The 114,084-nt window shown below is 62.2% G+C and carries 96 protein-coding genes and 1 tRNA gene (2 of these 97 running past the window's edge); 47 read left to right on the top strand and 50 right to left on the bottom strand.

All coding sequences use genetic code 11. The annotated features are described in order from the left end of the window. On the top strand, positions 1-1,633 hold the final stretch of the coding sequence (gene porU2, locus I2I01_RS03705; RefSeq protein ID WP_196285064.1) for a putative type IX secretion system sortase PorU2. 3,575 nt of this gene lie to the left of the window's left edge; the window shows 1,633 of its 5,208 coding nt (coding positions 3,576-5,208); its start codon lies beyond the left edge, outside the window; the stop codon is at positions 1,631-1,633. Between the two features lie 169 nt (positions 1,634-1,802). On the opposite strand, the gene I2I01_RS03700 is transcribed toward porU2, so the two are convergent. The 3 genes from I2I01_RS03700 to I2I01_RS03690 all read right to left on the bottom strand — a co-directional run bounded on the left by I2I01_RS03700 (position 1,803) and on the right by I2I01_RS03690 (position 4,659). Next, on the bottom strand, positions 1,803-2,291 hold the full coding sequence (locus I2I01_RS03700) for a dihydrofolate reductase (protein WP_196285063.1): 489 nt from the start codon (positions 2,289-2,291) through the stop codon (positions 1,803-1,805). A gap of 47 nt (positions 2,292-2,338) precedes the next feature. Further along, on the bottom strand, positions 2,339-3,274 hold the full coding sequence (fmt, locus tag I2I01_RS03695; protein WP_196285062.1) for a methionyl-tRNA formyltransferase: 936 nt from the start codon (positions 3,272-3,274) through the stop codon (positions 2,339-2,341). A 158-nt stretch (positions 3,275-3,432) separates the two neighbouring features. After that, positions 3,433-4,659 carry an exo-beta-N-acetylmuramidase NamZ family protein gene (locus tag I2I01_RS03690; RefSeq protein ID WP_196285061.1) on the bottom strand — a complete coding sequence of 409 codons (1,227 nt, stop codon included), beginning with the start codon at positions 4,657-4,659 and terminating at the stop codon, positions 3,433-3,435. Between the two features lie 108 nt (positions 4,660-4,767). Between I2I01_RS03690 and I2I01_RS03685 the strand changes: the two genes are divergently transcribed. Next, positions 4,768-5,991, top strand: a complete 1,224-nt coding sequence (locus I2I01_RS03685) for an ABC transporter permease (protein ID WP_196285060.1) — start codon at positions 4,768-4,770, stop codon at positions 5,989-5,991. Positions 5,992-6,172: 181 nt separating this feature from the next. On the opposite strand, the gene I2I01_RS03680 is transcribed toward I2I01_RS03685, so the two are convergent. After that, positions 6,173-6,859 carry a peptidoglycan DD-metalloendopeptidase family protein gene (locus I2I01_RS03680; RefSeq protein WP_196285059.1) on the bottom strand — a complete coding sequence of 229 codons (687 nt, stop codon included), beginning with the start codon at positions 6,857-6,859 and terminating at the stop codon, positions 6,173-6,175. A gap of 175 nt (positions 6,860-7,034) precedes the next feature. Here I2I01_RS03680 and I2I01_RS03675 point away from each other — a divergent pair, with 175 nt between their 5' ends. Together I2I01_RS03675 and I2I01_RS03670 are read left to right on the top strand one after the other, a co-directional pair. Next, the gene (locus tag I2I01_RS03675; protein WP_211537797.1) at positions 7,035-8,135 is read left to right on the top strand and encodes a ferredoxin--NADP reductase; all 1,101 of its coding nucleotides are present in this window, start codon (positions 7,035-7,037) and stop codon (positions 8,133-8,135) included. Between the two features lie 164 nt (positions 8,136-8,299). Continuing rightward, complete coding sequence (locus I2I01_RS03670; RefSeq protein ID WP_196285057.1) at positions 8,300-10,039, top strand: M3 family oligoendopeptidase; 1,740 nt, start codon at positions 8,300-8,302, stop codon at positions 10,037-10,039. Positions 10,040-10,142: 103 nt separating this feature from the next. Here the strand turns inward: I2I01_RS03670 and I2I01_RS03665 are convergent, their stop codons facing one another. From I2I01_RS03665 to I2I01_RS03655, 3 genes are all read right to left on the bottom strand, one after another. Then, the gene (locus I2I01_RS03665) at positions 10,143-10,322 is read right to left on the bottom strand and encodes a hypothetical protein (protein ID WP_196285056.1); all 180 of its coding nucleotides are present in this window, start codon (positions 10,320-10,322) and stop codon (positions 10,143-10,145) included. Between the two features lie 86 nt (positions 10,323-10,408). After that, complete coding sequence (locus tag I2I01_RS03660; RefSeq protein WP_196285055.1) at positions 10,409-11,029, bottom strand: hypothetical protein; 621 nt, start codon at positions 11,027-11,029, stop codon at positions 10,409-10,411. Between the two features lie 142 nt (positions 11,030-11,171). After that, on the bottom strand, positions 11,172-11,780 hold the full coding sequence (locus I2I01_RS03655; protein ID WP_196285054.1) for a TetR/AcrR family transcriptional regulator: 609 nt from the start codon (positions 11,778-11,780) through the stop codon (positions 11,172-11,174). Positions 11,781-11,962: 182 nt separating this feature from the next. Between I2I01_RS03655 and I2I01_RS03650 the strand changes: the two genes are divergently transcribed. From I2I01_RS03650 to I2I01_RS03635, 4 genes are all read left to right on the top strand, one after another. Further along, on the top strand, positions 11,963-13,069 hold the full coding sequence (locus I2I01_RS03650) for a T9SS type A sorting domain-containing protein (protein ID WP_196285053.1): 1,107 nt from the start codon (positions 11,963-11,965) through the stop codon (positions 13,067-13,069). 190 nt (positions 13,070-13,259) lie between these two features. Next, positions 13,260-14,291, top strand: coding sequence for a thiamine-phosphate kinase (gene thiL, locus I2I01_RS03645; RefSeq protein WP_196285052.1), 1,032 nt, complete (start codon positions 13,260-13,262; stop codon positions 14,289-14,291). Between the two features lie 152 nt (positions 14,292-14,443). After that, complete coding sequence (locus I2I01_RS03640; RefSeq protein WP_196285051.1) at positions 14,444-14,959, top strand: hypothetical protein; 516 nt, start codon at positions 14,444-14,446, stop codon at positions 14,957-14,959. A gap of 111 nt (positions 14,960-15,070) precedes the next feature. Continuing rightward, positions 15,071-15,526: a YybH family protein gene (locus I2I01_RS03635; protein WP_196285050.1), complete on the top strand. Its 456-nt coding sequence runs from the start codon at positions 15,071-15,073 to the stop codon at positions 15,524-15,526. Between the two features lie 159 nt (positions 15,527-15,685). Here the strand turns inward: I2I01_RS03635 and I2I01_RS03630 are convergent, their stop codons facing one another. The 4 genes from I2I01_RS03630 to I2I01_RS03615 form a co-directional block, all read right to left on the bottom strand. Beyond that, on the bottom strand, positions 15,686-16,060 hold the full coding sequence (locus I2I01_RS03630; protein WP_196285049.1) for a hypothetical protein: 375 nt from the start codon (positions 16,058-16,060) through the stop codon (positions 15,686-15,688). A 205-nt stretch (positions 16,061-16,265) separates the two neighbouring features. Next, complete coding sequence (rlmD, locus tag I2I01_RS03625; protein WP_211537796.1) at positions 16,266-17,669, bottom strand: 23S rRNA (uracil(1939)-C(5))-methyltransferase RlmD; 1,404 nt, start codon at positions 17,667-17,669, stop codon at positions 16,266-16,268. 235 nt (positions 17,670-17,904) lie between these two features. Further along, the gene (locus tag I2I01_RS03620; protein ID WP_196285047.1) at positions 17,905-23,427 is read right to left on the bottom strand and encodes a gliding motility-associated C-terminal domain-containing protein; all 5,523 of its coding nucleotides are present in this window, start codon (positions 23,425-23,427) and stop codon (positions 17,905-17,907) included. A 101-nt stretch (positions 23,428-23,528) separates the two neighbouring features. Continuing rightward, positions 23,529-25,787 carry a GEVED domain-containing protein gene (locus I2I01_RS03615; RefSeq protein ID WP_196285046.1) on the bottom strand — a complete coding sequence of 753 codons (2,259 nt, stop codon included), beginning with the start codon at positions 25,785-25,787 and terminating at the stop codon, positions 23,529-23,531. Between the two features lie 285 nt (positions 25,788-26,072). Here I2I01_RS03615 and I2I01_RS03610 point away from each other — a divergent pair, with 285 nt between their 5' ends. Continuing rightward, positions 26,073-26,882 carry an SDR family oxidoreductase gene (locus tag I2I01_RS03610; RefSeq protein ID WP_196285045.1) on the top strand — a complete coding sequence of 270 codons (810 nt, stop codon included), beginning with the start codon at positions 26,073-26,075 and terminating at the stop codon, positions 26,880-26,882. 200 nt (positions 26,883-27,082) lie between these two features. Here the strand turns inward: I2I01_RS03610 and I2I01_RS03605 are convergent, their stop codons facing one another. Continuing rightward, positions 27,083-28,816, bottom strand: coding sequence for a S8 family peptidase (locus I2I01_RS03605; protein ID WP_196285044.1), 1,734 nt, complete (start codon positions 28,814-28,816; stop codon positions 27,083-27,085). 172 nt (positions 28,817-28,988) lie between these two features. Between I2I01_RS03605 and I2I01_RS03600 the strand changes: the two genes are divergently transcribed. The 6 genes from I2I01_RS03600 (at position 28,989) to I2I01_RS03575 (ending at position 37,877) form a co-directional block, all read left to right on the top strand. Then, complete coding sequence (locus I2I01_RS03600) at positions 28,989-29,783, top strand: DUF3667 domain-containing protein (RefSeq protein ID WP_196285043.1); 795 nt, start codon at positions 28,989-28,991, stop codon at positions 29,781-29,783. 57 nt (positions 29,784-29,840) lie between these two features. After that, the gene (locus I2I01_RS03595) at positions 29,841-32,495 is read left to right on the top strand and encodes a PIG-L family deacetylase (RefSeq protein ID WP_196285042.1); all 2,655 of its coding nucleotides are present in this window, start codon (positions 29,841-29,843) and stop codon (positions 32,493-32,495) included. A 229-nt stretch (positions 32,496-32,724) separates the two neighbouring features. Next, entirely contained in the window at positions 32,725-34,101 is a 1,377-nt protein-coding gene (locus I2I01_RS03590) for an aspartate kinase (protein ID WP_196285041.1), read from the top strand. Positions 34,102-34,207: 106 nt separating this feature from the next. Further along, positions 34,208-34,849 (top strand): phosphatase PAP2 family protein, encoded by a 642-nt coding sequence (locus I2I01_RS03585; protein WP_196285040.1) that lies wholly within the window; start codon positions 34,208-34,210, stop codon positions 34,847-34,849. 88 nt (positions 34,850-34,937) lie between these two features. After that, positions 34,938-35,831: a glycerophosphodiester phosphodiesterase gene (locus tag I2I01_RS03580; protein WP_196285039.1), complete on the top strand. Its 894-nt coding sequence runs from the start codon at positions 34,938-34,940 to the stop codon at positions 35,829-35,831. Positions 35,832-35,906: 75 nt separating this feature from the next. After that, complete coding sequence (locus I2I01_RS03575) at positions 35,907-37,877, top strand: CocE/NonD family hydrolase (RefSeq protein ID WP_196285038.1); 1,971 nt, start codon at positions 35,907-35,909, stop codon at positions 37,875-37,877. 193 nt (positions 37,878-38,070) lie between these two features. Here the strand turns inward: I2I01_RS03575 and I2I01_RS03570 are convergent, their stop codons facing one another. The 8 genes from I2I01_RS03570 to I2I01_RS03535 all read right to left on the bottom strand — a co-directional run bounded on the left by I2I01_RS03570 (position 38,071) and on the right by I2I01_RS03535 (position 47,779). Next, the gene (locus I2I01_RS03570) at positions 38,071-38,964 is read right to left on the bottom strand and encodes a DUF2911 domain-containing protein (protein WP_196285037.1); all 894 of its coding nucleotides are present in this window, start codon (positions 38,962-38,964) and stop codon (positions 38,071-38,073) included. 103 nt (positions 38,965-39,067) lie between these two features. Continuing rightward, entirely contained in the window at positions 39,068-39,634 is a 567-nt protein-coding gene (locus tag I2I01_RS03565; protein WP_196285036.1) for a biopolymer transporter ExbD, read from the bottom strand. A 125-nt stretch (positions 39,635-39,759) separates the two neighbouring features. Then, a complete protein-coding gene (locus I2I01_RS03560; RefSeq protein ID WP_196285035.1) occupies positions 39,760-41,610 on the bottom strand; it encodes an ABC transporter ATP-binding protein in 1,851 nt (616 codons plus the stop codon). A gap of 200 nt (positions 41,611-41,810) precedes the next feature. Next, a complete protein-coding gene (locus I2I01_RS03555) occupies positions 41,811-42,320 on the bottom strand; it encodes an energy transducer TonB (protein WP_196285034.1) in 510 nt (169 codons plus the stop codon). A gap of 6 nt (positions 42,321-42,326) precedes the next feature. Further along, entirely contained in the window at positions 42,327-43,829 is a 1,503-nt protein-coding gene (locus I2I01_RS03550; RefSeq protein WP_196285033.1) for a sodium:solute symporter, read from the bottom strand. Positions 43,830-43,947: 118 nt separating this feature from the next. Further along, a complete protein-coding gene (locus I2I01_RS03545) occupies positions 43,948-44,967 on the bottom strand; it encodes an MBL fold metallo-hydrolase (protein WP_196285032.1) in 1,020 nt (339 codons plus the stop codon). An 82-nt stretch (positions 44,968-45,049) separates the two neighbouring features. Next, a complete protein-coding gene (locus tag I2I01_RS03540) occupies positions 45,050-46,915 on the bottom strand; it encodes a M61 family metallopeptidase (protein ID WP_196285031.1) in 1,866 nt (621 codons plus the stop codon). Between the two features lie 174 nt (positions 46,916-47,089). After that, positions 47,090-47,779, bottom strand: coding sequence for a class I SAM-dependent methyltransferase (locus I2I01_RS03535; protein WP_196285030.1), 690 nt, complete (start codon positions 47,777-47,779; stop codon positions 47,090-47,092). 190 nt (positions 47,780-47,969) lie between these two features. On the opposite strand from I2I01_RS03535, the gene I2I01_RS03530 reads away from it, so the two are divergent. Beyond that, positions 47,970-48,051: transfer RNA gene (locus I2I01_RS03530), tRNA-Leu, on the top strand. A gap of 86 nt (positions 48,052-48,137) precedes the next feature. Continuing rightward, the gene (locus I2I01_RS03525) at positions 48,138-48,818 is read left to right on the top strand and encodes a phosphatase PAP2 family protein (protein ID WP_196285029.1); all 681 of its coding nucleotides are present in this window, start codon (positions 48,138-48,140) and stop codon (positions 48,816-48,818) included. 115 nt (positions 48,819-48,933) lie between these two features. On the opposite strand, the gene I2I01_RS03520 is transcribed toward I2I01_RS03525, so the two are convergent. From I2I01_RS03520 to I2I01_RS03505, 4 genes are all read right to left on the bottom strand, one after another. Then, positions 48,934-51,297, bottom strand: a complete 2,364-nt coding sequence (locus I2I01_RS03520; RefSeq protein ID WP_196285028.1) for a GAF domain-containing protein — start codon at positions 51,295-51,297, stop codon at positions 48,934-48,936. 78 nt (positions 51,298-51,375) lie between these two features. Beyond that, entirely contained in the window at positions 51,376-51,906 is a 531-nt protein-coding gene (locus tag I2I01_RS03515) for a hypothetical protein (protein ID WP_196285027.1), read from the bottom strand. A gap of 100 nt (positions 51,907-52,006) precedes the next feature. Then, the gene (locus I2I01_RS03510) at positions 52,007-52,666 is read right to left on the bottom strand and encodes a hypothetical protein (protein ID WP_196285026.1); all 660 of its coding nucleotides are present in this window, start codon (positions 52,664-52,666) and stop codon (positions 52,007-52,009) included. A gap of 194 nt (positions 52,667-52,860) precedes the next feature. After that, positions 52,861-54,201, bottom strand: coding sequence for a dicarboxylate/amino acid:cation symporter (locus I2I01_RS03505; protein WP_317196866.1), 1,341 nt, complete (start codon positions 54,199-54,201; stop codon positions 52,861-52,863). 365 nt (positions 54,202-54,566) lie between these two features. On the opposite strand from I2I01_RS03505, the gene I2I01_RS03500 reads away from it, so the two are divergent. Continuing rightward, complete coding sequence (locus I2I01_RS03500) at positions 54,567-55,574, top strand: enolase C-terminal domain-like protein (protein ID WP_196285024.1); 1,008 nt, start codon at positions 54,567-54,569, stop codon at positions 55,572-55,574. 158 nt (positions 55,575-55,732) lie between these two features. On the opposite strand, the gene I2I01_RS03495 is transcribed toward I2I01_RS03500, so the two are convergent. After that, the gene (locus I2I01_RS03495; protein WP_196285023.1) at positions 55,733-56,311 is read right to left on the bottom strand and encodes a DUF6799 domain-containing protein; all 579 of its coding nucleotides are present in this window, start codon (positions 56,309-56,311) and stop codon (positions 55,733-55,735) included. Positions 56,312-56,468: 157 nt separating this feature from the next. Here I2I01_RS03495 and I2I01_RS03490 point away from each other — a divergent pair, with 157 nt between their 5' ends. Together I2I01_RS03490 and I2I01_RS03485 are read left to right on the top strand one after the other, a co-directional pair. Beyond that, entirely contained in the window at positions 56,469-56,963 is a 495-nt protein-coding gene (locus tag I2I01_RS03490; protein WP_196285022.1) for a MarR family winged helix-turn-helix transcriptional regulator, read from the top strand. 74 nt (positions 56,964-57,037) lie between these two features. Further along, positions 57,038-57,682 (top strand): YceI family protein, encoded by a 645-nt coding sequence (locus I2I01_RS03485; protein WP_196285021.1) that lies wholly within the window; start codon positions 57,038-57,040, stop codon positions 57,680-57,682. A 52-nt stretch (positions 57,683-57,734) separates the two neighbouring features. Here the strand turns inward: I2I01_RS03485 and I2I01_RS03480 are convergent, their stop codons facing one another. Beyond that, the gene (locus tag I2I01_RS03480) at positions 57,735-58,292 is read right to left on the bottom strand and encodes a hypothetical protein (RefSeq protein WP_196285020.1); all 558 of its coding nucleotides are present in this window, start codon (positions 58,290-58,292) and stop codon (positions 57,735-57,737) included. Positions 58,293-58,425: 133 nt separating this feature from the next. Here I2I01_RS03480 and I2I01_RS03475 point away from each other — a divergent pair, with 133 nt between their 5' ends. The 7 genes from I2I01_RS03475 to I2I01_RS03445 all read left to right on the top strand — a co-directional run bounded on the left by I2I01_RS03475 (position 58,426) and on the right by I2I01_RS03445 (position 66,207). Beyond that, positions 58,426-58,707 (top strand): ATP-dependent Clp protease adaptor ClpS, encoded by a 282-nt coding sequence (locus I2I01_RS03475; protein ID WP_196285019.1) that lies wholly within the window; start codon positions 58,426-58,428, stop codon positions 58,705-58,707. A gap of 157 nt (positions 58,708-58,864) precedes the next feature. Then, complete coding sequence (gene recR, locus I2I01_RS03470; protein ID WP_196285018.1) at positions 58,865-59,479, top strand: recombination mediator RecR; 615 nt, start codon at positions 58,865-58,867, stop codon at positions 59,477-59,479. Positions 59,480-59,705: 226 nt separating this feature from the next. Next, positions 59,706-60,650, top strand: coding sequence for a helix-turn-helix domain-containing protein (locus tag I2I01_RS03465; protein ID WP_196285017.1), 945 nt, complete (start codon positions 59,706-59,708; stop codon positions 60,648-60,650). Between the two features lie 93 nt (positions 60,651-60,743). Next, positions 60,744-61,496, top strand: a complete 753-nt coding sequence (locus I2I01_RS03460; RefSeq protein WP_196285016.1) for an SDR family NAD(P)-dependent oxidoreductase — start codon at positions 60,744-60,746, stop codon at positions 61,494-61,496. Positions 61,497-61,698: 202 nt separating this feature from the next. Beyond that, the gene (locus I2I01_RS03455; RefSeq protein ID WP_196285015.1) at positions 61,699-63,714 is read left to right on the top strand and encodes a glycosyltransferase family 2 protein; all 2,016 of its coding nucleotides are present in this window, start codon (positions 61,699-61,701) and stop codon (positions 63,712-63,714) included. Between the two features lie 129 nt (positions 63,715-63,843). After that, complete coding sequence (locus tag I2I01_RS03450; RefSeq protein ID WP_196285014.1) at positions 63,844-65,067, top strand: pyridoxal phosphate-dependent aminotransferase; 1,224 nt, start codon at positions 63,844-63,846, stop codon at positions 65,065-65,067. 144 nt (positions 65,068-65,211) lie between these two features. Continuing rightward, positions 65,212-66,207: a bifunctional heptose 7-phosphate kinase/heptose 1-phosphate adenyltransferase gene (locus I2I01_RS03445; protein ID WP_211537794.1), complete on the top strand. Its 996-nt coding sequence runs from the start codon at positions 65,212-65,214 to the stop codon at positions 66,205-66,207. A gap of 105 nt (positions 66,208-66,312) precedes the next feature. Here the strand turns inward: I2I01_RS03445 and I2I01_RS03440 are convergent, their stop codons facing one another. From I2I01_RS03440 to I2I01_RS03395, 10 genes are all read right to left on the bottom strand, one after another. Further along, a complete protein-coding gene (locus tag I2I01_RS03440) occupies positions 66,313-66,897 on the bottom strand; it encodes a sugar O-acetyltransferase (RefSeq protein ID WP_230678862.1) in 585 nt (194 codons plus the stop codon). A 50-nt stretch (positions 66,898-66,947) separates the two neighbouring features. After that, positions 66,948-68,201, bottom strand: coding sequence for a M1 family aminopeptidase (locus I2I01_RS03435; protein WP_196285012.1), 1,254 nt, complete (start codon positions 68,199-68,201; stop codon positions 66,948-66,950). After that, complete coding sequence (locus tag I2I01_RS03430) at positions 68,201-68,410, bottom strand: zinc ribbon domain-containing protein YjdM (RefSeq protein ID WP_196285011.1); 210 nt, start codon at positions 68,408-68,410, stop codon at positions 68,201-68,203. The genes I2I01_RS03435 and I2I01_RS03430 overlap by 1 nt, the downstream gene beginning before the upstream one ends. A 112-nt stretch (positions 68,411-68,522) precedes the next feature. Further along, positions 68,523-68,714: a hypothetical protein gene (locus I2I01_RS03425; protein WP_196285010.1), complete on the bottom strand. Its 192-nt coding sequence runs from the start codon at positions 68,712-68,714 to the stop codon at positions 68,523-68,525. A 40-nt stretch (positions 68,715-68,754) separates the two neighbouring features. Next, positions 68,755-69,096, bottom strand: a complete 342-nt coding sequence (locus I2I01_RS03420) for an SMI1/KNR4 family protein (RefSeq protein WP_196285009.1) — start codon at positions 69,094-69,096, stop codon at positions 68,755-68,757. A 64-nt stretch (positions 69,097-69,160) separates the two neighbouring features. After that, positions 69,161-70,186, bottom strand: coding sequence for a uroporphyrinogen decarboxylase (gene hemE, locus I2I01_RS03415; protein ID WP_196285008.1), 1,026 nt, complete (start codon positions 70,184-70,186; stop codon positions 69,161-69,163). A 246-nt stretch (positions 70,187-70,432) separates the two neighbouring features. Next, positions 70,433-72,868, bottom strand: a complete 2,436-nt coding sequence (locus I2I01_RS03410; RefSeq protein WP_196285007.1) for a TonB-dependent receptor domain-containing protein — start codon at positions 72,866-72,868, stop codon at positions 70,433-70,435. Positions 72,869-73,014: 146 nt separating this feature from the next. Further along, on the bottom strand, positions 73,015-73,449 hold the full coding sequence (locus I2I01_RS03405) for a MarR family winged helix-turn-helix transcriptional regulator (protein ID WP_196285006.1): 435 nt from the start codon (positions 73,447-73,449) through the stop codon (positions 73,015-73,017). Between the two features lie 242 nt (positions 73,450-73,691). Next, positions 73,692-76,499: an outer membrane beta-barrel family protein gene (locus tag I2I01_RS03400; protein ID WP_196285005.1), complete on the bottom strand. Its 2,808-nt coding sequence runs from the start codon at positions 76,497-76,499 to the stop codon at positions 73,692-73,694. Positions 76,500-76,506: 7 nt separating this feature from the next. Next, the gene (locus tag I2I01_RS03395) at positions 76,507-77,319 is read right to left on the bottom strand and encodes a GLPGLI family protein (RefSeq protein ID WP_196285004.1); all 813 of its coding nucleotides are present in this window, start codon (positions 77,317-77,319) and stop codon (positions 76,507-76,509) included. Positions 77,320-77,470: 151 nt separating this feature from the next. Between I2I01_RS03395 and I2I01_RS03390 the strand changes: the two genes are divergently transcribed. After that, the gene (locus tag I2I01_RS03390; protein WP_196285003.1) at positions 77,471-78,997 is read left to right on the top strand and encodes a sensor histidine kinase; all 1,527 of its coding nucleotides are present in this window, start codon (positions 77,471-77,473) and stop codon (positions 78,995-78,997) included. A 152-nt stretch (positions 78,998-79,149) separates the two neighbouring features. Beyond that, on the top strand, positions 79,150-79,827 hold the full coding sequence (locus I2I01_RS03385) for a response regulator transcription factor (protein WP_196285002.1): 678 nt from the start codon (positions 79,150-79,152) through the stop codon (positions 79,825-79,827). A gap of 122 nt (positions 79,828-79,949) precedes the next feature. On the opposite strand, the gene I2I01_RS03380 is transcribed toward I2I01_RS03385, so the two are convergent. Beyond that, entirely contained in the window at positions 79,950-80,570 is a 621-nt protein-coding gene (locus tag I2I01_RS03380) for a MarC family protein (RefSeq protein WP_196285001.1), read from the bottom strand. A 197-nt stretch (positions 80,571-80,767) separates the two neighbouring features. Between I2I01_RS03380 and purE the strand changes: the two genes are divergently transcribed. Both purE and I2I01_RS03370 read left to right on the top strand, forming a co-directional pair. Continuing rightward, positions 80,768-81,253, top strand: coding sequence for a 5-(carboxyamino)imidazole ribonucleotide mutase (gene purE, locus I2I01_RS03375; RefSeq protein ID WP_230678907.1), 486 nt, complete (start codon positions 80,768-80,770; stop codon positions 81,251-81,253). Positions 81,254-81,398: 145 nt separating this feature from the next. Then, positions 81,399-82,517, top strand: a complete 1,119-nt coding sequence (locus I2I01_RS03370) for an endonuclease/exonuclease/phosphatase family protein (protein ID WP_196284999.1) — start codon at positions 81,399-81,401, stop codon at positions 82,515-82,517. A 150-nt stretch (positions 82,518-82,667) separates the two neighbouring features. On the opposite strand, the gene I2I01_RS03365 is transcribed toward I2I01_RS03370, so the two are convergent. Next, entirely contained in the window at positions 82,668-82,949 is a 282-nt protein-coding gene (locus I2I01_RS03365) for a DUF427 domain-containing protein (protein ID WP_196284998.1), read from the bottom strand. Positions 82,950-83,101: 152 nt separating this feature from the next. Here I2I01_RS03365 and I2I01_RS03360 point away from each other — a divergent pair, with 152 nt between their 5' ends. Next, positions 83,102-84,208: a vWA domain-containing protein gene (locus tag I2I01_RS03360; protein WP_196284997.1), complete on the top strand. Its 1,107-nt coding sequence runs from the start codon at positions 83,102-83,104 to the stop codon at positions 84,206-84,208. Between the two features lie 83 nt (positions 84,209-84,291). Here the strand turns inward: I2I01_RS03360 and I2I01_RS03355 are convergent, their stop codons facing one another. Then, a complete protein-coding gene (locus tag I2I01_RS03355; protein ID WP_196284996.1) occupies positions 84,292-85,935 on the bottom strand; it encodes a S8 family serine peptidase in 1,644 nt (547 codons plus the stop codon). A gap of 577 nt (positions 85,936-86,512) precedes the next feature. On the opposite strand from I2I01_RS03355, the gene I2I01_RS03350 reads away from it, so the two are divergent. Then, positions 86,513-88,072 carry a hypothetical protein gene (locus I2I01_RS03350; protein WP_196284995.1) on the top strand — a complete coding sequence of 520 codons (1,560 nt, stop codon included), beginning with the start codon at positions 86,513-86,515 and terminating at the stop codon, positions 88,070-88,072. A gap of 101 nt (positions 88,073-88,173) precedes the next feature. Continuing rightward, on the top strand, positions 88,174-89,697 hold the full coding sequence (locus I2I01_RS03345; protein WP_196284994.1) for a sigma 54-interacting transcriptional regulator: 1,524 nt from the start codon (positions 88,174-88,176) through the stop codon (positions 89,695-89,697). Between the two features lie 122 nt (positions 89,698-89,819). On the opposite strand, the gene I2I01_RS03340 is transcribed toward I2I01_RS03345, so the two are convergent. The 3 genes from I2I01_RS03340 to I2I01_RS03330 all read right to left on the bottom strand — a co-directional run bounded on the left by I2I01_RS03340 (position 89,820) and on the right by I2I01_RS03330 (position 94,635). Further along, positions 89,820-92,078, bottom strand: coding sequence for a DNA methyltransferase (locus I2I01_RS03340; RefSeq protein ID WP_196284993.1), 2,259 nt, complete (start codon positions 92,076-92,078; stop codon positions 89,820-89,822). A gap of 114 nt (positions 92,079-92,192) precedes the next feature. After that, positions 92,193-93,752, bottom strand: coding sequence for an FAD-dependent monooxygenase (locus tag I2I01_RS03335; RefSeq protein WP_196284992.1), 1,560 nt, complete (start codon positions 93,750-93,752; stop codon positions 92,193-92,195). A gap of 61 nt (positions 93,753-93,813) precedes the next feature. After that, positions 93,814-94,635, bottom strand: coding sequence for a helix-turn-helix domain-containing protein (locus tag I2I01_RS03330; RefSeq protein ID WP_196284991.1), 822 nt, complete (start codon positions 94,633-94,635; stop codon positions 93,814-93,816). A gap of 108 nt (positions 94,636-94,743) precedes the next feature. Between I2I01_RS03330 and I2I01_RS03325 the strand changes: the two genes are divergently transcribed. After that, positions 94,744-95,238, top strand: a complete 495-nt coding sequence (locus I2I01_RS03325; RefSeq protein ID WP_196284990.1) for a DUF4112 domain-containing protein — start codon at positions 94,744-94,746, stop codon at positions 95,236-95,238. A gap of 73 nt (positions 95,239-95,311) precedes the next feature. Here the strand turns inward: I2I01_RS03325 and I2I01_RS03320 are convergent, their stop codons facing one another. Next, positions 95,312-97,042, bottom strand: coding sequence for a M14 family metallopeptidase (locus tag I2I01_RS03320; protein ID WP_211537793.1), 1,731 nt, complete (start codon positions 97,040-97,042; stop codon positions 95,312-95,314). A 67-nt stretch (positions 97,043-97,109) separates the two neighbouring features. Continuing rightward, on the bottom strand, positions 97,110-97,535 hold the full coding sequence (locus tag I2I01_RS03315; RefSeq protein WP_196284988.1) for a DoxX family protein: 426 nt from the start codon (positions 97,533-97,535) through the stop codon (positions 97,110-97,112). A 118-nt stretch (positions 97,536-97,653) separates the two neighbouring features. Here I2I01_RS03315 and surE point away from each other — a divergent pair, with 118 nt between their 5' ends. After that, the gene (gene surE / locus I2I01_RS03310; RefSeq protein WP_196284987.1) at positions 97,654-98,514 is read left to right on the top strand and encodes a 5'/3'-nucleotidase SurE; all 861 of its coding nucleotides are present in this window, start codon (positions 97,654-97,656) and stop codon (positions 98,512-98,514) included. 69 nt (positions 98,515-98,583) lie between these two features. On the opposite strand, the gene I2I01_RS03305 is transcribed toward surE, so the two are convergent. The 3 genes from I2I01_RS03305 to I2I01_RS03295 all read right to left on the bottom strand — a co-directional run bounded on the left by I2I01_RS03305 (position 98,584) and on the right by I2I01_RS03295 (position 101,070). Beyond that, entirely contained in the window at positions 98,584-98,793 is a 210-nt protein-coding gene (locus I2I01_RS03305) for a hypothetical protein (protein ID WP_196284986.1), read from the bottom strand. Between the two features lie 48 nt (positions 98,794-98,841). Next, complete coding sequence (locus tag I2I01_RS03300) at positions 98,842-100,221, bottom strand: sensor histidine kinase (protein WP_196284985.1); 1,380 nt, start codon at positions 100,219-100,221, stop codon at positions 98,842-98,844. Between the two features lie 168 nt (positions 100,222-100,389). Then, on the bottom strand, positions 100,390-101,070 hold the full coding sequence (locus I2I01_RS03295) for a response regulator transcription factor (protein ID WP_196284984.1): 681 nt from the start codon (positions 101,068-101,070) through the stop codon (positions 100,390-100,392). 140 nt (positions 101,071-101,210) lie between these two features. Between I2I01_RS03295 and I2I01_RS03290 the strand changes: the two genes are divergently transcribed. From I2I01_RS03290 to ligA, 10 genes are all read left to right on the top strand, one after another. Then, a complete protein-coding gene (locus I2I01_RS03290; RefSeq protein WP_196284983.1) occupies positions 101,211-101,885 on the top strand; it encodes a phosphoglycerate mutase family protein in 675 nt (224 codons plus the stop codon). 5 nt (positions 101,886-101,890) lie between these two features. Continuing rightward, positions 101,891-102,508, top strand: coding sequence for a hypothetical protein (locus I2I01_RS03285; RefSeq protein ID WP_196284982.1), 618 nt, complete (start codon positions 101,891-101,893; stop codon positions 102,506-102,508). Between the two features lie 84 nt (positions 102,509-102,592). Beyond that, positions 102,593-102,736: a hypothetical protein gene (locus I2I01_RS03280; RefSeq protein WP_196284981.1), complete on the top strand. Its 144-nt coding sequence runs from the start codon at positions 102,593-102,595 to the stop codon at positions 102,734-102,736. A gap of 39 nt (positions 102,737-102,775) precedes the next feature. Beyond that, entirely contained in the window at positions 102,776-103,135 is a 360-nt protein-coding gene (locus I2I01_RS03275; RefSeq protein ID WP_196284980.1) for an RsiV family protein, read from the top strand. A gap of 45 nt (positions 103,136-103,180) precedes the next feature. Continuing rightward, positions 103,181-104,623 (top strand): M28 family peptidase, encoded by a 1,443-nt coding sequence (locus I2I01_RS03270; RefSeq protein WP_196284979.1) that lies wholly within the window; start codon positions 103,181-103,183, stop codon positions 104,621-104,623. A gap of 6 nt (positions 104,624-104,629) precedes the next feature. Then, on the top strand, positions 104,630-106,456 hold the full coding sequence (locus tag I2I01_RS03265) for a S8 family serine peptidase (RefSeq protein ID WP_196284978.1): 1,827 nt from the start codon (positions 104,630-104,632) through the stop codon (positions 106,454-106,456). Further along, entirely contained in the window at positions 106,453-107,223 is a 771-nt protein-coding gene (locus I2I01_RS03260; RefSeq protein WP_196284977.1) for a hypothetical protein, read from the top strand. Before I2I01_RS03265 ends, I2I01_RS03260 begins: the two co-directional genes overlap by 4 nt. Before the next feature lie 151 nt (positions 107,224-107,374). Continuing rightward, a complete protein-coding gene (locus tag I2I01_RS03255; RefSeq protein ID WP_196284976.1) occupies positions 107,375-107,995 on the top strand; it encodes a hypothetical protein in 621 nt (206 codons plus the stop codon). A gap of 57 nt (positions 107,996-108,052) precedes the next feature. Continuing rightward, positions 108,053-108,661, top strand: a complete 609-nt coding sequence (locus I2I01_RS03250; protein WP_196284975.1) for a DUF4920 domain-containing protein — start codon at positions 108,053-108,055, stop codon at positions 108,659-108,661. 135 nt (positions 108,662-108,796) lie between these two features. Further along, the gene (ligA, locus tag I2I01_RS03245) at positions 108,797-110,899 is read left to right on the top strand and encodes an NAD-dependent DNA ligase LigA (RefSeq protein ID WP_196284974.1); all 2,103 of its coding nucleotides are present in this window, start codon (positions 108,797-108,799) and stop codon (positions 110,897-110,899) included. A 137-nt stretch (positions 110,900-111,036) separates the two neighbouring features. On the opposite strand, the gene I2I01_RS03240 is transcribed toward ligA, so the two are convergent. Both I2I01_RS03240 and I2I01_RS03235 read right to left on the bottom strand, forming a co-directional pair. Continuing rightward, the gene (locus tag I2I01_RS03240; protein WP_196284973.1) at positions 111,037-111,789 is read right to left on the bottom strand and encodes a porin family protein; all 753 of its coding nucleotides are present in this window, start codon (positions 111,787-111,789) and stop codon (positions 111,037-111,039) included. A gap of 208 nt (positions 111,790-111,997) precedes the next feature. Further along, positions 111,998-112,930: a polysaccharide deacetylase family protein gene (locus I2I01_RS03235; protein ID WP_196284972.1), complete on the bottom strand. Its 933-nt coding sequence runs from the start codon at positions 112,928-112,930 to the stop codon at positions 111,998-112,000. Positions 112,931-113,107: 177 nt separating this feature from the next. Between I2I01_RS03235 and dapA the strand changes: the two genes are divergently transcribed. Beyond that, positions 113,108-113,992 (top strand): 4-hydroxy-tetrahydrodipicolinate synthase, encoded by an 885-nt coding sequence (gene dapA, locus I2I01_RS03230; protein ID WP_196284971.1) that lies wholly within the window; start codon positions 113,108-113,110, stop codon positions 113,990-113,992. Between the two features lie 15 nt (positions 113,993-114,007). On the opposite strand, the gene I2I01_RS23500 is transcribed toward dapA, so the two are convergent. Then, positions 114,008-114,084 carry the final stretch of an O-antigen ligase family protein gene (locus I2I01_RS23500; protein WP_196284970.1) on the bottom strand. Its footprint extends 1,219 nt past the window's final position, so 77 of the gene's 1,296 nt are visible here — the last part of the coding sequence; its start codon lies beyond the right edge, outside the window; its stop codon occupies positions 114,008-114,010.

Below are 114,084 nucleotides of genomic sequence, written 5' to 3'. Positions count from 1 at the left end.
GTCCGGCTTGACCGTCCTACGCACGGCGTTCAGCACCCTGCTGGGCTCCCAGTTGGTGAACCAGTTGCAGAACGGCGACCCCTTTGCGCTGCTGGCGCAGAAGCGCACCAGCGGCGGCCGCCTCATCCGCGAAACGGGGCCGAGCACGGCCACCGGCGCGGGGCCCCGCTACAGCCAGTCCATCAGCCTCACCGATACGCTGCGCACGCCTACGTCGCGGGGCACCATCACGTCGGTGCGCATCGGCCCGGCCCAAAGCTGGCAGAACCTGTACCACTGGATTCAGCGCGAACCCAATGCCACCAGCAGCTACACGCTCAAGGTTATTGGCATCGACACCCTGAACAACAGCACCGTGCTGGAAAGCAACGTGCCGGCCGGCTCGCCCAGCCGCGGCGGCTACTCGCTAAGCCGGTTCTCGGCAGCCCAGTATCCCTACATGCAATTGGAGCTGACCATGCAGGACACCGTGAACCGCAGCGCGCCGCAACTCAAGGAGTGGTTTATTACCTACCAGGGCGTGCCCGAAGGCGTGGTGCGCCGCGATTTGGTCACGCCCAGCACGGCCTACGACCCCGCTACGCTCACTGCGCAGGCCGTCGGCACTGGCGCGCTGACTTTCCCAGTAGTGTTTGAGAACGTGAGCCCCTTCGATTTTGGCACGCCCCTGCGCGCGAAAGTGGAGGTGAACGACGGCACCCGCACGCTGCCGCCCGTGTACGTGACGGCCCCGCGCCAGCTCAAGGGCGACTCGACCATTCGCATTCCCGTGACTTTCCCCATGATTGGACGGTTTGGCACCTTCACCGCCAAGGTGACGGTGAACCCCACGCCGCGCCCGCTGCCCGAGCTAAACCTGTTCAACAACGAGTTGAACCTGGCGGCCTTCACGGTGATTGACAACAACGTGCCGCCCACCCTGGATGTGGCCATCGACGGCCGCCACATCCTCAACGGCGAGCTGGTGTCGTCGCGCCCCGTTATTCAGATTCAGCTGAATGACGAGGACAAGCTGCGCCACATCACCGACCGCTCCGCTTTCACCGTGTCATTGCTGCGCCCCGGGCAGGTGGGCACGCCCATGCCGATTGACCTGAATGCCAGCAATGTTAATTTCTCGGTGGACGCGACTAGCGGTAGCGTGGCCAAGCTCACTTTCGAGCCCGGCAAGGCCGCCCCGCTGACGGATGGCATGTACACGCTTCGGGTGCAGGGCCGCGACCCCAGCAACTCCGCCGCTGGTTCGCAGGATTTCCAGGTGAAATTTGAAGTGGTGAGCACCTCGCAGATTTCCAATGTGTACCCGTATCCGAACCCTGTGGTGGGCAAAACCCGCTTCGTGTTCACACTCACTGGCGACCAGCTGCCCAACAACATGAAAATTCAGATTTTGAGCCTCACCGGACGCGTGGTGCGTGAGATTTTCATGAGCGAGCTGGGCCCGCTGCATATCGGCAACAACGTGTCGGAATACGCCTGGGACGGCACCGACCAGTACGGCGACCGTCTGGCCAATGGCACCTACCTCTACCGCGTGGCCCTCGACGACCCGAACGGCCAGTTCAAGCACCGCACCACCGCCGGTGATGCCGCCTTCAAGAACGACTGGGGCAAGCTGGTGCTGATGCGGTAATCGCATGTCATGGCGAGGCGGAGCCGAAGCCATCCGTCCTGTTAGAACCAGGCACGCCCCTTTACCAAAAAGCCCCGGTACCGCAATGGTGCCGGGGCTTTTTACATCATTAGGCTGCTTGCTGAGAACAGGACGGATGGCTTCGGCTCTGCCTCGCAATGACGGGTGGCTACCGTCGCCGCAAGGTTACGAAGCTGAATGCGTAGGCGTGCTGCTCGTCGGCTTCGTGGCGTTCGCGGGTTTCTTCGCGCCACTCGGTGGGGCTGAGGGTAGGGAAAAAGGCGTCGCCTTCGAAGCTGTGGTGCACTTCGGTGAGGTGAATGACGTCGGCGGCGGGCAAGGCTTCTTTGTAGATTTCGCCGCCGCCAATAACGCACACTTCCTCATCCAGCTCGCGGGCTCGGTCTAGGGCAGCCAATACGGAGGCAACCGTTTCGCAGCCGGGCGCCGTCCAGCCCACCTGGCGTGTGATGACGATGTTGGGCCGCTTGGGCAGAGCCTTGCCCAGGCTATCAAACGTGCGTCTGCCCATTACCACGGGATGGCCCAGGGTGAGGCGTTTGAAATGTTGCAGGTCGGCGGGCAGGCGGCCCCAGGGCAGCTCGCCATTGGCGCCAATTACGCCGTTTTCAGCAACGGCGACGACGAAGGATACCATTGGTTTTGGGTCGAAACAGGGTGAATTAAAATCGAACAATAAAAGAACTACGTTGGCAGCCGAAAGCCGCGCAGCAGCTCGGCCACTGGCATCCGCTTTTTGCCTTCCAGCTGCACGTCCAACAAGTCCAGCCAGGCGTCGGCGGCGGCCACGCGCAGGTGCTGGCGGCCATCGGAGGCCCAGGTGCCGGGCGCACCGAGCGGCTGTCCAGCCGCCTCGGGGCTTAGGGCTTGCGCTCGGAATATTTTCAGCAGGCGGCCATCGGGCAGGGCGGCGAAGGCTGTGGGGATGGGGGAGAGGCCGCGCACCCAATTCACCAGCTCGACAGCTGGGCGGGTGAAATCGAGGCGGCCGGTTTCCTTTTGCAGCTTGGGAGCGGGGCGCAGGTCGGGGCGCTGCTCCTGCGGGGTGCTGGGCGCGGTACCGGCTGCAATGGCCTCCACCGAGCGGCGGGCCAGGGCAGCGCCCACGGTTTTGAGCTTGTCGTAGAGGCTGCCGAAGTCATCAGTGGGAGCAATGGGCACCCGCTCCTGCAAAATCAGGTCGCCGGTGTCAATTTCGTGGCGCAGGAAAAAAGACGTGACGCCTGTTTCCTGGTCGCCGTGCATCAGGGCCCAGTTGATGGGGGCCGCGCCACGGTACTGCGGCAGCAGCGAGGCGTGGATATTGATAGAACCTAGCCGTGGCATGTTCCACACGGCCTCGGGTAGCATGCGGAAGGCCACCACCACCTGCAAATCGGCCGCATAGCCTTTCAATTCGGCCTGGAACTCCGGCGATTTCAAGTTGGTGGGCTGCAGCACGGGCAGGCCGTGGGCTTCGGCTGCCTGCTTCACGGCTGAAGCCTGCAACTGGCGGCCGCGCCCGGCGGGCCGGTCGGGCGCCGTAACGACGGCCACCACTTGGCAGCCGGGCCAGGCCAGCAGGCTTTCGAGGGTGGGCACGGCAAAATCGGGCGTGCCCATAAAAATTATTCTCAGCATGAAAGATGTTTGGTCAACGTAGTGTTCAGAGCGTCATGCCGAGCGCAGCCGAGGCATCTCGCGTGCTATAGTGACTATAGTCTGCTAATTGCGTTGTGCTCGCGAGATGCCTCGGCTGCGCTCGGCATGACGGTTTTTGTTTAATAGGTTTTTTGCGCCTACCGCTCCGGATACAGCAAATACTTTTTGCGCAACGCCTTAAACTTCGTTAGCCCCGGCTGCCAGGAGGCGCGGATTTCGGCCTCCGACTTGCCAGCAATGACCTGTTCACGCAAGGCCGTAGTACCGGAAAGTTCTTCGAAATACTTCCCGAAGAAATGCGCCTTGTCGGTGCTCTGCTGGTAGAAATCGAGCAAGTATTTCAGCACGAGTCTGCCCCCTTCGCGGGTGGGTGCGCCGGCTAAGTTCAGGCCGTAGCAGAGCTGGCCTTTCATCGGCGGCGTGGGCGAACCGGCATTAGGGGCGGGCGTGAAAGAGTAAGGGCGGGTGGCGGGCTGCGCGGGGCTGCCAATCACCTCAAACGGTGTGGCCGTGCCGCGCCCCACGCTCACGTTCGTGCCTTCAAACAGGCAGATGCTGGGGTAGAGGGCCACAGCATGGTCGGTGGGCAGGTTGGGGGAGGGACGCACGGGCAGGTGATAGGCCGTGGCGTGGGTGTAGCCGCTGGTCACGGGCACCACCGTGAGCTGGCAGCGGACGCCGCCGGCCAGCCATTTTTCGCCGTTTATCATTTGAGCCAGCTCGCCCACGGTGAGGCCGTGGGCAATGGGCAGCGGGTCGAGGCCGACGAAAGACTTGTGCGCGGGGTCCAGCATGGGGCCGTCCACAAGGTCGCCGTTGGGGTTGGGGCGGTCGAGCACGATGACGGGCTTTTTCAGCTCAGCGGCGGCTTCCATCACGTAGTGCAGCGTGCTGATGAAGGTATAGAAGCGCGCCCCCACGTCCTGAATATCAAACACCAGCACGTCCACATCGGCCAGCATTTCGGGGGTTGGCTTCTTGGTTTTGCCGTACACCGAGCGCACCGGGGCGCCGCTGCGGGCATCGCGCCCGTCCTTGATGGTGGCGCCGTCGGCCTCCTCGCCCCGGAAGCCATGTTCGGGTGCGAAAATGGCCGTGATATTCACGCCTCGTGCTTTCAGGGTATCAACCAAATAAGCCGAGCCCACGCGTGACGTTTGGTTGACCACCAAGCCCACGCGCTTGTTTTTGAGTTGGGGCAGGTACTTGTCCAACTGCTCGGCGCCCACGATGACGCCCGTCTTGGTGGAAGCGGTGGGGGGCGCTACCGTTGGCTGCGTCCCTTGCGTAGACGGCGGGGTGGTGGCACAAGCCGGCAAAGCCAGCAAAGTCGACAGAACAATTTTTGCAGGGAAGCCAACCATAAAATCAGGGGAAAAAGCGAAAAAAAGAAGCGTGAAACGGCCTATTCTCGTACTGCGGAAAGGAAACGTGGCCGGTACCTATTCAAAACGTAGCTTTACGGCCGAATAATGAATGTCGCCCGCTACATTTCGCACAAGATTGACGGGGGAGCCGATTCCGGCTCCTTCACCTCGTCGGTCACAAAAATAGCCATCATCAGCATTGCCATGGGCTTGGCGGTGATGGTGGTGTCGTTTGCCATTTTACAAGGTTTCCGAAACGAGATTCAGAATAAAATCTTCTCGTTTGGGGCACACTTGCAGATTTCACGCTACGACACCAACAACTCGCTCGAAGTGGCGCCCATTGCCGGGCCGCGGCTGGTGCAGGACCTGCACCAGTTTCCGGAAGTGAAATCGACGCAGCCCTACGCCGTGAAAACGGCCATCATCAAGACCAAGGAAGAGGTGCTGGGCGTGGTACTCAAGGGCATTGCCGAAACCGACGGACGCTCGCCCATGCGCCAGAACCTGGTGGCGGGCAAGTTCCTCAGTTTCCCCGACACGACGGCCAGCGACGACGTGCTGATTTCGCGCAAAGTGGCCGACAAGCTGCGCTTGGCCGTGGGCGACAAAGCTCTGTTCTACTTCATCCAGAACCCGCCCCGCATCCGCCAGTTTCGCGTCAGCGGCATCTATTCCACAGGTTTGGACGAATTTGATGAAGTGTACGTCATTGGCGACATTCGCCAGATTCGGGCCCTGAATTCGCCGGCCTGGCCCGACTCGCTGGTGGGTGGCATGGAGGTGGTGCTCAAGGATTTCACCACCCTGGACCGCACTGCCGACAATTTCTACGAGCGTCTGCCCTACGACCTGAAAATCGACAAAATCACCGACCAGTACGCCCAGTTGTTCGACTGGCTGCAGCTGCTCAACCGCAACGTCATCATCTTCCTGTTGCTCATCATCTTCGTGGCCACGTTCAACATGGTGGCCACGATATTCATCATGATTCTGGAGCGCACCAACATGATTGGCATCCTCAAAGCTCTGGGCGCGACGGATACGCAGATTCGGCGCATGTTCTTTTTCCGGGGGCTTTCGCTCACGGTGCGCGGCATGCTCATCGGCAACATCGTGGCCGTGGGTTTCTGCGCCATCCAATACTACTTCCACATCATCCCCCTCGACCCCGAGAACTATTACATGGACCGGGTGCCGATTTTCTGGGACCCGCAGATGCTGCTCATCCTCAACGTGGCCACCTTCATTGCCTCGCTGCTGGCCGTGCTCATCCCCACCTACCTGATTTCGCGGATTAAGCCGGTAGTGGCCATTAAGTTCGACTAACTGTCTGAACCGCAGATTGACGCAGATTAAACGGATAAGAACGGATTCATTTGTATTCAATTAGTATAAACAAAAAGCCAGCGCTTCATTGGCGCTGGCTTTTTGTTTTGGCCCAGAGTGAGTAGGCAAAACATGTTGCCTGAATCCGTTCTTATCCGTTTAATCTGCGTCAATCTGCGGTTCAGATAAACTTGCTCTGCAGCACCAGATTAGGGTCGGGGCACAATGCCGCCCACTTTTCCCGTTCGCTGGGGCGGGCCACGCCGGGGAAGTCGCCCACGTGGCCGCGCAGGTCGGCGATGAGCTGGAAGTGGAGGTGGGGCGGCCAGTCGCCGTTTTCGGGGAAGGGGCCCACGGTCGCGAAGGCTTCGCCCTGGGCAATGGTTTGGCCGGCCCGTAGCGCCCGCCACTCGGCGCGGCTCAGGTGGCCGTAGAGGCTGTAGAATACGGTGCCTTCCAGTTCGTGCTGCAGGATGACGGTGGGGCCATAGTCGCCGAAATTGTCGTTGTCGGCCAGGCTGTGCACGGTAGCGGGCAGCGGCGCCAGCACCGGCGTGCCGGCGGCCAGCCACACATCTACGCCCAGGTGCAGGGAGCGGGGCTCGTCGGCGGCAACGAGGCCAAAATGCGGGCTACGGCGGTAGATGACGCGGTTTTCGAGGTAGCCACCGATGCCGATGGTGGCGTTTTGCAAGGCCAACTCGGCTTCTACCAGCTGCTCAAAAGCGGCGGTGTCGCGCAGGTCGGCGGTGGCCAGGCGCGGGTTATTGGCAGTGAAATCGAGGCCGGCGACATTAGGGCCGTTGAGGTCGACGGGCAGCACGGGGCCAAACGTGGCTTGGTGGCGCAGCAGGAGGGAGGTAAGCAAGGACAAAGCGTGAAGGGCGGGTGAAGTAGCAGCCAAGGCCGCAAGTTACCTTTGCGCAACAAGCCGCGGCCAGAATGCTCCCTGGCAGTTGTTTTTTCGTACCAACCGTGGCAGCGCCGGGAATATGGGTCACCCGTTCCTTGGCGGCCCCGTTCTTTATTTAGTTGCGCCCCGCATGTACCACACCCTCACCGTTGTTGCCCTCACCCAAGAGACTTCCGATTCCGTCACCATTCACCTGGAACGGCCCGACCGCCAGCCCATTGCCAGCCGCCCCGGCCAGTTCCTGACGCTGATTGTGCCCTGCGGCCCCGGCGGCAAAAAGGAGCGCCGGGCCTACTCGCTCAGCAGCACGCCGCAGGAAGCGCCGCGCCTGTCCGTGACGGTGAAGCGCGTGCCGGGTGGCCTAGTGAGCAACCACCTGCTCGACACCGTGCGCGTGGGCCAGCAAATGGAAGTGATGGAGCCGCTGGGCAACTTCACCCTCAGCCCCAGCCCAAAAGCCGCGCGCTCGTTGGTGCTCATCGGAGCGGGTTCGGGCATCACGCCGCTCATGTCCATGCTCAAGGCCGTGATGCAAACCGAGTCCCAGAGCCACGTGTTGCTGATTTACGGCAACCGCAACGAGGAATCGGTGATTTTCCAGAAGCAATTGGCCGAGCTGGAAGCCCGCTCCAACGGCCACCTGCAGGTGGAGCACGTGTACAGCCAGCCCCTGCAGCCCAGCGGCCCGCACCGCCACACCGGCCGCCTCAACCGCACCATGCTGCTGCGCATTCTGGAGCAGCGCCACCAGTTTCCGGCCGAGCAGGCCGAATACTTCCTCTGCGGCCCCGAGGGCCTGATGACCGAAGCCCAGGCCGCCCTGGCCCTGCTGGGCGTGCCCGAAGCCCGCGTGCGCCGCGAAAGCTTTGCCGCCAGCGCCGACAACGCCGAACTGATGGCCGCTCAGCCCAGCGGCCACGGCGACGTCTCGACCAACCCTGCCGACGACACCAAAACCACCCGCACCGTGACGCTGCAGTACGAAGGCAGTGAGTACGTCATCGAAGTGCCGGCCGGCAAGACCATCCTCGACACCGCCCTCGACGAAGACATCGACCTGCCGTATTCCTGCCAGGCGGGCGTGTGCACCGCCTGCCGCGGCAAGTGCCTGAGCGGCAAGGTGCACCTGGACGAGCGCGAAGGCCTGTCGGACTCGGAATTGAAGCAAGGCTACGTGCTGACCTGCGTGGGCCACCCCATGACCGACGGCGTGGTGATTGAAATTGGCTAGAATGTGCTAGCTCCCAGGCAGGCTGACCCAACGCTTGCCGAGCTTGCAATCGTTTCTTCATGAAACAGGTGAAAAACTTTCGCCCGGCCCTGGGTTTGTTCCGTAAATCGTAGGTTGCGAGTCCGAGCCGCTGTTGCCGCTTGTCCTATTAAAAAATATCCCTGATGCTACTAGCTGAACCTACCGCCGAGTCGGCCACCGACACCAGCCGGCCGCCGCGGCACTATTTGCCCGAAGACTTTCTGGTGACCGACTGGGCCGCCATTGAGCCTTTTTTCCAGGAACTGCAGAACCGGCCGGTGACCACACCCGCCGAGCTGGAGCGCTGGCTCCTCGACCGCTCCGAGCTGGAAGCCGTGCTGAGCGAGGACCTGGCTTGGCGCTACATCCACATGACCTGCGACACGCAGGACCCCGCCCGGGCCGAAGCCTTTCAGTACTTCGTGAACGAAGTGGAGCCGCTGGTGGCCCCTTACGACCACGCCCTCAACGAAAAGATGCTGGCCTCGCCGCATCTGGCCGGGCTCGATGAGCGCCGCTACGGCGTGTTTCTGCGCTCGGTGCGCCGGGCCTCGGAAATTTACCGGGCCGAAAACATCCCGCTGAAAACTGACATCAGCACCAAGCAGCAGCAGTATGCCGCCACGGTGGGCGCCATGAACGTGACCCTCGACGGCCAGGAACTGACCTTGCCTCAGGCCGCCGACCGCCTCAAAAACCCCGACCGCGCCGTGCGCGAAACGGCCTGGCGCGCCATTCAGGCCCGCCGCCTGCAAGATGCCAAGCCGCTCGACGCCCTGTTCACCGAACTCATTGGCCTGCGCCACCAGGTAGCGCTGAACGCCGGTTTTGCCAACTTTCGCGACTACATGTTTGCCGCGCTGGGTCGGTTCGACTACACGCCGCAGGACTGCTTTAACTTCCACGCCGCCATCCGCGAAACGGTGGTGCCGCTGATTGACAACTTCGACCTGGAACGCCGGCAGGACCTGAACCTACCCGCCCTGCGCCCCTGGGACCTCGACGTGGACCCCAGCGGCCAGCCCCCGCTGCGCCCCTTCGGCACCGGCGAAGAGTTGCTGGAAAAAACCATTACCGTCTTCCAGAACCTCGATAGCTACCTCGGCGACTGCCTGCGCACCATGCGCCAGATGGGCCACCTCGACCTGGAAAGCCGGAAAGGAAAAGCGCCCGGCGGCTATAACTATCCGCTGGACGAAACCGGCGTGCCCTTCATCTTCATGAATGCCACCAGCAGCCTGCGCGACGTGGTAACCATGCTGCACGAGGGCGGCCACGCCGTGCACAGCTTCCTCACCCGCGGCCTGCCGCTGGGCGCCGACAAGCACCCGCCGTCCGAAGTGGCCGAGCTTGCTTCCATGAGCATGGAGCTGATGAGCATGGACCAGTGGCACGTGTTTTTCCCCGACGCCGACGACCTGCGCCGCGCTAAGAAAACCCACCTCGAGAGCGTGCTCGAAACCTTCCCCTGGGTGGCCACCATCGACAAGTTTCAGCACTGGGTGTACGAGCACCCCACTCACACCGAAGCCGAGCGCCACGCCCGCTGGGTGGAGCTGTTCGACGAGTTCAACCAGCGTACCGTGGAATGGACGGGCCTCGAAACCTTCAAGCCCTACTTGTGGCAGAAGCAGCTGCACCTCTACGAAGTGCCGTTCTACTACATTGAATACGCCATGGCCCAGCTCGGCGCCATTGCCGTGTGGCGCAACTTCCGCCAGAACCCCGCTGAGGGCCTGGCCGCCTATAAGCGTGCCCTTGCTCTGGGCTACACGGCGCCCATTGGCCAGATTTACGCTGCCGCCGGCATCCGCTTCGATTTCAGCACCGACTACTTGCGCACGCTGGCCGACTTCGTGCGCGAAGAAATGGAGGCGCTTTAATGATTTATTAGAAGCGGGCTGCCGGCAGTGAGCCGGCAGCCCGATTAAAAAAAGGCGGCCGGCAAATTTGCCGGCCGCCTTTTTTAGCGGGGTTATATTCAGCTTACGAAGCGCCGCCGGGCTTGGTGGTCGACGTGGTTGTGGAGTTGTCTTTGTCCTTGTCGCACTCTTTCTTGTGCTTGGGACGAGGGTCGCAGTCTTTGCCGCAGGAAGACAGGGCGAGGCTGGTGAGCAGCAGGGCAGCCGGCAAAATGCCCCGGAAAAGCGTAATGGTAAAGCGCATAGCGAAGGCGTTAGGTGGTTAAGTGCCTGAAATATACGCAATACTTGCGCTGCTCGGCTAAGTGCCAGCTAACTATTTGCGCTGGCCTACTGCGCGCCGATGGTGAAGAACGACAGCGGCTTGAGCGTGGTGTATTTGCCGCCCAGTTGCTGCAGCTCGGCCTGGTGCAGCTTGAGGTAGTCGTTGTATTGGTGCACGGCGTGGTCGTACTGCACGCGCAGGCCCACCACGTTGGCGTCGAGCTGCTGAATGCCTTCCACGAAGTTGCGGGCGTTTTCGGTGGGAGCGGCGCCGTTGGGGGCCGCTACGGGGTACACTGCTTTCAGCAGCGAATCCTGGGCCGCGTCGTACTGGTCAATCAGTTCAGAGCTGGCCATGGTTTGCTGGGTATAGCGGCGGGCTTTCAAACGGTTGTTTGCCTGGTCGAGGGCTTGCAGCTGGGCGGCGTTGGCGCCGGGCTGGGCTTTGAGTTCGCGCAGCAGCAGGCGCGTCACCCCAATCTTTTGGTCGTCGCTTTCGGTCATGTTGCGCCATTTGGCGTTCACCGAATCCTGGAGAATGTCGAGCTGGGCTTTCACCTCGGTGGCCGCTGCAGGATTTAGAACCACACTTTTAGAGCCGTCGCGCTTGCAGGAGGCGGCGCAGGCCGCAAGTACCAACAAGGCAACGGCCAGGGTTTTGACAGGAGAAATGAGAATGTTAGCCATGAATAAGGGTAGGAAAGAACAAAACACCGGACCCAACAAAACTACGCCGTCGAGGCTGAGCGGCGCTTGATGAATACCTGGCCGCGCAACGGCCCGCTTCCAACGGCAAGTTCCGCTGGCTATTGTGAAGCGCTAGATGGAGTTAGGCCGGGCCGGTGCTGCCCCGGTGGGGCCAAAGTCCGCTAAGCAGCTGCTCGGCCAGGCGGTGGGCTATTTCATCCGGGGTGAGCTTGCCTTCGGGGCGGTACCAGTTCGGCAGCCAGTTGAGGCTGGCGAGCAGGGTGAGGGCTGCAAAGGCTGGGTCGGGCGTGTGCAGTTCGCCGGCGGCCACCCCCCGCGCAATCAATTCCCGAAAAGCACCCTCATACCGGTCGCGCAAGGCCAGAAACTCGCGGCGGGCTGGCTCGCTCAAATGCCTCCACTCGTGCAGAAACACGGCCGAAGCGGCGCTGTCGTGCGTGAGCACCCGCACGTGGGCCACAATGGCCTGGCGCAGCTGCTCGGCCACGGGGGCAGTCTCGTGGGTGGCGGCCGCAAAGCCGGCAAAGAAGCTGTCGGCCAGCCCAAAGCACACCCGATGCAGAATTTCCTCCTTCGATTTGATGTGCGAATACAGGCTGCCGGCTTCGAGCCCCAGCGCTGTGGCCAGCTCGCGCATGCTGGTGGCGGCAAAGCCCTGAGCCCGAAACAAGGCCGTGGCGGTGCGGTCAATCTGGGCTTTGCGGGGGCGGAGGGGAGCGGCGGCGGACATAGGCGGGAAAGGTAAAGATAAGGCCCGCTAACGCCCGTTAGCAAATGAAACGTAGGAACCGATGCTACCCCTTGCCGACGGTTGAGATTAAGCGGAGGTTAAATCGGGAAGCTTCATGAACTATCCTGGTGCCGGGACGTATCTTTGCCGTTGCACTGACCTTTTTTTAACTCACTTTTATTATGAACAAGCATTACTTACTGCTGTCGGCGGGCTTGCTGCTGTCGGGCGCCGCCCACGCCCAGGGTACCGAGCTATTCTTTTCCGAATACGACGAAGGCGCACACCAGTCGGGTGTTAACTACGGCGGTGCCACCAACTCGACGGGCAGCGAGCGGGCCCTTGAGATTTACAACCCCACCACCAGCACCGTTAACCTGAACCCCTATTCGGTGCGCCGCTACGCCAACGGCAGCGCCACCCCCACGGAAGAAGAGCGCCTGTTCCGCAGCGATGCCAACCAGGTGAGCACCGGAGCCAACACGATGGTGCCGCGCAGCACGTTTGTACTGGCCAGCGGCGAAGCCACGCTGCCGGTCATTCGTACCCGCGCAAACCAGTTCAGCGTAGGCCACGCGCCCACCACCGGCCCCACCGTCATCACGGGCGGCGGCGTAGCATATTTCAACGGCGATGACGCCGTGGCCCTGGTACGCTACCCCAGCGGCACGGCCGGCACGGGCACGGGCGTTATCATCGATATCATTGGCGTGATTGGTGTGCAGCCCGCTCCCAGCGGCTCGGGCGGCACCGGCAACTGGAGCGGCACCAACCCCATCGACGGCACCCCGGCCGTGTACGTGTCGTCGGCCAACCAGTCGATTGTGCGCCGCGCCAGCGTGAGCGCCGGCACCCGCGTGAACCCCACCCAGACCAGCTACAACATCGCCGACCAGTGGATGACTTATTCGACGGCCTTTAATGGTCCGGGCGGCACGTCCAACCCCGGCGGCCAGCTCTACGACCAGCTGGGCCAGCACAACGACTACGCCGGCCCTTACGGCACCTACCAGACCACGATTTCGAGCACGCTGGCCAAATTCAACGCCAACATCAGCGTGTATCCCAACCCCGCCCACGGCACTGCCACGGTCGATATTAAGGATGCCAAAGTTGGCACTGTGACGGTTATCAACAACCTTGGCCAGCGCATCAGCGCCCAGGCCAAAGGCGCCGGCCAGGAAAAGCTGACGCTGGACGTGTCGGCCCTGAAGCCCGGCCTGTACTTCGTGCAGATTTACAGCGCCGACGGCCAGACCAAAATCTACAAAGAGCTGGTGGTGCAGTAAGCATCCCCGGTTTTGAGTTGGAAAAGGAGGGAAGCAATTCCCTCCTTTTTTTATGACCGTACTTTTGCGCTTTAGTTGTCAGTTGCTCGTTGTTAGTTGCTCGTTATTCGGAAATCAACGAACGGCTGCCACCGACAACTAACAACGAGCAACTGACAACTAACAACGAGCAACTGACAACTAAAAACCTATGCCCGAAAACCTCACGCCCCTCAACGCCATCGGCGAATTTGCTTTGATTAACCGCTTGCAGGCCGGCCTCACGCTGCGCCAGCCAGGCTCGGTACTGGGCATTGGCGACGACGCGGCCATCATTCGGCCCACGGCCGGGATGGAGCAAGTAATGACGACCGACTTATTGGTGGAAGGCATTCACTTCGACCTCTCGTTTTGCCCCTTGCGCCACCTGGGCTACAAGGCCGTAGCCGTGAACGTGTCCGACATTGCAGCCATGAACGCGCTGCCCACCCAGCTAGTGGTGGCGCTGTCGGTGGGCCCGCGCTTCACGGTGGAAGCCGTAGAGGAGCTCTACGCCGGCATGCGCTTGGCGTGTGAAGCCTACAATGTAGACCTCGTGGGCGGCGACACCACCGCCAGCCGCGGCGGCCTCACCCTGGCCGTGACAGTGCTGGGCGAGGTAGCTGCCGGGCAGGCGGCGCGCCGCAGCGGCGGCAAGCCCACCGATTTGCTGTGCGTGAGCGGCGATTTGGGTGGGGCATTTATGGGCCTGCAGGTGCTGGAGCGCGAGAAGCAAGCCTTTCTGGCCGACCCTGAGACCCAGCCCGAACTGGCCAACTACGAATACGTAGTGCAGCGCCAGCTGCGCCCCGAGGCCCGGCTCGACATCGTGCACGAGCTGCGCGAGCTGGGCGTGCGGCCCACCAGCATGATTGATGTGTCGGACGGGTTGGCCTCCGAGGTGCTGCACCTGTGCGCGGCCAGTGGCACGGGCGCCCGGGTGTTCAGCGAATTCGTGCCCCTGGCCAACCCCACGCTGGAAGCAGCCGCCGAGTTCAACCTCGACCCCATCACCTGCGCCCTCAACGGCGGCGAGGACTACGAGCTGCTGTTTACGGTGCCCGTGACGGACCATGAGAAAATCAAAAACCACCCCGATATCACCATCCTTGGCCACCTCACCGACAAGGCCGACGGCACAAATTTGATTACTAAAGCGGGCCAGCCGGTGCCGCTGAAAGCGCAGGGCTGGACCAGCTTCTAGGCAGTTTGAGGGCGGTTTTTGGAGCTTGGGATTAACTTTCTTGAAGCGCTGCCGTTAGGAGGGCAATCGAAAATATCCGGCCGGCTGGCACGCTAATTGTCTTCTGCCTTCCATACCTGGAAATTTTTACTTCCATTTTTCCTTCTTCAGCCATGAAAAAGCTCCCGTATTTCTTTGCTCTGATTATTCTTATCAGCACCGTATTTGGCTCGGCGCCGGCCCGCGCGCAGTGGAGCCCGCAGGCTAAGGGCGCCGTGATTGGCGGCCTGGGTGGCGCGGCCGCTGGTGCTCTCATCAACAAGCGCAACCGGGCCGTGGGCGGCGTGGTAGGTGGCGTGGCCGGTGGTGCCATCGGCTATGGCGTGGGCAAGCACATCGACAACAAGCGCAAGCAGCGCGCCGCCGCTGCTGCCCAGCAACGCGCCGTAGCGGCCCGTGAAGCCGAATACCGCCGCGAACTGGCCCTGGCCCGCAACCGCAAAACGACCGTGACCACGACCACCACGCAAGCCTCGGCCGTGCCGGTAAACAGCCTCACGGCTTCGGCGGCTCCCATGCCGGGCGCTATGGCTCCGGCAGCCGTGTCGGGCAACTACCTGCCCAACCCGCACTACGGCGACGCTTCGAAGCCGTATTCGAACGAAGAAATTCGTCGGAAGAGCTGGTAATCCCGGAATCGCATCACCAACAAACCCCGGGCGCCTGCGCCTGGGGTTTGTTACTTTTAGCCCGTGGGTGATGGGGCCCACTACCATTTTCTCCACCAACACCTTGGACTTATGAAATCCCTCCTTTGCAGCTTGTTTGTGGCCGTGGCGCTGAGCTCCTGCTCGAAAGCCGGCGACGCCGTGAACGTGCAAACCCTCGACCAGGACTTTATCGGTGCCTGGAACGCCCGCGACTCCGGCAAAATTACCGGCATGATGGCCGACGACGTGGCCTTCGTGCAGGGCAACGCCCACTGGAAGGGCAAAGACGAAGTGAGCCAGAAGTGGGTGAGCGCCACCATCGCCACCATCAGCAACTTGAAAACCAGCGTGAGCAGCAGCGGCATCGACGCCAACACGGCCTATGAAGCCGGCACCTTCTCGGTAGACGTGGCCCCGGCCGCACCCGGCGAACCCGCCGGCTTTGGCGAGGGCAACTATATCTTCCTCTGGAAAAAAGCCGCCGACAATACCTGGAAGCTTAGCTACGCGCAGCTGGAAGACCTACCAGTGCAGCGCCGGAACTAGAACAAAATAGCGCGCCGTTGGGCGCAAAACCAGAACGTCATGCCGAGCGAAAGCGAAGCATCTCGCGTGTGATAGTAATCCTTTTAATTGGTTTACTGCTGCACGCGAGATGCTTCGCTTTCGCTCGGCATGACGTTCTTTTTTATCTATTGCCCCCGATTAATCCTCCGGATAAGGCACGAACACGAAGTTGGTAAACTCCTCATCCAGCACGAAGAGGCAGCAGAACTCGTTGGGGTCTTTGTAAGTCGATTGAAACGCCTCGACGCCCTCGGCGCTGACGATGCCTTGCTGCACGAACAACTCCAGGTAGCTGGCGAAGACGTGCCACTCCAGCTGCATTTCGTCAGCGTTCACGAGTAGGCCGCCGAGGGGCACTTCCTGCTTGGCAAACACGAAAATGGGGTATTGGCTGATGTCGCGCTTGCGAATCTGGGCCGAGGCTTCGCTCAGCGTGTCGGACACGGTGGCGAAGTCCTTGGTAATGGTGCCGAGGTATTTGCCGTTGAGTTCGGGGTCGTTGAAGTAGTCCATTTTACTTTTTAAAACGGATAAAGACGGTCAATATAAAATAAAGGGCTACGGACAGCATTAGGAAACTAATTGCAGCAGCTCCTCCAGAGTGCACATCCGCATTAACTGCCCAAATGCAAATTGCTACAGTGACTATTATCCAGCAAAGAGTGAAAAGCGTTTTGGTTTTCATAAGGAAAGCCGAACTATCACTGTAGAATTTATTCTACTTCAGCTCCAGCGCCACTACATTCTCCACGTGGTGGGTATGGGGGAACATGTCCACCGGCTGCACGCGGGTCACTTTGTAGGCAGCATCGAGCAGCTCCAGGTCGCGGGCCTGGGTGGCGGGGTTGCAGCTGATGTACACGATGCGGGGGGCGCGCAGCTCCAGCAGGCGCTTCACCACGTCTTCGTGCATGCCGGCGCGGGGCGGGTCGGTGATGAGCACGTCGGGGCGGCCGTGGTGGGCGGTGAACTCGGCCGTGAGCACGTCCTTCATGTCGCCGGCGAAGAACTCCATGTTGGTGATGTTGTTGATTTCGGCGTTCACGTGGGCATCGGCCACGGCCTGCTCAACGTACTCGACGCCGATGACCTTGCGGGCCTTTTTGGCCACGAAGCTGGCGATGGTGCCGGCGCCGGTGTAGAGGTCGTACACCAGCTCGTCGCCCTGCAGGTCGGCAAACTCGCGGGCCACTTTGTAGAGCTGGTGGGCGCCTTCGGAGTTGGTTTGGTAGAAGGACTTGGGGCCGATGCGGAAGCGCAGGCCTTCCATCTCCTCCTCGATGTAGGGCTTGCCCTTGTAGTTCACCACTTCCAGGTCGTGGAAGGTTTCGTTGCCCTTGTTGTTGAGCACGTAGTTGAGCGAAGTAATCTGCGGGAATTTCTCATACACGGCGTCTAGCAGCGGCTCGATGCTGTGGTGGGGCAGGTAGCACTGCAGAATCACCATGATTTCGCCGGTGGTCTGGGCCGTGCGGATAATGAGGTTGCGCAGGTTGCCGGTCTGGCGCACGATGTTGCCGAAGCGCAGGTCGCGCTCGCGGGCGTAGTCGCGGATGAAGAGGCGGATTTCGTTGCTCGGCTCGGGCTGCAGGTGGCAGTGCTGGATGTCGATAATCTTATCGAAGCGCGCGGGGGTGTGGAAGCCCAGCACCCGGCGGTCGTAGTGCTGGCTGTCATCGTTGATTTGCTCGTTGGTGAGCCAGCCCATGAAGCTGAAGGTGTACTCAAGCTTATTGCGGTAGTAGGTGCGCTGGGGCGAGGGCAGAATCTGCTGGATTTCGGGCAGCTCCACTTTGCCGATGCGCTGCAGCGTGTCTTCCACCTGCTGCTGCTTGAAGCGCAGCTGCGAGTCGTAGCCCAGGTGCTGCCACTTGCAGCCGCCGCAGGTGCCGAAATGCTGGCAAAAGGGCGTGGTGCGCAGCTCGGAATAGGCGTGGAAGTGCGTGGGCACGGCTTCCAGGAAGTTCTTCTTGGCTTTGGTGACGCGCAAATCGACCACGTCGCCAGGGGCGACCTGCGACACGAAGATGACTAGATTCTCGATGCGGACCAGGCATTTGCCCTCGGCCACCATATCCTGGATTGTGACGTTGCGGAGCAGCTCCGCGGGAATGTTTTTCATTCGGCTCATAAGGGTGCAAAACTACTCTCTGAACCACGGATTCGCTCGGATTTTTCGGATTTCACGGATTTTGTGGACGGTTGTAGGTACCAGAGTTGCCATTGGGCAACCCCGACTTGTTGCGCGGATGGCCAACAAAAAAGGCCACCCCAACGGGTGGCCTTTTTGCTGCTTGATTGTTCAGAAGACGTCCACGAAATCCGTGAAATCCGAAAAATCCGAGCGAATCCGTGGTCTACTTCACCACCTCAAACCAGTTCTTGATGCTGGTACCGTTGGGCAGTTTCAGCAGGTAGAAGTATTGGCCGGCGGCGATGCTCGGGTCGTCGCCCCAATTGTTCTGGTAGTTGGTGGTGCTGTACACCTCGCGGCCCCAGCGGTTGAACACGGTGAAGGTGTTGCCGGGGTAGAGCGCAATGTTGTCAATCACCAGCACGTCGTTCAGGCCGTCGCGGTTCGGGGTGATGATGTTGTACACCTTCGTGTCGTTGGCAAAATCAACCGCCGTTTCGTTCGAGTTCGACAGGCGTTCCGTGGCGTCGGTGCTCACGGCCACCACTCGGAAGTTCTGCTTGAAGCCCACACCCGAAGCTACGCTGTTGGCGTCGGTGTTCGAAATGGTGGTGGTAAGCGTGCCGGCGGGCACGGTCTTCACTGGGGCGGCCGTGCCGGCATCCACGCGGCGGAAGATGCGGTACTCCTTCACCGTGAAGCCCACGTAGGCGTTCCAGGTTAGCGACACGTTGCCTTGGTCGCGGCCGCCGGTGCCGGGCAGCTGGGTGGCTACCAGGCGCACCGTCTGCACCACCGAACTCGAAAGCAGGTTGCCGCAGCCGTTGGTCAGGTCGAGGCGGTACTCGTAGGAGTTAGCACCCGCGTCCACGTTGTTAGCATCGGTATAAGTAGTCGACGAAGCTGGGGTCTGGCCCACGGCCACGAAGTTGCCGCTGCCCGCCACGCGACGCATGATTTGCACCTGGTTGGGGGTGTTGGTGCTGCCCGTGGTGTTCAGGGTCAGTACAATGCGGTTGTTGCTGGCAATGTCGACCGAGCCCAGCGTGAGGGCAACGCCCGGGCTGTCGAACAGCACCGTGCGGGTGGCAGCGGCGCTGGGGCACGAGGCCGGGCTGGCGCTCACCTCCTGCACGCTCACCGAGTAAGGGCCCGTGGCGTTGAAGCGCACTGTAATGGTGCTGCCCGTGGTGGGAGTAGAGGTGATGGTGCCGCCCACAATGGTCCACTGGTAGCTGGCGCCCGGGGTGGGGTTGGCCACGGCGTACTGCTGGGGCGTGGCCACGTTGCACACAAAGCCCGAGCCCGAAATGGTGGGCGTGGCCGGCGTGGGGTTCACCGTGAAGGGGGCCGTGTAGAGCGGGCCCGTGCAGCCGGCCGAGGTGGTTTCCTGCACCGTGAGGGTGTAGTTGCCGGGAGCGGGCAGCGTGTTCAGCGTGCGGCTGTTGCCGGTGCCGGCCAGCGTGGTGCCGCTCAGGATGAAGCTATAGGTCGAGCCCGTGAAGCCGCCCGGCAGGGCAAACGTCACTGGGCCGCTGCCCTGGCACACGCGGGCCGGAGCTGTGATGGTCAGGTTGGTGCGCGGCGAGGGGTTGATGAGCACGCGCAGCGTATCGGAAGTACCGCGGCAGATGCCGCCGGTCGGGTTGCTGGTTTCCGTCACCACAATCTTGCCGATGGTGGGCGTGGTCACCGGGGCCCAGTTCACGGTCACCGTGTTCTGGAAGGTGCTCACCTGCGTGCCGCCAATAATCACCCACGAATAGCTGGAGCCGTTGGCGAAGGAGCCGCTGGTGTAGGTGTAAGGGCCATCGGCCTGGCACACCGAGCGGGGCAGCGGGGCCACGGCCACGATGTCGCCGGGGCCGGTGGGGCGCACCGTTTGCAGGCGCTGGTTGATGGTGATGGGCAGCGTGGTCGTGTCCGAAGAGCAGCCTTGGGCGTTGAGACGGAATACTTTCAGGTAGCCGCCCGTAGTGGCCGGGCCCCAGTTCACGGTGATGGCCGAGGTGCCCTGGCCGGTGGCAATGGTGCCGCCGTTAATCAGCCAGGTGTAGGCCGTGCCGGCCGGGGTGGGTACCGAGTAGGCAATGCCCGTAACCGTGGGGCATACCGAAGCCGGACCCACAATGGTTTCGGGTGCCGGGCGCGGGTTGATGGTCACCGTCACCGTGCTGGTGCTCAGGCAGCCATTGGCCGTGGTGGCCGTCAGGGTGTAGGTCTGGGTGATGGGGGCGGTGCCGGTGTTCACACCGGTGAGCACGGGCTGGGCAGCAGTGGCGCTGCTCAGGTTGGTGGCCGGGCTCCAGCTGTAGGTATAGCCGGGCAGTGCGGCCGTGCCCAGCGTCACGCGGCTGCGGTCGCACACGGCCACGGCCGGACCGGCATTGGCCGCCGCAGCGGGGTTTACCGTGATGGTCACGGTGCCGGTGCTCACGCAGCCGTTAGCCGTGGTGGCCGTCAGAGTATACACCGTCACGATGGGCGCATTGGTCGAGTTGGTCAGCGTGAAGGTGGGGTTGGCCACGGTGGCGCTGCTCAGACCGGTGGTCGGGCTCCAGCTATAAGTATAACCGGCTACCGGCGCAGCGCCCAGAGTAATGGTGCTGCCCGAGCAAACGGCCTGGTTGGCACCGGGCACCGCCACAGCCGCCGGGTTGACGGTAACAGCTACGGTGCTGGTAGCCGAGCAGCCATTGGCCGTGGTGGCCGTCAGCGTGTAGGTCGTGGTGATGGGGGCACCGGTGGTGTTGGTGCCGGTCACAGTCGGGTTGAGCACCGAAGTGGAGCTCAGGCCGGTGGCCGGGCTCCAGGCATACGTGGTGCCGGCTACCGGCGTGCCGCTGCCCAGCGTGGCACTAGCACCCGAGCAGAAAGCTACAGCCGGGCCGGGGGTGGCCACTGCAGCCGGGAAAACGGTCACAACTACCGTGCTGGTAGCGGTGCAGCCGTTGGCGGTGGTAGCGGTCAGCGTGTAGGTCTGGGTAATGTTGGCGCTGGTCGTGTTGGGTAGCGTTACAGTGGGGTTGAGCACCGAAGTGGAGCTCAGGCCGGTGGCCGGGCTCCAGGCGTAGGTGGTGCCGGCTACCGGCGTGCCGTTGCCGATGGCCACCGGCACGTTCGAGCAGGTCGATTTGGCCAAGCCGGCGTCAGCCACGGCGGCCGGGTTGATGGTCACCGCCACCGTGCCCGTGGCCACGCAGCCGTTGGCGGTGGTAGCGGTCAGGGTGTAAGTCGTGGTGATGGGCGCGCCAGTGGTATTGGTTCCCGTCACCGTCGGGTTCAGAATGTTGGGGTTGCTCAGGCCAGTAGTGGGGCTCCAGCTATAGGTGGTGCCGGGCACCGCAGTAGCCGAGCCGCCCAGCGGGGCCGAAGTCGTGCCCGAGCAGAAGCTGATGGCCGGGCCGGGCGTGGACACGGCAGCCGGGTTCACCGTCACCACCACCGACGACGTGGCGGTGCAGCCCGTCGCGCTGGTGGCAGTCACAGTGTAAGTCTGGGTGATGGGGGAGCCGGTGGTATTGGGCAGCGTCACCGTCGGCTGGGCGGCCGTGGCGCTGCTCAGGCCCGTGGCGGGGCTCCAGCTATAAGTGTAGCCCGTGAGGGCCGCCGTGCCGATGGGGGCCGAGGCCACTCCCGAGCAGGTGCTCAGGGCCGGACCGGCGTTGGCCGTCGCGGCGGGGTTCACCGTCACGCGCACCGTGCCCACACTCGAGCAGTTGTTGCCCACGGTCACCGTCAGGGTGTAGGTGGCTACAATGGGGGCGTTAGTGGTGTTGGGCAGCGTCACGGTGGGGTTGGCCACGGTGGTGCTGCTCAGGCCGGTGGCCGGGCTCCAGGCGTAGGTAGCACCTGCAATGGGCGTGCCGCCGAGCGTTGAAGCCACGCCGGGGCACACGCTGCGGTCGGCGCCGGCATCGGCCGTGGGCGGGGGCGTCACGGTCACCGTCACGGTGTTCGAGATGGTGCAGGTGCCGTCGGTGCCCGTCACGGTGTAGGTCGTGGTGGTCGTCGGGTTCACGGTTACGGTGCTGCTGGTGGAGTTGATGCCCCCGCCGCTCCACACGTAAGTCAGGCCGGCTTGGCCCGTCACGGTGAGGGTGGTGCTGCCGCCCAGGCAGATGGTGGGCGCGGCGGCCGTTACCGTCAGGGCCGGCAGCGGGCGAATGTCCACGGTTTTCACCACCGAGTCGGTGGGGCAGCCGCGCGAGGAGATGCCTTTCAGAATCAGCGTGCCCGTGGTGTTGGCGCTGTTCCAGGTCACGTTCACCGCGTTGGTGCCCTGGCCGCTGCTGATGGTGCCTTTCAGCACGCGCCAGTTGTAGGACGTAGGCACCGGGCCGGAGGCCGTGTAGGTGCGCACCGTGGCCGGGTCGCACACCGTGGCCGGGCCGTTGATGGCAGTGGGGCCCGCGGCGCGGGTCACCGTGATGCGGAACACGTCGGAAGCCAGTTTGCCGCCGCAGCCGTTGTCTTTCACCGTCACGGCAATGTCGTAGGGCGTGGAGCGGGCATTGCCGCAGACCGAGTTGAACACAAACGTGCCCGTGACGGAGCCCGTGCCGCTGGCCGTGGCCGTGCCGGTCACGTTGCCGGGCTGCACGGTGCCCGTGCTGTTGTTAAAAGTGGTATTGAAAGGGCCGCTGCCGTCCAGCAGCACGCTGTTGGCCGTGAGCACCAACGGGTGCCCGGGGGTGCTGGATTGCGTGGCCGTAATCGGAATGCTCAGCGACTGCCCTTCCTCAATGGTGTAGTTGCGGGGCGTGGTGATGGTAGAGGGCAAAACCGGGGGCGGCGTGGTTGGGCAGGTCGATACCACCAGCTGCAAGTCGCGGCGGGTGGTGCCAATCAGGACTTCGCGGCCGTTGATGTTGCGGTATTCCTGCACGTCCACGGCCACCACGTAGAGGCCGTTGGTGGTGGCGCCGTACTTGGCTACGCCGGTGCTGGCGTTGAGCAAGGCAAAGTTGCCGGCGCCCGTGCCGAAAGGCGTAGCCGCGCTGTAGCTGGAGTTGAAGTAAGGCGTGGTAGAGAAAGTGGGCGGAACCAGACCGGGGCTGTTGGTCAGGGCGTTGTAGGGCGTGCCGAAGGAATACGCCAAACGGTCGCCGTCGGCGTCCACCGCGTTGTTGAGCGAAATGGTGGTGTCGTTCTGGCAAACAATGGCCACCGCGGTGTCCGAGAAAACCGGCGAGCGGTTCGAGATGAGCGGCGGCGCCATGCTCACGTACAGCGACATGTTCTGGCCGCTGGAGTTGAGGAGGTTGGTGATGCCGGCGTTGCGCGCGCCCACCGAGTACACGGCGTAGTAGCCATCAAACGACACGGGCAAGTTCACCACCTGGATGTACTTGCACAGGTAGAACGGCTGGGTGGGGCCCTGCACGGTGCAGCCCGTCGGCACCGGCGGCGAAATGGGCTGCGGCAGGGGCCCGGAAAGCGACGGCGACGTCCGGGGAATGTTGAGCGGGGTGCTGGCCCCGGTGGTCCGGTTGAAAATGGTAACCGGGGCACTGGTGGGGGGCGGCGCAATACCGCCCGGGTTGGTGCTGTAGAGGCCGTTGCTGTAGATGGTGACCGTTATTTCGTAGCGAAACGGGGTGGCCGTGGGCCCGTTAGCGTCCAGGTAGCGGTAGCTCATCTCGCCGCCCAGCAAGTGAGTAGCTCGCGCCGGAGCCATGCCCAGCACCAGGAGCGCCAGCAGCAGAATCGACCCCAAAAAAAGCCGTGGTAAGGTTTTAAACATATAAAAAGGTAAAGGGAGGGAATACTGACCAAACAATCCGACGGCCCGGAAGCCGTCGGATTGTTTCATGCCGGGAAATCACAAATGGTTGAGGGCAAAGGCTATTCGCGCACCACGCGGCGCACGGCCGTTTGGCCCTGGGCGTCGCGCAATTGCAGCAGGTACACGCCGGGCGCCAGGCGGCTCAGGTCCAGCTCGGCATCGGCGGCGGGGCCCAGGCGGAGGGAGGTGCTGAGCAGCGTGGCGCCCAGCAGGTTCTGCACCGCGGCGGAGTAGGTGCCGGCGGCGCTGGCGTCGGGCAGGCGCAGGTGCACGCGGCCATCAGGCGTGGGGGTGGGGTAGAGGCTGAGGCTGGGCAAGGCCTGCTCCTGGCGGCTCGCCAACGGCCCGAATACCAGCTGGTAGTCTTCGTATTCGGCGTTGAGCAGGTTCACGCTGCACGCCAAGGGGTTGTTGGCGTTAGCCGCCGTCATTACCCGCATGCGCAGGCTGGCGCCGGCCGCCGGGCTGTTCACCGTGAAGGTGGTGGAGTAGCTCAGCGTGGTGGGCACTGCGCTCGACAGCAGCTCGCTGGTGTCGAACAACCCGTTTTGGTTTTGGTCGACCCACACGGCCACGCGGTGCGACGTCGTCAGGTTGACGGCCATGGTCAGGTTCACGGTGCGGCTGGCCCCCATGGCAATGGGGTTGCCGGTGTAGTTGCCGTAGCCACCTGTCGCGTTACCGGTCACATTGTTGTAGGAAGGCTGGGCGTTGGTCACGGCCACCGATGTGATGTAGAACGGGCTGGCCTGTTGCACGCCGCCCGGCCCCATGCCGCCGGTGCCATTGGCAGCGCAATAGGTGAAGCACGGAAGCTGAATGGTGAGGTAGTTCAGGCGCGTGGTGGTGGCCGAGCCGTTGTTGTTGGTAGCCGTCAGGCTCACCGTGAAGGTGCCGGCGGTAGTGTACTGGTGCGAGGGGTTCTGGGCCGTGCTGGTCTGGCCGTCGCCAAAGTTCCAGAGCCACGACGTGGGCGCGTTCTGGCTGGCATCGGTGAACTGCACGGGGTTCACGCAGCCACCCGCCACGTAGTTGCTGGTGAAGCTCACGAGCGGGGGCGAAGTGTTGGGGCGGGCAATGAGGGTGTAGTCCTCGGCCTGGCCGCTCACCTGGTTGGAGCAGGGCGACGTGCTGTTGCCCACGGCGTCGGCAATCACGCGCAGGCGCAGGGGCTGGTTCAGGGTCACGGTGGCGGGCAGGGTAATATTGGCCGTGGCCCCGGGGCTGGGGGTGCTCAGGCTCTGGTAAATCTGCTCACCGGTGTCAAACGTGCCGTTGTTGTTGGCGTCGAGGTACACCCGGATGTCATGCGCGTTGGTGCCGCCCGTGGTGATAATCATCTGGGTGCTCAGGCCCACCATCAGCTCGACGCGCTGCGTGCAGGTGAAGTTCTGGTAACCGGCGCTGCCATCGGCCGAGGTGTTGTCGATGGTACCCAGCCGGAAGCGGGTGATGCCGTAGTTGCCGAAGTAGTTCACCGTGGTGGGCGTGCAGGCCGCGGCCACGGGCACCTGGGTGTTGTAGGTAATGCTGGTGGCGGCCGTGGTGTTGTTGCCGGCCGCGTTGGTGGCGCGCAGCGTCACGGCATAGGTGCCGGCCGTGGTGTAGCAGTGGTTGGGGTTTTGCGCGTTGCTGGTCTGGCCGTCGCCAAACGTCCAAAGCCAGGCCGTGGGCACGTTCTGGCTGGCGTCGGTGAATTGCACGCAGCCGGTGCAGGTGGTGGTGGCGCTGGTGGTGAAGGCGGCCACCGGCGGGGCGGCGTTGGCCGACAGCGTCACGCTGTAGTCTTCATCCTGCGAGTACACCGGCGTGGAGCACGACGTCGGAATCGGGCTGTTGGCGTAGTCGGTGGCCACGCGCATGCGCAGGCGGGCGCCCAGCGTGGCTGTAGCCGGCGCCGTGAACGTGCCCGAGTGCGTGGTGGCGTTGTCGGAGCTAAACACCAGCTCGTTGTTGCCGGTGAAGGCGCCGTCGTTGTTGTAATCTATCCACACGCGCACGTTCTGGGCCGCCGTGGTGGTGGTGCGCACGCTGATGGAGTAGGGCTGGCCCACCACCAGTGCCGCGTTTTGCGTGCAGCTGTAGTCGTGGTAGCCCGCCAGGTACGTCGTGCGGTTGGCCAGCACGTTGGTGCCCACCGTGACGTTCAGAATCGCCATGCCGTAGAGCGCGGGGTTGCTGACGCTGGCCGAGCCCGGCGTGCACGCCGCGTTGATGGGACAAGTCTGGGCCTCAGCGGCCGATGAGATTCCCAGCGACAGCAGAACGGCCGCTACGCCGGAAGCAACGCGGGACCAAGAGCGTAGGAGTGGAAGCATACAGTATTTTGAGGGAAAACAATAGAATTCAATGGATAAATGTAAGGACAAAATACCGACGGAAAAGCAGCAATCGGCTATTTCGGGGTTTTATTCGTCCGTGCCCCGAGAACCGTCGGCCAAAGGCCCTGTTTATCCATCCGGCCAGCACCAGCTAATGGCCTGACCGCTGCCCCTGCTCAGGGTTTAAAGCGTGCCACGCAAAAATCGCACCACCCAGCCGTAAATTTGGCCGCAACCTTTCGCTTTTGCCTTTCACGGCCCACTGGGCCCATTTTTAAAACCATGCCTTCTCCTACTGTTCTCATCACCGGCGGCACCTCGGGCATTGGCCGGGCCTGCGCGCTGGCCTTCGGCCGGGCCGGCTACCAGGTGGCCATCACGGGCCGCGACGAAACCAAGCTGGCCGAAACCGCCCAGGCCCTGGCCGCCGCCGGCGTGGCCCACCTCACTGTGCGCGCCGACGTGGGCGACGAAGCCGCCGCCGAGCGGGCCGTGCAGGAAACCGTGGCCCGCTTCGGCGGCCTCGATGTGCTGCTCAACAACGCCGGCATCAGCATGCGCGCCCGCTTCCAGGACGCCGACCTCGAAGTCATCAAGCGCCTCATGCAAACCAACTTCTTCGGCACCGTTTTCAGCACCAAGTTTGCCCTGCCGCACTTGCTCAAGAGCAAGGGCACGGTGGTGGGCATCAGCAGCATTGCGGGCTACCGGGGCCTGCCGGGCCGCACGGGCTACTCGGCCTCGAAGTTTGCCATGAACGGTTTCCTCGAAGCTCTGCGCACCGAGCTGCTCGACCAAGGCGTGAACGTGCTCACGGCCGCGCCTGGCTTCACCGCCTCCAACATCCGCAACACGGCCCTGGCCGCCGATGGCTCGGCCCAGGGCGAGAGCCCGCGCGACGAGGGCGCCATGATGAGCAGCGAAGCCGTAGCCGATGAAATCCTGCGCGCCGTGCAGCAGCGCAAGCGCACGCTCGTGCTCACGGGCCAGGGCAAGCTGGTGGTATTCCTGAACAAGTGGCTGCCGGGCCTCAGCGATAAGCTGGTGCTAAACCACTTCCGCAAGGAGGAAAAGGGCGTGGATGTGGGGTAGGAACTGCCCGGCAGCGCAACCTCACCCCCGGCCCCTCTCCATGGGGAGAGGGGAGCCATGGCACAGCTCAGTGACACCTCTTGCAAGAGCAGAGCACTTAATAAAAAAGCAAAAAGCCCCGACTCGTACTCGAGCCGGGGCTTTTCATTGAATTCCGTCAGGCTCCCCTCTCCCCGTGGAGAGGGGCCGGGGGTGAGGTTTTACATTGCCGCTTTCTGCGCCAGCTTCACGGCCTCGTACATATCCACTACGCCGCCAGTTACCGAAAGCGTTGAGAAATCGGCCGTCTTCTCGGTGCCGGGCACGCTCACTTGCGTGTGGTGCACCTGGGCCGACTGCATGATGATGCGCTTCAAATCGGCAGCCGTGAGCTTGGGAAAGTAGGACTTGAGCACGGCCGCCACACCGGCCGTCACGGGCGAGGCCATGCTGGTGCCGCTTTCGTTGCCGAAGGTGCTGCCGGGCAGGGTGCTGAAAATTGCGACGCCGGGCGCAAACACGTCCACCGCCTTTTTGCTGTAGTTGGAGAAATCGGCGGGCAGGGCGGCGTTGTCCTTCGGGCCCGAGGCGCCCACGGTGAGCAGGTTGGGCACCGTGGCTTTATTCATATAGAAGGAGGCCGGGTAGTTGTCGCTCACGTCGAGATTCTGGTTCTCGTTGCCGGCGGCGTGCACCAGCAGCACGTTCTTGGCGGCAGCGTACTTGAAAGCGGCCTCCACGGCGGCGCGCTGGGGCGAAAACTCCTTGCCGAAGCTCATGTTGATGATGCTGGCGCCGTTATCCACGGCGTAGCGAATGGCGTTGGCAATGTCTTTGTCGCGCTCGTCGCCGTCGGGCACGGCGCGCACCGTCATGATGCGCACCGGGGCGGGGGCCAGGCCCTGCACGCCGAGGTTGTTGTCGCGCACGGCGGCGATGATGCCCGACACGTGGGTGCCGTGCATGGGGTCGGGGCCGTGCAGGTCGTTGTTGCCGTAGTAGCGCTGGGTTACGTCGTCAGGGTTATCCTTCACGATGTCGGCCCGCGGGTTGAAATTCAGGTTGAGCGAATTATCCAGCAGGCTGCGCTCCTGCTTCATGCCCTCGTTGAGCTGGGTGAGCAACGCGTCGGCGTCGGCCGCACCGGTCTGTCGCATCATTTCCAGCATGCCCCCGATGGCGCGCTTCAGGTTGGGGTCGTCGGGGTTGGCGCTCTTCAGGGCCACGGTGTCCAGCTTCTCGGTGCCGAGGGCCTGCTTCATGGCCGCCACCATCTGGGTGAGAGGGCCGGCCATGCTTTCCACTTCCTTGTTGCGCTCGGTTTCTTCGGCCAGGCGTTTTTTGTAGGCCTTCTCGGCTTTTTGATACAGGGCGTAGTCGGCCTTTTCAGTTGGCTTTACCGTGGCGGCGGTTTTGCCCTTGAAGCGCACGCGGCCGGCGGCCACAATACGGGTCATTTCCAGGGTTTCGGCGTTCACGTTGCGGCCGTCGGGGCCGCCCAGGAAGTTCCAGCCGTGCACGTCGTCGATGTAGCCATTCTTGTCGTCGTCGATGCCGTTGCCGGGAATCTCCTTGGAGTTGGTCCATAAAATCGGCTTCAGGTCGACGTGAGCCGTGTCGATGCCCGAGTCGATGACGGCCACCACGATGGGCGTGGGCGTCAGGTTCTTCAGCAGCTCGGCGTAGGTGCGGGTGGCGCCCACGCCGGGCACCTTGTCCAGTTCGGGGTCTTTGAGGTACCACTGGGCGGCACTCTGGTCGCCGATGGGGGCGGGCTTGGCCGGGGCCGGGGTTTCGGGAGCCACCGGCGTGGCCGCCGGGGCTGGGGTGGGCACGCTCACGGCGGTGCTGGCCACAGCGCCACTGGCCTGGGGCCGGCGCGCACACGAAGAAAACAGCGTAGCGGCGAGCAGCAGTGGCACCGACACGCGGGGGAAATTCAAGCTTGACGTCATAGGAGAGTAAAAACGCCGCGCGGCAGGGCGGCCGGATATTGGAAAGCGCGAAGGTAGGCCGGCTAATGCTAGCGCGAACTTGACAGTTTGCCCTTGGCTAAAGCTAAAGACGTGCCCGGCGGCTCAATGTTGCGCGGCCGGCACTTCGGGGCGCCGCCCTTTATTTGTGTCTATGTCCGACGCCCTCCACGCTCCCGATGCCGCGTGCCTGAATTGCGGCCACGCCCTGGCGCTGCCCGGCTGCTTCTGCCCGCAGTGCGGGCAGGCGCCGGCCCACCGCCTGAGCACGGCCCACGTGCTGCACGAAATCCTGCACGTGTTCACCCACGCCGACAAAGGAATTTTTGCCTTCATCCCCCAGGTGCTGCTGCATCCGGGCGCACTGGTGGCCGACTACCTGGCCGGCCGCCGCAAGCGCCACTTCAACCCGTTTCAGTTTCTGCTGCTGCTGGTGGGTTTCGTGACGCTGCTGGCCAAGCGGCTGCATTATTACGATGCCGTGGGCGACTACGTCCTGCACCTGATGCGGGCGCGGCACGTGCCGCCGGTGCTGCTGGCGCGGGTGGCCACTTACTTCCACGGCCTGGGTACCTACTTCAACGTATGGTGGCTGGCCCTGCTGCCGCTGCACGCACTGGTAGCATGGGCCGTGTACGGCCGTCGCCCGGTCCGGCTCAATTACGCCGAGTCGGTGCTGGTGCAGGTGGTGGTGGGCTGTGCTTTTCAGCTGTGGCTGCTGGTGGCCCTGCCGTTGCTCATGCTCCTCGGCCGGTTTCCGGGGGCCAGCACGGCTTATCTGCAGGGCGCGGTGACGGTAGCTTACCTGGTGCTAGTGGGCCGGCGCGGCCTGGGCCTGAGTTGGCCGGGGGCCTTGTGGCGGGCGGTGCTCGCGGGGGCGCTGGCCGGGGCCATCAACTATTATATCAATTCGGCCGCGTTCGGGTGGTACGTCTTTGGGCAGCACTAGCCCGCTGGCAGCCCTCCACACCTGATAACTTCGCGCCCTCAATCCGGTTTCCCGCGCATGATTCGCTCCCTCCGCCCGCTCGCTGCGGCCCTGCTACTGCTCACTGTTAACTGTTCACTGCTAACTGAGACCAAGGCCCAAACGCCCAAAACCTACACCTCCTACGAAATCCTGCTGGGTCTCAAGAAGCTCAACGTGCTGGGCTCGGTGATGTACATCGCCGCCCACCCCGACGACGAAAACACCCGCCTCATCGCCTACATGGCCAACGAGCGCCTGCTCGAAACCAGCTACCTGAGCTGCACCCGAGGCGACGGCGGCCAGAACCTCATCGGCCCCGAGCTGCGCGAGGGCCTCGGCGTGATTCGCACGCAGGAGCTGCTGGCGGCCCGGCGCCTCGACGGCGGCCGGCAGTTCTTCACCCGCGCCAACGACTTCGGCTTCTCGAAAACCTCCGACGAAACTTTTAAAATCTGGGACAAGGAGCAGGTGCTCGCCGACATGGTGTGGGTCATCCGCCAACGCCGGCCCGACGTGCTCATCACCCGATTCCCGCCCGACGCCCGCGCCGGCCACGGCCACCACCAGGCCAGCGCCATCCTCGCCGCCGAAGCCTTCGATGCCGCCGGCGACCCCAAACGTTTCCCCGAACAGCTGCAATACGTGCAAGCCTGGCAGCCCAAGCGGCTATTCTGGAACACCGGCAGCTTCTTCGTGAAACCCGGCGAAAACATGGACGGCTACCTCAAGCTCGATGCTGGCGGCTACAACCCCCTACTGGGCCAGAGCTACGGCGAAATCGCGGCCCGCAGCCGCAGCAACCACCGCAGCCAGGGCTTCGGCTCGGCCGCCCAGCGGGGCGAGGCGCTGGAGTATTTCCAGCCCGTGAAAGGCGAGAAAGCCAGCAAAGACCTGTTCGAAGGCGTGGACCAGACTTGGAACCGGGTATCGCACGGCGCGGCCGTGGGCAAGCTCATTGAGGAGGTGGTTCGGAAGTATGATGCGAGCAACCCCAGCGCCAGCGTGGCGGGGCTGCTGAAGGTGCGGGAGTTAATGATTAAGCCTGGAATGTTTGTTCAAGACTACTCTTCTTCTGTGTTTTATGTCGAAAAGCGTAAGGAAGTGGAGGAATTAATTAAGGCTTGCCTTGGCCTTCATTTGGAAGCTACAGCTTCCGCAGCATCTGTTGCACCACGCCAGCCGCTGCAACTCACAGTAGAGGCGTTAAATCGGTCTGGGATTCCCGTTTCTATTACTGGAGTATATGGGGATGGATTAAGCCTTGACACAACTGTTGTGTTGGCGCCCGGGAAAAACTTGAGCCTGAAGCGCACAGTTAACCAATCTTCTTTGCGAGAAACATCCCAGCCTTATTGGCTAAACCAGCCCGGAACTGTAGGCATGTATTCCGTTCCGGAAACGCTTAGCGTGCCCTCGGGAACTGATGCAGCGATTATGTTGGCCACATCAAAAAAAGGTGACAGCAAATTGCCAGCTGACGAGCCTGTTGGAAGCTTTGGCGTTGTTTTTTCGAGGCAGAAGCTCATTGGCATGCCTGAAAATCCGTCAAGTTTTGGTACTTGTTTCGTAGTAAGTGTGTTAGGAAACAAGCTTTATTATGCTGTCCCCGTCCAATACAAGCACACCGACCCTGTGCTCGGCGAGCTGTACCAGCCGCTGGCCGTGGTGCCGCCCGTGGCCGTGAACCTGCCCGCCGCCCGCGCCTACGTCTTCACCAAGCAAATGCTCAGCGACGGATGGGGTAAAACCGTTCCTGTCACGCTACGGGCAGGGCGTGCTGGAGTGAGCGGTAATCTGGTTTTGAATCTGCCCGCTGGCTGGCGTTGCGAGCCCACGTCTGTGCCCTTTCGCTTGACTGCCAAAGACGAAGAACTGACTGTAAACTTTAAAGTTCAGCCGGTAAACGCCCCGGCTGGCAAAACGGAGCTACGCGCTGTTGCTACCGTCGACGGTCAAGCCTATTCGCGCGGTATACAAACTATTCAATACCCCCACATCCCTACCCAGACGCTGTTCCCCGAAGCTGTAGCTCCGCTGGTAAATCTTGACCTGGTACGCGGTAAAGCTCAGAACGTGGCCTACCTCATGGGCGCCGGCGACGAAGTGCCCGAGGCCCTGCGCCAGGTGGGCTACAACGTGACCCTACTCAAGCCCGAAGACCTCACCGCCGCCCGCCTCAAGCAGTACGACGCCCTGGTGGTCGGCATCCGCGCCTACAACACCGTGGACCGCCTCAAAACCCAGCAGCCCGAAATCCTCAAATACATCGAGCAGGGCGGCAATGTGGTGGTGCAATACGTGGTGAACCGCGGCACCGTGCTGCCCGAAATCGGCCCCTACCCAATGACCCTCAGCACCGACCGCGTGACCGTGGAAGACGCCCCGGTGACCCTCTCGAAACACCAGCTACTGGCCGCGCCCAATAAAATCACCGAGCAGGATTTTAAAGGCTGGGTACAGGAGCAGGGCCTTTACTACCCCTCAAAATGGGACCCGAAATACCAGACCGTCATTTCGAGTTCCGACCCCGGCGAGGCCCCCAAGGAAAGCGCCATCCTCGTCACCGACTACGGCAAGGGCCACTACATCTACACCGGCCTTTCACTGTTTCGGGAGCTGCCGGCCGGCGTGCCGGGCGCGTATCGGCTGATTACGAACATGATTTCCTACGGCAAGGAGCCGGCGCAGTAAGAGCTTTTAATTCGAGCTGTTAGCTCTTTAGAAGAACGTCATGCAGAGCGCCAGCGGAGCATCTCGCGTGCGGCAGTAATCCAATCAAAAGGATTGCTACTGCACACGAGATGCTCCGCTGGCGCTCTGCATGACGTTCTTTTGCATAAATATTACATCTGCGTTCGCGCCGCCGTGGCACCCCTTCTCCCTTTGGAGAGGGGCCAGGGGGTGAGTCGCCCGTTAGCCCATGCTCACAGTTGAAAAAATCGGCGGTACCTCAATGACCGCCTTCACCCACGTCCTCGATAACATCATCTTCCACAAGCGTGAAGGTGCGCAGCTCTACAACCGCATTTTCGTGGTATCGGCTTACGCCAACGTTACCAACTGGCTGCTCGAGAACAAAAAAACCGGCGAGCCCGGCGTGTACCACCGCATCACCCAGCAGCAGGAGTTTCGCTCGGCGCTGCAGCTGGTGGCCGAAAAGCTTAAGGAGCTGAACAAGAACTACGAGCCCCTGGGCCTCGACCTAGCCGTGGCCGATGCCTTCATTCAGCAGCGCGTTGACCAGGCCCAGGTGTACCTCGACAGCCTCGTGAACGTGCTGGCCTCGGGCTACGTGAACAGCGCCAACATCCTGCAGGCGGCCCGCGAAATCCTGGCTTCGATAGGGGAGGCCCACTCGGCCTTCAACGCGGTGAACATTCTGCAAAACCGCGGCGTGCACGCCACCCTGGTCGACCTCAGCGGTTTCGACGATGCGCAGGCCCTCACCATCGACGAGCGAATTCGGCAGGCGTTTGCCGACATTGATTTCCTGAAAACCATCTGCATCGCCACCGGCTACACCAAGGGCACCGAGGGCATCATGCGCGAGTTCGACCGAGGCTATTCTGAGGTAACATTCAGCAAGATAGCCGTGGCCGTGCACCCGCAGGAGGCCATCATTCACAAGGAATACCACCTCAGCTCGGCCGACCCCAACCTGGTGGGCGTAGACCAGGTGCGGCCCATTGGTTTTACCAACTACGACGTGGCCGACCAGCTGGCCGACGTGGGCATGGAGGCCATTCACCCCAAGGCTTCGAAGCCGCTGGAGATAAACGCCATCAACCTCCGTATCAAAAACACCTTCGAACCCGACCACCCCGGCACGCTCATCACCCGGGATTTCGTGTCGAAGGACAAGCACATCGAAGTCATCACCGGCGCCGACAAAGTCACCATCATCGACATTCACGACCCCTTGATGGTGGGTGCCGCTGGCTTCGACTTGCACCTGATGCAGGTGTTTTTCGACCTCGGGGTGAGCTACATTTTCAAGGCCACCAGCGCCAACAGCATCACGCTGCTCATTTGGGAAAAAGACCTCAAGCCTCAGCTCGTGGCCGCCCTCGAAGCCAAGTATGAGAACGTGACTGTGCAGCCCGCCGCTCTAGTCTGCCTCATCGGCTCCAACATCGATGAGCCTGGCCTGCTGGCCCGCGCCGCCCGCGCCCTGGCCGACTCGGGCATCAACATCCGCAGCGCCGGCTTTGCCCTGCGCAAGGTAAACATCCAGTTCATCGTGGGTCGCGAGGACTACCAAACCGCCATTGTAGCCCTGAACCAGGCGCTGGGGTAAGGTTGAGTTAAAAGTTAGGAGTTGATGAGTTAAGAGTTGGCCTCGACTGCTCACCGCTACCGCCCTGCAACTCTTAACTCATCACTCCTAACTCTTAACTTTTTTCATGACCCTTCGCCAGTTTCTCCTGTTCACGGCCGTCACGCTGCCCGGCTGCGTGTTGCTGATTTTGTTTCTCGACCAGCCCATTACCCTGTTCGTGCACCGGTACACGGGCTGGGCCGTGCCGTTTTTCTCAGCCTATACCGCAGGAGCCGATACAACTTACGATGCGGCGGTGAGTGCCCGTGTGCTGGGTTTGCCAGCGCTGTATGTGGCCTTGCTGCTGCTGTTTGTGCTGGGCCGCTGGGTGCTGAAACGTAGTTGGGGTACGCTGGCCCTCGTGGTGCTGCTCACCCACATTGCCAGCCAGGGCAGCTCCAACGTGCTGAAAGGCACGGTGCACCGGCTGCGGCCGGAGGTGCTGTTCAGCGGAGGCTACCCGGGCACCGGACTGTGGGCCACGGGCCCGCACAACGACTCTTTTCCGTCGACGCACACGGCCATCTATTTCAGCTTGTTCTGGCCGCTGGCGTTGGCGTTTCCGCGTTGGCGGGTGCCGCTGCTGGTGCTGCCTGGGCTCATCATGCTGGGGCGGCTGGTGATGGGCGCGCACTATCCCTCCGATGTGTGGTTCTCGGCCTGGCTGGTGGTGGCTTACACCTTTCTGTTTGGGCTCCTGGGAAAGCCCCGGCCAGCGGCGCGCTAGCGCGCCACTGCTTGGCGCCCTGGCCCTACAACTCTGCGGCCCCGTGGCCGTTCTGTCCACAACCGGCGCGTGCCGGTTTTGCTTCTGCATGAAAAATTACCGATTACGCTTTGCCACCTTCCTGGCACTTTCGCTGCTGCTGACCCTGGCCGCCTGCACCGCCACCAAGCCGGCCATCAATCCCAAGCTGGTGGTTCTGGGGCACGCCGGCTCTGGTTTTTTTACGCCCATTAGCCCCTTCAACTTCCGGCCTCCGAGCAGTTGGCGCGGCATCCGACACGCCCTGAAGCTGGGCGCCGACGGTGTGGAAATCGACCTGCAGCTCAGCCGCGACAGCGTGGTGATGCTCTACCACGACCAAAAGCTGGAGAACATCAGCACCGGCCAAGGCTGCGTGAGCCAGCGCACCGCCGCCGAGCTCACGCAGCTGCGCTACCGGGGCGGCTTTCCTTACGACCTGCTTCAGAAGGAGCGGCCTGTCACGTTCGATACCCTATTGGCGCGGCTCAATCGCCGCGCCAGCTTTCCTTTTCTGCACCTCGACCTGCACGAAGACGACCAGTGCCTGCCGCCGGGCCAGCAGCGCGGGCAATCGGCCGCCATTCTCCGCCAGATAGCCCGCAGCCTTGCCCGCTACCACGTGCCGCCCGAAAAAATGCTGCTCATCACCCAGGAGGAAACCACCATTCCGCTGGCCCGCGCCATTCTTCCCAGAGTGCGCGTGGGGCTCGAAATTGCCTCGGCTGAATTTGACAAGGGCCTGCGTCTGGCCCGCGCCCAACGGGTGCACACCGTGGTGCTCGACGCCGACCGCGTGACGCCCGACCAGGCCGCGCAGGCCCACGCTGCGGGGCTGGCCGTGGTGGTGTTCGGGGGCCGTTCGGGCAAGGACATTGCCCGTGTGCTCGCCACCCAGCCCGATGAAGTGGAGGTCGACAACACCAAGCGCCTGCTCATCATGCAAGGGCGGCGCAAAAAATAGGAGCCGGCCGGGCCCGAACGTGAGGCGCTTCGAGTGAGTCGACTACCTTCGCCGCTCACGAAATCTGTGCTCCGCATGAAACCAACATTGCTGCTCACCGCGCTGCTTAGCTCAGCCCTCGCGGTGCCGGCCCTGGCCCAGCTGCCCGGGCCCGTATACCCACTGTGGTCGGAAGGCGAAAAAGCCCGCTACGCCACCATTCTGGCCGATACGGGCTACATTCAGCAGCATTACAAAAAGTCGGAATTTCAGGTAGCAATGCGCGACGGCGTGAAGCTCTACACCATTGTGTACGCGCCGAATGATGCCGACAAGGTGCGCTACCCCATCATGCTCAACCGCACGCCCTACGCCATTGGGCCCTACAAGTCGGCCAGCATGAAGAAGAACTTGGGGCCGAGCAGCGAGATGATGCACGAGGGCTACATCTTTGTGTATCAGGACGTGCGCGGGCGCTACATGAGCGAGGGCCAGTTTGTGGATGTGCGCCCCGAAAAGGAAGCCCATAAAGGCAAAACCGACGTGGACGAAGGCACCGACACCTTCGACACCATCGAGTGGCTGCTAAAAGGCAAAGGCGCCCCCAAAAACAACGGCCGCGTGGGCCAGTGGGGTATCAGCTACCCCGGCTACTACACCGCCACCGGCCTGCTGGCCCGCCACCCGGCCCTCAAAGCTGCCTCGCCCCAGGCGCCCATTGCCGACTGGTTTTGGGATGACTTCCACCACAACGGCGCGTTTTTTCTGCCGCACGCCTTCAACTTCCTGGCCAGCTTTGGCCTGCCCCGGCCGCAGCCTACGCCCACCGGCAACCCTGCCTTCAAGCACGGCACCCCCGATGGCTACGACTTCTTTATGAAGATGGGCCCGTTGAAAAACGCCGACGCCCGCTACTACAAGGGCCAGGTGGGTTTCTGGAACGACCTAGTCGAGCACCCCAACTACGACGACTTCTGGCGGGCCCGCGACCTGCGCCCCCACCTCAAAAATCTGCAGCCCGGCACCGCCGTGCTCACCGTGGGCGGCTTCAACGACGCCGAGGACCTGTTCGGTGCTCTACACATCTACAGCGCCATCGAAAAGCAGAACCCCGGCCTCAATAACAAGCTAGTAATGGGCCCTTGGGTGCACGGCGGCTGGGCCCGCGGCTCGGGCGAACTGGTGGGCAACGTGGCCTACGGCGACGCGCCCTCCTTTTATTACCAAAAGGAAATCGAAGCCAAATTTTTCAAGTCGTATCTGAAAGACGGCAAGCCCGCCGACCTGCCCGAGGCCACCGTCTTCGAGGGCGGCACCAACAAATGGCGCACCTTCGAAGCCTGGCCGCCCAAGGCTGCGCAAAGCCGCACGCTCTACTTCCGGCAGGCCGGCGGCCTCAGCTTCAGCCCGCCCACCGACGGCACCAATGAGCGCCGCCGGGGAGATGTCAACTTCGAGTACGACCAGTTTCTGAGCGACCCGGCCCACCCCGTGCCCTTCACCGAGGCCACCGCCACGGGCATGACCCGCGAGTACATGACCGACGACCAGCGCTTCGCCAGCCGCCGCCCCGACGTGCTCACCTACCAAACCGATGTCCTCACCGCCCCGCTCACCCTGGCCGGCCCCATCGAGGCCCTGCTGCAAGTAGCCACCACCGGCACCGACGCCGACTGGGTTGTCAAAATCATCGACGTATACCCCGACAACACCCCCGACAACCCACGCCTCAACCCCAGCGTGCACCTCGGCGGCTACCAGCAAATGGTGCGCTCCGAGGTGATGCGCGGCCGCTTCCGCAACAGCTTTAGCAAGCCCGAGCCCTTCACGCCCGGGCAAGTTACCGCCGTCCCCTTCACTGTGCAGGACCTCATGCACACCTTCCAGCCCGGCCACCGCCTCATGGTGCAGGTGCAAAGCACCTGGTTCCCCCTCGTCGACCGCAACCCGCAGAAGTACGTCGGTAACATTTTCAAAGCCGACGAGACTGATTTCCAGACCGCTACGCACCGGCTGTACCACGCGCCGGGCCAAGCCTCACAGCTGGTGCTGAAGGTACTAGAGTAGCGCGGAGTCCGTCGCCTGTCATTGCGAGCGCAGCGAAGCAATCCGTCCTGTCAATACCACACACTTCAATGAAACGAAAAGCCCCGGCACTGCGCAGTGCCGGGGCTTTTTATTGCCTTTTTCACATTAGAAGGCTGTTTGCTAAGGGCAGGACGGATGGCTTTGACTCCGCCTGGCAATGACAGGCGAAAACCTACTTGCCCATCTTCTTTGCTTCAGCAATCAATTCCTCGTCCATCTTCACGTAGTCGCCGTTCGGCGGCGTGGCGGCCAAGGCGGCTTTCTTAGAAGCTTCAGCAGCCGTCACAGCGCCTTTGTAGTCCTTCATTTTCAGACGGATTTTGGCTTCCGTGTTCAGGTTCCAGTACTTGGTGGGTTCGGCGGCGTTGGCCTTCTCCATCCAGGTCAGGGCCTGCTTCAGGTCTTTGTTGTTGTCGTAGTAGTACACGGCGGCGGCGGCCAGGTCGCCGGGCGTGGGCGTGGCGGCTTTGATGACTTTCTCGTCAATCTGAGCCATCACTTTGCTTTCCACATCGGCCATGATTTTAAACTTGGCACCGGTGTTTTCCCACTCCATGGCCACGTTGGCGGTGGCGGGCGTCAGGTCGGTGAAGGCAATGGTGAAGGATTCCACCTTGTTGGCCACCTTATAGGGCTTGACGGTGAAGCGGGCCACGTCCTGGTCGTCCTTGAAGCCGTCCACGTCAGCGCCCTGCTTGAGGCTCTTGTTCAGCACCACAGTCCACTCACCGGGGCGGGGCACGGTGTAAATGCCGTACTCGCCGGCGGGCACCTTTTTGCCCTCAATGGTCACGTCGTCCGAAAACTTGATGCTGGTGGTGGCGTTGGCGCCGGTGCGCCAGCGTTTGCCGTTGGGCACCAGCGAGTTGTCGCTGCCGAAAATGCTGCGGCCCTTGGCGCTGGGGCGCGAGTACACAATGGTCACATCGGTGAGGCCGATGCGCTGCGTGATGGTGCTTTGGGGGCTGGCGGCGGGCGTGCGGATTTGGGCGTGGGCGGCCGGGGCGGCCAGCAGGGTAGCCGCGGCTACGACGGCGACGGAGAAACTTGCGAAGTGCTTGCTCATGGAGTTGAGAAAGGATAAAGGGAGTTATTGTGGGGCTAAAAGTACGAAACCCGCGCTTGGGGCGCGGGTTTCGGAGTAAGGAGTGGGGTCAATAGAAACCCTTTTAGTAGTGAGTCACTAAATTAAAACGATTTATGCCTTGTGCTTGCAGGCGGTCAATCAGCAATCCGACGTGAGACATTTTTGCTTCTGAATCTATCATCAGGCAACAGTAAACTGGCGTATGGAACATTGATTGGGCCGCTGCCTTGGAAGCCATAGTACACTCGATAAGCTGTTGCATACTGAGGGGATGGAGCTTCTGCAATTCATTTGCTTCATTGCGTCGGTAGTCTGGCAATGACAACAACTTCGGCAGATATTCTACATCCGTGCTTAGAAAAGGGAGGTTTTTTAGCTCCATAAGCTGCGCTTCTGAGAAACTAACACCATGCTGCGATGCAACTTTTAGGATGGAAGCAACTTGTACAGAGCGAGATTGAGTGCCAAATGACAGCTCATTCTTAGATGTAAGACTTAGTACAGCTTCTGGATTTTCAGGTATGCAACTGTAACTAATTGAACGCGGAACTCTCTCTACGGGCACTGTCCCAACCGCTTCCTTTCTGAAACGGCCAGCAAGCATACAAAAACAAACCAGTAGAAACACCAATCCAGCAAACGAAGCCATGTCGGGCAGAGTAATGCTCCGGTTTGCACGAATTATTCGGTTTGACATTATCTGTAATAATTACGGCCCTTACTTCGCTGAGCTAACGAAGTAAGGGCCGTAAATCGTGTGTAGTAAATCAAACGTTACGTCAACTCAAACTGCAGCCGCAACAGATTGGCATACAGCCCGCCTTCCCGCTCGCTCAGTTCCTCATGCGAGCCGGCTTCCACAATGCGGCCGCCGTCGATGACCAGGATTTTATCAACCTTGCGAATGGTGGAGAGACGGTGCGCGATGATGAGGCTCGTGCGGTGCTCCATCAACTCATCCAGCGCGCCCTGCACCAGCTTTTCGCTTTCGCTGTCGAGCGAGGACGTGGCCTCGTCCAGAATCAGGATGGCGGGGTTTTTCAGGATGGCGCGGGCAATGGCCACGCGCTGCCGCTGCCCGCCCGAGAGCTTGATGCCCCGGTCGCCCACCACCGTATCCAGTGCCTCGGGGAAGGCCTGGATGAACTGCCAGGCGTTGGCCCGCTGGGCGGCTTCGATGATTTCGGCGTCGGAGGCGCCGGGCTTGCCGTAAGCAATGTTTTCGCGGATGGTGCCGCCGAAGAGCAGCGTTTCCTGTGGCACGATGCCGATGTGGCGGCGCAGGGCCGTGAGGTCGTAGTCCTGCACGTTGTGCCCGTCCACGATGATGCGGCCGCCGCTCAGCGGATAAAACTGCATCAGCAGTCCCGCAATGGTGCTTTTGCCCGCGCCGCTGGGGCCCACAAGGGCAATTTTCTCTCCCGCCGCGATATGAAAGTCGATGTCGGACAGCACCGGCACATCGGGCCGGGTGGGGTAGCGGAAGGCCACGTGCTCGTAGCGAATGTCGCCGTGCAGGCGGGCCGGCACCAAGCCCACGGGCGGGGTGATGTGCGTGGGTTCGGTAGGCTCGTTAAGAACCTGGCGGATATACTCCGTGGCGCCCAGGATGCTTTGCACCCGCCCAAACAGCTCGCCCAGTCCTGCCACCGAAGCTCCAATGAAGGTGGTGTACAGAATAAAGGAAATCAGCGTGCCCACGGCCAGGTGAGCGGGGTCGCTTTCGGGCAGCTGCACCAGCGTGGCGCCGCGCCACAACACCAGAATAATGCCGCCGAACACGCCCGTGATGATAAACGACACGAACGCGCCCCGGAAAAAGCCGCTGCGCAACGCCGCCTGTACCGCCCGGTTCAGCCCAGCTGTGTAGCGCACAATTTCAAACTGCTCATTCGTGAACGCCTTCACCGAGCTGATGCCGTGCAGGGTCTCATCCACAATGACACCGGCCTGCGCCAGCTCCTGCTGCGTGGCCTTCGACAAGCCCCGGATGCGGCGGCCCGCCAGCCCCGCCAGCAGAATAATGGGTGGAAACGTGAGCAACATGAACAGCGACAGCCGAGGCGACATCACCAGAATGAAGGCCACGCCACCCACCAGCGTGAACACCTGCCGGAACACTTCGGCCAGCGTCAGCGAGAAAGCGTCCTGCACCTGCGCCACGTCGGCCGTGATGCGCGAGATGAGGGCGCCGACGCGCGTTTGCTCAAAAAACGTGAGCGGCAACTGCACGAACTTGGTGTAGAGCGCCTGCCGGATGTCGCGCACCGAATACTCGCTAACCTGCGCAAACAACCAAATGCGCCCAAATGAAAACAGTCCCTGCAACACAATGACGCCAAACAATGCCAGCGCAATGCGCCCCACCGTGAGCGTGAGGCCGCCCGGCGCGATGTAGGGGTGGCCCGTTGCCGCATCCACGAGCTTGCCCGCAATCCACGGGAAAAGCAAAACGGTGCTGCTGCTGCCCACCAAAAACACCATGCCGATAATGAACTTGGTGCGGTAGGGCCGCACAAAGCGAAACATTTCCAGCGCGCGCAGCAGCGCATCCTTGGTTATTTTGGTTTTGGGCCGCTCGTCCACGGGGTCGGTGCCACTGCTATTGAATCCACTTCTAGCCATCAGGCAGGGGTAATTTTAACTAATCGAACACGGCAAATAGCACCGGCGCGGGTGAGGTAGGAATGAAGCAGAGCGTCCTGCAAGGCGAAGCGAAACACCTCGTGTGCTTCCACTAAACCAATCGATAGGTTGCGTTGCGCACGCAAAACGCTTCATTACGCCCTGCAGGGCGTGCTTCTGTCAATGCCCGGCCGTTAACGCTATTTTATGCGCCGGCCCGACGCGGGCGAGGGCCGGTTGTTCATTTCAATTTTCATATCGCCCGCGCCGCCGAAGGGCACGGGTAGCTGAATGAGCACCGGCAGCGGCCGGCCCTTACGCATAGCCGGCTGCCAGCCCGTGAGCAGCGGCACCACGCGCAGGGCCTCGGCGTCGCACTCCGGCGAGAGCGATTTGGCCACGACGGGGTTGCTCACGGTGCCGTCCTCGTTCACGGTGGCGTTGACGAGGACGATGCCGCTGAGCTGTTTGACGCGGGCGGCGTCGGGATATTTTATATTATTTAAAAAAAACAAGCCGAGGGCCTGCTCCCCGCCGGGGTACACCGGGGCCCGGTCGGGGCGGTTGGGGGCCGAATGGGCCTGCACCTGCATGTTGCCAGGCTTGAGAATGATGGTTTGCTGCGTAGTGGTAGCGGCGGGCGCCGATTGGCCCAGCGCCGTCGAGGCCGAGGCCAGCGCCAGCAGGCCGAATAGGATAGTCTTGTTCATAAATCGTTAAACCGCGGTTTGCGGATGGGGGTTCACCGCAGCGGGGCGGGAAATGAGCAGCAGGCCCAGGTACACCAGCGCGCCGTTAAGCAGCAGGATTTCGAAGCCGAACTTGTAACCACCGAGCCACTCCACGGAGTGCGTCACGATGAGCAGGGTGAGCAGCACAGCGGCCGTGCAGGTGGGCAGCACCAGCCGGTCGCGCAGCTGCCGCCGGGTGAAGATGCCAAAGGCGAATAGCCCCAGCAGCGGTCCGTAAGTGTAGCCCGCCGCCTTGTACACGGCGTCAATCAGGCTCTGCTCGTTGAGGGCGCGGAAAATCATGATGATGACGATGAGCACCACCGACCAGCCCAGGTGCGTGAGCTGGCGCAGGCGCGTCTGCTGCGCCTCGGGGTACTTCTGAATGTCCAGAAAATCGACGCAAAACGAGGTGGTAAGCGAAGTCAGCGCCGAGTCGGCCGAGGCGTAGGTGACGGCAATGATGCCCAGAATGAAGATGATGCCCGCCGCCAGCGAAAACTGCGTGGTGGCCAGGAAGGGAAACACTTTGTCGGTATCGAGGGTGCCTTTGAGGTTGAGCAGCTGCGGCAGCTCGGTAAGGTGCAGGCCGCGGGCGGCGGCGTATTGGTACATGAGCACACCCAGGGTGAGGAACAGCACGTTTACGCTCACAATCACCGGCGTGAACCAGAAGAGGTTTTTCTGCGCTTCGCCGAGGCTGCGGCAGCTCAGGTTCTTCTGCATCAAATCCTGGTCGAGGCCGGTCATAACGATGGTGATGAACATACCCGAGGCGAACTGCTTCCAGAAGAACTTATCGTCGCGCACGTTGTCGAAATAGATTTGCGACATCGGGCTTTCGCGCACCGACTGCACCAGCTTGGCGAAGGAATAATTCAGTGCATCGGCCATGAAGTAGATGCTCAGCGCCACGCAGCTCAGCATGGCCAGCGTCTGAAAGGTGTCGGTCCAGAGAATGGTTTTCAGCCCGCCCTTGAAGGTGTAGAGGTAGATGAACAGGATGCTGACCACCACCGTCACGGCAAACGGCACGCCCATGGCATCGAACACCGCCAGCTGCAGCACGCCTGCCACCAGGTACAGCCGCAGGGCCGAGCCCAGCGAGCGCGAAATCAGAAAGTACAGCGCCCCGGTTTTGTAGCTCCAGTAGCCAAAGCGCTGGTCCAGATACGAATAGATGCTCACCAGCCGCAGGCGGTAATAAAGCGGCATGAGCACGGTGCCAATCACCACATATCCCGCCACGAATCCCAGGGCCACCGCCAGGTAGCTCCAGCTTTTGCCGTACACGTTGCCCGGCACCGAGATGAAGGTGACGCCCGAAAGCGAGGTGCCAATCATGGCGAAGGCCACCATGTACCACGGGGCGTTGCGGTTGGCCACGAAAAAGCTTTCGCTGGTGGCCCCGCGCGAGGTGAGCACCGCAATGATGATGAGAACGGCGAAGTAGCCCGCAACCAGGCTCAGTACTAACGTTGGCGACATGTGGGAATTGAGCAGGAGGGTATGGGGGTAGGGGGTAAGAGTTTGGAAAGGGAATTGGCGACAAAGGTCGTTACAATAAATCCTACCCACCTACCCTCACACCCTCCTGCCTTAAAATCTATTCCCACTCTGGCCAGCGCAGCACCTCGCCCACGGCGGGGGCGTGCAGTTCGCCGCGCAGCATGCCGCCGGCCGCCACCTCCTGCAGCTGGCGCAGGGGCTCGGAGGCGGGCTCGTCGCTGAGCGAAAAGGTGCCGTAGTGCATGGGCACCACGTGGCCGGCGCGCAGCACGTTGGCGGCCTTGGCGGCTTCGTGGGGGTTCACGTGGCTTTTGGCCATCATATAGGCCGGCTTGTAGGCGCCGATGGGCATCAGGGCAATGTCGACGGGGCCGAAGCGGGCTTCGATGGCCTCGAAGTGGTCGGCGTAGGCGGTATCGCCGGCGAAGTAAATGAGTTTTTCGCTGCGTTTGTCCCGAATCAGAAAGCTACCCCATAGCACCTGGTTTAAGTCAGCAAGGCCGCGGCGGTGCCAATGCGAGGCGGGCAGGTAGGTAATTTCGATGGGAGCATCCGGGCCAAGGTCGTACTGCTGCCACCAGCCGGCTTCCTGCACCAGTAGCCCCGTGGCCATGCCGCGCAGCAGGGGCGTCATGCGCAGCGAAGTCAATACCTGCATCTGCGGGTTTTGCCGGGCCAGCAGCTTGATGGATTTCTCGTCCAGGTGGTCGCGGTGGCCGTGCGAGAGTAGCAGGTAGTCGATGCTGCGAATGGCTTCGGGCGGGCAGGGGAGGGCGTGGCGGTGGCGCAGGCCCAGCGAGCTGAACAGCACCGGGTCGAACAGCAGCGTCACGCCGTTTACGCGCAGCAGAAAGCTGGCGTGGCCCAGCCACACCAGCATATCTTCGGTGGCCGAAAAAGCCGCTGTACAGTCCACCACGGCTGGGGCCCAGGTATCAGCCTGCTTTTCCTTTTTCTGCGGGTTGGTTTCGAGCTGCCACTTCAGCACCGTTCCGAAACTAGGCTCAAACAGCTCTTCGCCGTTGGCAAATTCGCGGCCGAATAGCTTGTTGCCAGGGTAGCCGGGCCGCACGGTGGGCAGGGCCGGGTTGCGGAGGTAGGAAATGCGTTGGGCCATAAAAGCGAGCTATAAAAATTGCCCGACCGCACCAGGCAGTCGGGCAATTAAACCTATAAATTCAAAACCGATTAGACCGCCTTTAGTTGCTGGCCTGGCTGGCCAGCCAGGCCTCGCGCAATGCCTTCTGGGCCGGCGTGTATACCATTTTCTCCACCGATTCCACCGGCTTCACGCCCACGTTGGGGTCTTCGGCCAAGATGAGCTGGGTGGTGCGCTCCACGCCGCCGCGGGTTTTCACCTTCACAAATACCACGTCGCTGGGCGAGTGCTTGTGCAGCACGGCGTCGAGGTCGTTGCGGCTTTTGAGGTCCTTGCCGTCGAGCGCCAGCAGCTGGTCGCCGCGGTCGATGCCGGCCTTGTAGAGGCCCGAGCCGATGGTGGTGTTGTATGCCACAATGCAGCGGCCTTCCTCGTCGAACTCCACCTGGTTGGGCAGGGCCGCCCCCAGTACCCGCGTCGGAATCACGGCCAGGCCGGCCACCAGTAGGTTTTCGCTGAAGCGGGGCGTCTCGCGGCCGTACACGTACTGCCGGAAAAAGCGGCCGGCAAACACTGTGTCCTTGCTCACCTCGCCCAGCACGCGCTGCAAATCCTTCACCGTGTAGGTCGCAGCCGGCGCATAGTTTTCCTGTTTCGAGCCGTACTGCTGCCACATGGCCTGCATAAACTTATCGAGCGAAGAGCGGTGGAACTGCCGCAGCTGCATATCCAGTACTAGGGCCAGGCCCGCGCCCTGCGTGTAGTAAGAGAGGGTGGTGTTCACCGCGTTGGTAGGCGCGCTGGTAGCGGCTCCGTCAATGAAGGCCGCCTGCCGGCTCATGTCGATGGCCGAGGCGTAGCGGGCGCCGGGGCTATTCTGACGCTGGTTCACCCAGCCGCTGATGTCGTTGAAGAAGTCTTCGTCCTCAATCAGCTTGGCCCGGCGCAGGGCCAGCCGCCCGTAGTACTGCGTGAAACCCTCAGCAAACCACAGTGCGTCGCTCATGTTAGCCCGTTGAAAGTCAAACGGCTCCAGGTCCTGCGGGCGTAGGCGCTCCACGTTCCAAGCGTGGAAAAACTCGTGGGCCACCGTGCCCAGGTTGCGGGTGCCGTCCTCGTCCTTCAGCGTGCGCGAGCTCGTCACGGAGGTAGAGTTGCGGTGTTCCATGCCGTCGCCGGTAGCTTGGCTCAGGTAGTCAGCCACGAAGGTGTAGCGCCCGAAATCGAACTTCGGCAGCTCGCCAAAAATGGCCTTTTCTTCCTTCACCACCTTCTGCACCTTTTTGGCGTAGGCATCAATCTCGCTGTTCGAGCCCTGGTAAAGCATCGACAGCTCAATGGTTTGGTCGCCCTCCTGCCAGGTGCGCAGCTGCTGCGCGCCCAACGACACCGGGCTGTCCATCAAGTACTGAAAGTTGGGCGCCGTGAACACCGATTTGTCGGCACCGGGGCGCAGCTGCGTGGCCACTTTCCAGTTGGCCGGCAGCTCAAACTTGATTTCGGCCGCCCGGGCCTCCAGGCCGGTGGCGTAGCACAGGGCCGCGGGCAGGTTGAGGTGGGCGTGCTGCTGGTCGATGCCCACGTAGGTGCCATCGGTCTGGTCGCCGTACAGCGTGTAGCTGAAAATGACCGTGCCATCAGGGCCCGGCTTCACGTCCCAGCCGTAGGGGTCGGGGCGGTTGAGGGGCAGGGGATGGTTGGCGCCGTCGGTGGCCACCACATAATACACGTTTTTGGCAAAGTCGTGCACCGAGTAGCGACCGGGCGAACTGCGGGCCATGCGCACGTGCAGCGGCCCGGCGGGCAGGCCCGAGAACGTGGCCGTCACCTTGGCTTCATGGTGCACCGCATTGGGGAAAGCCATGGTGTAGCGCACCGCCGGCCCGGGGTTGGCCGCTGGTTGGGCGTGGGCCTCAAAGGCTTCTAACGAAATCAGCGCGAATAGAATAGGGACAAGGTTTCTCATAGTAGAAATAATAGGGAAGCAAGGTATAAGCCCGGCGGCACAACGGCTAGCCGGCTACAAAGTTGCGGAAAATTTACAATAGAATTTGAGATTACACGTCTCAGAACCCGATTTATAATGATAAAATTATGTTTCCGGCTGCAATGGCCAAATTATTAAATATCAGAGGACAAGTCAGCTGCGGCTTTCTGAAAAGACTACACCTTCCATAGCGCGGGCAAAAAAAGTGGCCGAGAGCTGCGGGCGTAAGCCTAGGCGTCCCAGCTCCGCCTGCAAATCAGGCAATGAGTTGGCACGCAGGCCGGTGGTGAGCCGGAAAAACCAGTACATGGCCGCCAGCAGCCAGCGCCGCCAGCCGCGCCGGGCGGGCCGGAAATCGGCCACTAGCCACGGCGCGCCCGACCGCTGCGCCCGCCGCAGCGCATCCAGCGCCCCCGGCAGCTCGGGCGAGGCAATGCAGTCGAGCACGAAAAAGGTGACAATGGCATCGAATTGCTCCTGGGGCCGCAGCGCCGCCTCCGTGCCGTGCCGGAATTCTACCTGCCCGGCCGCTTGCGGGCATTCGCGGGCCAGCCGGGCGCGGGCGCGGGCCAGCATCTTGGGCGAGGCTTCCAGGTAAAGCACCGTGGCGTGGGGCCGGCGCCGCAGCACCTCAAGCAGCACCCAGCCCGTGCCGCCCCCCAAAATGAGCACGTGCGGGGCCGCCCCGTCCGGCAAGCCCGCCAACGCCGCCAATTGGGCTCGCCGCTGCGCCGGCCCAAACACCAGGCTTGCCAGCACATCGTAGCACCACGCCACGCGGTCGAAGCCGGTCGGTTTCTCGGCTTCGGCGGGTTGTGGGGCAGGTTTTAGTGGCTCAGCCATGCCCAAGATTACCAGAATGTGAAAAAAATATCATGCAGCAAGTAACTGAGAAACAATCCCCGGTGCGTGGCCAAGGGCCGGGCAGGAGAAAAAATACGTGCAAAAGTTGCGTCGGGGTGAAAAGGAACTATATCTTTGCAGCATCAAAAGGCGCTTCACCCCACGGTGGTGCGGCTTTTTAGCCCCAACTGCGCTTGTGGCGAAATTGGTAGACGCGCTGTCTTCAGGCGGCAGTTCCGCAAGGTGTGAGAGTTCGAGTCTCTCCGAGCGCACGTTCAAAAAGCCAGCCCCCACGGGCTGGCTTTTTTCGTTTTACGTATTACCGTTTTTCACCCCAACCCGAAGCGTAGGCCTGCCTATGAACCGCCTGACTTCTCGCTTGCTGGCACTGGCCGGCCTGCTCACGGCCGAAGTGGCCCTTGGGCTGGCCTTGTTCGTGGCGGCGTTTGCTGGGTTTTTCTACCTGGCGCGGGTGGTGTTCGTGCACCACTCCCAAGCCCTCGACACCTGGGCATTCGCCACTGTTGATGCCTGGCAGAAGGCCCACCCAGTCATGGAAGGGCCCATCAACTTCGTCACGTTTTTTGCTTCGCTTTACTTTTTATTGCCCGCCAGCATCATCGGGCCGTGGCTGATGCGCCGCGCTGGGCACCCGCGCGAGGCCTGGGAATGGATGCTGGCCATGGCGGGCAGCGTGCTGCTCAACCAACTGCTGAAGCTGTATTTCAACCGGCCCCGCCCCGTCAATACCCTACTACACACCTACGGCCTGAGCTTTCCGAGCGGGCACGCCATGCTGGGGCTCACGTTCTACGGCTGCCTGGCCTGGCTGCTGGCACGACACCTGAAACAGCGCCGTTGGGTGGCGCCATTACTATTGTGGGCAGGCCTCATCGGCGTCACGCGGGTGTGCCTGCACGCCCACTACGCCACCGATGTACTGGCCGGCTTTGCAGGCGGCGCGGCGTGGCTGGTAGCCTTCCGGGCCGGCATCAAGCTTTTCTGGAAAGAGGAGAAAGCGGTGTTAAATCAGCCGTAACTGTCTTTGTTGTCATCCTGAGCATTCTGCGGCTCAAGCAGAGTCGAAGGACCTCCTCACTCCTGAACTGCCAGCGTGAGAAGGTTCTCCACTGCCCTCAGGATGACAGACGATTTTATAAAATCCGTACCTTAACTCGTAGGGCCAACAGGCCCTTCACGCCTTGCAGTTCTTCCAGTTCCAACTCCTCCACGCCGGGCTCTAGCAGGCCCCGGTCCTGCAGGTAGTCGATGTACTCGTAGTACTCCACGGCCTCGCGGGTTTGAGCATAAACGAGGGCAATGGTGCCGGGCTGGGTGAGGCGCTCGCCGGTGCCCAACACGGTGGCTTTGTCGATGCGCTTCTTGATGATTTCGTAACGGATGTTATAGGCGCCGTCCACGTCAAACTGCCGCTCATCCTGTCGGAACCGGATGCTAAGGGGCTGGCCGTGAATGAGGATGAGCTGCGTGGTGTCGAGCGGTACGGGCAGGGTGGCCTTGAGCGCGGCGGTGCGGCGCGTGATTTCCACCATCGTGAGCAGCTGCCACAGGCGCAGGTTTTTCAGGAAAACCAGGTCAAAGGGCTTGTTTTCGACCAGGGTGCTGCCCACGTAGATGTTGAACTCCACCCCGTCGGTTTTGTAACGCTGGAAGTAGTGCGGAAACATCTGCTGGGCCTTTTCCTCCTCCTCGTCGAGGTAGTCGCTCACCGCGTCGTTGAGCGTGGTCACGCTGGTTTCAAAGTCCTGCCGCCGCTTGTAGAGGATGCCCAGCTTGGGGTCGATGTTGCTCCAATACTTGGTGATGATGGGCCGCAGTTCCGGCGTGTGGGCTGCCAGGTATTCAAACAGCGGCTCCACTTCGCGCTTTAGAGAGTCGTAAATGTTGGCCTCGTCGCCGGTGAGCATGCCCTCGTGCAGGCGCTTCAGGTTTTTGGTGACGTAGAACTTAAGCTCGTCCAGTATGGGCAGTTCCTGGCATTCGGAGGCTTTTTTCAGCACCTTATTGGCCAGGGTGAGGTGCTCGATTAGGTCGCCCTGAATGGCCTCGTTGCGCACGGTACTGCTGCTGCGGATGTCGCAGGAGCCGTGCAGCGGGTACACATCCTCGAACACGATGGGCTCCATCTCGGCCGTGCGGTTACCGGCGTCGAGCTTGGCCAGCAGGTTGCGGGCCGCGTCCATAAAACGCCATTCCATAGTGGGATGAATGGCCGTAAACTTCTCACGAATAACCGATTGCACCCGGGCCTGCAGGTCCTCGGCGTTGCGTTTCACGGCCACGGCAAACAGTGGCACAAACTGCGACACCTTATCCATGTCGAACTCGTCGAGGGCATTGACTTCGGGCGTGCCCAGCTCCAGCAAGCCCACCGTGTCGCTGCCGTAAGGCAGCAAAGCCAGGATGGCCGAATTGATGCCCAGGCTCATAATCTGCTGGCGCAGGTCATCGGGCAGGTCCGAAGAAGCCACATCCTTGAGCACCAGCGGTTCCCGTTCGCTCAGCAGCCGCTCGTATATCTGCCGGAAACTGCTGTCCGACGACTGGCTCTGCACCTGCTTGGTAAGGAAGCTGTGGTTGATTTTGTGCCCAAAGTCCACGAAGGCACGCTTCTTATCATCATAAGCCGCAATGCCCAGCTGCAGGGCCGGCTGGGCAAACAGCACCCGCAGCTTCTCCTGAATCTGCTCGAAGCGGGCCGGGGTTTGCAGCACGTCGCGCTCCAGCAGGTCGTATTTCAGCTCCGACAGGATTTCCTGGTCGGTCACGTCCACGAGCTGCAGCAGGTTGAAGCCTTCCAACTCGAAGTGCTCGGCGGGCAGCAGCTGGCGCCACAGCTCGGGCCGGTGGCGGTTGTGCACCAGCATTTCGAGCTGCTCGGGGCTGAGGTGGGGCGGCTCGCCCACTACCTTCACCGTCACAAAATCGGAATTGAAATCGACTCCATAGTGCCGGTAAAGCCCAATTTTATAATCGGGCACCGTGAACACGATGGTGCCCAGCGGCGGAATCTCGGCCCCGTACACCCGGTTGAGTACCAGGTGGTAAGCCATCAGGCCCATGTGCCGTTCCATGGTGGCCATGTCGATGTTCAGGGGCTGCTTGATGCTGCGGTCCTTGTTGAGCATCACCTCCTGAAACAACTGGGTGGAGTAGAAGCAGTGCCGCTGAAACGGCCCCACCACCCCGCTGATGTCCGTCGAAAAGGAGGCCGGCGGAAACACAGCCAGCATCAGCGTTTCGACCAGGTCGCAATTGCATTCCAGCACCGAGGCATCGTGCAACGGGCCGCGGCTCCAAGGCGCGTCGGCCACCTGCTGGCCAATGGCTTCGGCCAGCAGCCGCACGCCGGCGTTGCTGGATTCCTCGCGCTTCTGCCAATAGGCTATCAGCGGTTCGAGGCTGAGCGTGGAGCGGAACGGAAACGACGAAGGAGCGGCGTTGGTGCGCGAGTCGGGCACCCCGAGGGTGGGGGACAGGGAAGTATCAGCAGCCATAGGAACGAGAAACACCGGTACCCGCCCAATCGTTGCAGCCCGGCCCATGCTATACGTGCCACGCCCCCGCCTCGGCCATTAGGGAATCAGCAGAAAGGGCTGTTGCTTCAAATCGACGACCTGGGCCACTCCGCCGCTGGTGTAGTATACCGTCTTGGTCGTGTTGGTGTATTGGGTGCAGCACCCGGTGGCCTCGTAATTCCCCTGAATGCGGAGGCTGTCGATGACGAAAGCCGTGGTCAGCACCCCCTTCGGCACGCCATTGGGGTGGGCCAGGTATTGCACCACGTAGCGGTAGTTGCCCAGCGTGGTGTTGCCGGTGCGCGCAAACGGCGTACTGTTATTGATTAGAATAGAGTCGCCGCGGAGGGGCGCCGCCGTGCGCACAAAGGTTACGCTCTCGGGGCGGGTGTTGGCCGTAAATACCTTGGGGTAGCGCAGCACGGTCAGCGTGTCCAGGTCGTTCTGCGCGAAACGTGGCGAGAAACGCAGCTTCACGGCATCAGCCAGCGGGTCGTCGGGGTCGCAAACGTCATTGGCGCAGCAGCCCCCGAGCGCGGCACCCAGCAGGGCAAAGGCAGAAAAACGATGTAAGCGCGAAAGAGCCATAGCCCGTCAAAGGTAAGGCCCGAGGCCCTCTCCCAAACGGAAGGCACCTCGGGCCATGCAGGTCAGATTAAAAAAGCGGCCTTGCCCGGCCGGAAATAACTTAGCGGCTGCCGGTGAGGCCCGACGACGATGGCAGGGTGGGGTTTTCGACGGTGCCGCCAGCTAGCAGCAAGGGCCGCAGGCGGGCCGTGGCCGTGTCAAGCTGGGGCCGAATCTGGGCCATGGCGCCGCGCAGGGCGATGATGTCGGCGAGGCGCGGGGCCGTGGTCTGGGAGTAGCCGTGGTACATGGCCACTTTCACTTCCGACGTGCCAGTGCCCGAGTAGGAGCCCAGCAAGTTGCCGGCGGCGTCGCTCACCTGCACTTCGGCTTGCAGCGTGGTTTTGTACCATTCGAGCGGAATGCCCAGCACGGCCGGCACCATGAAGGTGAGCACCTGCAGGCCCTGCACCGCGCGGCCCGTGCGCAGGGTTTTTACTTTCTTCACCACCAGCTTAGCGTAGCCGTAGGTGGCCGAGTCGGTGGGCTCAGTCAGGTTGACGTGGCACTCTTGTTGGAACAGTTTCAGCGGGTCTTCGGGCAATGCCCCGTCATTCATCGCGAGCGGGCCTTGGTCGGCCAGTACTTCCAGCGGCGGCAGGCGCTTGGAAATGGTGGCGGTGGGCGTGCTACGCATTTGGTTTTTCACCGATACGCAAGCGGGAGCCACTAAAAAGGCCGGTGCCAAAGCCAGTAGCGCGAGTTGACGAGTCAATTTCATAGCTCTAGGGTTGATAAAGAGGGAAAATGGTAAGGCAAAAGCTGAAAAGTGCAAAAAAGGCGGGTGGAGGGAGCACTCGTCGCTTTAAGTAATAGCTAAGTTAACGGATTCAGTTGGCAAGGTGTTCTAAATTCGGCGAATGGCGCGAAAAAGCCCCTGACTGGAAGAAAAATTAACGGTTAGATTAACCAAAATCAGTGAGTCAATTCGGGCTGTTCGGGCACGGCAGTTGGGTCGGGTCCCACGTAATCGTCCACAAATTCACCCTCCCACCGGGCCACAACCGCCGAGGCCAGGCAGTTGCCCAGCACGTTCACGGCGGTGCGTGCCATGTCCATCAGCGCGTCGATGCCGAGGATGATGAATACCGGCCACGGCGGCAGGTTGAACGACGCCACTGTGGCAAGCAAAATGACGAGCGAGGCGCGGGGCACCCCGGCCACGCCTTTGCTGGTCAGCATCAGGGTGAATACCATAACCAACTGCTGGCCAAAGGTGAGGTCTACCCCGGCGGCCTGCGCCACAAAGATGGCTGCCAGCGAGAGGTACAGAGTGGTGCCGTCCAGGTTGAACGAGTAGCCGGTGGGCATCACGAAGGCCACCACGCGCCGCGGCACCCCAATGCTTTCCATGGCTTCCATGGCGCGGGGCAGAGCCGCTTCCGAGCTGGTGGTGGCGAATGCAATGCTCACAGGCTCGGCCACGGCCCGCACGAAGCGCTTGAGCGGTATGCGGGCTATCAGGGCCACGGGCAGCAAAACCAGGAGGACAAAGGCAATCAAAGCCGCATACAGCGTTAGCAGCAGCTGCACCGCGTTGACCAGCGGACCAAAGCCCATTTTGCCTACCGTGTAGGCAATGGCACCGCCCACGCCCAGCGGCGCAAAGAACATCACCACATTGGTGAACTTAAACATCACCTCCGACAGGCTTTCCGACCACTCCACCATAGGCCGGCGGTGCTTTTCCGATACCATGGCCAGACCAATGGCGAAGATGATGGCAAATACCACAACCTGCAGCACCTGGCCTTCGGCTATCGATTTGGCGATGTTTTCGGGGAAAATGTGCGTGATGATGTCGGCGGCAGTCTGCTTGGGGGCGGCCGCAATGGTTTCATTCACGTTGCTGGTGCGCTGGGCGGCGGCCAGCACGGCCGGGTCGAGTCGGCCGGCTTTAGTCAGGTTGATGGCAGCCAGGCCAATAAACAGCGCGAAGGTGGTCACCACCTCGAAGTACACTAGGGCCTTGACGCCCATGCGTCCCACCTTTTTCAGGTCGGCGTGGCCGGCTATGCCCACTACCAGCGTGGCAAATACGAGCGGCGCAATAATGGTTTTCACCAGGCGCAGAAAGACGTCGCTCAGCACTTTCAGGCCCTGGGCTTGCTCCGGGAAGTCGGCTCCGGCTTCGGCGCCCACCAGCATGGCCAGCACTATCCAGAGGGTGAGGGAACGGCGCGGGGCCACCGCGGCGGCCAGCACCAACAGGGCCAGCCACCGGACCGCCATCAAAACGGTATTAGGCAAGGCCACTAGGTGGTTGACACTAAGGGCCGTAAGAAGGCCTGCCAGCAGCAGGCAAACCAAGGCAATAGGGAGTAAACGGGATTTCGCCATGCTTTGAGAAAAGGGCAGGGTGGGGGAATGAGGCCATAAAGAACGGCATTATCCAGCCAGCCACACGGCCGCCGCTGCAATTGCTTGCTGCGAGGAAGCCGGAAAACGCTGTGCACAAAGGCACTTCGAAATTTCTAAAAGCAGCCCTACGGCCGACAAAGGTTGATGCCGGTGCCGCAAACAAAGCCCGCGCAGTTAGCCTTTTTCCTGGGCGGTGCGTAGCTGTGGTGTTTTTGGGCGCAACTTCGCCGCCTGAATTCCCCGCCCTGCCCGCTCCATCCATGCCCACCTGGACCCTCACTGCCCACGAGCTGCCCCTGCGCTTCGTGTGGAAAATTTCGCGCAACGCTTCTGCAGCCAAAACCAACCTGCTGGTGCACATTGAGGGCCACGGCCACCGCGCCCGGGGCGAGGCTGCGCCCAACGTGCGCTATGAGGAAACCCCCGAGCTGCTGAGCGAGCAGTTCGCCGCGTTGCTGGCCCACGGCCTGGCGTCGGTAGATACCCTGGCAGATTTAGATGCCCTGCTGACCGCCCGGCCTGTGGCGCACGCCCTGAGCTTCGCGCTCGAATCAGCGCTGGTGCAGTGGCTGGCTGCGCGCGCCGGGCAGCCGGTGTGGCAATGGCTGGGCGTGCCCGCGCCCGCGCCGGCTGTTCCCACGGCTTTCTCGTTGCCCATTATGGAGGCGGGCGAGGTTGCCGGCTTTTTGCGCGAGCTGGACATGGCTCGTTTCGAGCTCATCAAAATCAAAGTAAATCAGGCCGAAGGGCTCGAACTGCTGCGCGAAGTAGCCCGCGCCCTGCCCTGCCACGCCCTGCTGGTGGACGGCAACGAAGCGTGGCCCGATGCCGACGCCGTGCTGCTATTCCTGGAGCAGGCTGCTGCGCTGCCCGGCCTCAACCTGCGCTTCCTGGAACAGCCCTTGCCCGCCGCATTCGCCGACCACTACCGCTACCTGAAGCCCCGCAGCACCGTGCCGCTGCTGGCCGATGAATCGGTAACCGACACCGCCGATTTCTCAGAAATTGCGCAGCAGTTCCACGGCGTGAACGTGAAACTTATGAAGGCCGGCGGTTACCGGCGCGGCATTGAGCTGCTACGCCAGACGCGGGCGTACGGCCTCATCCCGATGCTGGGCTGTATGGTAGAAACCTCGGTGGGTATTGCGGCCGCCTTGCAAATCAGCGCCCTGGCCGACGTGCACGACCTTGATGGCTTCCTTATTGTGAAAGACGAGCCTTTTGGCGCAGTGACGGAATCGGGAGGGCTGTTGCGGCTGAACAGCTAAAGGCTGTCTGCATTGTTAGGTTAATACTAAAACGGTCATGCTGAGCGCAGCCGAAGCATCTCGCGTGCAAGAGTAAATGATTACTTGCGCGGTAGAGATGCTTCGGCTGCGCTCAGCATGACGGGCTGTTTATCTATTCTGGCAGATGCCTAAAAGGCTTACTTCGGCGCATTCAGCTGCGAATTGATTTGTGCCAGCTGGTCGTCGATGGACTTGGTGTCGGGCAAGTCCGTCCGCCCCCGGCTGAGCAGCTGCACTTTTTGCGTCAGCAATTCCACTTTTTTCTGGAGCAGGCCCATTTGGATAGCAGGGTCGGAGAAGCCGGGGCCGTGCTGCACGTAGGTATCGTAGCGGGCGCCGTTGGCGCCTGGGGTACCCGCGGCGGCATCGCCCCGGGCCGCGGCGGCGCTGCTGGGCGTGGCGAAGACTACGCCGCCGTCGGGGCGCACGTAGTCGCCTTCGTGCAGGGTAATTTTCTTGCCCTTGGGGTTTATTTTGTCGGCTGGCATTTCCACAATGCCGCTCTTGTAATTGATTTTGACCCCGTTGCTTAGCTTCACGTTTTGCGTGAGCGAGGTAATTTGGCCGCCGTCGCGCCGCACTACTTCGCCGTTTTGCATGAGAAACTGGGTATTGGCCGTGGTTTGCACGGGAAAGCCGCCATCCTGGGCGGCGGCCAGGCGGGGGGCAGTGGCCAGGCAGCCGGCCATGGAAGCTAGGAGCAGGAAACGAAGCATAGCTAGGAGGAAATAATGTGAAATGGCCTAGCTTACGTGTTTTGCCTGCGAGATGGTCAAGCGGCAAGTCAAAACATCTTTTTTAAAATATTTTTGGGAACGATGTTGCGACATTAAATGTATGTACATAAATTTGCACCCGATTCCACTGCCTCACATGCGCATCGAAGACGAAATCAAGCAGCCCACTTTCCGTGACGAGTACCAGAAGGCCGTTATCAACCTGACGTACACGAGCGGCTGGCTACAGCTGCGGCAGGCTACTGCGTTTAAGTCGTTCGGCCTCACGCTGCCGCAGTTCAACATCCTGCGCATCTTGCGGGGCCAGCACCCCCGGCCCGCTACCGTGGCCCTGCTTATTGACCGGATGCTGGATAAAACCAGCAACGCCTCCCGCATCGTGGACCGGCTTGAGGAGAAGAAACTCGTGACCCGCACCGTGTGCCCCGGCAACCGCCGCGCCGTGGACATCCGCATTACCCCGGCCGGCCTCGATTTGCTGAAGAGCATCGAGGATTCCGGCCTGATGGAAAAAAACGGCACCCAGCATCTCACCCCTGAGGAGGCCCGCCAACTCAACGCCCTGCTCGACAAAATTCGGACCGACGACGATGAAGGTGGGGCAACCCCCGACCTGCCTTCCTGCGAGTAGGCCCTTGGCACGCTTTTTAGAGGCTACCCAGCCACATTTCAATTAGAACACTTACCCTTTTTTACTTTTTTCAGATGAAAAAATACCTGTTGCCCGCTCTGTTTGCCGTTGCTGTACTGGGCGCTGCCCCCGCTGCTTCGGCCCAAAAAAATAACAGCGCCAAAATGGCCACCAACGCCCCTGCCTACGCTGTGCAACCGCAGCTGAGCACCCTGGGCTGGGAAGGCAAAGCCGTGACGCACGGCCACAACGGCACCATGAACTTCAGCTCGGGCGAGCTGCTGGTGAAAGGCAACGCCATCGTGGGCGGCACCGTGACCGTTGACATGAAGTCGATGAAGGCCACCGACATCAAGGACGCCGAAAGCCACGGCAAATTTGTGGGCCACATGAGCAGCGACGATTTCTTCGGCGTGGCTACCTACCCCACCTCGACCTTCAAAATTGTGAGCGTGACCCCCATCAAAGGCGCCGCCAAAGATGCTGACAACGCCACCATCACCGGCGACATGACCATCAAAGGTGTGACGCAGCGCATCAGCTTCCCCGCCAAAGTGGGCGTGAAAGGCGACTTGGCTTCGGCCACCGGCAAGGTGACCATCGACCGCACCAAGTTCGGCCTGAAGTACGGCTCGAAATCGTTCTTCGAGAGCATCGGCGACAAAGCCATCTACGACACGTTCGACCTGACCTTCAACGTGATTGCTAAGAAAGCCTAATTGCTGCCCAGCAGATAAAGCAAAAAAGCCCGCCAGATTTGGCGGGCTTTTTTTATTCTGGTATCTCAAACTTGCGCGGTAGCTCGAAGCTGAGGTGGTGGCTTTTGCTGCGGCTGTGCAGCTCGCGCAATATCTCGTCGATTTCGCCCTGGTATTCCACCCACAGGTCTTCGTGCAGGGTTTTGAGCACGAGGGCCGGCAGCTTGGCGGCCAGCCGGGCGGTGGCACGGTAGAAGCCGTCGTACACGCTGTCGAATTGCCCGGAGTAGTTATCGATGCACTGGCGCAGGATGTATACCAGCAGGTCGACTTCGAGCTGTTTGCTTTTGGTGATGCGGCGGGCCCGGGCGGCTTCCTGCACGCTGGCGCGCACGGCCTTCACGAGGCTGCGGTTGAGCAGGCGGCCCGATACGGCCACGTTGAACAGCTCGTGGATGCGGTCGGCGGTTTCTTCTTGGATTTGGCCCAGGGTCACGTCGGCCAGCAGCTCGAAACGGAAGGTTTCGTAAAGCTCGGCATCGCGGCGCACGGCGCGCAGGAGCAGGGCTTCTTTTTCGGGCTCGGAGAGGCGCTTGAGGGCTTTTTTGAAGTCGGCGGACGGAACGGGCATAGCAGGCGGAAGCGGGTGAAGGCGCAGCCCCGACAATGCGAACAAAATCGGGCCGATTTGAGGAAACGAAATTGGGCGGTTTGCAGTTATAAACGGCTGCCCCGCGCGGGGTTTCCTGCGTAAATTTGCCCTTATGAATACTCGCCCGCAAATTGAGCACGATGAGGACGTCCTGTTGCTCGAAGAAGAACTGGAACTGCGCAACCTCGTGGTGTACAACGACGACATCAACACCTTCGACCACGTCATCAAAACCCTGATGGAGGTGTGCGGCCACCAGCCCGAGCAAGCCGAACAGTGCACCCTGCTCATCCACTACAAGGGCAAATGCGCCGTGAAGGTGGGTACGTATGAGGAGCTGGAGCCCATGTGCAGCGCCATTCACGACCGCGGCATTTCGGCCGACGTCGTGTAGTAGAAATAGCAAGAATTGTTCTCCTAAGCATTCTGCGGAAGCAGAAACAAAGGACCTTTTCAAGCGCGTGCATTGTTTGAAAATACTGCACTCAGTGCTGGCGTTAGAAGGTCCTTCGCTGCGCTCAGGATGACAGTTTTACTCCTTTCCCCTTCGAATGGAATTTCCTTCCAAACTGATTGAAAATGCCGTGGGCGAGCTGGCCCGCCTGCCCGGCATCGGCCGCAAAACGGCCCTGCGCCTGGCCCTGCACCTGCTCAAAGCCGAGATGGACACCACCGCCTCGCTGGCCGAGGCGCTGGCCAAGATGCGCTTTGAAATCACCTATTGCAACACCTGCCACAGCATTTCCGACACCGAGGAGTGTGCCATTTGCGCCAATAAGCTGCGCGACCACAGCCTGGTGTGCGTGGTATCGGACGTGCGCGACGTCATTGCCATCGAAAATACCGGCCAGTACAAGGGCGTGTACCACGTGCTGGGCGGCGTGATTTCGCCTATCGAAGGCATCGGCCCGTCCGATTTGCACATCGATTCCCTGGTGGCCCGCGCCGCGGCCGAAGACTCGGAAGTGCGCGAAGTCATCCTGGCCATATCGCCCACCATGGAGGGCGACACCACGGCCTTCTACCTCTCGCGCCGCCTGCGCGACCTGCCCAACGTGCACATCAGCACTATTGCCCGCGGTATACCGGTGGGTGGGGAGTTGGAATACGCCGACGAAATCACCCTCGGCCGCAGCATCGTGGAGCGCCTGCGCCAGGCGCGGTAGGCGGGAGGCCGCAGGGGCGGGCCGCTTGTCATTGCGAGCATTCCGCGCATCAAGCGCAGACGAAGCAATTCGTCCTTTTCTCAGCGACTACCTTTCTAATGTGACAAAGCCCCGGCACTGCGCAGTGCCGGGGCTTTTTGCATTCATCCCAACCCTTGGCTTAAGAAAAAACTTTCCTCTCCCCGGCGGGTTGCTGTGGCTTTGAATCTTACAAGCTCCCGCAGCCATGACCACCTCTGCTCTTGCTGCCCTTTATCAGGAACTAGCGCCCTGCACCAGCCTGGACCTGAACGCGCTTTTGCCGGGCGGCATTCAGCGCGAAGTCGGCCACTTCAATTTGTTCAATCTGGCTGACTTTTGGGAGACGAGTCGACTGCGGCCCGGCACGTCGTATCCGTGCCGAACCTTTTATAAAATCAGCTTACTGCAAAGCCGCAGCAGCGCCGACTATGGTGGCAGAACCATTGCCATAGCGCCTGATACACTGGTTTTTTCGAGCCCGAAGGAAGTGTTTCAGTGGCGGCCGGCTGAGCGGCAGGTGGGGCACATGTGCCTCTTCACAGCCGAGTTTTTGCTGCCGGTACTAGGTGGCCTTACCATTGAAGAGCTGCCGCTGTTCCGGGCCGACGGCTACCTCGTATTTCAACTCACGCCAGCCGAAACGGCCCGGGCCACGGCCATTTTTGCCCGCATGCACGAGGAATTGGCTTCCGACTACGCGCACAAGTACGACCTGCTGCGGGCCTACGTGCTGGAACTGCTGCACCTGGGCCAGAAACAGCAGCCCGCCACGGAGTTACACCCGGCCCAATCGGCTACGGCGCGGCTGGCCTCGCGCTTTGTGGAGCTGCTGGAGCGGCAGTTTCCGCTTGCCACGCCCCAGCAGCGCGTGGCGCTGCGCACGGCCAAAGATTTCGCCGACCGCTTGGCCGTGCACGTCAACCACCTCAACAAAGTGCTCAAGGACCGCACCGGCCGCACCACCACCGACCTCATAGGCGGGCGGCTGGCGCAGGAGGCCAAGGTGCTGTTGCGCGAGTCGGAGTGGACGCTCTGGGAAATTGCCGACAGCCTGGGCTTTGTGGATGTGGCCCACTTCTCGCACTTCTTCCGCCGCTACGCCGCCATGAGCCCCGGCGCTTTCCGCACGCTGGACCCCGCGCTGGTTTGATTTTTACATAAAGCGGATTGGCGCCTACAACACCGCCGGGGGCGGGGCAGGGGACCTTTGTCGTGTTCATTTAACACTGCAAACGCACTCCCCATGAGTACTTCCAAAATCGCCCTCGTCACCGGCGGCAGCCGCGGCCTGGGCAAAGGCATGGCCCTGAAACTGGCCCAGCAAGGCATCGACGTGGTGCTGACTTACCGCACCCAGCAGGCTGAAGCGGCGGCCGTAGTTGCCGACATTGAGACCTTGGGCCAGCGCGCCGCGGCCCTGCCCCTCGACGCCGCCAACCCGAGCACCTTCGATGACTTCTTTGCTCAACTGGCTACGACCCTGAAGAAAACCTTCGACACCGACCGGTTCGACTTTCTCATCAACAACGCCGGCACCAGCCTCACGGCCCCCATTGCCGAAACCACCGAGGCGCAGTTCGATGAGATGCTCAATATTCATTTCAAGGGCGTGTACTTCCTCACGCAAAAGGCCTTGCCGCTGCTGCGCGACGGCGGCCGGATTATCAATATTTCCTCTGGTACCACGCGGGTGGCTTTCGCAGGCAGCGCGGCCTATGCCAGCATGAAAGGTGCCGTGGAAGTCTTCACGCGCTACCTGGCCCTGGAGTTGGGCAGCCGGGGCATTGCCGCCAACGTGGTGGCCCCGGGCGCAGTATTCGGTGGGGGCGCCATGACGGACACGCCCGAAATCCGTGCCTACGTGGCCCAGATTACGGCCCTGGGCCGCGTGGCCGAGCCCGACGACATTGGCGGCATCGTGGCCTTCCTGTGCTCCGATGCGGCTCGTTGGCTCAATGGCCAGCGCCTGGAAGCCACGGGCGGGATGATGCTGTAAAGCGGATTTGCTCGTTTGAGCACGCGATGGGACGCAGCTGCTGGAGCGCCGGCAGCTGCGTTCTGGCGGTTGTTGGCGGATGAGCCAGCCGTGCTGCCCGCTCTTTTTGGCCAGAGGCAAGGCCGGCTAAAGCAGGCGGAAAGAAGGGGCTATTGCTTTGCGCGCTACCTGTAATGGCAGGCCCTGTGTAAATTCGCAGGCTGTGGCCAAGCTCTCCGTCATTATTGTCAACTACAACGTCTGCTACTTTCTGGAGCAGGCGCTGCTGTCCGTGCGGCGGGCGGTGGAGAAGCTGGGCCAGCCGGTGGAGGTTTTTGTGGTCGATAACAACTCGGCCGATGGCTCGGTGGGCATGGTCCGCGAGCGGTTTCCGGAGGTGATTCTCATTGCCAACCGCGACAACCCGGGCTTCTCGAAAGCCAACAACCAGGCCCTGCGCCAGGCCACCGGCCAGTACCAACTGCTGCTCAACCCCGACACGGTGGTGGAGGAAGATACCTTCCGGGCTTGCTGTGCTTTTATGGACGAGCACCCCAACTGCGGCGGCCTGGGCGTGAAAATGCTCGACGGCCAGGGCCACTTCCTGCCCGAAAGCAAGCGCGCCCTGCCCACGCCGGCAGTGGCCTTTTACAAAATGTTTGGGCTGGCGAGCGTGTTTCCGAAGTCGCGCACGTTTGGGCGCTACCACCTCGGCTTTCTCGACAAGGAACAGACCCACGAAATCGAAGTATTGAGCGGGGCTTTTATGCTGCTGCGCAAGGAAGCGCTGGACCAGGTGGGCCTGCTCGACGAAGACTACTTCATGTACGGCGAGGACATCGACCTCTCGTACCGCCTCACCCAGGGCGGCTGGAAGAATTATTATTTCCCCGGCACCCGCATCATTCATTACAAGGGCGAAAGCACCAAGCGCACAAGCGTGAACTATGTGTTCGTGTTTTACCGTGCCATGGTGATTTTCGCGCAGAAGCACTTCGCGCCGGGCCGAGCGGGCCTGTTTTCGCTGCTGATAAACGCCGCCATCTGGCTGCGGGCCGGCGCGGCCGTGCTGGAGCGCCTGGTGGTGCGCATTGCCCCGCTGCTGCTTGATGCCGGCCTGATTTGGGGCGGCATGTACTTCCTGAAAACCTACTGGGAAAACAACCACAAGTTTGTGCCCGGCGCCTACCCACCGCAGTACATGGAGGTGGCCGTGCCCGTCTACATCCTGGTGTGGCTGGCATCGGTGTACCTGAGCGGGGGCTACGACCCGCCGGTGCGCACCTCGCGGGTGGCGCGCGGAGCCTTTGTAGGCACGCTGTTGATTTCGGCCGCCTCGAACTACCTAGACGCCTGGCGCTTTTCTAAGGCCCTGATAATATTGGGTGGGGCCTGGACGGTGGCCGCCCTAGTGGGCCGGCAGGTGCTGGTGCACTTCCTGCGCTACCGCGACCTGCGCCTGACCGAGCGGCGCCAGAAAAACATTGCCATCGTGGGCTCGGGCCCCGAAAGCCGCCGGGTGCGCCGCCTGTTGGAGGCAGCCAGCGTGCAGGCGCGCGTAATCGGCTACGTGTCGACGGTGCCCGTCGAAACACTGGTAGCGGCCGCGGTAGAAACGTCCTACTCGCACCGCTACGATGCGCCCGAGCCGCCCGAAGAACCCCTGGGCGAGCTGCGGCAGCTGGCCGACATCATTCGTCTCTATGCGCTGGATGAATTGATTTTCTGTGGCAAAGACCTGCCCGCCAGTCGCATCATTGCCCTCATGCTCAGCCTGCCGGCCGACCCGCCGGTGGCCTACAAAATCCTGCCCGAAGACAGCCAGTACATCATCGGCAGCAGCAGCAAAGACGCACCCGGCGACTACTACACCCTCGACATTGCCCTCAACCTCTACCAGCCCCGCCAGGCCCGCGCCAAGCGCCTGCTTGATGTGCTGCTAAGCACCGGGCTGCTGGCGCTGGCTCCGGTGCTGCTGTGGCTGCAGCCGCGCAAGGCGGGCTTCCTGCGCAACTGCGCTGCCGTGCTGCTGGGCCGCCGCACCTGGGTGGGGCTGCGCTACACGCCCGGCCCGGCCCGCGCCGTGCCCGCCGTGGTGTCGCCGGCCGATGCCGCGGTGTCGGCCACGCCGCTCAACGATACCACCAAGCGCCGGCTGGAGCTGCTCTACGCCAAAGACTACGAACCCAGCACCGACCTGAGCGTGCTGTGGCGCTGCTGGCGCCGGATGGGGGAGTAGGGGGCCGTAGCGCGGACTTTGTAGTCCGCGTCTCCCTGCCGCTTGGTGGTCGTGCGGCGGGCGAGCGGGGACGCAGACTACAAAGTCCGCGCTACTTTACCTTTGCCGCTTCATTCACTGCCGCCGCTTATGCCTGAAACCGCTGCCTCCGCCACCACCTCGCCTTTGTCCGACCGGGTTACGGTCATGCAGGAATCGGCCACCATTGCCATGGCCAAGAAGTGTCGGGAGCTGATAGCCCAGGGCCTCGACGTCATCAATCTCAGCTTTGGCGAACCTGATTTTCAGACGCCGCAGTATATTAAAGACGCGGCTAAGCAGGCGTTGGATGACGGCTTCACGTTCTACACGCCCGTGGCGGGCATACCAGAGTTGCGGCAGGCCATCTGCGACAAATTCAAGCGCGACAATCAGTTAGACTTTCAACCCAACCAGATTGTGGTGAGCACCGGCGCCAAGCAGGCCCTGGCCAATGCGGTGCTGAGCCTGGTAAATCCTGGGGATGAAGTCATCGTGTTTTCGCCTTACTGGGTGAGCTACGAGGAGATGGTGAAGCTGGCCGAGGGCGTGGCCGTGCCGTTGGTGGGCACCCTCGAAAACGAGTACAAGGTGACTGCCGCCCAACTCGAGGCGGCCATAACAGAGCGAACCAAGCTGGTGATGTACTCCTCGCCCTGCAACCCCACAGGCGCCGTTTTCTCGCGCGAGGAGTTGGGTGCCATTGCCGAAGTGCTGGCCCGGCACCCGCAGGTGTACGCCCTGGCCGACGAGATTTACGAGTACATCAATTTTGTGGGCGAGCACGTGAGCCTGGCCCAATTTGCCGAGGTGCGCGACCGGGTGATTACCGTGAATGGCTTCTCGAAAGGCTACGCCATGACCGGCTGGCGCCTGGGCTACCTGGCCGCCCGCCCCGACATTGCCTACGCCTGCGAAAAGATGCAGAGCCAGATTACTTCGGGCACTTCTTCCATCATGCAGCGCGCCGGCCTGGCTGCACTGCGTGGCGGCCGCGCCTCGGCCGATGAAATGGTGGCCGCCTACCGCCGCCGCCGCGATTTGGTGCTCGACATCGTGAAGGACATTCCTGGTTTTAAAACGCCCACGCCCAGTGGGGCTTTCTATATTTTTCCGGAGGTATCGGCCTATTTTGGCCGCACCGCACCCGATGGCCGCACCATTGGCAACGCCATGGACCTGGCCCTGTACCTGCTGAACGACGCGCTGGTATCGGCCGTGTCGGGCGACGCCTTTGGGGCGCCCAACTGCATGCGTTTCAGCACCGCCGCCTCCGATGAAAAGCTGGCGGAAGCGTTTCGGCGGGTGAAGGTGAGTCTGGCGAAGCTGAGTTAATCATTCCAAATAAGGAGTCATGCAGAGCGCAGCGAAGCATCTCGCGTGCTCAGGTAGTCCAAACATTAAATTACTGTTGCACGCGAGATGCTTCGCTGCGCTCTGCATGACGCTCTATCTAAACGTCGCAAATTCAGCGAAACCTTGCCTACGACTTCCTTAACCGACCTTTTCAACGACTTCAACAACCTGCGTGTCCTCATCATCGGCGACGTGATGGTGGACGCCTACGTGTGGGGCCGGGCCACGCGCCTCTCGCCCGAGGCGCCCGTGCCTGTGGTGCACGTGGCCCGCACCGAAAACCGCCTCGGCGGGGCCGCCAACGTGGCCCTGAACGTGCAGGCGCTGGGCGCCACACCGCTGCTTTGCGCCGTGATTGGTACCGACGCAGGCGGCGACCAGCTGCTGCAACTGCTACACGAGAGCGGCCTGCCCGCCGATGGCATCCTGCGCAGCGCCCAGCGCCCTACCACGGTGAAGCAGCGCATTCTGGCCCACGGGCAGCAGCTGCTGCGCATCGACTCGGAAGTGGAAACCGACCTGAACCCGGACGAAGCCGCGCAGCTGCTCGCCGCCTACGATGACCTGCTGGCCCGCGCCGACGTGGTAGTATTTGAGGACTACGACAAGGGCGTGCTCAGCGAGGCCACCATCACCGAGTGCATTGCCCGGGCCCGGCAGCGCGGCATCCCCACGGTGGTAGACCCCAAGAAAAAGAATTTCCTGGCTTACCGCCACTGCATGCTGTTTAAGCCCAACCTGAAAGAGCTGCGCGAGGGCCTGAAGCTTGAATTCGGCGACCCGGTGGCCGACCGCGCCGGCTTTGAAGCGGCCGTGGCCCGCTTGCAAGACGTCCTGACGCCTGAAATCGTGCTGGTAACGCTGAGCGAGTACGGCGTGTTTGCCCAGCAGGATGGGCAAAAAACTTACCTGCCGGCCCACCTGCGCACTATCTCCGACGTGTCGGGCGCGGGCGATACCGTCATCAGCATCGCGGCGTTGTGCGTGGCGCTGGGGCGGCCGGCAGCCTTCACGGCAGCGCTGGCCAACCTGGGCGGCGGGCTGGTGTGCGAGCAAGTGGGTGTGGTGCCCGTGGAGAAGCAGCGGCTGCTGGAAGAAGCCCAGGAAGCGGGGCTGTAGAGGCTATGGTGCGGGGTAAGGAAACGTCATGCTGAGCGCAGTCGAAGCATCTCTACCGCAGCAGTAGATTAATTGCGTTGTGCGGTAGAGATGCTTCGACTGCGCTCAGCATGACGTTCCTTTTTCAATACTTGCCGGCCCAAGGCTCCTGATAACCCGCGCCGGGTTGCCCATGGCCAGCGAATAGGGCGGAACATCTTTTGTGACCACCGAGCCCGCCCCAATGACGCAGCCCGCGCCGATGCTCACGCCGGGGCACACGATGGTACCGCCGCCCAGCCAACAGTCGTCGCCGATGCAGATGGGGCGGGCCAGCTCCAGGGTGCGGCGCACGGTGGCGTCGAGCGGGTGGGTGGCGGCGTAGAGCTGCACGCCGGGGCCAAATAGCACGTTGGAGCCGATGGTGACCGGGGCCGCGTCGAGCACCACACAGTTCACGTTGAAGTACACGTTGTCGCCGCAGCGGATGTGGCTGCCGTAGTCGCAGTGAAAGGGTGGCTCTACCCACAGGTTGCGGCCGGCGTGGGGAATGAGCTCAGCCAGAATTTCGCGGGCCGCGTCGGTGACGAGATATTCCGTCACGTTGAGGCGGTGCAGCAGGCGCTTGGCGCGGGTGCGCGCCGCCAGTAGCTCCGAGTCGAAGGCGGCGTAGAGTTCGCCGGCCAGCATTTTTTCCTGCTCAGTAGGCATGATGATGGGATTGACGGAAGCCCGGCCGTGGGCTGCCGCCGGCCCGAAAGTTAGCGGGCGAGCTGTTCGCGAAGCCAGCGCTGGGTGTCGGGGCCCGCTTCCTGGCCTACCAGGGTGAGAAAACCTTCGGTGGTAGCCGTTTTCCGGGCGGCTGTAGCTGCCAGGAGGCGTAGAAAAACGTCGTCGCCCACGCGGGTGTGCAGGGCGTGCAGCACGGCGGTGCCTTTGGCGTACACCACGCGGCGGATGGTGGGGTAGTCGTATTTGCTGCGGTCGAAGCCGAGGATGGGCGGGGCGCCCGCCGCCGAAGCCAGCCGCTTATCAAGCTCCGTTCGGAACCCGGCGGTGTCGCCCGCGGCGCGCAGGTAAAGCAAGCCAGAATAGGTGGCGAAGCCTTCGTTCAGCCACTCTTCGTAGGTGCTGATGGAACCGTAGGCCCACCACTTGTGACTGATTTCGTGCGCCAGAATCAGCCGGTCTTCCCGCTTGCGCACGTCGAAATCGGAATAGGTGATGTCGACGGCATTGTCCAGCAGGGCAAAGGCGTTGCGGTTGGTGCCGGGCAGCAGCACCGTGAAGCGCGCGATGCTGTCGCGGCGGCCAATGGTTTGGTTGTAGTAGCTGCAGATGCGCGTAGCCTCGGCCAGCAGCAGCGTGTCGGCTCGTAGTAAAGGGTTTGCCTTGATGACAGTCACCGCCGGCTTGGGCGGCGCGGCCGTGAGCTGATGAAAATTCCGGCCTACCAGCGCCGTGGGCTCGATGGCCGAGGTGCGGCCGCGGAAGCGAAAATGTCCGGCGCGCGCCTTTCGCGACGGTCGGGTGCTCACTACGGTATAGCTCGCCGGCACCTGCACGTCCAGCGAGTAGGCGAGGGGCGCGTCTTCCTGGTAGGGCACGAACGGCAGCCAGAGGGTGGAGCGGCTGAATTCCATCACCTGGTCGGTTGCATACCGGTCCGACAAGGTGCCCTCGTAAGTGATGGTAACGCGCTTGCGGCGTTGCTTCAACCCGGGATGGGCCAGCGCTATGCGTTGCACGGTGTCTTGAAATGGCGCGTACAGATAGGGCTGAATGGACAGACCGCTCAGTCGCGGACTGCGCACGCGAATTACGGTAAAACGCCGGTCCAAATTGAGAAACCGGGGGCTGCGGGCCGAACCGGCCGGCAGCCACACAGTGTAGCGGCACCAGAAATGCTGGCTATCGGGCGCCACTTTGAGCAGGATGCGCGCCTGTTGCTGGGCCCACGCTGGCGGAGCCAGGCCCAGCATCCCGAGCAGGAAACTCAGGAGAAGCCGCGGCACTAGGCTTTTTTCAGAAACTCGGTTCTCAGCACCATCGTGCTGCCGCCGGCCCGGCCTTCAATCTCGGCCGGGCTGTTGGTGAGGCGGATGTTCTTGACCAGCGTGCCGCGCTTGAGCGTTTGGGAAGAGCCCTTCACTTTGAGGTCTTTGATGAGGGTAACGGAATCGCCTTCGGTGAGCAGAGTGCCGTTGCTGTCTTTTACGTCCATAAAAGGAATAAATTGGGGTAGTGGTAGGAGCTTGCCCCAACCAGATGTTTGCGTCGTAATACCGGTGCCGTTCAACGATGGGCAGGGGGCACCCCGTCCCTACGTCGTTTTACTAGCGGCGAACCAGCATCAGATAAGCCAGGAAAAACAAAGGCGAGAGGCTGCCCAGCGTCACAAGCACCACCATCACGGTTTCGACAGTCGAGCGCTCGGACCGACGCAGGTACCAGCGCCACATGAACACCAGCAGCGCCAGCAGCAGGGCCAGGGTGAGGTAAAAGACGGGGCTAAAGGTGGCAGTCATGGGGCGGGAAATAAGCGAAAATGAAGAGTCGATTCTGGGTTTATGGAAGTAGCTTCAGAAAACTCAGGAAACTGTCTCCATGCTTGATTGCTTCGTCGGGCCCAAGGCCAATTAAATCAAACTCTATGACTTCCCCAGCTCTGTTAAATGCAAAAATCGCATTGCCGCCATCGGAAGCAAAAACAGTGTAGTTGGTGATTGAATACAGGTCTTTAAGACTTGTATTGTATTCAGGAACTGCATCGAGCCTGAATAACGCCAAGTAGCTTTCGTTGCCAATGGGGCCTTCGCCACCATTGTGACGCTCCATGAATTTCAGGTAATCATCAGGAGTGGGACCTTGCAGCAAACCTATGAAATGAAGTCGCTCAGCTTCTGGCAAGGGAGCATTTAATTAAAAGTCAGTTCCGAGATAGTTCTCCGGAGTCATTGGATAGATTTGCTAACTACCCCCGCCACGCCTTCACCGTGTCCACGAACACGCGCACGTTGTCCGGGTCGGTGTCGGGGTACACACCGTGGCCAAGGTTGGCGATGTGGGGGCCGCCGGCAAACTGGCGCAGCATGGCTTCGGTGGCAGCTTTCACCTGCTCGCGGGTGCCGTAAAGGGCGCAGGGGTCGAGGTTGCCTTGCAGGGTTTTGTCGCCGGCTTGCTGGCGGGCCTGAGCCGGGTCCTGGTTCCAGTCGAGCCCAATGGTGCGGCAGGGCATGGCGGCAAACTCGGGCACGGCCCACCAGGCACCCTTGGCAAACACCGTAACGGGCACGAGCGGAGCCAGAGCCTCGGTGATTTCCTGAATGTAGCGGGCCGAAAACTCGGTGTAGTGCGCGGGCGGCAGGATGCCGGCCCAGGAGTCGAATACCTGCACCACCTGGGCGCCGGCCGCCACCTGGGCCTTGAGGTAGGCAATAGTGGTGGCCGTTATTTTGGCCAGCAGGCGGTGGGCCAGGGCGGGCTCGCGGTAGAGCATGGCGCGGGCCTTGCTGAATGTTTTGGAGCCGTGGCCTTCCACCATGTAGGCCAGGATGGTGAAGGGCGCGCCGGCGAAGCCGATGAGGGGCACGCGGCCATTCAGCGCTTTTTTGGTGATGCGCAGGGCTTCGAGCACGTAGCCGAGGCCTTCCTCGGGGTCGGGGATACGCAGCTTGTCGACATCGGCGGCCGACTTGATGACGTTGGGAAACAGCGGGCCGCGGGCTTCTACCATTTCGTAGGGCAGGCCCATGGCGTCGGGCACCACCAGAATGTCGGAGAAGATGATGGCGGCGTCCACGTCCAGCGCGTCGATGGGCTGGATGGTGACTTCGGCGGCCAGGTCGGGCGTTTCCACCAGCTCCTTGAAGCCGGAGAGGCGGGCGCGCAGGGCGCGGTATTCGGGTAGGATGCGGCCAGCCTGGCGCATCAGCCACACAGGCGTCCGCTCGGTGGCTTCGCCACGGGCAGCACGGAGGAAAAGGTCGTTTTTCAGCATAAGGAACGACAAAGGTACGTCGGGAGCCAGACGGGTAGGATAATAGAATAAAATAGAACGTCATGCCGAGCGCAGTCGAAGCATCTCGCGTGCGCCGTCTGTCATCCTGAGCATGCGAAGGACCTTATCAATCTCGAACAATTAACGTTCAGCAGTGATAAGATGCTTCCTTCGTCAGCATGACAAACGGCGCACGCGAGCTGCTTCGGCTGCGCTCGGCATGACGGTCAAATCGGCTACTTAAACCTACCCCGCGCGGCGCTTCTCGTCCTCGGCTCCGCCGCTGCGGCGGCGCGTGGGCGCCAGCTTGTCGTTGCCGAAACGGTAGCCAAAAGTCAGGTTGACGAAACGGGAATCGCGGCGCATGACGAAACGCTCCACGTAGTTGTCATAAGTAGACGTGACCCGACCCACTCGGGAGAAGAAAATGTCATTCACGGCCAGTTTCAGAGTGGCTTTACGCTCCCAGAGGCTCTTTTGCACGCCGGCGCCCACCTCCCCGTTTGGGCGCGACACGAAGAAACCGTCTACTTGCCGCGAGTCGTAGCTGGCGCTCAGCTCAGCGCCCCAGCCTTTGCCGAAGGTGAAGGTGTGATTCGAGGTAAGGTTCAGGCTGACGCCGCCGCGGTCGAGGTTGGTGCCAGCCACGGCGCCATTAAAGCGGTTGTAGTAGAACACGGCGTTGTTGTAGGTTTTCCACCATTTGGTGATGTCCACCGGGGTAGTGAGGGTGAGGGCGTAGTAGTGCTGCAAATCGAGGTTGCGGTAGGTGGAAATCACCGTGCTTCCCGGCTCAGGCTCCACGGTGCCCACAATGGGGGCGCTGGTGCGGCTGTAGCTCAGGCCCAGGCTGTATTTCTGCTTGAAGGTGTGCGTCAGCTCCACGTTGTAGCTGGTTTGGGGCAGCAGGTTGGGATTTCCGCCCTGCGAGGTGGTGCGGTCGATGAGCTGGCGGAAGGGGTTGAGCTGCTGATACCCCGGCCGGTCGATGCGCCGGCTCAGCGACACGGCCAGCTCGTGGTTTTCCGAGAACTGGCGCTTGATGGCCGCGCTCGGAAACAGTTGGAAGTAATTGCGCTTGAAGTCTTTGTACTCCACTTCGCGGTCCTGCAGGCCTGTGGCGTTGGTTTGCTCGCCACGCAGGCCCACCTGCAGCGTCAGTTTGGGCTGGCTGTAGTTCAGGTTCACGTAGCCCGCGTTGATGTTCTCGTCGTAGCGGAAGCGGTTCGAGCGGGTCAAGTCCAGTTGCCCGTTGGTGAAGTTTTTGAGGTCGTTATCCGCTTTTACCAAGCTCGACTTTGCGCCCATATCCAGCCGCAACTGCTTGCTCAGGGCCTGCGTGTAGTCGGCCTTCACCGATTGGATGGTCAGGCGCCCGTCCTGGTCCAGGCTGTTGGCCAGGGCGGGCTCGCTCACGAAATACGTTTGCAGCAGCTGGTCGCGCTGGCTGTGGTAGCTGGCGTAGTCGGCATCGGCCGTCAGCTCCTGCGTGCCGAAGGCATTGGCGAATGTGCGGCGGAAGTTGAGGTTGGCAGCGAAGTTGTCGAGGTGATTTTCGCCGGTGTTGATGGCGTTGTAGCGGAGCTCCTGGTTGCGCTGCAGGTCGTACACCACCGATTGGCTGGTGCCGGCGGGGGTGTTGCGGTTGTTGAGGCCGCTCACCACGGCCCCAATCGTGGTTTTGTCCGACAGGTTGTAGTCCAGCCCGCCGCGCCAGCTGTGCGACCACGCCTGCACCGGCTGGCGGTTGTCCTGGTCAGAAGTGCTGATGAGCTGGCGGCTGCCCCCGGTAGCGGGCCCATAAAATTCCCGGTGCAGGGTCAGGGTGTTATAAAACGACCGGTCGGAGTAGTTGTAGGAGCCAAACAGATTGAGATTTTTTTCGCGGTGATTCAAGCTCAAGCCACCGGTGTAGCGGTTGTATTCACCGCGGCCATAGGTCAGGTTCAGGCTGCCGTTGGTGCCGAGCTTTTGGTCTTTTTTGAGGTTGATAGCGATGATGCCAGCGCCGCCCTGGGCGTCGTACTTAGCCGGCGGGTTGGTAATCAGCTCGATGCTTTTGAGTTGCTCGGCGGGCAGGGCGCGCAAGTACTCGGCCAGCTCGGTGCCCGTCATGGGCTGGCGCTTGCCATCGATGAGCACCAAAACACCCTGGCGGCCGCGCAGGGCCAGGTTATCGTTGCCATCCACCGTCACGCCGGGCGAGCGGCGCAGCACGTCCAGCGAGGTATTGCCGGCCGCTAGGGTCGAGCCCTCCACGTTCACAATGGTGCGGTCGGCCTCGCGCTCGTACAGCGGCTTCTGGCCCACCACTTTCACTTCCTTGAGCTGAGTGGCCGCGCTGGTGGCCAGCACCATGGCTGGCAGTTCCACGGCCTGCCCGGCCACCTCAAACGGCGTCGACCACCGTCGCTCAAACCCCACCTGCGCCGCCGACACGAGGTAGCGCCCCGCTGCGGCCCGCTCAAACTGAAAAAGGCCCTTGGCGTCGCTAAACTCGGTTTTCACCACCGTCGAGTCTTTGGCCCGGTGCAGGGTCACCGTCGCAAACTCGATGGGGCTATTGCCAGTGCTTTGCACGGTGCCACGCACGTCGGTGGGCGCCTGGGCGTGGGCTTGGTGAGCACCCGCGAGCAGACTTGCTACTAGCAGGGGAGAAGCAGAAAAAAGGAAGGTTTTCATACAGAAGAGCAGAAAAATGATTTGCAGAAAAAAGGTGAGGTTGGAAAACGGATTTGCTCAGTTGAGCAAAAGATTATGACATGTCATCAAGGTTGCTTTGAAACGAAAAATTTTGCTGCAACGCAGGTCGTTGTAAGAATTAAAAACTAATTGCTTACCGGAGTGCAGTTCAGGGCGATGCGCTCCAGCAGTTGCCGCAGCACCGCTAGCTCGTCTTCGCCGATGCCGGCCAGGGCCACAGCCCGATTGTCGAGCACAATGGGCTGCACGGCCTCGAGCATTTGATGGCCCTGCGCGCTCACCCGGAGCTGGGTGCGGCGGCCGTCGTGGGGCAGCGGGATGGCCGACAGCAGACCGCGTTTCACGAGCAAAGCTAGCATGCGCGCCACCGAGGCCTGGTCCTTGAACACCCGCTCGGCGATGTCCTGCTGGGTGAGGTCGTTGTGCTCCAGCAGCACCCGCAGCACCAGCCACTGGTCGACCGTGATGTCGAGGCCAGCCCGGTCGATGTTGGCCTGAGCCATGCGCCGGTAGCTGCGAATGGCCTTGTCGAGCGAGTAAAAGATGATGGAGTTCAGCATACAGTGCAAAGATAAAGCAATGTTTATGATATATCATAAACATTATCTATTCATTCGCATTGCCCTGTTTGCAGAAGAAAGAAGAGGATAGAGGAGTAATGAGGAACGTCATGCAGAGCGCAGCGAAGCATCTCGCGTGTTGCAGTAAATAAGGTAGTTACAACGATTGAATTAGTGGTGACAAGCGAGATGCTTCGCTGCGCTCTGCATGACGTTCCTCATTATTAATGGTAAGCCGCAACCTACTTCCCGAACTGGCGCAGGTTATACGTGAAGCTGAGCAGAAAGTACCGCTGCAGAATGCGGCTGCGAACGTCTTCCACGTAGGTTTCGGTGGTGTTGCGCACCACGCTGCGGTTTTGGTTCAGCACGTCGTAGGCTTGGAGCTTGAGCTCGCCTTGTTTGTTGGCGAAAAATTGGCGCGCGAGGCCCAGGTTCCAGAGCACGAGACGCTGGTTATAGCCGGCGGCGCGGCCGGTGTTGTTGTTCAGCCACACGTCGGAGGTGAGCACGAAGCGGGCGGGCAGCTGGTAGAAGATATCGGCCGTTAGGGTTTGGGTGAGGTAGTCGGTGTTTTGGTTGGGCAGGAGGGAGTATCGGGCGTTTTGGTAGGTAATGTTGGCGCTGAAACCGAACTCAAGCTGCTCGTTAAAGGCCGAATTGGCGCTGGCGCCCTGGCCCAGGCTCCAGGTGCGGCTGGTGTTGAGCACGCCGTTTACCAGGCTGGGCGACTTTACAAAGCTGCTGTTGGTGCTCAGGCTAAGGTTAATTTTACGCTTGCTCAACCGCTGGCCAAGCGAGAAAAACCCGTTCACGCTGTAGAAGCCGTCGGCGTTCACGGGCCGGGTAATTTGCACGCCACGGGTGTTGAAGGTGGTGGCCGACACGATGCGGTCGTCGACGCGGCTGGCGCTGAGCACGGCAAACACACTGCGATTGGTGCTGGCGTTGAACTGCGAGAAGTTGGCCGTCAGTGTTTGCACGTATTCGGGCCGCAGATTCGGGTTGCCGGCCTGGATGCTGAGCGGGTTGGAGTTGTCGCGCACGGGCTGAAGCTGCGCGGCGGTGGGTGCGTTGAGGCGGGTGCGGTAGTTGAGGCGCAGCGAGCGGCTGCGGCTGCCGTTGTAGGTGAAGAGAGCGTTGGGCAGCAGGCTGGTGAAACGGCGGTCCACGGTGGTGTCGGCCGAGAGGTTGCGCACCCGCAAATCGGCCTGCTGGGCATCCAGGCCCAGCCCTACCGTGTAGCGCAGGCGTTTCTTCTGCAGCGTGAGCCCGGCCCGATTGGCCTGGAAGCGGCTGGTAAACTCGTTGCTCAACGCTGGGTTCAGCAGGTCGTATTGCTGGGTGGCTTCGTTGAAATCGGTGGTGAGGCGGCGGCCGTCGTTGCGCGAATCATTGAAGGCGTAGTGCGTTTCCAGCTTGGTGCGCAAACTCAGCGGCTCCACGTAGGACAGGCTCAGCACATTGCTGCGGGTAGGCGTGGCCTGCTCAATGCGCTGGTTGAGCCGCTGCACGGTGGGCACGCCGCCAGCGTCGAAAAACGTGTTGGTGGCTTGGTTGAAGGCCGTCGCGTCCTGGTCGCTCAGCGTCGACTTCAGGTTGGCCGAGAACGAACGGCCGGGCTTGCCGAAGCGCCGCATCAGCAGGAAGTTACCGCCCGCATTGGGGTTGGTGGTAGTGGCCGTGTAGCCGTTCAATCCTTGGTTGAGCACGCGGCCACCGAGGCTGGACTGCTGGCTGTTCTGGCGGGCCAGGTCATTGCCCTGCCACCAGGCGTAGGGCGTAAAGCGCAGCGAGGTGAGCGAATCGAGCACGTAGTCGAGCCGCATGTTGAAGCGGTGGCTGCTGGTGGTGCTGCGGTTAAACAGGCTTTGGTCGGTGACGAGGGGCGGGCCGGTTTCGGTGCCGGTGAGGCCAGCCACGTTCTCGCGGCGCAGCTGCTGGTCCGTCGTCACGGTGGCTCGGCTGGCGAGGTAGCTGGTAGCCACTTCGGCGCGCTTGCCCCAGGCATCCCGGTAGTTGAGGCCCACCGCGCCGCTCTCGGTAATGCTGGTGGGCTGGGTGTTGTTGCTGCCCAGCGCGTTCTGACGACCCCCTCCGCCCATGCGTATGACTGCCCCGCCGCCACTGGGGCCGCCCGCTGCCGGTCCAAAACTTGCTGCGGCCGGGCCGCCCTCATCGGCAAAGCCTTGCTGGTTGACATTGTTGGCCTGGGCCAGGGCCGAAATCTGGCGGCCGTTGTTGAAGCGGTTGAGGCCGAGGCGGGCCTGATAACGGCTGTCGGTGCCCACGCCCGCAGCCTCGGTGCCGAAGTAGCCCTTGCGCTTGTCGCGCTTGGTCACCAGGTTCAGCGTCTTCTGGCGGTTGCCGTCATCGATGCCGGAGAAGGACGACTGGTCGCTCTGCTGGTCGTAGAGCTGCACTTTGTCGATGATGTCGGCGGGCAGGTTTTTGGTAGCCATTTTGGGGTCGTCGCCGAAGAAGGGTTTGCCGTCCACCAGCACGCGGTTCACGGCCTGGCCCTGCGCCCGGATGCTGCCGTCGCGGTCTACTTCCACGCCCGGCAGCTTTTTCAGCAGCGACTCAACCGCCGCGTTGGGCTGGGTTTTGAAGGAATTGGCGTTGAAGGCAATGGTGTCGCCGCTCACGCTCACCGGGGCGCGCTCCTGCGTCACCACCACTTCGCTCAGCTTCTGGCTGAGGGCGCCCAGGCGCAAAGTGCCCAGGAAAGGAGCGGGGGCAGCGGCCGTGACGGCCACCGGCACGCGCCGCGTCCGGTAGCCAAGCGCCGACACCTGCACCACATAGCGCCCCAGGGCCACACTGCGCAGCACAAAACGCCCGTCGCCGTCGGTGATGCCGAACGTGACGTAGCTGGAATCGCGCGCCAGCGTGAGCGAAACCGAGGCCTCGCGCAGCGGCTTGCCGGTGGCCGAATCGGCCAGCGTGCCGCTGATGGAGCCCAGCACCGAGCGGGCGGGCGCGGTGGTTTGGGCCCGGGCAGCCGCGGCCAGCCCGAGCAGCAAGCTCAGTAAAAAAAGCAAACGCATGGCCGGCCTAGTTGCGGTTGAAGCGCATGCCGCCGCCTTCCATCATCTTCTGGCGGAAATCGGCCAGGGTCTTTTCGCGCAGGTCTTTCAGCTCAGCGGGCGTTACTTTCTGAGCCGTGGCCACGGGCTGCACCTCAGCGGCGGGCACGGGCTTCAGGTCCACTTTGGCGGCGCGGTATTGCTCCTGCTCGCTTTCCAGGGCCAGCACCACGCCCTTGTCGGGCGTCAGCTCGCGCACCGGCGAGTAGGTGAAAGGCAGGTCGGTGGTGTACCACACGGTGTAGGTTTCCTTCTTGTAGGGCACGGTGGCCTTGCGGCAGGTGTAGCCGGCTATTTTCTTGGTTTGTCCGGTGAGGTTCCAGCCGGTGGGGGCGGGCACGGGGGCGTCGGCGCGGTAGGTGGTGGAGGCATCGTCCTTCTTCACGGTGAGCACCGTGGTGGTGGCGCGGTTGGCCAGGTCGAGGTAGGTGGCTTCCTCGAAGGGCCGGGCGAAGTTGGTCATTTGTGGGGCTGCGGCGGGACCGTCGCCGTTCATTGTCACGGTGCGCATGGTCATGCCGCCGCCTTCGCGCTCTTCCTTGCCCGCCGGACCCGCAAAGCTCAGGTTGAGGCCGAAGGAGCGGGTCTCGGGAATGTCGGCCGGGAAATCGGGGCTGCCGGGCTTAACCTGCTGGCCATTTATCACGATGTGCACCTTGCTGAGGTCGACGCGCTGGGTGGCTTCGTAGCTGATGCGGCCGCTGGTTTGGGCTAGGGCGGCACCGGTGGCCAGCAGGCCGAGGGTGAGGGTCAGGAACAGGTTTTTTGCAGAACTTTTCATGGGCTGAGCAGATGTTGAATGGAACACTGCAAAGCACCGGCATTCTTTTGTAAAGTACTGTTATTGTGTGTTAAATAGTGTTAAGGGCCGCAAATGGCCTGGCAAAGCCCGTACTTTTGTTGAGCCAAGGCCCACTTTTTAGCTCACGTCCATGAAACGCCGCATTCGCTCCATTTTCTGGCTCATGGTGGCGTGCATGGTGGGCATCAACGGCTTTCAGGCGTATTGGCTTTACAACACGTACCAACTCACGGCCAGCCAGTTTGCCCGCACCGCGCGCGAGGCCCTGGCCAGTGTGGTGCAGCGCCAGCAGCTCGACCTAGCCCGGCAGTTTGTCGAGCGCGACCACGGCGCCAAAGGCCGCATCATGGTGTTTCAAAATACCGACGAGGAGGGACATTTCAACCGCGTGGTGGTGCGGCAGGGCAAGGGCGACGACACCGCGCACCGCGCCCGGCCCGATGTGCTGGTGCAGCGCGCAGTGGAGCCCAATGGCGTGCCGGCCGGTTTGGATTTGAGCAACGTGAAGGAAATTCGGGTGCAGCGCCTCGACCAGTCCGGAGCAGTCCCGTCCGGTGCCTCCGACACCCTGGCGCGGAAGCTTTCCCGACTGATTATCAATAACTGGGCCGGCGGCAAGCCCGTGAACCTGCGCCAGCTGTCTGCCAACTACCACCGCGAGCTGCGCCTGCGCGGCGCCGATGCTACGCTCGTGCTCGACACGATGAGCCTGCCGCTGCGTCGGGCCGGCGCCAGCCCGTCCGCGGCCTTCGACCGCCTCCCTACGCGGGCGGGCTACACGGTTAAAACCCCGCCAGTTTCACTCAATCCGTTTCGGGAGCTGTATGTGCGCGCCTCGTTTCAGCCGCCCACGTCCTACATCCTGCGGGCAATGGGCGGGTTGCTGGCTGGCTCGGTGCTGCTGCTGGCGCTCACCACGGGCTGCTTTTGGCTGATGCTGAGCACGATTCTGCGGCAGAAAAAGCTCTCCGACGTCAAGAACGATTTCATCAACAACATGACGCACGAGCTGAAAACGCCGCTGGCCACAGTGTCGGCCGCCGTGGAAGCCCTGCAAAATTTTGGGGCCCTCAACGACCCCGCCAAAACCCAGGCCTACCTGAGCATCTCGCGCACCGAGCTGCAGCGCCTGTCTGATTTGGTAGAAAAAGTGCTCAACATCGCCGCCGACGAGCGCCAGCCGCTGGCGCTGCGGCCCGAGCCCGTGCAGCCGGCCGAACTGGTGAACGAGATTGTGGCCCGGCACCAATTGCAGGCCGCCAAGCCCGTCGCCTTCGACGTACAGGCCGCGCCCGCCGGCCCGGTGCAAGCCGACCCGCTGCACCTGGGCAACGTCATCAACAACCTCATCGACAACGCCATTAAATACGCTGGCGAAGCCGTGGCCATCACCATCCGCAGCTGGCAGTCGGCGGCCGGCTGGCACCTGAGCGTGGCCGACAACGGCCCTGGCATCGCGCCCGCCTACCAGGAAGCTATTTTTGACCAGTTCTTCCGGGTGCCCACCGGCAACCTGCACAACGTGAAGGGATTCGGCCTGGGCCTGTATTACGTGCGGCAAGTGGTGGAACGCCACGGCGGCCGCATCACCGTGCACAGCGAGCCGGGGCGGGGGAGTCGGTTTGATGTTTTGATTCCGCAGGAATCAAAGACCTGACGGCAAAAACCTCACCCCCGGCCCCTCTCCTTGGGGAGAGGGGAGCCTAATGACTTTTCGTGATTGAGGTTTAGATTTTTGTAATGCCCCGCCGCCGTGGCTCCCCTCTCCCCATGGAGAGGGGCCGGGGGTGAGGTTACCCGCATTAGCTTATGCCCACCATCCTCCTCATCGAAGACGAGCCCTCGCTCGGCCTCATTGTTAAAGACAGTCTCGAAAGCCGGGGCTTCACCGTGCAGCTGGCCGCCGACGGCGAAGCCGGCCTGCAGCTGTTTCGGTTGCAGTGCCCCGACATGGTGGTGGCCGACGTGATGATGCCCAAGCTCGACGGCTTCTCCCTGGCCGAGCAAATCCGGCGCGAAAACGCCACGGTGCCCATACTTTTCCTCACGGCCCGCTCGCAAACGGCCGACGTGGTGCGCGGCTTCGAGCTGGGCGGCAACGACTATCTGAAAAAGCCCTTTAGCATGGATGAGTTGATTGTGCGCATCAAAGCGCAGCTGGCGCGGCAGCCCGTAGCGGCGCCGGCGCCCGGCGGCCCGCTCGCCATCGGCCGCTACCAGTTCGACTACCCCAAGCAAAAACTTCGTCTCGACGCCCACGAGGAAACCCTCACCAACCGCGAAGCCGAGTTGCTCAAGCGCCTTCACGACCAGCGCAACCAGGTGCTGGAGCGCCCCGCGGTGCTGAAAGAGCTGTGGGGCGACGACTCGTTTTTCAACGGCCGCAGCCTCGACGTGTTCATCACCCGCCTCCGTCGCTGCCTCAAAGATGACCCGCAGGTGCAGATTGTGAATATCCGCGGCATTGGCTATAAGTTGATTGTATAATCAGCCTAGAAGCCCGTCATGCAGAGCGCAGCGAAGCATCTCGCGTGCTTAACTAAACCAATCGAAAAAATTGCATTGCGCATGCGAGATGCTTCGCTGCGCTCTGCATGACGTTCAAAGTGCTACCGCGTGAGCCCCGGAAAAAGCGCCGCCACGGCCGTGGCCAGGAAGTTGACCCCAATGGCCAGCGTGAGAAAACCCATGATGCGCGACATGGCCGCCATGCCGGGCTTGCCCAGTATCCGTGTGAGGCGCAGCGAAAACAGCAGAATGATGAAAGCCGCAAGTGCTACCAGCGCGAAGCCCAGCACGGTCAGCGCCTTGTCGACGTAAGTGGGGCGGATGAGGCCGATGCAAATGGCCATGGAACCCGGGCCCGAGAGCATGGGCATGGCCAGCGGGGTGAAGCTGATGTCGTCTTTGTGCTTGCTTTCTTCGAGGGCGTCGGGGCCCACCCGGTCGCGGTTGCCGCCGGGCGTGAGCAGCTCAAAGGCCGAACGCATGAGCAGGATGCCGCCCGCAATGCGCAGGTGCTGGATGTTGATGCCGAAGAAGTTGAGGATGTACTGCCCGCCGAAAAAGGCCACGCTCAGCACCGCCACCATGTAGATGCAGGCGCGCAGGGCCGTGCGGGCCCGCTCGGAGGCGCGGTCGTCGGCGGTGAGGGTGAGGAAAACCGGCATCGCTCCGAACGGATTGACGACGGAAAAAAGGGTGGTGAACGTAGCGAGCAGAATTTCCATGCGCGCAAAGGTAGGGAATGGGCCGAACCGGCCAGAAAACCCTATTTTGCCGCCGCAACGGCGCCAAAAACCTGGTATTAGCCGGACTGTGCTGCCTTTTTCCGCTTCCCCGTCATATGATTCCCGATTCAGCAGCCGCCGCGGGCGGCACCGAGGCCGACCGGCCCACCACCGAAAACCCCATCGTGGGCATCATCATGGGTTCGAAATCGGACCTGAAAATCATGTCGGCCGCCGCCGAGCTGCTCCGGCAGTTCAACGTGCCCTACGACATCACGCTTGTTTCGCCGCACCGCACCCCGCACCGCATGGTGGAATACGCCGAAAGTGCCCGCAAGCGCGGACTACGCGTGCTGATTTGTGGCGGGGGCGGGGCGGCCCACCTGCCGGGCATGGTGGCAGCCTTCACCACGCTGCCCGTCATTGGGGTGCCCATCAACAGCTCGCTGTCCATTCAGGGGCTCGATTCCATTCTGAGCATGATTCAGATGCCGGCTGGCACGCCCGTGGCCACCGTGGGCCTCGACAACGCCGCCAACGCCGCCATCCTGGCCATTCAAATCCTGGCCCTGAACAACGCCCGCCTGAACGACTCGCTGGAGAAACACCGCAACACGCTCAAAGACCGGGTGATGCGCACCATTGAGGAGCTGCGCAAAGGCGGCTTTCAGGACGATGTGTAGATTCCAATCTGTCATCCTGAGCGCCGCGAAGGACCTTCTCACGTTAGAAAACGAATGGTTTCTGGCGTGAGAAGGTCCTTCGCGGCGCTCAGGATGACAGTAACGCAATTTATTTGCCCCAATAATCCCACCCTATTCCGCATTCATGCCCTTATTTCTTTCTGGCCTGCTAACCGTTGCCCACTGGGTGGTGTGGATAGTGGGGGGCGCAGGCCTGCTCGTCACGCTGCTGCCCATCCTGCGCCAGACGGCCTGGTGGATTCGCATCTGTGACTTCCCGCGCCTGCAAATCGTGGCCGTGCTGCTGTTGAGTCTGGTGGCGGTGCTGGCACTGCCCACGCCGCGCAGCTTCGGCCACGACGTGTTTGTGGTGAGCCTGGCCGTGGCGGTGGTGTACCAGTTCAGCCGCATCTGGCCCTACACGCCGCTGCACCGCAAGCAAGTGGCCGACGCCAGCCGCCCCGACGACGACCACGACTACCACCTCAGCCTGATGGTAGCCAACGTGCTGATGTACAACCGCGACGCCTCGCGCTGCCTGGGCCACGTGCGCCATTTGCAACCCGACATCGTGCTGGCCGTCGAAACCGACGAGTGGTGGCTGAGCCAGATGGCAGGCATCACCAAGGACTACCCCTACACCTGCCACGCCCCGCTGGCCAACACCTACGGCATGCTGGTGTTTTCGCGCCTGCCGCTCATCGAGCCGCAGATTCGCTACATCCTCGACCCCGACATTCCCTCGTTTCACGGCTGCGTCCGGCTGCCCAGCGGCGTCACGGTCAACCTGCACTTTTTGCATCCCAAGCCGCCGGCCCCGCAGGAGTCAAAATCGAGCGCCCGGCGCGACGCCGAGCTGCTGGTGGTGGGCAAGGTCATTCAGCACCACGACGGGCCCACCATCGTGGCCGGCGACCTTAATGACGTGGCCTGGTCGCACACTTCCGAGCTGTTCCGGCGGCTTTCGCGCCTGCTCGACCCGCGCATCGGGCGCGGTCTGCTGCCCACCTTCCACGCCGACTACAAGCTGCTGCGCTGGCCCCTCGACCACGTGTTTCACTCCGCGCACTTCCGCCTGCAGGAAATCAAGCGCCTCACCCATATCGGCTCCGACCACTACCCCATCTACATCCGCCTCAGCTACGAGCCCACCGGCTGGCACGAGCAGGAAAAGGAGTTGGAGCAAGCCGACGCCGACGACCACGAAGAAGCCGAAGAGAAAATAGAGGAAGGCGTGGAGGAAGTGGCCGCAGGCGAAGAGTAGAAAGAGGGCAAACAGTAGTGCAATCGTCTGTCATCCTGAGCGCAGCGAAGGACCTTGCCACGTTAGAATGTTCTAGCATGGTAAGGTCCTTCGCTGCGCTCAGGATGACAGTCACGCTAGTAGGAGGCCCGCCTTCAGTCGGTCTGTGGCTTACTGCTCCACCCGCACGCCTTTCCAGAACGCCACGCGGCCTTCGATATTCTTGGCGGCGTCTTTCGTTTCGGGGTAGTACCAGGCGGCGTCCTTGTTGAGCTCGCCGTTCACGCGCAGGGAGTAATAGCTGGCGCGGCCTTTCCAGGGGCAGGTGGTGTGGGCAATGCTGTCCTCAAAAAACTCTTTTTTGATGGCATTGGCCGGGAAATAGTGGTTATTTTCGACCACGATGGTGTCGTCGCTTTCGGCCACGACGGTGTTGTTCCAGATGGCTTTCATGGGTGGGAAGGGGGAACAGGGAATTAGGGATAGGGGAAAAGGCCTAAGCAACTTGTAGACCTGAACATAAAGCGGGCCCGCGGTGTTTTCTGAGCCGGGCGGTCTGGCGGCAAGCCTCTATACCTCCTTCCTTATCCCGTATTCCTATTCTTATGGCCGTTGGCTTCCGCTTCCGCGATTTTGTGCCCGAAGACCAGCCCGAAAAGGGCTTTGAGTCGTTGTTTAAGCTGTTCATGCAGCTCGTCACCATCACTTCTGGCGACGTGGGTGAGGCCCTGTCCTGGCTCAACGAGCTGGATAAGCAGTATGGCCTCACCGACGACAATTACGGCATGGGCAATTTCATCGATGACCTCAAGAAAAAGGGTTACATCGATGAGAACGAGCAGGAAAAGGGCGAATTCAAGATTACGCCCAAAACCGAACAGGGCATCCGCAAGTCGGCGTTGGAGGAAATTTTCGGCAAGCTGAAAAAGAGCAGCACCGGCAACCACCGCACCCCGCACACCGGGCAGGGCGACGAGCAAAGCACCGACCTGCGCGAATTCCGCTTTGGCGACTCGCTGGAGCAGATTCAGATGTCAGAGTCCATCCGCAATGCCCAGCTGAATCACGGCATGGACGGCGACAACTTCATGCTGACCGAGGGCGACCTGGAAGTGCGCGAAAACGAGCACAAGAGCCAGACCAGCACCGTGCTGATGATTGACATCTCGCACTCGATGATACTCTACGGCGAGGACCGCATCACCCCGGCCAAGAAAGTGGCCATGGCCCTGGCCGAGCTGGTGAAGCAGAAGTACCCCAAAGACTTCCTCGACGTCATCGTGTTCGGCAACGACGCCTGGCAGATTGAGGTGAAGGATTTGCCCTACCTGCAAGTGGGCCCCTACCACACCAATACCGTGGCTGGCCTGGAACTGGCCATGGACCTGCTGCGCAAGCGCAAAACGCCCAACAAGCAGATTTTCATGATTACCGACGGCAAGCCCACCTGCCTGAAAGAAGGCAATGGCTACTACAAAAACGCCTTCGGCCTTGACCGCAAAGTGGTGAACAAGACCCTGAACCTGGCCGCCGCCGCCCGCCGCGTCAAGATTCCCATCACCACCTTCATGATTACCTCCGACCCTTACCTGCAGAAGTTCGTGGAAGAATTCACGGAGGTGAACCAGGGCAAAGCTTACTACTCAGGCCTGAAAGGGCTGGGCCACCTGGTGTTTGAGGATTACAAGAAGAACCGCCGCAAGACGCTGTAATTTTTCAGCCGCGCAAACGTAAAAGCGCCGCCTTAGCACCAAGACTACGGCGGCGCTTTTACGTTTGCGCGGCTGAATAACAGCTATTTGCCGCGGCGGGCCTGCGCGCTGATGGGAGCGGCCGGCACTGGCACAGCGCTGGCCAGCCGCACGGCCTCATACAAATTGACGATGCCGCCCGTGCGCGAAAGCGTGGCGAAATCGACCAACTGCTTGGTGCCGGGCTTGCGCACCTGCGTATGTACCGGCGCGGCCGAGGCCAGAATAATGCGCTTGAGGTCGGCTGGGGTGAGCTGCGGAAAATTGACTTTCAGCACGGCCGCCACGCCGGCCACCACAGGCGTGGCCATGCTGGTACCGCTGCCGGGCCGATACTGGTCGTTGGGGTAGGTCGACACCACATCGACGCCGGGTGCGAATACGTCCACCGCTCGGCCGTAATTGGAAAATTTGGCTACCAGCTGTTCGTCGTTGGTGCGGGCGCTGGCACCCACCGTTATCAGGTTTGGGATGGGCTGACCGTTGAGAAAGCGTGGACTGGGGTATTGGGTAGTGGAGTCGACACTGAGGTGGTCGTTGCCGGCGGCGTGCACCAGCAGCACGCCTTTCTTATCGGCGTAGCGCATGGCTTCGTCCACCACATTTTTCTCAGGCGAAAAATATTTGCCGAAGCTCATGCTGATGATACTGGCGCCGTTGTCGACGGCATAGCGGATGGCGTTAGCCACGTCTTTGTCGCGCTCGTCACCCATCGGGATGGCCCGCACGCTCAGGATGCGCACCTGCTCGGCAATGCCGCGCACGCCGAGGTTGTTGGCGCGGTCGGCGGCGATGATACCTGCGCAGTGGGTGCCGTGCTCGGTGCCGTGGTCGCGTGGGTCGGCCTTCACGTTGGGGTTGCCGTACTGGCGCTCCGCGAGGTCGGCAGGATGGTCGCCCACCAGCGGCTGGGGGTTGTAGGCCAGGTTGTATTCGCAGTCGAGAACCTGCTTTAGCTTGGCGTTGTAGCTACGGTACTGGTTGGTGAGCGAGTCGAGGTTGGCGAATTTGCCCCGCACCGCTTGGTAGTACCGCGCCGCCAGCCGGGTGAGCGCCGTATCGGCGGGCGGCTGCCGCAGGCGGCCCGAATCGACCACCGCCACGCCGTAGGCCCGGCGCAGGGTGGCTACGTTGGCCAAGTCTTTGGTGAGTTCGCGCGCGTCGTCTTCGTAATCGGCCTCGGCCGCCGCCCGCTTGGTGGTATAAGCTTCCTTCGCCTGTTCATATAGGCGGAATTCATCCTTTTTGCCAGGCGGCACGATGGCCAGGGTTTGGTGCTCGTACTGCGGCCGGAGGCGGGCGTAGAGGCGCGTTTCCTCTTTTTGGTTGCGGAAAACGTTGCGGCCGTCGGCCCCGCCGGTAAAGTTCCAGCCGTACACGTCGTCGGCATAGCCGTTGTGGTCATCGTCGCGGCCGTTGGCAGGAATTTCCTTCGGGTTGTGCCACAGGACGTGGCGCAGGTCTACCTGTGCCGTGTCGATGCCGCCATCAATCACCGCCACGATGATGGGCTTGGCTGCGGGCTTGTTCGGCAGGGTGCGCAGCAGTTCATACGCCCGGTCGGTGCTGATGCCCATGACGTGGTCGGCGGTCGGGTCGAGGTGGTGCCACTGGGCGAGGGGAGCCTGGGCGTGGCTAGCGAGGCCAAGCAGGCAGAGGAAGGGGAGGAGCAAGTGAGCGCGGCGCATAAGCGAAGTGGGTGTTAGGTTGCTGCAAAACACGGCCGTGGGCAGCGTTTATCCTTTCGCGGCTGTTGCAATTGCTTGTTGATTTGTGGCCTATGCCCGATTATCCTGAATGAAGGGGCGCGCGACCTGCCCAGAGGACGCCGGTACTGCCCTAACGATTCCGTTCAACGAACTGGCGGGGGCATGCCCCTCCCACGCAGCCCCGGCGATGGCCATTCGGTACCTTCTTCGATGGTGCGTCAGTGACGCGTGCCAGCGAAGGATGTTCTTGATTGCCCACGGCAAACTGACCTTTCTAAAAGAATCCGGCGACTGCTAAAAAACTAGCTTCGGTCTAGATAGGAAGGTAGTAATCAAATCCCCTGACCGCCGCCCGCCGCGTCAAAATCCCCATCACCACCTAAATGATTACCTCCGACCCTTATTTGCAAAAGTTCGTGGAGGAATTTACCGAAGTGAACCAGGGCAAGGGCAACTATTCTGGCTTGAAAGGCTGGGCCACCTGGTGTTCGAGGGATTCAAGAAGAACCGCCGCAAGACGCTGTAGTGCAGCGAGAGCGGCAGCTATATTCAATCCATGAAAAAAAGCTGGTTGCTGCTACTTTTTATCACGTGGGCTTGGCGCGGCTTGGCCCAGCCCGGGCCGTGGGGTGGCGAGCTGCGATTTCGATTGTTCGACCCGCATGGCCGGCTGGTAGAACCCAACCGTTCAGACTACCGCTGCTTTCCAAGCTGGCAGCCAGCCACGCCCGAAGAACTGCGTGACCGCCGGAGGCTGGGCTATGATTTTGCGCCTGCTTTTCGGCAGGAGGGCCGCGACGGCTACCGTGCCTACGCGGCCGTGCCCACGCCAGGCGGCGGAATCGTGCCCCCGGATTTTGCCGTGAACGTGGTGCACGGTGCCGACACGATGCGCATTTACGGGCTGAACGCCTTCGGCTCCGAGGTGCTGCGCGTCGATTCCATTCCGTTCAGCCCCGGCCGATTTTGGGTGCCGGCAGCTTATCTGCCCTTGCTGAATGTGCGCGTGGTAGGGGGCCGCATTGTGAATAGCGGCTGGGATTTTTTTCGCAATCCGGCCGGCCGCCCCGACCGCATCACGACAGCGCCGCTCGCGCAGTCTCCTTTGGCAGAGCGTATTCCGCCCGACTCCCTGCTCACCTGCCCGCTGCTCACGGTGCGCTACAGCGAACGGGTTCGGCAAGCGCGGACGTACGAACCCGGGCGGGCGGACGTGCTCCGGGCCGCCGAGCGCGGGCAACGGCCGAAATTGCTGCTCGGCCACCTGGGGCAACTAACATCCGTTACTTGCGCCGGTTCCCGGCTGCTGGTTCAGTTCACCAGCCGGCTGGTGCTGAAGACGGAAGACGGGGGTGCTACCTGGCGAGTATTTGAGGTGCGCGACCGCATCACTGTTCCCTGGCACGGCTACTTGGCAAGTGCGAACGAACTATACATCACCCGCGTGTGGGCCGACGGCGACCGGGTGTTGGCCCGTGGCTCGCGCAACTGGGGCCCATCAGGCTTTTATGAATTGAATTTTACACAGGACACGACTTCGGAAGTGGTGCGGCGCAGCCTGGCCCTCAACCGGGCGGCCTATCTGGCCTCCCTGACTGCGGCAGAACAGGAGCAGAAGGCGGTTTTTCTCAAGGAAATGCGGGCCGAAATTGCCAAAAGCACAAACCAGGTCTTCGTGCGTCGGGGCTTGTTGCGGCAAGCGCATTTCATGCAAAACAACTCGTATATATCGCCGGCCGCTGAGTGGCGGGGGACGACAGACAGCATCGACCTAAAGGCTTATTTCATCTACCGCGAACGACCGATAGTGACGCTACGGGACGGAAAGTTTCAGTTTATTGGTTCTCATTGGGCAAAAACGGTTAGCGAAGACTCCGAAATTCCGGCTTGCAAAGTCGACGGTTCCTGTACTGTCACAGATAGCACCCTCACGTTTCGGCCCCGACCCGGTAGCAAGTGCCTGCCGCCCGCGCCCCAGTACGACTTTTACCCCGCCGGTACTTACTATTATTATTTCAGCGACCCTTTCAATTCGGGCCAGCCGCTGCTCATTCTGCAGCGCTGGAACGACGAGGTGGGCGGCACCATGTACCTCGCTTTCCGGCTGCGCCACTAGCGCAGCGGCAGGCTCGTCGCCGGGCGTGGTCCGGGCCTGAACCTCAGCCCCCCTTTCACGGTTAAAGACCTTGGGAAGCCTGTTTCCCACCAACGCCTTTTATGAAGCACGAAAACATCCAGACCCTGGGCCAGCTTCGCGCCAGTGGTTATCAGCCCCGCAGCGTGAAACAAGAGCTCCGGGAAAACCTGATTCAGAAGCTTAAAAACAAAGAGGAAGTATTTCCCGGCATCTTCGGCTACGACGAAACCGTGATTCCGGAACTGCAGCGCGCCATCCTGGCCGGGCACCACATCAACCTGCTGGGCTTGCGCGGCCAGGCCAAAACCCGCATCGCGCGTCTGCTCGTGAGTTTGCTCGACGAATACACGCCCGTGGTGGCAGGCTCCGAGCTGAACGACGACCCGCTGCAGCCGCTGTCGGTGTTTGCCAAAAACCTGATTGCCGAGAAGGGCGACGACACGCCCGTGGCCTGGCTGCACCGCAACGAGCGTTACACCGAGAAGCTGGCTACGCCCGACGTGAGCGTGGCCGACCTCATCGGTGACGCCGACCCCATCAAAGCCGCCACCCTCAAGCTACCATACTCCGACGAGCGGGTGATTCACTTCGGCCTGATTCCGCGCGCCCACCGGGGCATTTTCGTCATCAACGAACTGCCCGACTTGCAGGCCCGCATTCAGGTGTCGCTGTTCAACATCCTGCAGGAAGGCGACATCCAGATTCGCGGCTTCAAGGTGCGGCTGCCGCTCGATATCCAGTTCGTATTCACGGCCAACCCCGAGGACTACACCAACCGCGGCAGCATTGTGACGCCGCTCAAGGACCGTATTGACGCGCAGATTATCACGCACTACCCCAAGAGCATCGAAATCGGCAAGCGCATCACCAAGCAGGAGGCCCGCATCAAAGACGAGCAGCGCGGCCTGGTGACGAGCAACGAAATCATCCACGACCTAGTGGAGCAGGTGGCTGTAGAAGCCCGCGGCTCCGAGTTCGTGGATGCCAAGTCGGGTGTGTCGGCCCGCCTCACCATCTCGGCCTACGAGCAGGTGATTGCGGGCGCCGAGCGCCGGGCGCTGCTCAACGGCGAAAGCAACACCTACGTGCGCCTGGGCGACTTCATTTCGGCCGTGCCGGCCGTGACCGGCAAGGTGGAGCTGGTGTACGAGGGCGAGCAGGAGGGGGCCGGCATCGTGGCCGAGAAGCTCATGGGCAAGGCCATTCGCACGCTGTTCCTGAACTACTTCCCCGACCCCGACAAGGCCAAAAAGCTCAAAAACCGCCCTTCGCCCTACAAAACGGTGCAGGAGTGGTTTGGCAACGGCAACACCTTGGACCTGCTGCATGACGCCAGCACCGAAGAGTATAAAAAGGCCCTCGACAACGTGCCCGGCCTGCGCGACATCGTGCAGGAGCTGCACCCCAACGAGACGCCCGAGCACACCTACTTCCTGATGGAATTCCTGCTCCACGGCCTAGCCGAGCACAGCCTGATTTCGCGCAACCGCCTCACGGCCGGCGCGCAGTTCAAGGACTTGCTGTCGTCGATGTTCACCATGCCCAGCTTCGGCGATGATGACGACGAGGACGAGGAAGACGAGAAGCCACGCCGCCGGCGCTAAGTGGCGCGGATTTTAGTACGCACTTAAAGCCAATAAGAATGCCCCGCGTGCCGCAAGGTGCGCGGGGCATTTTGCATTTTTGGAACAGACCAACGGGCGTGGGGGCATTGGCCCACCGGGTGCTACTCTGCCTCGCCGAGCGCTGCTGCCCGCTCCTGAAAAGCTGCAAACAGAAACTCCAGCCGTTCCTGCTCCGTGGCAAAGGGCTCGGTGCGAAAACAACGGTCTACGGCTTCGTCGAGTTGGGCGGCTGCGGCCAAGCGCTCCGCCGAAAGTGTTTCGCCCCAATAGTCGTATACCGGGCCAGGGCCCTGCTGGGGGCCTTGCGCGGCTTGCACGGCGGCCACTCCGGCGGCCACGGCTGCCATCTGCGCCGGGGTGGGTGCTGGCGGAAACGGGAAATTGTGGTAAGTCAGCAGGCCTTGATTTTTGTAGCCATACTTCCAGTTGCCGCACAGCTGGCGCACCCAGGTGCCGAACATGGCCGAAAGAATCAGCCCGAACAGGTAGGGCGTGGCGTGGGGAATGAATTCCACCGAGCCATCAATAACGGCCTCATCGGGCAACAGTACCGCGGAAAGGTACGGACTGTCGGAGAGCATGCCCGCCGGCAACACTATAAAGTTGGAAATAGGTTGGCCTTTACCCTCAGTCAGTTTCTCCGATTGGGCAAATTCAGGAAGCTCTACCCGTGGATAGTTACGTTCAAACTCAAGCTTGGCCTCCCACATAGCGTTTAGGCCAGGAAGCTGTTCCCAGCCGTGGGCCAGCGCCACGGCCAGGGGCAGGTGCCACAGCGGCCGGGGATTGCGGTAAGTGATGCCTTGTACAAAGGGGTAGAGGTAAGGAGCAGCGGCCGGTTGTCGGGCTAGCAGGGCGCGGCGCGCGTCCGCATCCAGCACAAAAGCATGTCTGGCTGCTGCGTAGTGACTGCGCGCAAGCGCGGGCACATTGGCCAGAGGTTGCTGCCGGTAGCCAAACCATACTTCGGAGGCGGCCAGCAGGTAGTGGTTGATGCGGGGCACTAGCTGCTGGCGGGGCTCGCCGGTCGGCGTATCGTAGGCGAATAGCTGTTTCGGCCCCCCGGCTTGCCGCCCGATGCCCACTACCACACTGCGCGCATCTGTCTTCTGGCTGAGCAGCCGGCCGCTGGCAAACGGGCGGTGGGCAAACTGGATAATTACGCCGTGCTCGTGCTGCATTTCCCGCCACATGTCAGCGTTCAAGGGGCCCTGCATATCGTCTTTGTGTAGCAAAAATGCGGCGCGAGCTTTTGGTTCGTAGGCAAGGTAGCGCGCCACCCACACCAGGCCTCCAGTCGCCTGGAAGTGCGACCACCAGACCTCGGGCCGGCCCAAGCGCCAGTCCGTCTGAATGCCCTGCCGGCTGCGGCGGAAGTCGCCAAAGAGGTAATCGATGGGCGGCAAGCCTTCTTCCCAGTTCGCTTCCTGCGAGGCGCCGCGCACCAAGTGCAGGGTTTCGGCCAGGGGCGGACGCTGGTTGGGCTGGCCAAGTGCGGCGGCGAGGTGCTGGTTCAACTGGTGGTCCAGCAGCCACAGAGCCAGCTCGGCCAGGCGGGCTGCAAACGGGTCGGCTTCCAGGCCGGCGCACTGGCTCAGCCGCACGCGGGGCAGCAGGGCGTGCAGGCGGGCGCCAAGGTGGGCCTGTAGCAGCTTCAGCTCCAGCAGGCGCAGCTCGCGGTAGGCCCCTGCCAGGAAGGAACCGTTGCCGCAGGCGGGGTCGAACAAGCGGAGGGCCACCAGGCGCGCGTGCAGGCGGTCGAGGCGGTCGGCATCGGAGCCGGCCTGAGTTAGCTCCTGGCGCAACTCATCCAGAAACAGCGGGCCAATGACTTTGAAAATGTCCGCCTCCGGTAGGTAGTGGTCGTTCAGGCGCTGCCGTTGGTAGGGGTCGTGCAACGCCTGAAAAAGCGCGATGAACACCGGCGGCGCGATGTGCGCCCAGGCGCCGCGTGCGCAAGCCAGCAGCCGCTCGCGCAGCTCGGCCGTGAAGGCCGGCAGGGGCAGCACTTGCCCAAACAGCGCCCCGCCCAGGTAGGGCAGGCCCGCCAGGGCGGGTAGCAGCCGCGGCGGGCGGCTGGCCACTGGCTGGCTCAGCGTTTGGAAGAGTTGGTGCAGGTGGGCGGCGGTGTCGGAGCCATCGGAGCGGGTGTGGTTTTCCAGCAGACTACGAAACTGACCTTCTTCTAGAATACCGGAGTCTTGTGCGAAGCAGCAGAAAGCCACGCGCATCAGCAGTTCCTCTAGGGCGCGGTCCTGTGCGGGGAAGTCGCCGAAGCCGGAGGCGCGTAGGCCATCAAACAGCTGCCCCAGCAGCTCAGCAGCCTGAAATGTGGCAGAGTCAGTCGTTGGGGAAGACATGGCAGACAGGAGTGAAAGCAGCTTGTGAAGATAACAAGCTCTGCGAGTCAAGCTCTTTATACTGCGCGGGAGTGCTGCCTTGCACGTGCTGGAAATAGCTAAAGCAACCAGCCGCTATGCCATCTGGACGGCGAGCGTTTCTTTGTCCATAAACCAGCGCGCAGCAGCCTGCCCAAGCTCTTCCACATCCGGCTCACACTCCGTCGCCCAGGCCACGATGCCATCGGGCCGGACCAGCACCGCGCGCAGGCCCAACTGCTCGGCCGCCGGAGCCGCCACGTATTTGAGCTTGCCATTAAACCGGCTGGCCCAAGATGCCAGGTCCGCATTAGCCTCAAAATCGAGCAGCAAGCCATGGCCGCCGCGCAGGTGCTCGCCTAAGGTAGAACCGTCGGCCAGCGCGAAGTTGGGCGCGCTGTGGCCCACCAGCGGGTGGGTACCGCCCAGGTCGTAGTGGGTGCGCAGGCCCCAGATGCGGCCTGCAAAGTAGGTGGCGCCGTCGGGCGTATCCATCAGGTCGCTCATGATGGCGTAGAGTGCCTGCGCGGCCGGATTGGGGCGCATAATGGCTACCTGGGCGCGCGACCAGTCGAGAACTTTGGCGCCGACTGGGTGCCGTTCGGTCTGGTAGCTGTCGAGCAAGCCGGCGGGGGCCTGGCCGTGGATGGTGGCTGCCAGCTTCCAGCCGAGGTTCATGGCATCGCCCAAGCCGAGGTTGAGCCCCTGGCCGCCCAGCGGCGCGTGAATGTGCGCGGCATCACCCGCCAACAGCACGCGGCCGTGGCGGTAGGCGGTGGCCTGCCGGGCGCGGTCGGTCCAGGTAGAAGCCAGGTGCAGACCTGTGAGGGTAACGTCGGTGCCCGAGATGCGGCGTGCCAACTCCTGCACGTGGACCAAGCTGATGGGCTGCCCAGCGCGATGATAGGCACCGCCATCAAAGTCCTGCAGTATCAGGTAGCCGGGCTGCGACTGCATATACATGCCGGTGGGCGTCACGTTGCGGCCCGGCCGCAGCTTTTCCGGGTCGAGGAAGTCGACTAGGAGAGAATAGCCGGTGAACTCGGGCTCGGTGCCCACAAAATCGAATCCGGCCAGCTTGCGCACCGCGCTGCGGCCACCGTCGCAGCCCACCAGCCACTGGCCCGCAAACGCCTGCCCGCCGCCCTGCAGCGTCACGCCCGCGGCAGTCTGGCTCAGGCCGGTGATGGCCACCCCGCGCATAATGCTCACGCCCAGGGTTTCGGCGCGCCGGGCCAGCACGGTTTCTAGTTCGGCCATCTCGGCAAACAACTGGTTGCTGGTTGAGCTGGGCAGGCGCTCGGGCCATTGGGTGAAGTCAATTTTATTGCCCGGTATCGGGATGCCGGCAAAGTGGCCGCCTCCCCGGGGCGTTGGGCCGGGGCTGGGAGTTGGGGCGAAGTGCGGCGTTTTCAGGCGCTTGGGCACCTCTAGCTCGGCCAGCAGCCCCCGGCGGTCCAGCGCCTCCACCGAAGGCGCATTAAGCCCGCGCAGCCCCAGTGGCAACTGCTTCAGGGGGGAGTGCGGGCTGTCGGCCTTTTCCAGCACCAGCACCGAGCAGCGCGCCAGCGCCAGCTCGCAGGCCAAGAACAAGCCTACCGGCCCGGCACCGGCAATGACGACATCGTAAACAGGTTGATTAATTGCAGATTGCATGAGGGTCTGAGTTGCTTTTCAAGAGGATGTTTGCAACACAAAATTCCAGCAGGCCCCTGCCTCAGGCTTGTAGAAACGCGACAAAATCGGGGGTGGCCGCCAGGCGCAGGTGCCGGGCGTGGCGGGCAAAGGCGGCAGGCGTGGTGCCGCTGTAGCGCCGAAAATCCCGGCTCATGTGCGCTTGGTCGGCATAGCCCAACTCATGCGCCAAGCCGGCCAGCGACGTTTCGGGCCGCAGCCACAGTTGGTTGCGCACCTGCTCGAAGCGTATCAGCCCTGAAACGTCTTTCACCGTGTGGCCCGACGACTCCTTGAATTTTCGCTCCAGGGTGCGCACCGTGGCGTGCGCCGCCGCAGCCACCTCACGGACGGGCAATGTGCCTTTGGCCGCGCGCAAGGCTTTGCCCGCTTTGGCCAACACGTTGTCGGCCGCGGCTGGCAAAGGCAGCTGCTCGAAATACCGGGCGGCCAACACCAGCGCTTCGGCTACCTGGCCGGCTTGCAGGCAGGCAGCCAGCGGGGCGTGCAGCTGCGCAATGGAGTGCTCGAGGTGACGCACGCCGCCCGGCCCTGCTGCGGGCAGGCCCAGCAGCTCAAACACGGCCCAGGGAAAGCATTTGATGCCGATAACTTCCACCCGGCCGGCTCCGTGTAACGTCACCGGCTGCCCCAGCAGTCCCATCAGAAAAGGGGAGGGCAGGGGCCGCAGGCCGTCGGGGGTGGCGATGCTACAGGCACTGCCAAAATGGAAAATGATTTCGGCGTATCCGTCCGGCAGCACCTCAAAGCCCGCGGGCAACTCGGCAAATTCGATGCTGTTGTGCCAAAAGCCTTTGATGGCAAAACGCAAGGGCTCGGGAACGTCGAAGGGCTGGTAGGGCATAGCGAAAGGTAGGTAAACGCAGTTTTGTAAGTCAGCTCGGTCATGCAGAGCCGCCCCTGAGGCAGCCGTTCGCGCCGCGGTTGCGTACCAAGCTCCAAAGTCCGCACAATGCTCCCCCGCACCCAATCCGCCGTCCCCGCCACCTTCGATGCCGATGAGCGCCTGCGCTGGGTCGAGCGCATTGCCCGGCTCATGGACAGCCAGTTTCGGTTGCCCGGCACCCGCTTCCGCTTCGGCCTCGACCCTTTATTGGGCCTGCTGCCCATCGTGGGCGATGCGTCGAGTACAGTGGTATCGGTGGCTTTGCTCATCACCATGTTCCGGCACGGCGCCAGCGGGGCCGTGGTGGTGCGCATGGCCCTCAATATCCTCATCGATACCGTGGTGGGCGGCATTCCCATCCTCGGCAACGTGTTCGACTTTGCTTACAAAAGCAATGAGCGCAACGTGGCCCTGCTGCGCCGCCACTACGCCGAAGGCCGGCACAGCGGCAGCGGCAAGGGGCTGGTGCTGCTGTTGCTACTGTTCACGGCCGGGTTGCTGGCCCTGGTGGCCTGGGGCAGCTACGTGCTGCTGCGCTGGGGCTGGCAGCATTTGAGTTAAGAGTTAGGGGTTGAGGGCGCCTGTCCTTCGCTACGCTCAGAAGGACAGACGCCCTCAACCCCTAACTCTTAACTCACAATTTCCCTGCGCCCAGCCAGCGCGCCACCGGGTAGCGGTTGTGGCCGGGCTCATGGTAGGGCGAGTTCAGGTACACCCATTCGAGCTGGGCGCGGCCGTTGGCGGCGAATGCGGGGTTGTCGTGCTTGAGCTTTTCCAGCCGCTCGCGCAGGGCGGGCTCGCGGCGCAACAGGTCGGCGGCGAGGTCTTCAAACACGTAGTCGGAGAAATGCTCTTTCTGCTGCAACACGCTGTCGAAGAAGCCCCAGGCGAAGAAGGAGTCGGTGGCCTGCGGCTCCAGCGTTTCCAGCAGGTAGCGGATAGGGGCGCCTTCTTGCAAGTACACCACCAGGTCACCCGGGTGGAAAGTTGTTGTTTCCGGCACCGTGCGCAGGCTTACCTGGCTGTGCACGTAGTGCCCCTCAAAAGGCTTGGGCGTGGTTTTAAAATCCTCGAAATAATAGGTTTCGACCGGTATGGTCACCTCACGGGTTAGCGGTTCCAGCGTGGCCCCGTTGCGGCGCAGAATGTCGGCCACTTCTGCCCAGGCTTTGGGGAGAATGTAGGCCGTGGGGCGGGTGGCCGTGGTGGTGGCTTTAAAAGTATTGAAGTACTTCACTGGCCGGGTGAAGGGCGCGGCCCGGTCGTAGTACAGGCGGGGCTGGACGCTTACTTCGCTGGGCTTCATCTTGCCTTCGTAGCCGCGGAACTGCACGGTTTCGTGCTGGCTGTCGTCGAGGGCCCAGGTGAGCGGGAAGGTGGCTTGGGCAGCCATGTCGGCGGCGGCCTGGGCGCGGGCGGCGGCCAGGGCGGGCGCCTGCGCGTCCACGGTTTCGAGCACGGTTTTCAGGAAATCATACGTCGAGTGCACGCGCGGCGCGTAGGCCTTGAGCATGTGCGTTTCGGGCATGAAGCCGATGGTGTTGAACAGCGCCGCGTAGCCCGTGGAGTAGCGCGGGCTCTCAAGAAATGCCTGCAGGCCGCTCTCCGGCGTCTGGCCCTCGAAGTCGACGTAGGGCGTCATGGGCCACTTTTTTTGCTCCATGCTTTTGTACAGAGCCGGCAGCAGCTGGCCCTGCAGATACGAGCCCAAGGCCGGCGCCAGCTTGCTGTGCTGGGTGGCAATGAGCGTCATAGTATACTGGTAGTCGGCCCCGTTGGAGGTGTGGGTTTCCACGAACACATCGGGCTGCCACTTTTGGAAAAGCTGGGCAAACGAACGGGCATTGCGCGACTCCTGCTTGATGTAGTCGCGGTTCAAATCGAGGTGGCGCGCGTTGCCCCGGAAGCCGTAGGCGGCCGGCCCGTTCTGGTTCACGCGGGTGGTGGCGTTGCGGTTCAGCATGCCGTCGATGTTGTAGACGGGCACCAGCACAATGGTGACTTTATCGAGCAGCTTGAGCAGCGACTTGTGCTGCAGCAGGTCGCGGGTGAGCATCATGCTGGCGTCGATGCCCTCGGGCTCGCCGGGGTGGATGCCGTTCTGAATGAACAGGATGCGCCGGTTTTTGCGGCGGGTGCTGGCCGGGTCGGCGTCGCCGTCGGCGCTCAGCACCACTTCGTGCAGGGGCTGGCCGGCGTCGGTGGGGCCGGCCTCGGCCAGGTGCAGGTGCGCCGGGTAAGCAGCGGCCAGCTTCTGGTAGTAGGCCACGCACTCGGCGTAGGTGGCCGTGGTATTGCCGGCCGGGTCGTTTTCGAAGGGCGTGCGCCAGGCGGGCGCCGGGGCGGGAGTGGAGGCAAGGGACATGAACGAAGCGAGCAGAAAGCAAAACATAGCCGCAAAGGAACAACGCGCCCGCTACCGGCCGGCCCTGTTACCACCGGCGTCCTCCAAACAGCTTCTCGTCGAGGCTGTAGCGCCCCGGCCCCACCAGCAGCAGCCCCGCAAACAGCAGCGTCGATTCCAGTGCGTGGGCGTAGCCATTGAAGCCGTCGCCGCTGCTCAGGTGCATCACGGTGGCCATTATCATAGTGAACAGCAAGGCCGGCACAGCCAGGCGCCACAGCAGCCCCAGTGCCAGCAGCGCCCCACCGCCAAACTCAGCCAGCGCCGCTAGAAAGCCCCAGAACGCGGGTGCGAAGTTCAGCCCTACTTTGGCCATCACGCCGCCCACTTCGGCCCAGGCCGCGGGGCCACCTGCCAGCTTGGGGTAGCCGTGCAACATAAACATAATGCCGATGCCCACGCGGATAATCAGCAGGCCAAAGTCGTGGGCGGGGTAGCGGTTGGTACGGAGCATGGAAGGAACGTTGTTGAGGCTTAGGGCGCAAAGAACGAAGCTGAACCGTAAACAAAAACCACCCGCCCCGGCTGCCCGTTACCTTCGCAGCCGGCTCTTTCAACTTTCAAATCTTCTCATGTCCGCATCACGCCCCCTTATTCTGGTTTCCAACGACGACGGCATCACCGCTCCCGGCATCCGCTGCCTGGTCGAAATCGTGCACGGGCTCGGCGCCGAAGTCGTGGTGGTGGCGCCCGACTCGCCGCAGTCGGGCATGGGCCACGCCATCACCATTGGCCACCCCATGCGCCTCACCGAAAACCCCATTTTCGGCCCCGACGTGCAGGCCTACGAGTGTTCCGGCACTCCCGCCGACTGCGTGAAAATCGCCAAGCACTTTGTGCTTAAAGACCGCACGCCCGACCTCGTAGTATCCGGCATAAACCACGGCTCCAACTCTTCGGTGAACGTGCTGTACTCGGGCACCATGTCGGCGGCTATCGAAGCGGCCATCGAGGGACTGCCTGCCGTGGGCTTCTCGCTGTGCGACTATGGCCCGAAGGCCGATTTCTCGCACGCCGCCGAGTGGGTGCGCCAGGTATGTCAGCACGCCCTGGCACACGGCGTCCCCGTCGGCACGGCCCTCAACGTGAACATCCCTAAGAAGTCCACCACGCCCATTGCCGGCCTGCGCCTCGCTCGGCAGGCCCGCGCCAAATGGCAGGAAGAATTCGACCGCCGCCTCGACCCCTACCAGCGCCCCTACTTCTGGCTGCGCGGCGAGTTTGTAAACTTCGACCCCGGCACCGACACCGACGAATGGGCCCTGGCCCACAACTACGTCTCGGTGGTGCCCTGTAAGTTCGACCTCACTGCCGCGCAGGGCTTGGCCGACCTCAGCCGCCGCTGGGAGCTGCCCCTGCCCGAGGCCAACGCAGAAGCGGTGCCGCCCCAGCCCGTAGCGCCGGAGGACTACGGCGTGGCAAATCCGAACTAAGGCCGTTGACCCACAAAAAAGCCCCCGCATCAACAATGCGGGGGCTTTTTTTAATTAAGAATTAAAGGATTACCGAACCTTGGCCATCCGGTGGCGGGCACCCGGCGGGGGCAAGGGGCGCACGAGTTTGGGCGGAGGTAGCAGGTCCGGCGCTTTGCGCACCACCACGGGCGCCGCCAGCGGGGCCGATGCGGGCAGGGCGGCGCGGTGCAGGGCCACTACTTCGGCGCCTACTGCTGCGGCCAGTACCAGCAGCAAGCCCGGAACGAGGATTTTCAACAGAATACGCACGAGAGGTTGAATTACTCTCCAAAGTTCAGGCGGACCCTATGAAGACGGCATGAAAGCGGCTGCGGGGCTCACGTTGGGACCAAAATCGAGCACAAAGGCAGTGCCCTGGCCCACCGTCGACTCGACCCGCAGCGTGGCGCCGTGGAAGCCGGCTATGGTTTGGGCAATGGGTAAGCCCAGGCCGTAGCCCTCGGGCGCGCCCGGCGCGTTGGAGTTGAAGCGCCGGAAGCGGTCGAACAGGTAGGGGATGTTTTCGGCCGCGATGCCGGGGCCGCTGTCTTCCACCCGCAGGGTGTAGCCGCCGCTGGCTGCGGGCCGGCCCAGCACCCGGATGCGGCCGCCCTCGTGGTTGTACTTCACGGCGTTGCTGAGCAGGTTGCGTAGCAAGGTGTGCATCAGGCTGGCGTTGGCGTGGGGGCGCACGTCGTTGCCGGCAATGTCTATTTCCAAGTCGATGTCGCGCTGCTGGCGGCGGTCGTCCAGCTCCTCGGCCACGTCAGCTACCACGTCGGAGAGGCGCACCGATTCTTCGCGCAAGTACTGTTCGTTTTCGATGTTGGCGATGAGCAGCAGCGTGCGTACGGTGTTGCGCAGGCGGTGCAGGGTGCGCTGCGACTCCACTATTTGCTGGGCGTGCTGCTCGGGCAGGGTGGGGTCTTGCAGCATGTTCTCGAAGCGCGACTGCAGAATGCTGACTGGCGTGAGCAGCTCGTGGCTCACGTTGCTCATAAACTCCCGCTCCTTGGCAAAGGCCGACTGCACCTGCCGCATCAGCGAGTTCAGCCGGTCGTCGAGCCGCCGAAAGTCGGTGGTTTGCGTGTCAATGACGTCAAAATTGAAATCCGACGGCTGCCGGATGCCACGCAGCTTGCGCACCGTTAGCTCGCGCAGGGGCGCCAGCAGGTAGTGGGCCACCGCCGCGTCGCTCACCACCGTGAGCAACGAGGCCGCCACCAGCACCCACAGCGCCAGCTGCCGCAGCGTGGCCGTGAGCAGTTCCACCGTCTCCAGCGACGAGCCAATTTCCAGCCGAAACGCGTGCTGGTGCAGTCCGCCCGCCGGCAGCGCAAAGCTCAGAATGCGAAAGTCCTCCACCTGCTGGTCTACCTGCCGGGGCTCTTCAAAAATGCGCTCGGGCGGCAGCGGCGTGCCCTCGGGCAGGGGCGTGAGGGTGATGTATTCCTGCTTGAAGATGTTATAGTCGGCATACGTTTCAGCCCGCTCGCCGCGCTCGAAGGCCTGCAGGCCGTCGCGGGCGATAAGGGCCTGCACCAGCCGCTTTTTCTCGCGCAGGTGGGCGTCGGTGTGGGCCACGGCCACCTGCTGCACAATGGGCGGAATCACCAGCGCCCCCAGCAGCACAAGCAGCAGCTTCGAGACGGCGTTGGAAATGGCGAGCTTGGCTTCGAGGCGCATAGGGGATGGAAGTTGAATGAAGTGCAAAGGTCGTCTGTCATCCTGAGCGGAGCGAAGGACCTTATCACGTTTGCTGCTGTAATTAATTACTGCAAGCTGTTCAGCCGCGATAAGGTCCTTCGCTCCGCTCAGGATGACAGACGACCTGCAAAACTTCTCAGCACCAAGCTATTCCGCTGCCCGGTAGCCGATGCCGCGCACCGTTTCCAGGAAATCGGCCGAGCCGAACTGGGCCAGCTTCTTGCGCACGTTCTTGATGTGCACGTCGATGTAGTTGGAGTCTGAATCGTCTTCCAGCACGTTGCCCCACAGGTGCTCGCCCAGCTGCAGGCGCGTGAGCACCCGGCCGCGGTGCAGCAGCAGGTAGTGCAGCAGGTCGAATTCTTTTTTGGTGAGGGGCACTTCCTGGCTGCCGTGGCGCACAATGCGGGCGTTGGGGTCCATGCTAAAGCCCTGGCCGAAGCTGATTTCGGGGCGCTTTAGGTTGAACTTGCGCCGCGTGATGGCCTGCATCCGGCTGGTGAGTTCCAGCAGCGAGAAGGGCTTGGGCAGGTAGTCGTCGGCCCCGAGGTCGAGGCCGCGAATCCGGTCGTCGAGGGCGCCGCGGGCGGTGAGGATGATGAAGGAGGCCTCCTGGTTTTCGTTGAGGCGGGCTTCCTTCAGTAAATCCAGGCCGTCGCCGCCGGGCAGGCCCAAATCCAGCAGCACGAAATCGTAGCTGCTCACGTACAGTTTTTCCGAGGCTTCGGCGTACGTGTAGGCCGAGTCGACCAGGTATTGGGCTTGCAGCAAAAACTGGCGCATTTCCTGGTGCAGGCTTTTTTCGTCTTCGATGAGCAGAACGTGCATGGGACGGGGGTGGTAAGCAGTGGTTGGTGCTGCAACATACGGCAAGCCCGGCTGAAGGCTGCATGAAGGTAACTCGGGTGCCGGTTCCGCGTTTGTGGTGTAATTTGCTTGAGCAACTCTTCCCGTTCTATAGTTCAGTTATGATGGTACGTTTTCCCTTTCGCTTTTTCGCGCTGCTGGCCGCTTTCGCCGGTTTGGCCACGGGTTCGGCCCAGGCCCAAACCAAAACGGTAACCAAAGACAAAGCCAAGCCCGTCGTGACCACGGTTTACATCGTGCGCCACGCCGAAAAAGATTCTACCTCCGACGCCGCCGACCCCACCCTGTCGGCCCTGGGGCAGGCCCGGGCCCAGGCCCTGCGCCAGACGCTGGAAAAGCGCCACCCCGCGGCCCTTTTCACCACTGACACCAAGCGCACCCGCGCCACCCTGGAGCCCCTGGCTAGCGCCCTCAAGCTGGAGCCGCAGGTGTACGATGCCCGCCGCGGGCGCGACCTAGCAGACCGGGTGCTGAAGGAGTACGCCGGCAAGTCGGTGGTCGTGGTGGGCCACTCCAACACGATTTTGTCGCTGATTGACGATTTTGGCGCCATTCCGCCCGTCGAAGAAATCGGCGAGAACGAATATGAGTACCTCTTCACCGTGCGCACAGCCGAGGGCATGCAGCCCATCGTGGAAACGCGCGGCTACGGCGCCGAGCGCAAGGTGAAAACCAAGGTCAAAACCAAAACTGCTATGGTAACGCCAGCATCCGCACCGGCGCCAGCACCGGCACCCACGCCGGCACCAGCGCCAGCGCCCGCACCGCAGAACTAAGCTGCGTGGCCGCGCTTCGACCCCAGTCCTTATTTTGGCTGCTGTTGGCCGCCCTGGCCGGCGTTCCCCTGCACACTCTTGAGGCCCAACGGCCCGGTGCCCCCAGCGCCGGGCCGCAGCTTTTTATGGGCAGCCACCGCTACCGCGGCACCCTGGGCGGCCAGCGCATCACCGTCGAGCTGTCCATCGACCGGGACGAGTCCCAGGACAATGCGCCGCTTATGTGCACAGGCATCTGCCGGTTCGACGGTAATCCAACTCAGGTGCATGTACTGAGCAACTGGCAGGTAGTGAGCATGCGGCGTCCTCTTCAATTACTAGAAGCTGACACCACTGCTTCGGCCACCCGCCTGGGGCATTGGCAGGCCGAGGGGCCGCCGGGGCCAGTGCTGCGCGGCACCTGGACGGGCCTTTCCGGGACCAAGCTGCCCTTTGAGCTCCGCGAAGACTACCGCGACGCCAACGGCCAACTGACCGCCGTGCCTTATGAGATAGTAGGGGAGGAGGTAATAAAAATCGACAGTTTATTCTTGCGGTTTCCGGAGTGGAAAGCCCGCTGCGTGGGTGCCAAAGCCAGCCCGAAAGCCGATTGCGAGGCGCAAGCCACCCTGAGCCGCCACTAACTGCATTTCATCGGCCCCGACAGCTTACGCCCGGCCCTGGCGGCGTTGCAATGCCCGCCACCAGCCGAGCGGCTGGCCCGAACGATGGCCGCCATGCATGAAATGGTGGGCGAGCCCGACCCCGACCGGGAGTATACCTCGCCGGTTGCGCTGGAAGATTCCGAGTGGCTGAACGTCAGTTTCAATGACCACGGCCTGCTGAGCTGGAACAGTGCCAGCTATTACTAAAGCGGCGGCGCGCACGGCGGCCACCGCATCGAGTGGCAGGTGTACGACCTGAAGGCAGGCGAATTTCTAACCATTTCCGACTTGCTGCGGCCGGGGGCTGAGCGGGTGCTGTGCCACCTGCTCACGCGGCACCTGGCCACGGAGCAGGACTTCCCGGCCGACGCCCTGCGACAAACGGCCGACTACCCCGGCGTGACCTTTGCACCCCTGCCCGAGAGCGGATTTGGGCTGGAAGAGAAGGGTTTGGTGTTTCAATACGGCGACTACGAAATCGGCGGCTACGTCGACGGCACCAACTCCATGACCATTGAGTGGGCCGAACTGCTGACCCTGCTCAACCCCGAATCGGCGGTGGCCCGCATGTTGCGCGAGCGGGGCCTGTGGCGGGCCGCCGATTGAGGCCGGGCGCGGCGGGTTCCGGTAAAAGTTGCGTTCTTCGTGGTTATGCGCCCATCCTTATCCCTTCTGCTTGCCACCGGCCTGCTGCTGGCCGCGGCTCCTGGCCAGGCCCAGGTTCGTAAAAAAGCCAAAACCAAAGCCTCTACCGCCGCGCCCGCCGCTGCACCTCAAGCGGCCGCCGCACCCGTTTCCGATTCCGTGGCCCTGCGCAAAATCTTCGACGAAGCCCTGCTGCGCGGCGAGAGCTACGACAACCTGCGCTACCTCACCGGCAACATCGGGGCCCGGCTTTCGGGCTCGCCGCAGGCCCAAATGGCGGTGGAATGGGGCAAAGCCACCATGGAAAAAGCGAAGTTCGACCGCGTCTATCTGCAGGAGGTGATGGTGCCACACTGGGTGCGCGGCAGCAAGGAGCGCGGCGAGATTGTGGGCAATAAAGACAAGGGCATCAAGGTGCCGGTGTGCGCGCTGGGTGGCTCGGTGGGCACCGGTGGCAAGCTCAAGGCCGGTGTAGTGGAAGTGCACAGCTTCGACGAGCTGAAAAACCTGCCCGATGCCGCCGTGAAAGGCAAATTTGTGTTTTTTAACCGGCCGTTCAACGATGCCCTCATCGAGCCCGGCGCGGCCTATGGTGGGGCCGTGGAGCAGCGCGCCCTGGGGGCGGCCGAAGCGGCCAAGCGCGGCGCCGTGGCCGCCCTAGTGCGTTCCATGACCAGCGCCCGCGACGACAACCCCCACACCGGCACCATGCGGCCCGCCACCATCCCCGGCGCCGCCCTCAGCACCAACGCGGCCGACCAGCTCAGCCAGCTGCTCAAGGCCAACCCCGACCTGCAATTCGAGCTGGAACTGGAGTGCGTGACCCTGCCCGACGAGAAAAGCTACAACGTGGTGGGCGAAATCCGGGGCAGCAAATACCCCAATGAAATCATCACCGTGGGCGGCCACCTCGATTCCTGGGACCTGGCCCAGGGCGCCCACGACGACGGCACCGGCTGCGTGCAAAGCATGGAAGCCCTGCGCCTGCTGCGCGCCACCGGCTTCCGGCCCGAGCGCACCCTGCGCGCCGTGCTGTTTATGAACGAGGAAAACGGGGCCCGCGGCGGCACCGAGTACGCTCGCCTGGCGGCTGAGAACAAGGAAACCCACGTGGCCGCCATTGAATCAGACGGGGGCGGGTTTACGCCCCGCGGCTTCACCCTGGAGGCCGACGCGGCCACGTTGGCCAAAGTGGCCAAATGGGCGCCGCTGTTCCGGCCCTACCACGCCGACGAAATCACGGCCGGCCACGGCGGCACCGACATTGGCCCCCTCAAAGAAGCCGTGCACCCCAAGGCTTTGATTGGCTACAAGTGCGACTCGCAGCGCTACTTCGACATCCACCACACGGCGGCTGATACCTTCGACAAGGTGAACCGCCGCGAACTGGAACTGGGCGGTGCCAGCATGGCCGCGCTGATTTACTTGTTGAGCAAGTACGGATTGTAAGACGTTGTGAGCAAACGGTTGATAAAAGCGGGGGCGCATTGGGCTTTGGGCGGGCTGGTGGGGCTGGCGCTGCTACGTCCGGCTGGGGCACAAGTCCCTCAGCCCGAGCTGCCGGAACGCTACTGGGTGACCTTCCGCGATAAGGACGGTGTTCGGTTCAACCCCAAGCAGTACTTCTCGCCCGAGGCCCGGGCCCGCCGCCGGCGCCAGCATCTGCCCGCCTACGAAGCTTCTGATTTGCCCGTGCGGGCCGATTATGTGGCGGCCGTTCGGGCGCGGGTTGATACCCTCACACTGGAGAGCCGCTGGTTTAACGCCGTGGCGTGCCGGGCCACCAGCACCCAAGCCGCCGCGCTGCGCCGCCTCCCGGGCGTGCGTGCCGTAGAAGCGTGGCCCTATCAGCCGGTGCAAGTGGCTGCACACGCACCGAAGGGCAAGGCGCAGCAAATGACTCCTCCGCCGCACAAGCCACTAACGTCGAACGACTTTTTGCTGGCGCGCCGGCAGACGGCCCACCTCGACGGCCCCGCGCTGCGCGCCGCCGGCCTGGAAGGGCAGGGGATGCGCATTGCTGTGTTTGACGTGGGCTTTCGCGGCGTGCCCACGCATCCGGCTTTCCAGGAGCTGATGGCCAGCAAGCGCATTGTGGCTGCCCACGACTTTCTGCGGGGCACCGACAACGTGTTTGTGGGCGGCAGCCACGGCACCGAGGTGCTGGGCTGCCTCACTGGCCGCCTGCCCGGCCCGTCCGGCGAGCCGGGGCCGGCCCTGGGCCTGGCCCCCGCCGCCGAATACCTGCTGGCCCGCACCGAGCAGCTGCACCGCGAGCGGTACGCCGAGGAAGAAGCCTGGCTGGCCGCCGTGGAGTGGGCCGACCGGCTGGGGGCCGACATCATCAATTCTTCGCTGGCCTACACAGAGCAACGCTACTTCCCCGAGCAGATGGACGGCCGCCGCAGCCTGATTGCCCGCGCCGCCAATCTGGCCGCCCGCAAGGGCCTGCTGGTGGTGAGCGCCGCCGGCAACGACGGCGACGACGACTGGGTGCGCATCGGCACGCCGGCCGACGCCGACTCGGCTCTGGCAGTGGGCGGCCTCGACCCCGAAACCGGCCTGCACGTCGATTTCAGCTCCTACGGCCCCACCGCCGACCGCCGGCCCAAGCCCAACCTGGCCGCCTTCGGCATCGTGCTCACCACTACCACCGATGACTACGAACGGCTGGAGGGGACCTCGTTTTCGTCGCCACTGGTGGCGGGCTTCGCGGCCTGCCTGTGGCAGAAAAACCGGCAGCTCACGGCCATGCAGGTGTTTCGCGCCTTGGAAAAATCGGCCGAGCTGTACCCTTATTTTGATTATGCCCACGGGTTTGGCCGGCCGCGGCTGGCGCATTTTGCAGTGTCGGCAGCGGCGCCGGTTTCGACCCCAACCTTCGATTTTGTGCCCCACGACAGCCTAGTGGCCGTGGTAATTCGCCCTGAAGCGGCCCTGCGGCCGGCCGAAATGCTGCCCCTGGTGGCCGAGCAGAGCGGCGCCGTGCTGCCCAGCCTCACGCCGCCAGCCGAGGGCAAACCAACCAATGACAATTCGGTGCCGCGTGTAGGCCACGAGCAGCCCGTGGCGCCCGGCAGCGCCCCGCTCAACCCCCTGCCCGAGCCCAACTACCCGGCCTACCTCTACTGGAACCTGGCCGACCGGCGGGGCGTGCTGCGCCGCTACGAAACCCGGGCCGTGACGCAGCGCCTGGTCGTGCAGGTGCCGCGCCGGTTGTTGCGCGGCGGTGATGTGTTGCGCGTGCATTTTAAAGGCTATACCGGCACGTATTCGGAATGAAGAGGAACTCCTTGCAACGGATTTGGAGCCAGGTTTTGCAAAAAGCTCCCAGAGACCAGGGGCGCCGCCTGCTAGCCGTGGCGGCCCTGGCGCTGGCCAGCCTGCCGCAAGCGCGGGCCCAGCAGGTGCTGGTGCAGGCCAACGTGGCCGACGACACCATCAAAACCACCTTCGGGCCCAACCGCCGCTACTTTGGGCACGCCTATTTAGGCTATGCGGTGCTGGCCGGCCCGGCCGGCCGCGGCGCCGAGCTGAGTTCGGGCCTGGCCTCGGCGGAGCTGCGGGGCGGGGGGCGCTTCAAGGTGCGGTTCAGCCAGCTGGTGGCGCTGAACCTGGATTTGGGCTATGCCTTCCAGCATTTCGATTTGGCCCAAACCGACCATAAGGTGGTGCCCAATGCCACTCAGCACCGCGAGGAAGGCCTGAGTCTGCACCAGCTGTATTCGGAAATCAGCCTCCGGCTGAACGCTGGCCGGCGCGGCAACTCCGTGGGCAGCTACCTTGACTTGCTGGCCGGCGGTGGCTGGGTAGCCGCCACGGCCCACAGCACCGAAGACGAGCCCGCGCCCGGCATCGGCTCAGTCGAAACCACGGAGCGGGGCTTGCCGTACCTGCGGCGCTGGTCGGGCAGCGCGGGCGCCCGTCTGGGCTTCGACCGCTACGCCCTGGTGGGCCGCTACCGCCTCACGTCGGCTTTTGGCCCGGCCTTTGCGGCCTGGCCCGAGCTGCCTCGTTGGGCGCTGGGCCTGGAAATCGGTTTATTCTGATATGTGCTTAGCGGGGTACAAACCCAACGATTTAAGTTTTTCGTAAAAATCCCGACGCCGCAAGGCCTTTCCTGCCGTGGCAGATGGCTGCGGCCTCCCTCACATACCTTACCTTCGTGCGCCCGGCCACATCCCGCGCCGGGCATCTTTCATGAAAACACTACCATTCAAACGAACCGCTGGTTGGGTGCTGGCCGCCGGCTTGGCCGTGCAATTGGCCTCGTGCGTGAGCACGGAGCGCGAAGTGAGCACTTCCAGCGTGGACCCGCGCACCACCTACACCCCGCCGGCCGCCGGCTCCCGGGTGCGGGTGGGCAGCAAAACCGTGCTGAACACCGTGAGCACGACGCATACATTTTCGGACCCCAACACCCAGGATAACTTCATCCTGCAGCTGCGTGGCCCGCGGGTGCTCACGGCCCAGGCCCACCTCATCGTGACCAGCAGCAAGGGCGACACCCTGCGCCACGAGGTGATTCCGGCCCGTGCCCTGCTGAGCGAAAAGGCCCTCAGCGACCCGCAGGCGTCGAGCGTGCGCGACCAGGAAATTGCCATCCTGCAGGGTATGAATGCCTTTTTTGCCGACGCCCACTTTATGCAGCCCGCTGTGCCGGCCGGCGCCGAGCAGCCCGCCGAAATGGACACCAACACCTGGGCCGCCCTGCGCGAAGACCCCACCGCCGTGGGCTTCGACTACACGGGCGCGGGCGGCGCCGAGCGCCGCATCACCTACGCCCGCAAGCTGCGCAAGGCCGTCGTCATCAACCAATAAGGCGTGCGGCGTCAATGCCGCGTGCTGCTAGTTTTAAAACCTCACCTTCATAAGTCTATGAAATTTCTGATATCCTTCGCCGTCGTCCTCGTGCTGATACTGGCGTACTTCCGCTTGTTCCCCTCGGCGCCCATCAACCCGGTGCTGCCCGTGCCCCAAGGACAGGAGGAAGTGAACGGCCACAACGCCGACGTGCCCAAGGGCGCCAACGAGGACGAGGAAGCCGGCGAAGAAGGCGAAGGCCACCCCAGCACCAGCATTGCGCCCGCCACACCCGGCCAGACATACGGCGCGGCCATCTCGCCCGACGGCGCCCTGCCCATGACGGCCCTGCCCACCGCCCTCGGCACCCGCGACTCGGCCCAGGTGAAGCTGACCGGCAAAGCCTCGGCCGTGTGCCAGGCCAAAGGCTGCTGGATGACCCTGCCTACGGCCGACGGTAAGGAAATGCGCGTGCGCTTCAAGGATTACGCGTTTTTCGTGCCCAAGGACCTGAGCGGCCACGACGTGGTGGTGAGTGGCTGGGCTTACCGCAGCACTGTGCCCAAAGCCGAACTGCAGCACTACGCTAAGGATGCCGGCAAGTCGGACCAGGAAGTGGCCGCCATCACGCAGGACGAGCAGCAGCTCACTTTCCTGGCCGATGGCGTGCGCGTGGTGAACTAAGGTTAGCCACTGACTTTGAAACCGCTGGAAAGGCCGCCCGTTGAGGCGGCCTTTTTTATTGCCTAACCGTTTTGAGATGCTGCCGTAGCTTGCAGCAGAAGTTTACCAGACCTTTTGCCTTCCGGCGCCCCATCCATGCCCGATACGCCTGCCATCCAGCAACGCATCCAGGCCCTCACCGAGCGGCTGCACCACCTCAACCACCAGTATTACCAAAACGACGTGTCCGAGGTGTCGGACCAGGAGTTTGACGCCATGCTGGCCGAGTTGCAGCAGCTGGAAACCGAGCACCCCGACCTGGCCCAGCCCAACTCGCCCACCCGGCGCGTGGGCGGCACCATCACCAAGCAGTTTCCGACGGCCGTGCACCGCTACCCCATGCTCAGCCTGGGCAATACCTACTCCGAAGACGACCTGCGGGAGTTCGACGAGCGGGTGCAGCGCGGGCTGGAAGGGGCGCCCTACAGCTACGTGTGCGAGTTGAAATTCGACGGTGTGGCCATGAGCCTGACTTACGAGCACGGCCAACTCACCCAAGGGGTGACCCGCGGCGACGGCACCCGAGGCGACGTGGTGACGCCCAACGTGCGCACCATTCGCACCCTGCCGCTGGCCCTGCGCCCCGGCCCCGACCAGCCCCAGGATTTCGAAGTGCGCGGCGAGGTGTTTATGCCCCTGCCGGTGTTTGACGAGCTGAATGCCGAGCGCGAGCAAAACGGCGAGGCCCTGCTGGCCAACCCGCGCAACGCCGCCAGCGGCACGCTCAAGCTGCAGGATTCCAGCCAGGTGGCTGCCCGCAAGCTGCGCTTCTACGCTTATGCGCTGCTCACGCCGGGCCGGCATTTCGCCAGCCACAGCGCCGCCCTAGAAGCCCTGAGTCGCTACGGCCTGCCGGTGTCGGACACCTGGCGGCGGGCGGCCAATATCAACGAGGTGCTCGACTTCGTGCACCATTGGGCCAAAAAGCGCTTCGACCTGCCGGTGGCCACCGATGGCATCGTCATCAAAGTGGACAACCTGCGCCAGCAGGACCAGTTGGGCTACACCGCCAAGAGCCCGCGCTGGGCCATTGCCTACAAGTACCCCGCTGAGGCCGCCCGCACCCGTCTCAACGAGGTGATTTACAACGTGGGGCGCACCGGGGCCGTGACGCCGGTGGCCATGCTCACGCCTGTGCCGCTGGCCGGCACCGTAGTGAAGCGCGCCACCCTGCACAATGCTAACCAGATAGAGCTACTCGACCTGCGCCTCGGCGACACAGTGTACGTAGAGAAAGGTGGCGAAATCATTCCCAAAATCACCGGCGTGGACCTCAGCGCCCGGCCCGCCGAGGCCGTGCCCATCAAGTACCCCACCAATTGCCCGGCTTGCGGCACGCCGCTGGTGCGCCCCGAGGGCGAGGCCCATTTCCGCTGCCCCAACGAGCGTGGCTGTCCGCCACAGCTCAAGGCCCGATTGGAGCATTACGTGTCGCGCAAGGCGCTGAATATTGATGGCTTGGGGGCCGAAACCGTGGGCCGCTTCTTCGAGTTGGGCATGGTGAAAACTGTGGCCGACATCTACGACCTGCCGGCCCGCCGGGCCGAGCTGGTGACGCTGGAACGCCTGGGCGAGAAGAGTATCGACAACCTCATTGCCGGCATTGAGGCCAGCAAGCAGGTGCCGTTTCCGCGGGTATTGTTCGGCCTGGGCATTCGTTACGTGGGCGAAACGGTGGCCCAGAAGCTGGCGGCCCACTACCGCAGCATCGACGCCATGATGGCGGCTTCGGCCGAGGAAATGGCCGCCGTGCCCGAAGTAGGCGGCGTAATTGCCGAACACGCGGCGCACTGGTTCCAGCAGCCCGAAAACCGCGAGCTGATTGAACGCCTGCGCACAGCCGGCGTGCAGCTGGCCGTGACCGGCGAAGCTCCCGTGCCGGCCTCCGACCGCCTGGCGGGCCTCACGTTTGTGATTTCGGGCGTTTTCGAAAACCACAGCCGCGACGAGCTCCAGCAGCTCATTATTTCGAACGGCGGCAAAATAACCGGCTCCATCAGCAAGAAGCTGAGTTACCTGGTGGCCGGCGACAACATGGGCCCTGCCAAGCGCGAAAAGGCGCTGGGCTTCAAAGTGCCCATCATTTCGGAAAGCGAGCTAATGGCCCTGCTGCCCAACCCCGACGAAGCGCCGGCCGCTGATGCTGCTATTGATGCTCCGGCTAAAAATGAGCCTGGCGTGCAAGGTTCGTTGTTCTAAAGCATTAGAAAGAGGCGTATCGTAGAAAGCGGCCCTGCTGGAAAAGCAAAAGCTTCGGCTATTTGTCGAAGCTTTTGCTTTTCCAGCAGGGCCGTGAAACGTGCCGGCGTCACACCGGCAAAGACCTGGCGAGTGGATTAAGGTTTTTGCAAGAAATACGATACCGCAATTTGAAAACCGCGGTTATGCAATTTGTCTTCTGATTTTGGGTCGTTCTTATCATTGGGAAAAAGATTGCCTAAACCCAAGCCGTAGCCTGCTTGTGCCTGAATGCCTGCGATTTTGTAACCAATGCCGAAGTTGAAGCCCGCGTCGAACCGCCGCAAATAGGCTTTGTCACCATTGCCTTTTTCGTTTACAAAAGCAACATCCACATCGAACGAGCCCGATTGAGTTTGGGTGACCCCGCCAACGGAGTTAGTTTCTGTGAAATCGGCCTTGGTATTGCCGCCAAGTCCCATAGCCACGTACGGTCCGGCAAAAACCTGGAAACCGCCTTCGGCACCGTTCGTGCTGTACACCAAATTTACTGGTAGTTCGAGGTAATTGAGGTTAAAGGTCTGATTTCTATGGTACGTTGAGGTAAACGTCTGACCGTTGGAGGGGTACGTCTGGCTGTCTGTTATTTCAGATTTATTGCCTTTCATGGTGAAAAGCAGCGACGGCTGCACCGATAGTTTGCCAAACTGCGCATTCAGGCTAACCCCAACCTGGGCCCCGGCTTTGTACTTGGAGGTAGGCTCTGTCTCGGTGTCAAAGTCGTAGCTCAACGTGGAAACGTTCAGTCCTACCCGGGGGCCAAAGGACACCTGTGCTTGGGCGCTGGTAGCCAGCAGCACACCGGAAGCGGCTACACCTGTCAATAGTAATTGTTTTAAGAACTGTTTCATGCAGAAGGAACCCCGGATAGAAGTGGAAAAAAGAATGAAGCACTGGTAAAACCGTAAGCGCCTCTGAAAATTGCTTTTTAATAATATCAGGAATAAACCTGGCGCTAGGTGTACACCAACCAACAGGTATGAAAAAGCCCAGCTGCTAAGCAGCCGGGCTTTTTCTGTAGTCAACGTTTTTAAAAACGTTTGCCTGATATCATGCGGGCTAGAAGCTTTGCACGATGTTGTTGCGCAGCGTTTTGGGCGACCAGTAGCCGCTGGCGATGATGCGACGGATGGTGAACATGGGGTCGTTCTGGTCGCGCTTTTCGGCCAGCGAGAAAGCGGCCACGAAGCCGCGCTTTTTCAGCTCGGGAAAGGCCTGCGGGTTCCAGAGGCCGAAGGGGTAGGCGAAGTACACGATTTTCTTGCCCGTGATTTCCTCCAGCGTCTTGGTGGGCTTGTCGATTTGGGTTTCCCAGTCCTTGCCCTGGTACTTCTTCACGTTGTGGTGGTCCCAGGTGTGCGAGCCGATGACGTTGCCCTCGTCGGAGAGCTGCTTCACCATGGCCTTGGTCATGTAGTTGGGGCGGCCCAGGCTCACGGTCATTACAAAGTACATGGCCTTGTAGCCGTACTGCTCCAGCGTGGGGCGCGCCACCGTGAATTGGTCCAAGTCCGTGTCATCAAACGTGAGCATGATGGGCTTGCTCGGCAGTTTGGCGCCGGTGGTCATGTACGCGTAGAGCTGGTCGGGCGAGATGGTGTGGTAGCCGCTGTCGGCCAGCATCTTAATTTGGGCCTTGAATTGGGCCACGGGAATGATGTAGTCCTTGGCGCCCTTGGAGTCGCGGGCCGTCCAGTCCCGAATTTGGTGGTAGCAGAGGATGGGCACCTGGGGGCGGGCCAGAATGGCCGCGGCATTGCCGGCGCTGCTGGCCGGAATGGTTTTGGGGTCGGGGGCGGGAGTGGCGTTGGCCTCGTCGGCCGCAATAGCTTTGGTGCCGGAGGTTTCGGCAGCGGCCGGGTCGGTGGCGGCGGTATCGGCTTTCTCGACGGTAGCGGCGCTGGTGGCGGCTTCGCCGGTGGTGGCGGTTTTGGTGTCGCAAGCGGCTAGCGTCAGGCCGGCCAGCAGGAGGGGAGCGGAAAGAAATTTCATGAAATGCGCGAAGCCGGGCCTCGCAGAAGGGTATGAGGGAGGAAGAAAAACAAAAACAATTCTACCCTGCGTCAAGCGAAACGCAGCGAAGCATGACGTTTGGGAAAGTGCGAGCCAGTAAAACGTGCCCCACCTGCTACTTTTGCAGCCCACAAAACTAACTCCCAAACCCCTGGCATGAACAACTCCGGCACCCAGCTTCCGCGCTTTCACGGCACCGGCGTCGCCCTGATTACGCCCTTCACCGACCATTTCGCGGTAGACTACACCGGCTGGCGCCGCCTGCTCGATTTCTGCATCGAGGGCGGGGTGGAATACCTGGTTATCAATGGCACCACCGGCGAGTCGCCCACCACCACGGTGGCCGAAAAAGCCGAGCTGCTGCGCATCGCCAAAGAGCATGTGGCTGGCCGCGTGCCGCTGGTGTACGGCATCGGCAGCAACAACACAGCCGATGCCGTAGAGTTATTTCGCAGCACCGACTTGCACGGTGTGGCCGCGGTGCTCTCGGCCAGCCCGGCCTATAACAAGCCCAGCCAAGCCGGCCTGGTAGCCCACTACCAGCGCTTGGCCGACGCCTGCCCCGTGCCCCTCATTCTCTACAACGTGCCCGGCCGCACGGCTTCCAACCTCACCGCCGAAACCACGCTGCGCCTGGCCCACCACCCCAACATCATCGGCATCAAAGAAGCCAGCGGCCTGATGGAGCAGTGCCTGACCATTGCCGCCCACAAGCCCAAAGACTTTCTGCTGCTCTCGGGCGATGACATGCTCACGCCCGCCCTCATTGCCTGCGGCGGCGAAGGCGTTATCTCAGTGCTGGCCAATGCCTTTCCCAAGCGTTTCTCCGACATGACCCGCGCCGCCCTGGCCGGCGACTTCGCCGCTGCGCGCGACGGCCTTTTCCGCCTACTGCCCCTCAACCCGCTCATGTATGAGGAAAGCAACCCCGTAGGCGTGAAAGCTGCCCTAGAAGCCCTTGGCGTGTGCGGTGCCGCCGCCCGCCTGCCCCTGCTCGAAGCCACCGAGGGGCTGAAGGAGCGGATTCGGAAGGCGCTGTAGGCAGCAAATGCTTTTTTAGCTGAATACCGGCTGGGCCTGCGCCCGGTCCGGAGCAGGGAGCGGCCCATGTTCGGGCCGCTCCTTGTTTTTTC

The organism is Hymenobacter properus, assembly GCF_015694735.1.
Classification (GTDB): domain Bacteria; phylum Bacteroidota; class Bacteroidia; order Cytophagales; family Hymenobacteraceae; genus Hymenobacter; species Hymenobacter properus.
The sequence above is the reverse complement of the archived record's forward strand: the minus strand, read 5'-3'. Positions and strand labels throughout refer to the sequence as shown.

Excerpts from the sequence above, each read along its gene's own strand:
- I2I01_RS03320 (WP_211537793.1), bottom strand. The coding sequence starts at position 97,042 with ATGTCCCTTGCCTCCACTCCCGCCCCGGCGCCCGCCTGGCGCACGCCC.
- I2I01_RS03575 (WP_196285038.1), top strand. The coding sequence starts at position 35,907 with ATGAAACCAACATTGCTGCTCACCGCGCTGCTTAGCTCAGCCCTCGCG.
- I2I01_RS03425 (WP_196285010.1), bottom strand. The coding sequence starts at position 68,714 with ATGACTGCCACCTTTAGCCCCGTCTTTTACCTCACCCTGGCCCTGCTG.
- I2I01_RS03660 (WP_196285055.1), bottom strand. The coding sequence starts at position 11,029 with ATGGCTAACATTCTCATTTCTCCTGTCAAAACCCTGGCCGTTGCCTTG.
- I2I01_RS03630 (WP_196285049.1), bottom strand. The coding sequence starts at position 16,060 with ATGGACTACTTCAACGACCCCGAACTCAACGGCAAATACCTCGGCACC.
- I2I01_RS03355 (WP_196284996.1), bottom strand. The coding sequence starts at position 85,935 with ATGCGCCGCGCTCACTTGCTCCTCCCCTTCCTCTGCCTGCTTGGCCTC.
- I2I01_RS03600 (WP_196285043.1), top strand. The coding sequence starts at position 28,989 with ATGTCCGACGCCCTCCACGCTCCCGATGCCGCGTGCCTGAATTGCGGC.
- I2I01_RS03440 (WP_230678862.1), bottom strand. The coding sequence starts at position 66,897 with ATGCCTACTGAGCAGGAAAAAATGCTGGCCGGCGAACTCTACGCCGCC.
- I2I01_RS03260 (WP_196284977.1), top strand. The coding sequence starts at position 106,453 with ATGAAGAGGAACTCCTTGCAACGGATTTGGAGCCAGGTTTTGCAAAAA.
- I2I01_RS03640 (WP_196285051.1), top strand. The coding sequence starts at position 14,444 with ATGAAAAAGCTCCCGTATTTCTTTGCTCTGATTATTCTTATCAGCACC.
- I2I01_RS03475 (WP_196285019.1), top strand. The coding sequence starts at position 58,426 with ATGAATACTCGCCCGCAAATTGAGCACGATGAGGACGTCCTGTTGCTC.
- I2I01_RS03365 (WP_196284998.1), bottom strand. The coding sequence starts at position 82,949 with ATGAAAGCCATCTGGAACAACACCGTCGTGGCCGAAAGCGACGACACC.
- I2I01_RS03490 (WP_196285022.1), top strand. The coding sequence starts at position 56,469 with ATGCGCATCGAAGACGAAATCAAGCAGCCCACTTTCCGTGACGAGTAC.
- I2I01_RS03605 (WP_196285044.1), bottom strand. The coding sequence starts at position 28,816 with ATGACGTCAAGCTTGAATTTCCCCCGCGTGTCGGTGCCACTGCTGCTC.
- I2I01_RS03520 (WP_196285028.1), bottom strand. The coding sequence starts at position 51,297 with ATGGCTGCTGATACTTCCCTGTCCCCCACCCTCGGGGTGCCCGACTCG.
- rlmD (WP_211537796.1), bottom strand. The coding sequence starts at position 17,669 with ATGAAAAACATTCCCGCGGAGCTGCTCCGCAACGTCACAATCCAGGAT.
- I2I01_RS03390 (WP_196285003.1), top strand. The coding sequence starts at position 77,471 with ATGAAACGCCGCATTCGCTCCATTTTCTGGCTCATGGTGGCGTGCATG.
- I2I01_RS03545 (WP_196285032.1), bottom strand. The coding sequence starts at position 44,967 with ATGGCCCAACGCATTTCCTACCTCCGCAACCCGGCCCTGCCCACCGTG.
- thiL (WP_196285052.1), top strand. The coding sequence starts at position 13,260 with ATGCCCGAAAACCTCACGCCCCTCAACGCCATCGGCGAATTTGCTTTG.
- I2I01_RS03300 (WP_196284985.1), bottom strand. The coding sequence starts at position 100,221 with ATGCGCCTCGAAGCCAAGCTCGCCATTTCCAACGCCGTCTCGAAGCTG.
- I2I01_RS03650 (WP_196285053.1), top strand. The coding sequence starts at position 11,963 with ATGAACAAGCATTACTTACTGCTGTCGGCGGGCTTGCTGCTGTCGGGC.
- I2I01_RS03400 (WP_196285005.1), bottom strand. The coding sequence starts at position 76,499 with ATGCGTTTGCTTTTTTTACTGAGCTTGCTGCTCGGGCTGGCCGCGGCT.
- I2I01_RS03240 (WP_196284973.1), bottom strand. The coding sequence starts at position 111,789 with ATGAAACAGTTCTTAAAACAATTACTATTGACAGGTGTAGCCGCTTCC.
- I2I01_RS03590 (WP_196285041.1), top strand. The coding sequence starts at position 32,725 with ATGCTCACAGTTGAAAAAATCGGCGGTACCTCAATGACCGCCTTCACC.
- I2I01_RS03675 (WP_211537797.1), top strand. The coding sequence starts at position 7,035 with ATGTACCACACCCTCACCGTTGTTGCCCTCACCCAAGAGACTTCCGAT.
- I2I01_RS03340 (WP_196284993.1), bottom strand. The coding sequence starts at position 92,078 with ATGTCTTCCCCAACGACTGACTCTGCCACATTTCAGGCTGCTGAGCTG.
- I2I01_RS03485 (WP_196285021.1), top strand. The coding sequence starts at position 57,038 with ATGAAAAAATACCTGTTGCCCGCTCTGTTTGCCGTTGCTGTACTGGGC.
- I2I01_RS03500 (WP_196285024.1), top strand. The coding sequence starts at position 54,567 with ATGCCCACCTGGACCCTCACTGCCCACGAGCTGCCCCTGCGCTTCGTG.
- I2I01_RS03700 (WP_196285063.1), bottom strand. The coding sequence starts at position 2,291 with ATGGTATCCTTCGTCGTCGCCGTTGCTGAAAACGGCGTAATTGGCGCC.
- I2I01_RS03550 (WP_196285033.1), bottom strand. The coding sequence starts at position 43,829 with ATGTCGCCAACGTTAGTACTGAGCCTGGTTGCGGGCTACTTCGCCGTT.
- purE (WP_230678907.1), top strand. The coding sequence starts at position 80,768 with ATGGGTTCGAAATCGGACCTGAAAATCATGTCGGCCGCCGCCGAGCTG.
- I2I01_RS03620 (WP_196285047.1), bottom strand. The coding sequence starts at position 23,427 with ATGTTTAAAACCTTACCACGGCTTTTTTTGGGGTCGATTCTGCTGCTG.
- I2I01_RS03410 (WP_196285007.1), bottom strand. The coding sequence starts at position 72,868 with ATGAAAACCTTCCTTTTTTCTGCTTCTCCCCTGCTAGTAGCAAGTCTG.
- dapA (WP_196284971.1), top strand. The coding sequence starts at position 113,108 with ATGAACAACTCCGGCACCCAGCTTCCGCGCTTTCACGGCACCGGCGTC.
- I2I01_RS03360 (WP_196284997.1), top strand. The coding sequence starts at position 83,102 with ATGGCCGTTGGCTTCCGCTTCCGCGATTTTGTGCCCGAAGACCAGCCC.
- I2I01_RS03350 (WP_196284995.1), top strand. The coding sequence starts at position 86,513 with ATGAAAAAAAGCTGGTTGCTGCTACTTTTTATCACGTGGGCTTGGCGC.
- I2I01_RS03250 (WP_196284975.1), top strand. The coding sequence starts at position 108,053 with ATGAAATTTCTGATATCCTTCGCCGTCGTCCTCGTGCTGATACTGGCG.
- I2I01_RS03255 (WP_196284976.1), top strand. The coding sequence starts at position 107,375 with ATGAAAACACTACCATTCAAACGAACCGCTGGTTGGGTGCTGGCCGCC.
- hemE (WP_196285008.1), bottom strand. The coding sequence starts at position 70,186 with ATGCTGAAAAACGACCTTTTCCTCCGTGCTGCCCGTGGCGAAGCCACC.
- surE (WP_196284987.1), top strand. The coding sequence starts at position 97,654 with ATGTCCGCATCACGCCCCCTTATTCTGGTTTCCAACGACGACGGCATC.
- I2I01_RS03560 (WP_196285035.1), bottom strand. The coding sequence starts at position 41,610 with ATGGCTAGAAGTGGATTCAATAGCAGTGGCACCGACCCCGTGGACGAG.
- I2I01_RS03580 (WP_196285039.1), top strand. The coding sequence starts at position 34,938 with ATGAAAAATTACCGATTACGCTTTGCCACCTTCCTGGCACTTTCGCTG.
- I2I01_RS03270 (WP_196284979.1), top strand. The coding sequence starts at position 103,181 with ATGCGCCCATCCTTATCCCTTCTGCTTGCCACCGGCCTGCTGCTGGCC.
- recR (WP_196285018.1), top strand. The coding sequence starts at position 58,865 with ATGGAATTTCCTTCCAAACTGATTGAAAATGCCGTGGGCGAGCTGGCC.
- I2I01_RS03610 (WP_196285045.1), top strand. The coding sequence starts at position 26,073 with ATGCCTTCTCCTACTGTTCTCATCACCGGCGGCACCTCGGGCATTGGC.
- I2I01_RS03585 (WP_196285040.1), top strand. The coding sequence starts at position 34,208 with ATGACCCTTCGCCAGTTTCTCCTGTTCACGGCCGTCACGCTGCCCGGC.
- I2I01_RS03235 (WP_196284972.1), bottom strand. The coding sequence starts at position 112,930 with ATGAAATTTCTTTCCGCTCCCCTCCTGCTGGCCGGCCTGACGCTAGCC.
- I2I01_RS03535 (WP_196285030.1), bottom strand. The coding sequence starts at position 47,779 with ATGGCTGAGCCACTAAAACCTGCCCCACAACCCGCCGAAGCCGAGAAA.
- I2I01_RS03450 (WP_196285014.1), top strand. The coding sequence starts at position 63,844 with ATGCCTGAAACCGCTGCCTCCGCCACCACCTCGCCTTTGTCCGACCGG.
- I2I01_RS03525 (WP_196285029.1), top strand. The coding sequence starts at position 48,138 with ATGAACCGCCTGACTTCTCGCTTGCTGGCACTGGCCGGCCTGCTCACG.
- I2I01_RS03290 (WP_196284983.1), top strand. The coding sequence starts at position 101,211 with ATGATGGTACGTTTTCCCTTTCGCTTTTTCGCGCTGCTGGCCGCTTTC.
- I2I01_RS03465 (WP_196285017.1), top strand. The coding sequence starts at position 59,706 with ATGACCACCTCTGCTCTTGCTGCCCTTTATCAGGAACTAGCGCCCTGC.
- I2I01_RS03280 (WP_196284981.1), top strand. The coding sequence starts at position 102,593 with ATGGCCGCCATGCATGAAATGGTGGGCGAGCCCGACCCCGACCGGGAG.
- I2I01_RS03405 (WP_196285006.1), bottom strand. The coding sequence starts at position 73,449 with ATGCTGAACTCCATCATCTTTTACTCGCTCGACAAGGCCATTCGCAGC.
- I2I01_RS03370 (WP_196284999.1), top strand. The coding sequence starts at position 81,399 with ATGCCCTTATTTCTTTCTGGCCTGCTAACCGTTGCCCACTGGGTGGTG.
- I2I01_RS03315 (WP_196284988.1), bottom strand. The coding sequence starts at position 97,535 with ATGCTCCGTACCAACCGCTACCCCGCCCACGACTTTGGCCTGCTGATT.
- ligA (WP_196284974.1), top strand. The coding sequence starts at position 108,797 with ATGCCCGATACGCCTGCCATCCAGCAACGCATCCAGGCCCTCACCGAG.
- I2I01_RS03330 (WP_196284991.1), bottom strand. The coding sequence starts at position 94,635 with ATGCCCTACCAGCCCTTCGACGTTCCCGAGCCCTTGCGTTTTGCCATC.
- I2I01_RS03690 (WP_196285061.1), bottom strand. The coding sequence starts at position 4,659 with ATGGTTGGCTTCCCTGCAAAAATTGTTCTGTCGACTTTGCTGGCTTTG.
- I2I01_RS03540 (WP_196285031.1), bottom strand. The coding sequence starts at position 46,915 with ATGAGAAACCTTGTCCCTATTCTATTCGCGCTGATTTCGTTAGAAGCC.
- I2I01_RS03430 (WP_196285011.1), bottom strand. The coding sequence starts at position 68,410 with ATGGACGTAAAAGACAGCAACGGCACTCTGCTCACCGAAGGCGATTCC.
- I2I01_RS03385 (WP_196285002.1), top strand. The coding sequence starts at position 79,150 with ATGCCCACCATCCTCCTCATCGAAGACGAGCCCTCGCTCGGCCTCATT.
- I2I01_RS03555 (WP_196285034.1), bottom strand. The coding sequence starts at position 42,320 with ATGAACAAGACTATCCTATTCGGCCTGCTGGCGCTGGCCTCGGCCTCG.
- I2I01_RS03335 (WP_196284992.1), bottom strand. The coding sequence starts at position 93,752 with ATGCAATCTGCAATTAATCAACCTGTTTACGATGTCGTCATTGCCGGT.
- I2I01_RS03655 (WP_196285054.1), bottom strand. The coding sequence starts at position 11,780 with ATGTCCGCCGCCGCTCCCCTCCGCCCCCGCAAAGCCCAGATTGACCGC.
- I2I01_RS03665 (WP_196285056.1), bottom strand. The coding sequence starts at position 10,322 with ATGCGCTTTACCATTACGCTTTTCCGGGGCATTTTGCCGGCTGCCCTG.
- I2I01_RS03515 (WP_196285027.1), bottom strand. The coding sequence starts at position 51,906 with ATGGCTCTTTCGCGCTTACATCGTTTTTCTGCCTTTGCCCTGCTGGGT.
- I2I01_RS03510 (WP_196285026.1), bottom strand. The coding sequence starts at position 52,666 with ATGAAATTGACTCGTCAACTCGCGCTACTGGCTTTGGCACCGGCCTTT.
- I2I01_RS03480 (WP_196285020.1), bottom strand. The coding sequence starts at position 58,292 with ATGCCCGTTCCGTCCGCCGACTTCAAAAAAGCCCTCAAGCGCCTCTCC.
- I2I01_RS03685 (WP_196285060.1), top strand. The coding sequence starts at position 4,768 with ATGAATGTCGCCCGCTACATTTCGCACAAGATTGACGGGGGAGCCGAT.
- fmt (WP_196285062.1), bottom strand. The coding sequence starts at position 3,274 with ATGCTGAGAATAATTTTTATGGGCACGCCCGATTTTGCCGTGCCCACC.
- I2I01_RS03460 (WP_196285016.1), top strand. The coding sequence starts at position 60,744 with ATGAGTACTTCCAAAATCGCCCTCGTCACCGGCGGCAGCCGCGGCCTG.
- I2I01_RS03395 (WP_196285004.1), bottom strand. The coding sequence starts at position 77,319 with ATGAAAAGTTCTGCAAAAAACCTGTTCCTGACCCTCACCCTCGGCCTG.
- I2I01_RS03345 (WP_196284994.1), top strand. The coding sequence starts at position 88,174 with ATGAAGCACGAAAACATCCAGACCCTGGGCCAGCTTCGCGCCAGTGGT.
- I2I01_RS03570 (WP_196285037.1), bottom strand. The coding sequence starts at position 38,964 with ATGAGCAAGCACTTCGCAAGTTTCTCCGTCGCCGTCGTAGCCGCGGCT.
- I2I01_RS03380 (WP_196285001.1), bottom strand. The coding sequence starts at position 80,570 with ATGGAAATTCTGCTCGCTACGTTCACCACCCTTTTTTCCGTCGTCAAT.
- I2I01_RS03595 (WP_196285042.1), top strand. The coding sequence starts at position 29,841 with ATGATTCGCTCCCTCCGCCCGCTCGCTGCGGCCCTGCTACTGCTCACT.
- I2I01_RS03565 (WP_196285036.1), bottom strand. The coding sequence starts at position 39,634 with ATGGCTTCGTTTGCTGGATTGGTGTTTCTACTGGTTTGTTTTTGTATG.
- I2I01_RS03615 (WP_196285046.1), bottom strand. The coding sequence starts at position 25,787 with ATGCTTCCACTCCTACGCTCTTGGTCCCGCGTTGCTTCCGGCGTAGCG.
- I2I01_RS03325 (WP_196284990.1), top strand. The coding sequence starts at position 94,744 with ATGCTCCCCCGCACCCAATCCGCCGTCCCCGCCACCTTCGATGCCGAT.
- I2I01_RS03670 (WP_196285057.1), top strand. The coding sequence starts at position 8,300 with ATGCTACTAGCTGAACCTACCGCCGAGTCGGCCACCGACACCAGCCGG.
- I2I01_RS03295 (WP_196284984.1), bottom strand. The coding sequence starts at position 101,070 with ATGCACGTTCTGCTCATCGAAGACGAAAAAAGCCTGCACCAGGAAATG.
- I2I01_RS03635 (WP_196285050.1), top strand. The coding sequence starts at position 15,071 with ATGAAATCCCTCCTTTGCAGCTTGTTTGTGGCCGTGGCGCTGAGCTCC.
- I2I01_RS03495 (WP_196285023.1), bottom strand. The coding sequence starts at position 56,311 with ATGCTTCGTTTCCTGCTCCTAGCTTCCATGGCCGGCTGCCTGGCCACT.